We start from the raw sequence: 115,343 nt of genomic DNA, 5'->3' as shown, positions 1-115,343 counted from the left end.
ATCTGGCTTCTGTAATCCATATATGGTAGGTCCTCTACTTGAAAAACTTGCGACATCATCGTCAGACTTGTCCACCGTATTAAGGTCATCTGAGGCACCAACTGTAATTACTCGATCGCTTAACGCAGGACTTGCTATCGTCTGTGGGCTTGGACCGCTGTTTCCTGCAGCGACACAAACGACAATACCACTTTCCCATGCCTTTTCGACACTTTGAACCATCGGATCCTTATTTTCATTTTCAAACTTTTGTGCTTCAGCTCCTAACGACATGCTAATGATGCGAATCTTATTTTCGGGATTCTCCTTGTTATGTTGTATGCACCATTCAACCCCTTGCATGATTGACTCCAATGTTCCAGATCCCATTTTATCCAATACTTTAATACCAACGAGATTTGCCTTTGGTGCTGGTCCTTTAAACTTGCCGTCAGATGCAGAACCATCTCCTGCAACATCTCCTGCACAGTGCGTTCCATGTCCATTATCATCATATGGAGCCGGCTTATCATTCACAAAGTCTACAAAGTCCACAATACGATCTTGTAAATCTTGGTGGGGATAGATCCCTGTATCGATAACCGCAACTGTTACATCTTTTCCGGTTAACTCTTGGTCGTTTCGAATAACGCTTTGAGCATTTGCAGAAGGGACGGCCACATCAAGCAAGGCTTTTACTTCTCTGTTTAAGTAAATCTTCTTGATATGAGGACATGAAGAGAGAATTTTCGCTAACATAGCGGGGGTAACATCCATACTGCAACAAGAAACGAATGAAAATGTATTTCTCATCTTACAACGTGTATGTGATCTAAACTGTTGATGAAGCTGGTGGCATCCTTCTTCAAAACTATTTTCCTCAAATTCTACGATAACGGAAACTTTCTTGATTGATTTAATTGAATTCTCTACCAGTGAATGTAAAAAACAAGGAATCCATGTAAATGGTCGATATAAATGCAACATTTGTTCTCGAAGTGGATGATCAAGTTTATGAGCATAGCTTCTTACCGTTTGCACCATTGAGTATCCAAACATACTTTTCACCTCTACTAATTTGTTATTTACTCTACTAGATTATGAAAAAGGGATAGGAATGGTGGCGGTGTTTGTCCAACAGATTTGATTTTAGACATGGGCACAAATTAATGTAGATGCGAGCATGGTAGATTTAGTGTATACTCTTATTTAGCGGAAAATTTAAAGAAAACTTGGCTAGCGCCAAGCCTTAGCGCTGGCGATCGCCTTAGTTGCACTTATACTATAGAAAGTATTTTGTACTTTCTTAACGTGTAAAGAAAACTTGGCAAAGCCAAGCCTTTAGGCGAAGTCAGAGCCGTAGTTGCGCTTATACTATAGAAAGTATTTTTATACTTTCTTAACGTGTCAAAAAAACATATACAGATTTCGGTGTCTTCTTGAACGAAGACTTAAAAGGGAAGTTGGTGAAACTCCAACGCGGTCCCGCCACTGTAATTGGGAGCTAGCTGCTTACTACCACTGTACGTAGGTATGGGAAGGTGCAGCCATGCGATGATCAAGAGCCAGGAGACCTGCCAAATCTGAAAGCACTTAGAAGCCTACGAGGATAGGAAGTGTACGAGATTCGACTGTTCAATAACTTACCGAATGAATCTTAATGCATCTTCTATTCTTATATGGAGATGTTTTTTTGATTTGTAGAGATGTTTTCGTTAATTATTTCGCACATTCATAATCAGGGGGATTAAAAAATGAAGAAGTTAGTATTACTCGTATTCTTACTATTATTAACGGTTGGAATTGTAGCAGGTTGTGGTGACGAGCAAAAACCTGCTGACGAGAACAACAATACAAGTGAAAATACGAAAGAACAAAATGGACAAACAGAAGAGTCTGCCTTTCCAGTCACCATTAAAGATGCACTGGATAAAGAGATAACGCTTGAAGAGAAGCCAGAGAAAATCGTCTCACTAATTCCTAGTAATACTGAAATTGCTTTTGCATTAGGGCTAGATGAAGAGATTGTCGGTGTATCGGATTTCGATACCTATCCAGAAGAAGCAACCAAGAAAGAAAAAATTGGCGGACAAGAATTCAATGTCGAAAAGATAATTTCTTTGAAACCAGATTTAGTATTGGCACATGGATCAAGTGCTCATAATTCAACAGAAGGACTACAGATGCTCCGTGATTCCGGGATTACAGTTCTTGTCGTAAACAATGCAGAAACCTTTGACCAGGTTTACGACTCTATTGAACTCGTAGGAAAAGCAACAGGAACACAAGAAAAGGCTGATCAAATTGTTAAAGGCATGAAAGATAAAATTAAATCAATCAAGTCGAAAGCTTCTGAAATAAAAGAACAAAAGACAGTCTTTATTGAGGTTTCACCTGCACCTGAAATTTATACACCTGGAAAAAACACCTTCATGCATGAAATGCTACAAATTATTAACGCCAAAAATGCAGCCAGCGATTTGGATGGTTGGCAGAAAATTGATGAAGAGGCTGTCGTTAAAAAGAATCCTGATGTAATCATTACTACATACGGCTATTACACTGAAAACGCAGCAGAAAAGGTATTAAAAAGAGATGGATGGCAAGATGTAACAGCGGTTAAAAAGGAACAAGTGTACGATGTCCATTCTGAACTTGTAACTCGTGCGGGTCCAAGGTTAGCAGAGGGAGTAGAGGAACTTGCAAAAGCGGTTTACCCTGAAGTTTTTGGCGACTAATAAAATTGCAGCTTACCTATCGGCTGTTCTATTTCTACTAGTGTCCATGCTTTTCGGAATTTCAATCGGTACAGTTTCCATCCCAGCAATGAGTATCATCCAAATTGTCGGTCATGAAATTTTCCCTTTCCTATCGATTGATCATGTTAATCCGATGTATACCAATATCGTTATGAATATTCGATTACCAAGAGTTCTATTAGCAAGCCTTGTCGGAGCTGCTCTCGCAATTGCGGGAGCGGCCTTTCAAGGTCTCCTTAGAAACCCACTCGCTGATCCGTACACGTTAGGTGTTTCTTCCGGTGCATCCGTGGGAGCTGTACTCACACTGTTTTTCCAATTTTCATTACCAGTGATCGGACCCTTTACATTACCAGTATTAAGTATCATTTTTTCTTTCATCACCATTTTTCTCGTTATCAGCTTTGCACGAAAAATCGAACGTTCAATGAAAGTCGAAACGATCATTCTAACGGGAATTATTTTCAGTTCGTTTCTCGGTGCACTAATCTCGCTCATGATTGCTTTAACTGGTGACGAATTAAGGCAAATCATTGGGTGGCTTTTAGGCAGTGTTTCAATGAGAGGTTGGGAATACATTAAGATTATATTGCCTTTCTTTCTACTTGGTTCAGTCATTCTTCTCCTCAATGCCAATGAACTGAATGCAATGTCTTTCGGGGAAGACAGAGCCCATCATTTAGGTGTTAATGTGCAACGGAGAAAAATGATTGTGTTAGCAGCCGGATCCATCTTAACCGGTGCTGCTGTTGCTGTGTCAGGAACGATTGGATTTGTTGGCCTTGTCATCCCCCACTTGACCAGATTGTTATGGGGACCGGATCATAAACATTTGTTACCACTTTCGATTTTAACTGGTGGTGGATTCTTGATTCTCGCCGACCTCGTCGCAAGAACGATTATATCGCCGACTGAGCTTCCAATCGGTGTCATCACAGCCATCATCGGCGCGCCAGTATTTGGTATTATTTTACTTAAAAGAAGATCGGAAAGTAGTGGTTAACCGTGCTAAAGGTACAACATCTATCAGGAGGATATGGAGGAACGTCCATCTTAAAAAACATCTCCTTTAACGTACGTAAAGGGGAAATGTTTGGGGTTCTAGGACCAAACGGCAGTGGTAAAACAACTCTACTTAAAATGGTTAGCGGTATTTTACCCTTTAATGATGGTGAGGTCGTTGTGGATGGATCTCCGTTATCCAGCTATTCTCAAAAGCAATTGGCAAAAATCATCGCTGTTTTGCCGCAGCATTCCGCTCAAGCCTTTTCCTACAGTGTGAAAGAAACTGTTTCCCTCGGTCGGTATGCCCACCAATCTGGCTGGTTTCAAACGTGGAGCGAAGAGGATGAAGCTATCGTTCAGAAGGTTATGGAACAAACAGGCATTACGGACTTTCATTCCAAAGACATTCAACAACTATCCGGTGGTGAGCGACAACGTGTTTTTTTGGCCCAAGCGTTGGCGCAAGAACCCGATATTTTACTATTGGATGAACCAACGAATCACCTCGACCTTTCTTTTCAAAAAGAACTATTGGACTTGTTAAAAAAATGGACTATGGAGAAAGGTCTTACGGTCGTATCCATTTTCCACGATTTGAATTTAGCTGGATTGTATTGTGATCGATTACTTTTGTTAGAGGAAGGGGTTATCAACGTACAACATACACCAAGTGAAGTGTTGCGAGAGGATCGAATACAAACCGTCTATCGTACAAAGATCCAGAAGCAGCCGCATCCAAAGGTTCCCGCACCCCAAATGCTCCTATTGCCGGATAAAATCTCCGGAAAGGAACAGGAAGTAACGATTGATTCATCGATGTTACATCTTTCTGAGGATCATATCGTCATCGAAACCCCTCAACCGTTAAGAACGATGTCTTCAGGTGTCATAGGTTCAGGAACTGGATGGCATCACACGTTCGTAAACCGACATGTTGGTCTGAATTATAATTGCAGCAATCACCGAACAGAAATGGCCGATTATCTAAAAGAAAATGGGTTTGAACCCGCAGACACTGTTGGGATGATGACTGCCGTCATGCTTAAAGATGTTTCTTCACTTTTTATAGAGTCAAATGGTTTTTCTGCCTTCGTTGTTGTCACAGCTGGCGTCGGTAATGCTGTCGATGCCTCCCATAGTGAACTCCACGATTATCGTCTACAGCCGGGTACCATCAATACATGGATCTTTATCAATGGGGATATGACTGAGGAAGCGTTCATTCAAGGGATTATGACAGCTACTGAATCAAAAGTAAAGGTATTACATGATCAACAGGTAATCGACTCTATTTCAGGAACCTTTGCAACTGGGACGTCAACAGACAGTATTTTAATAGCTTCTACTCAAAAAGGAAAGAAGCTTGAATTTGCAGGTACGATTACGCCGTTAGGTAAACTGATCAGCAAAGCTGTTTATGAATGTACAACCGAAGCGATTGTAAAGTACTACAAAAGGAAACAACAATGATCATTCACCATCTATTTTCTTTAACTTTAGCATATGCAATTGATTTTATCGTAGGTGATCCGCCTAATTGGCCTCATCCTGTTCGATGGATCGGAAACTTAATCGCTATATTAGAACGTAAATGGAATAAGGGTCCGTTTAGAAAACAAAAAGGAATCGGAATGCTCTTATATATTTTGCTGCTTGTTGGTGGAATCGTCAGTCTGATCGTCTGGGGAAGCTATTCCGTTCATCCGCTACTCGGGATTTTGGTAGAAGGAATGATCATCGCTACAACAATCGCACAAAAAAGTTTGAAGACGGCTGCTTTAGAAGTATTTATGCCATTGCAGAGTGGAGATATAAGGGAAGCAAGAAAAAAGCTATCATATATCGTTGGACGTGATACCGAACAGCTAAATGAAGCTGAAATTACTCGCGGTACAGTTGAGACTGTTGCAGAAAATACGAGTGATGGCATTACTGCACCATTATTTTGGGCTTTGTTCGGAGGAGCGCCTTTTGCCGTCATTTATAGGGCTATTAACACTTGTGATTCAATGGTTGGTTATCGTAACGAAAAGTATGAAGAGTTCGGCTGGGCCTCTGCGAAATTAGATGACCTTGTAAATTGGCTTCCGAGTCGATTGACCGGTTTTCTTATGTTTTTCTGCAAAAAACCTATACAACTAAGTCGAAGGGCTGCATGGGGAACATTATTTCGTGATGCTAAAAAGCATCCAAGTCCAAACAGTGGTTGGGGAGAAGCGGCAGTTGCTGTTTTACTAGGCATACAGCTTGGGGGCATTAACTATTACAACGGTGTGATTTCCAACAGAGCGAAGATGGGTGAACCGATTGTTCCCTTGCAAAGGAATCATATTTTACATGCAATCATGATTATGGCACGATCCGCATTTTTATTTATTTTAGCATTATGGATAGGAGGTTTTCTCATTGAATTGGCCATCACATGGTTCCAATCCCAATTATATTTATAAAGCTATGAATCTCAACATTCCAGACCTGATAATTGACTTTAGCGCAAATATCAATCCACTCGGACCTCCGAAAATATTAAAAGAAAATTGGCTCCGCCTTTTTGAAAAGGTAATCGACTATCCTGATCCGTACACCAGTACTCTGCAGGAGAAAATTTCTCTACATGAACAGATCGATAAGAACTTTTTACTAATCGGGAACGGTGGTGCCGAGCTTATTAATCTCGTTGCGCGAATGCTTACAAATAAACGAGTATTACTTATACAACCTACCTTTTCTGAGTACGAACAATCGTGCAAAACAAGTAATTGTTCGATTGTCTTTCATCAATTGCACAGTCCGAATTGGGAATTAAATGGGGAGGATCTTGTTGATCAACTTCAAGATGTGAATGCGCTGTTTTTATGTAATCCGAATAATCCCACAGGTGTTCAATATTCCCAAGCGACGATCGTCAGGTTAATCAAGCTATGTAAGGAAAAAGGGTGTCACCTCATATTAGATGAAGCCTTTTATGACATGACAGAAACCTATGATTCTATCGTTCCATTTGTAAAAGAGTATTCCAATCTAGTTGTCATTCGATCGATGACAAAGATGTTTGCGGTCCCTGGTCTCCGCCTTGGATATGCGATTGCGCATCCCGCAATTATCGATGAATTATCAAGCTACCAGCCCCACTGGAGTGTCAATTCGATAGCTTTAGCAGCAGCCGATCTATGCTTACAAGATACAAAGTTCATTGGAAATACACAAGAATACATAACGAATGAACGGAAAAAATTGTTTTCATTTTATCAAAGAGAAGGTTTGGTTCTTTCACCTTCAAGAGTCAATTTCTATCTCTTAAAAGACCCAGGTCTCAAGGATCAACTTCCACTTTTCCGGTTTTTGTTAGAAAGAGGTATTGTTCCAAGGCATACGGTTAATTTTCCTGGGCTTAAGGGTAGCTGGCTCCGTTTTGCAATTAAAAGTTCGGCAGATAATAATCAGCTAATGGAGGTGATAAAGGAATGGAAGAAACGCCGTCCTTGATTTTTATAACGGGTGGTGTAAGAAGCGGGAAAAGCAGCTTTGCTGAAAAAACCGCCATCCAGCTTGCGAAGAAATCAGGGGCGCATCTACATTACATCGCCACTGGTGTTCCTTCAGATCGCGAGATGCGAAAGCGAATTCAAAACCATCAACAACAAAGACAAGAGAGCATTATTCAGTGGCAGACCTGGGAGGAACCAAGAGAAATCAGTAAATATTCCCAGCACTTTTCGGAAAAGAGCATTATACTTCTTGATTGTTTAACAACGCTTTTGAACAATCACCTCTTTTCAACTGAATCAGAATCAATACCCGATACTGTGGAAAAAGCAATAATAAACGAGATCGATTCATTAAAGGATATTTGCCAGACATTAGTTATCGTCAGTAATGAAGTATTAAACGAATCGGTTCAGGATAACGCGCTTGTTTACACCTATAAAAAACTGCTAGGGAAGCTACATCAACAGCTTGTCCAACAGACAGATCAAGCCTATCTTGTAGAATCAGGAATACCAATTTTGATGAAAGGAGCAAAAGAATGAAAGGTGTCATGATACAAGGAACTGCTTCTGATGTTGGAAAAAGCCTGATCGTAACCGCATTATGTAGAATGTTTGCCAACGAAGGAACGAAGGTTGCGCCATTCAAGTCTCAAAACATGTCCAATAATTCATATGTCACGATCATGGGTGAGGAGATCGGACGAGCTCAAGGGATACAAGCAGAAGCCGCAAAAACGGATGCAACGGTTTGGATGAATCCGATTTTATTGAAACCGAGATCCGACCAGCAATCGGAAGTCGTTTTACTTGGGAAAGCAGTACAAACATTGTCCGGACGCGGGTACCGTGATTCTTTTTACGAGAAAGGGGTTAACGTCATTCACTCAGCACTTGAACACCTTAATAATGAATTCGATGTTGTTGTCATTGAAGGTGCAGGGAGTCCGGTTGAGGTTAATCTCAAGGATCGAGAGCTAGTAAACATGAAGGTTGCGGAGTTAGCAGACGTTCCTGTCGTATTAGTTGCCGATATTGATCGTGGCGGTATATTCGCTAGCATGATAGGTACACTGGAATTACTTACAACGGAAGAACGAAAGAGAGTACAGGGGCTGATTATTAATAAATTCCGTGGTGATTTAAGTTTGTTCGAGGACGGGATTCAATGGCTCGAAGAAAAAACCGGGATTCCGGTCCTTGGTGTACTTCCGTATATTGAGCAACATGGGATCGATGGTGAAGACTCGTTATCGTTACAAAATCAAATTCACAATCAAGTAAAAGGAGAAATTGACATTGTCGTTATTTATCTTCCTTTTATTTCTAATTATAGTGATATCGAACCATTCTCATTCGAATCAGACGTTTCGGTGCGCTGGGTCAAACATCCCTCTGAATTTGGTAAACCTGATGCTGTGATTATTCCAGGGACGAAAAGCACGATAAACGATCTCCAACATCTACAAGATGTTCAACTCGACCTATTGATCAAAGAATTCGTTACGGATGGCGGCAGTATTGTTGGGCTTTGTGGAGGCTATCAAATGCTCGGAGTCGAGATTTTTGATGAAGCCGGATCCGATACAGGAAAAGTGTCGAGCCATATTGATGGATTAAAGATCATTCCTGCAAAAACGACATTTCAACCTTTAAAAGAAACGGTTCAGGTAAAAGGTGCCTATCACCCTCAAACGAATTTAATAAAAAGGCGGTTAATTGAAGGCTACGAAATTCATCTTGGCAGGACCGTCCACACTGGACAAAGTCGACCATTTCTATTGTTAGAAGGTGAGAAGGAGGAGGGCTACTACAGCAACGAAGGAAAAATCATCGGTACGTATCTACATCACCTCTTTCATAACGACGAGTGGCGAAACGAATGGCTCAATGGAATCCGAAGCAGGAAAGGAGTCGAGCGGAAAGAAGTCGTCTATGCCAATGACTTGAAGGAGGATCGTTACGACCAACTTGCCACCCAATCAAAAGAACATCTCAATTGGGAACTTCTTAAACAGATAATAGAGCAATGGGGAGCAGCAACAAATGAAATACGTTAAAGGATTTTTGATTAACCTGCAATTTTTCACGATTATTCCAGTCCCTATAGAACTGCCTATGGATAAAAACCACCTAGACAAAGCAATAAAGACATTCCCATTACTAGGGTTATTGCAAGGTATTCTTTATTCCTTACTCTTGTATGTTCTTGTTCAATGGACTCCCTTTTCGTCTTTATCTATTGCTTTCGCGTTGTGGCTGGCAACAATCCTTGTAACGGGTGGTATACATCTAGACGGTTGGATCGATGCAAGTGATGCGTATTTTTCGTATCGCGATATAGAGAAACGTCTAGAAATTATGAAGGACCCAAGGACAGGTGCCTTCGGTGTTCTTTCGGTCCTCGTATTGTTAAGTGCAAGGTTTCTGTTCATCTATGAAGTGATTATCGATCCAATGTTCATAACGTACCTACTTATTACTTTCATCCCTTTTTTAAGTAAAGGGGTGATGGGATTACTAATCGTAACGGGGAGACCTGCAAAGAAAGAAGGGCTGGCCTCGTTATTTCGAAATGCTGTAACTCTAAAAGCATTATCGATTTATCCTGTTTACCTAGTCGTTGTTGGATTACTTCTTTGGACATTGGATGAGGTAACACTGATCCCAACGATCTTGCTGGTTGTAGTAGCACTTGTAGGATTTGTTTTTTTACGGATGAAAAGCATGAAGTGGTTTGGTGGTATTACTGGAGACGTGTTAGGTGCCTCAGTAGAAGGGATTGAATTGACTTTATGGATGAGCTTGTGGTTATTGCATTATTTCGTCATGGGGTAACAGAGGATAATACACGGAAAGCGTACTGTGGATGGACAGATTCACCATTATGTTCAGAAGAGCTAACCCGAATTCCTCCCTTCCATACAAGCTATAATAGCTATTTTTCCAGCGACCTAACACGTTGCAAGCAAACTTCAAATCTGCTCTTTCCAAATGCAACTCCCATACTCATACCAGAACTTAGAGAAATGCACTTTGGACAGTGGGAAGGGAAGACATATTCCGATTTGAAGGAATTAAAGGAATATCAAGAGTGGATCTCGAACCCTGTAACCTATTCACCACCTGAGGGAGAAAGCTTTAAGAACTTCACGGATCGAATTGAACATGGGTTAGGGAAGGTTGTTCACTCATTGATACAACAACCTCACACTCATAGTGCAGCAATTGTCACACATGGAGGCGTAATCCGTTACATTTTATCGAAGTATGCCCCTTCCAAAAAAACATTCTGGGAATGGCCAGTACCACATGGAAGAGCGTACGAACTACGATTTAAGAAAGAAGCATTAAGGAGGGGCGAGCGATGCACTTTGTTACAGGAGGTGCTTTTAACGGAAAACGAGCGTGGGTGTTAAAAACACTCATTACGGAGAGGAGCAACTTGAGCTGGATTTCGGCATACGACGGCCTAACCCTTCCGAATGATTTAACCCATATACAAGAAGGAACCATCGTCCTTGAAGGAATTGAAATGTGGATCAAGGAATTGACTACAAACTATCCGATCCAGCAATGCAGAAACCTATGGAATGATCGATTAATCAAGTGGAGTCAATGGGAGCATTCGCATGGAAATCGAAACGTAATTCTAATAGGAACAGACACCTCTAAAGGAATTGTACCTTTGGAAAAAGAAGATAGAACCTGGCGAGATGTTACTGGATGGTGTTATCAAGATTTGGCTTCAAAATCTGACCAGATCGATGTCATTTGGTATGGAATCAAACAAAAAATAAAGTGAGGGAAAAAAATGAGAATCTATACGCGTACTGGTGATAAAGGACAAACGAGTTTAATTGGTGGAAGAGTAGATAAAGATGATGTTCGTGTTGAATCGTATGGGACAGTAGATGAAGTAAACTGTTTTGTTGGACAAGCTATGACTGAATTGGATTCTGAACGATTTGAAGATGTGTTAGATGACCTTGAAAAAATCCAGCATGAACTGTTCGATTGCGGCGGCGATTTATCCAACGTTTCCAAAAAACGCGAAATGAAATTAACAACAGATTCAATCACTTATTTAGAACAGAAAATAGATGAATTCATCGACGAAGCACCCGAACTGGAGCGATTTATTTTACCTGGAGGGTCGAAACCAGCAGCATCCATTCATATCGCTCGAACCGTAACAAGACGAGCTGAGCGGTTAGTGGTGGGATTAATGAAGTCTGAAGAAAATGTGCCTGACGTACCTCTTAAATTCTTAAACAGGTTATCCGATTATTTCTTTGCACTTGGAAGAGTCATCAATTACCGAATGAATGTAAAAGACGTTGAATATGTTCGTAGTGCAAAAGTATTCCGTGGTGGAAAACGTAAAGAAGAAAGGTCCGATGAAAAGTAAAAAACTCAGCTGGATGGCACTGTTTATCGCATTGTCAATTCCAAAACTTAAGCTGATTAGGATATAAATCAGGAACTTTTAACTCGATTTCTTAAAAGTGAGGGCAGTGTTCGAAACAATCACTAGCATTTAAAAAAATGAATAGAATGTAATAAGATCTCAAATTTTATAAATGAGATAGACCGTATTCAGTATAATATCTACTCATTTTAAGGAGATAGGAATGATGAAAAACAACTTCTTTTCAGATCAGACGATGTTTTTTAGAAATTTAACCTATGCTCATTTAACCTTTGAGAATGTGATTGAACACATACAGACTTTTATGAAAAACGAACCAATGGGGAACTACAGACTAATGATCGGAACAGATTCTCATGTATATCCATCAGAAACCAAATTTATTACGGGTATCGTCGTTCAACGGATGGGACGAGGTGCATGGGCCTGTTTTCGAAAAATCAACTACCCGGAACCAATCCGAAATTTACATCAAAAAATATCGATTGAGACCGCTTTAACTGAACAAGTTGCCTATTTGTTTGATGAATCCAAAAAAACCGCTCTGATTAATATTGTCCTTCCCCATGTATATAAGGGTGCCAGTTTCACGATGGAAGGTCACCTTGATATCGGAAAAGAAAAACGGAACAAAACAAGAGAATTTGTTGCTGAAATGGTCGCCCGTATTGAAGCGCATGGTATTGAAGCAAAGATCAAACCAGATTCGATCGCAGCATCAAGTTATGCAAACCGATATACAAAGTAATGAAACATTACCAGCGCCAAGCCTTAGCGCTGGTGATCGTCGTAGTCCCTAAAGGCCCTTGCTTTATACTATAGAAAGTATTTTTATACTTTCTTAACGTGTTAAAAAGGATTTTAAGGTTTAATGTCTAATGTAAAGTTAAATAGTTGTGTAATGCGTAGAGGAAACTAAGATCTAAAGATGGGGGAGAATTCGTTGTCTGATTTGATTACTGAATTAGAAATGCTTATATCTACAGTTCCGGAAAATGTTTTGTCGCTATCAGATGTAGAAAACAAATCTAAACCGTCTAAATGGTCTAAAAAAGAAATTTTAGGGCATTTATGTGATTCTGCAAGTGTAAACCATAGAAGATTCGTTGAAATTCTCATTTCTGAAGAGCCGATTGAAATAGTAGGCTATAAACAAGACTTATGGGTTCAAGCACATAATTACCAAAATGAGTATTCTATTAAAGACACCTTGGATGTTTGGAAAGCGTTGAACACACAAATCACTAACCTATTAACGGATCTGAACGAAGAGCAATGGAATCTTCAATGTTTAACACATGATGAGGGGGCTGTAACCCTTGAATGGTTAGTGAATGATTATCTGGAACATACTCATCATCATTTAGACCAAATATTCGGAGATTAATAATTGGGTTCCACAACAATTCCTACAATCAGACGAACAGGGGATTAAGCTACTACAAGCCCTTCGGAACAAACAGAAATAATTTTAAGCATCCGATTACTGTAAAGTTACTCACAGCAATCGGATGCTTTTTAGTTATAAGAATTTGTATTAAAATAGTTTAGAAAAATTTAAGAACTTTTTCATCAACTGTTTAGATTATGAGTTTATGCTTCTTATATAAAATCCAATCTTTTTATTGAAGGTGAAATTCATGTCAATTCGCAAACGACTTTTTATCTCTAATACAGTGATGGTTATTATGCCAGTCATTATTTTAATTTTAGTTGTCCTATTATTAAGTTTGATTTTCGGTGGAAACTTCAAGACATTCCAAAGTGGGTGGCAGGAAACGAATGATTCGGAAAACCACTTATTTAATCAACTGATCAAAACGTCTTCCATCGAGCAAAAGAAATTGTTTGACACTGAGTATCTTAAGTCGCTTGAAGACCGAATGGATCAAGAAAATGGTGGTATTATTATTCGAAAAGATAAAAAGCTGATATTTGCAACAAAAGAGTTAGATGGTATTTCTGAAGATGATCTCTCTTCATTCGGTAATGAAGGGTATGACCCAGTAGCTTGGTTCGGACGAAATCAATACTCAGTGAAACAACATGACTTTTTCTTTGAGGATGGTTCAGAAGGTTCTATATTTCTAGTAAATGAAGCTGCATCGTTTGTTCAATTTGCACGAACCTTTTTTCCTTTGCTCTTCCTAGGCTTGCTCCTCATTTTAGTACTGACCAATGTATTGTTGTCGTATTTAATGTCAAGAAGTATATTAAACCCGGTAGACAAATTGTCTAAGGCAGCAGCAAATATCAGTAAAGGAAACCTTGATTTTAAAATTCACACATCAGGTAAGGACGAGTTGTCTACGCTTGTCAACACGTTTGATGATATGCGCGCAAGACTGAAGAGTGCTACGGAGTTAAGGGAGCAATATGAGAATAACCGAAGAGAACTAATCGCAAATATTTCACATGATTTAAAAACTCCGATTACCTCAATTCGCGGGTATGTAGAAGGAATCAAAGATGGAGTTGCAAATACAGAAGAAAAACTCAGTCGATATCTTAATACAATCCAAACAAAAGCAGAACATATGGACCATATGATTAATGAATTATTCCTCTATTCGAAATTGGACATGAAGAATCTTCCTTTCCATTTTGAAAAAGTCAATATGAAGGTATTTCTTGAAGATTATCTCGACGAACTTAAACTAGAACTAGATGATCAAAATGTCCAATTCTCATTGAATGCAAAAAGAATTGATACTGCTGCTCTCATAGACAGAGATAAACTGATCCGAGTGATGAACAATATTATCTATAATAGTGTGAAATATACAGATAAAAGCCATTGCCGAATAGATGTTTCCCTTAAAGATAATGGACAAATGGTGGAAGTAATCATTCGTGATAATGGTCCTGGGATAGCTTCTGAAGAACTCTCAAGCATTTTCAATCAATTTTACCGGGTCGATCCATCACGAAATACAAAGACAGGGGGAAGCGGCCTTGGACTTGCAATTTCAGCGCAAATTATTGATGCACATGGTGGTTCTATCTGGGCTGAGAATGCCGAGGAACAGGGATTAATCATTCATTTCACCCTGAAAAAACGAGAAAATGAAGGTGATGAACATGAGTCGGATATTGATTATTGAAGATGAGCTAAGTATCGCTGAATTAGAACGAGACTACCTCGAAATTGAAGGGTTTACAGCAGAAATAACAACAGATGGGAAAAGTGGCCTAGACGCAGTACTAAACCAGAGTTTCGATCTCATTTTACTTGATTTGATGCTTCCTAACATTAACGGTTTTGAGCTATGTAAACAAATACGGAAAGAAACAGATATTCCTATATTAATGGTTACTGCTAAAAATGAAGATATTGATAAGGTTCGCGGACTGGGGTTAGGAGCTGATGACTATATCGTTAAACCATTCAGTCCAAGCGAATTAGTCGCAAGGGTTAAAGCTCATTTATCACGATATGATCGGTTAATAAGCAAGGACAATCTGAAAGACGAAATCCATAGTCGAGGACTGCATATAAATAAATCGTCGAGACAAGTTTTTATTAACAAGAGAGAAGTCATCTTTACAGCACGGGAATTCGATCTATTGACGTTTCTGGCAATGCATCCCAACCAGGTTTTCAGTAAGGAACATTTATTCGAAAGGATTTGGGGACTTGAATCGATGGGAGATACAGCAACAGTGACGGTCCATGTAAAAAAAATCAGAGAAAAAATCGAACCAAAACCTACGAAACCCCAATTTATTGAAACCTTGTGGGGGGCTGGCTACCGGTTCAAGGGATGATACGTCTATTTATGGGTTGGCCTCGTAAGGGGTCAACCCATATTTTTGAATTGAATTGATTTGTATTGAGGTTGACCTCGAAAGGGGTCAACCTCTATTTTCGATACGAAAATACACTTTAGAAATATTTAAGATTCAGTTTAGAAGGAGTTTAGATATATCGCTTAAACTTATAGACATAAGAAGTTAGCTTTTGAGGAGGTGAGCAGTTGAAACTTTCATTTACCCCAAAACGATGGCTGCTGATTGTTCATATATTATTCGCCGCCATCATGCTTGGAAATATGGTAACCTTTCTAATCCTCAGTATATCTGCGGCAGCAACAGAAGATCCAAACATAGCGGAAGCCTGCTATAGGGCAATGAATGTTTTGTCAAGAACATCCATTAGAGCATCAACGATTGGAACTGCGGTTACAGGAATTTTTCTTTCCATTTTCTCTAAGTGGGGACTGTTTAAATACTATTGGATTGTGGCGAAGGAGGGACTGACGTTACTAGCAATCGTATTGAACTTGTGGGGGATGTACGCTTGGACATTGCAAGCTACCACCTTAACTAACACGGAGGGCAGCAGTGTGGACATATTCGTTGTCCAGTCTCAGCTGATGACAGGAATCATCATTCAAATCATTTCACTCGTTCTTATGTATGCAATTTCAATATTTAAACCGTGGGGAAGAAGGGTTGTTTCCGTGACATGAACTCATCCAGTGGCTAAAGGGAGGAAACTTAATTGGAAAAAGAACAAAAATCAAACAGGGTTCGTTTGATTCGCGGGGTTTTTACGATACTCGCAGTACTGTTGTTTATTTGTGTCACTATACAAGTATTTCTCGCAGGAATAGCAATTTTTGTTGAGTATGGGCAATGGAATTACCATCGAAACTTTATCCATTTCTTCGAGTTTACACCGCTTGCAATGCTTATACTATCGTTTTTCGGGCGGATACCCAAAAAACTACGTTGGCAGAGTGCCAGCATTTATCTCATGATTATTTTACAGTATATAACGACTCAGCTAGGTAGTATCCCGTATATTTCGGCACTGCATCCTGTGATCGCATTGTTATTGTTTTGGACATCATTACTCATGGCACAAGAATCAATACGTTTATTGAAAAGGAGGTGATTGAAATACATTGGGGATATTTTCCGCCATTTGGTTTCTTATTCTTTGTACTATTGGCAGGTTTGTTGATTTCAAATATCATCATGTGGAGACGTAGAAATGGAGGATGTTATCGAGACTCTCATAACGCACTATCGCTATTGGAGAAGCGTCTTGTGTCCGGGGAAATTGACACAGAGGAATATCAAAAAATCAAGGAAACGCTAACAAACTAACGTATGGTATAAGAGATAACTGTCTATCAAATAATAAAGATAGGCAGTTTTCTTTACACGTTAAGAAAGTATAACTTTTCAGCTGGAAGTAAATCGACGTTGTGGAAAAGTTTAAGTCCTAAGTATAAGTGCAGCTAGGGCTCAGCCAACACCAAGGCTTGGCTTTACCAAGTTTTCTTTACACGTTAAGAAAGTATAAGTGCAACTAAGGCGATCGCCAGCGCTAAGGCTTGGCTTTACCAAGTTTTCTTTAAATAATTCTCAATACGGATGGTTTTTTATTGCTTGACCGTACCAAAGTGCGATATAATTCCAACTTATATAGAGGGCTGAATTCCCAACAAGAAGGAGATGCACTAATAATGGCAGTCACACTTGATTTCGTAAAAGCTATAAGCAATAAACCGAAACCGCAAACTGATAATCTTCAATTCGGAAAGCATTACACTGACCATATGTTTACCATGGATTATTCGACCGAACAGGGTTGGCATAATCCGAGTATTACTCCATACGAACCCCTTACGTTAGATCCTGCAGCTATGATTTTTCATTATGGACAGACGGTGTTCGAAGGATTAAAAGCGTATCGAACAGAAGACAATCGAATATTGCTATTTAGACCGGAAAAGAATTTACAGAGAATGAATCATTCAAGTGAGCGATTATGTATTCCACTGATCGAGGAAGAAGTCGTTATGGAGTATCTGAAGCAATTAATCAGTATCGATCAGGATTGGGTGCCGTCCGCTGAAGGTACTTCTCTTTATATACGCCCCTTTATCATTGCAACAGAACCTAATCTTTCGTTAGCTCCATCAAATCGTTATAAATTAATGATCATTTTATCACCTGTAGGATCTTATTACCCTGATGGTATTAATCCGATCAAGATCAAGGTGGAAAATCAGTATACGAGAGCCGTAAAAGGTGGAACGGGTACAGCGAAGACAGCAGGTAATTATTCATCCGCCTATAAAGCACAAGAGAAGGCTTCCAATAAAGGGTACTCGCAAGTTTTATGGCTAGATGCAATCGAAAAGAAGTATATTGAAGAAGTTGGGACATCGAATGTCTTCTTTAAAATAAATGGGGAAATCGTCACTCCAATGTTAAACGGCAGTATTTTAGAAGGAGTCACTAGGACCACGACCATTGAATTATTAAAAGAGTGGGACATACCTGTAATTGAAAGAAGAATTACTGTCGAGGAATTGTTTCAGGAATATGAAAATGGGAACCTTGAAGAAGCTTTCGGTACAGGCACAGCGGCTGTCATTTCTCCTATTGGAGAATTAGCTTGGGGAGAAGAAAAAATGGTGATAAATAATAGGGAGATAGGAGATCTATCCCAAAAGTTGTACGATACCATTACCGGAATCCAAACCGGGAAGTTGAATGATGTAAATAATTGGACAACTGAAGTGAAATAACACTCAACTCGGATTCAAAGCCATTTTTTCCTTACTTAGAGGAAGAATGGCTTTTTCAATTTTTCCTTATTAAATCTGATTTTTGTTCAGACCCGAAAAAAAATGGATTTCGATGGCCGTAATTAAAATGGAACCCGGTGCTCAATGTGGTGGTAGATTACAATCACAAGTACCTGGGAAATTGTCTCAGCTTCTATCCAACATTTGAAAAACAGTTTATACTATGTCTTTATAAAGCATGGTTGAAAGAAGGTGAATAGCATGACGGAAATGACAATAATTCTTTTAATCATCCTTCTCGGTAGTTTTATACAAGGCTCAAGCGGATTCGGGTTCGGGTTAGTCTCGATGGGCGTACTGTCAATCTTTCTTACTTTAAAAGATAGTATGTTAATTGTTTTGGCGTTAACTGTCATTCTATCTTCACGGATTATTCTTAAACTTTGGAAATACATTCTTTTGAGGGATTTATATCTTATTCTTGCTAGTGCATTGCTTGGCCGGATACTAGCATTTTTCTTTGTGGCTCAATTTAGAGAAGCACAATTCATGAAAACCATACTTGCTTTCGTTCTTATAGGGATGGTTATATATCTTTACTTAAAAAGAAAATTCTCTAAAAACTTAGATGAAAATAAAGAAAAACGGTTTGTTCCACTTATTTCTGGTAGCTTCGGGGGTTTTATCGGGGGCGCATTTGCGGTTGGAGGCCATTTCTTTGTTGCGTATTTTCTAAGTCGTTACCAGGATAAACGGCATTACATAGCCAACCTTCAACTCACATTCATCGTCCTGAATATGATGACATTATTTGCACACGGATTGAATGGTGATTTGAATCATGATTTCTACTTTTATACAGGTACGGGGATTGTAATTGTATTAATTGGAGTGACACTCGGTTTGAAATTATTTTATCGCTTGCCAACTAAAATAATACAAAACATCGCCTTCACAATTATTCTGGTTTCAGGACTTAACTTGATGTTTTAAGTACTACATAATTTCCTGGAAACAATGCATCCTAACATTTAATACGAGGAGGGTACTTTATGACGAAAAAATATAATAAACAAGGAAGTCGAAATCAGAACTCACCTAAGTTGGGAAATAGCGAATTTTCACAAGAAATTACCAGCGGAGACAATAGCAAAGGAAAGAAACGGAATAAAGACCAGAAGAAATAAGATGTAAGTAATACTGAACGATTTTAAGAATGAACAAAATCTATTTTTTAAAGAGTAAAGAAAGTATAAAAGTTTGCGGCATGGATGTAATGCCCAGCTTCAGCGCCCAACCACTTGGATCACTTCAGGCCTCCTGCGGCGGCAACAGCCTCCTCGTCGGTCTTCCAGTGACCTTCGTGGCTAAGCAGGGCGCTTGCGCTTTTCTTAATTGTTTGACACTTTTGAAAACTTACTATATCATTGCAGTAGAAATTAGTCACTAGAAAAGCAAGTAGACAAATTTAAAATAGTGAGTTGTAGCTTATGTCATTGAACAAGGAACATCGTATCGGACGCCATGCTACATTACTCGTACTGGCGGACGACCAGAATCAAAAGCAAGATCTTACCAATCAACTGAAGTGGAAGAGCTGCTGCGGGAAAGTCGGTTCAATGGAATCACAAAAAGTAGTTGCAGCAATCGAAACAGCTGCAAAGCAGCAGGGAATAATCAAAAATGATCTTTACCGAGAAACCCATTCATTATATCACGCTATTATGGAAGCGCTTCAAGGCATTACCCGTGGTCAGATACAATTAGGTTCAATCATGCGTACCGTTGGATTACGTTTTGCTGTTGTACGTGGCAATCCATACACGAATGAAAAAGAGGGCGAGTGGTTAGCCGTCGCAATTTACGGAACGATTGGGGCACCGGTCAAAGGTTTGGAACACGAGACGTTAGGTCTTGGTATTAATCACATTTAAATAGCTTACTAGTTTTTAGCCCAGAGCATTTAGTCAATAGGGGGCTGTACTTTTGAAATCATGTGATTTCTTTAGTATGGTCCCCTATTTTCTTTTTGCTTTAGTTAAGTAAAGCACAAAGAAAGAAGGTGGCGTTATGGTCGTATTGACGGGACAATCATTGACCTTGGAAGAGATGAACAGTATTCTTTTTGACCTTGAAAAAATAACCGCTTCAGAGGATAGCTGGAAGCGTGTTGAAGAAAGCCGTAAAGCGGTCGAACAAATCGTTAAAGAAAACCGGATCGTTTACGGTATCACGACTGGGTTTGGAAAATTCAGCGATGTATTGATTAACCCAAAAGATGTTGAAGCATTGCAATTGAATTTGATTCAATCACATGCCTGCGGGGTTGGAGATCCGTTTCCGGAACTTGTTTCAAGAGCGATGTTAGTACTAAGGGCAAATGCATTATTGAAAGGGTTCTCAGGAGTAAGAAAAATTGTGATAGATCGATTACTTCAGTTTGTTAATGCGGGTATTCATCCTGTCGTTCCACAGCAAGGCTCTCTTGGGGCATCCGGTGATCTTGCACCATTATCCCATCTTGTTCTTCCGCTTCTTGGTGAAGGAGAGGTATTTTATAAAGGGGAGCAGACAAATGCCCTTAAAGCTATGACGAAAGAAGGCATATTCCCGATTACACTGACTGCAAAAGAAGGCCTTGCTTTAATCAATGGAACTCAGGCGATGACGGCAATGGGTGTATTGACGTATTTGGAAGCAGAGAAGCTTGCTTATCAATCAGAAGCAATTGCAGCAATGACAATCGAAGGGCTAAAAGGAATTATCGATGCATTTGATGAGGATGTTCATGTTGTTCGTGGTTATCCGGAACAGATTTCAGTCGCCAAACGGATCCGGGGACTTTTGGCAGAGAGCAAGTTGACAACGAAACAAGGCGAAATCCGCGTGCAAGATGCTTATTCACTTCGTTGCATTCCACAAGTTCACGGAGCAACGTGGCAAACGTTGAACTATGTACAAGAGAAGCTTGAAATCGAGATGAATGCAGCAACAGATAATCCGTTGATCTTTGACGGAGGAGAAAAGGTGATCTCTGGTGGGAACTTCCACGGTCAACCAATTGCATTCGCGATGGATTTTCTCGGTATCGCGGTTGCTGAATTAGCCAATGTTTCTGAACGTCGAATAGAGCGGCTTGTGAACCCACAGCTGAATGACCTGCCACCGTTCTTAAGTGCTGAGCCAGGACTTCAGTCAGGTGTGATGATATTGCAATATAGTGCAGCTTCACTCGTATCAGAAAATAAAACGCTCGCCCATCCAGCAAGCGTTGATTCAATCCCATCTTCAGCAAACCAAGAAGACCATGTAAGCATGGGAACAATCGGTTCACGGCATGCCTATCAAATTGTATCGAACACAAGGCGGGTACTTGCAATCGAAGCGATTTGCGCGATGCAAGCAGTTGAAATTAGAGGTACAGATAACATGGCACCAGCGACAAAAAAGGTACTTAAGGAAGGCCGTAAGCGAATACCATTCATTGAGAAAGACCGGGTCTTTTCAAAAGATATAAAGGAAGCCGAAAATTGGCTAAAGTATGGATTTTCGATCAATAACATAAAGAAAACTCGGGGATTGCCGAGCCTTTAGGCGAAGTCAGAGCCGTAGTTGAACTTATACTATAGAAAGTATTTTATACTTTCTTAACGTGTAAAGAAAACTTGGCAATGCCAAGCCTTCGGCGCCGGCTGAGCCTTAGTTGCCCTTATACTATAGAAAGTATTTTTATACTTTCTTAACGTGTAAAGAAAACTTGGGTAGCGCCAAGCCTGTTCCAATGAACAAACAACAATAACGAAATAATGGCTGAAGATTCGTCTTCAGCCAAGTTTGTTTCGTTTGAGAGAAATGAACAATAAAGTTCTTTCACTATCATAATTAGAAGAGAAAACTCGAGAAAAAAATAGTATTTAGGGAATACATCGCTATCCGGTCTTTAAATGATACACCGGATTCGTACAGTTTCTGGTCTTTAAATTAATTGAAAATTCAATATATTGATTGATTATATTTGAACGATTAGCACTTAAAGTAGAAAGGATGATCTGATGTTCAATGCAGTAGTGGTTTCAGTAATCGTCATGGCAGTATTGAGTCTTCTTCGTGTCAATGTAATTCTTGCAATTTTATTTGCAGCTGGTGTTGCAGGTTCAATGGAAGGCTTGCCACTTACCGAAACGACAAATTTGCTTATCTCCGGAATGGGAGGACAGGCGAATACGGCGTTAAGTTATGTTCTGCTAGGGGTCTTTGCTGTTATGATTGGTTATTCGGGAATTACTGGATTCCTTGTAAAAAGACTTGTAAGCGTTTTAAAAGGAAAACGCTCAATTATGTTATTGACCATTGCCGGAGTCGCTTGTTTGTCTCAAAATGTTGTTCCGATTCATATTGCGTTCATTCCAATCTTAATTCCGCCTTTGCTCTATTTGTTCGATAAAATGAAGGTTGATCGTCGGGGTGTGGCCACCGCACTAACGTTTGGATTGAAAGCACCATATATTATGATTCCAGCAGGTTTCGGGTTAATATTCCACGGAATCATTGCTGATGAAATGAAAGCCAGCGGTATGGAAATTGCTCTTTCATCTGTCACATATGCAATGTTAATACCAGGGATTGGAATGATTGTTGGGCTGTTATTTGCGATTTTTATTTCTTATCGTAAAGACCGTGAGTTATCCAGTGGTAATCAAGATGTCGTTAATGAGGTTGCAGCGACTGAAGAGATGGAATTGCCATTCACTTTGCGTCACTTCTTAACTCTTGTTGCGATTGTTGGTGCACTTATTGTCCAACTTAAAACCGATTCACTTGTTTTAGGAGCACTTACCGGAATTGTTCTCATGTTTTTGTTCACGGTAGTCCCATTTAAAGAAGGAGAAAAGGCTGTCAATGAAGGGATTACAATGATGGGTATGATTGCATTCGTGATGTTAATCGCCTCCGGATATGCAACGATTTTGAAGGAGACTGGTTCTGTTGACAGCCTAGTACAATCCGCAACTGGTATTTTGGGAGATAGTAAACTGATTGTTGCAATCGTATTGCTTCTAGTTGGTCTTTTGATCACAATGGGAATCGGTTCTTCATTCGGTACGATCCCAATTATTGCCGCCTTGTTTGTCCCGATCTGTGCAACAGTAGGTTTTTCTGCATTAGCTACCGCTGCATTAATCGGTACTGCTGGCGCGCTTGGGGATGCAGGTTCACCTGCATCAGACAGCACACTTGGCCCGACATCAGGGTTGAACGCAGATGGAAAACACCATCATATTTGGGATACATGTGTGCCGACCTTTTTGCATTACAACATCCCACTCATGATCTTTGGTACCATTGCAGCTCTCGTTTTATAATCACTGAATGATGTTTTTGTTTTATAGCTTATAAGAAAAGCGCAAGCGCCCTGCTTAGCCACGAAGGTCACTGGAAGACCGACGAGGAGGCTGTTGCCGCCGCAGGAGGCCTGAAGTGATCCGAGTGGTTGGGCGCTGAAGCTGGACATTACATCCATGCCGCAAACTTTTATACTTTCTTTACTCGTTAAAGAAAACTTGGCTCAGCCAAGCCTTTGGCGCCAGCTGAGCCTTAGCTGTGCTTATACTATAGAAAGAATTTTTATACTTTCTTAACGTGTAAAAAAGGGATGGAAAGAAACGGAATTAATCCAAAAGAAATGAGTTGTAAAAAACTAGGTAGCCAAGTTGAATCGTTTGGCTACCTAGTTTTTGTTTTACGTTTATTCATTTCCTCTGTAACAATAAAGGCAAGGTCCTCGTTCCCAAATAGTGATAATACACCAAGCAATGTATCATCCTCGATTTCTCCTGATTCCTCTTTCGGTACCGTTAAATCAAGCGCTTGCTGAAGAGCAGGATTAACAGCTTGGGTAGGATATGCTTTGTTATACAATTCCGCAGGGTCAAGGTCATGATTGATACACCATTGGGCAAACACAAGGATCATCATTTGTTCGTCTTGCTGGTAGTTACGGATTATTTGTTCTTCCATTTCTTTTGAGTTCAATATAAGGGCTCCTTCTATCTATTACTATACGAATTATTATATCGAAAAATAGGACGAATTTACAACAATAGAAAGGAGCAGTGTCAATTAGGAGGAGTTTACTTGATTTACTGTTTTCCGGAAGGTCTCAACCATAACAAAACAATAAAAGCTAAGCTGAAATATCCGAACAATGGATATAAATAGGATAGTAAAACACCATATTCGATTTTACTCAAAAAGTAGATTATAAGAATTATACCTGAATAGATCCAAATACTTTTTGCCTGTATGTATCGACTCATTTGTCTCTCCAGCCCGTAAATATTTCCAATCACGGATGTGAAAATCTCTCCATAAATAATAATTACATAAATCCAATAAATTCCCGTAACTAGATCTTTCATAACAATAGCCATCGGAATCTCGTATACTTCGACATTCGGAAGCATCGTTAATGTTAGATGACTTGAAATAAGGATGATCGTCAGTAACGCACCCCCTAATAATCCCCCTAACCGGACTATCTTTTTGTCATTTACCTCTGCTGCTACTGGTACTAAAACGGCTTGTGCCAAGGCGAGGTTCAATGCGGTATACGTAAAAGGTGCTGCTGCAGATTCCCAGATATTATCCACAAGCGGAACCGATAAGAAAGACTTGAGAAAGTGTTCATCCGATACAGAATAAATCATTAAGATTAAATTAAATGTAATCATGATTGGTACAACAAATGAATTGACTGCATATAAGCCTTTTACCCCAACTAACATCACCGCAAATGTTAATAGGATGGTTAAAAACACACCTACAAGCTTTGGTAGGCCTAAATGTTCCTCAAAAACGGCCCCAGCACCGGATAACATAACCGCACAAACGCCTAGTAGCATGACCATCATCACAATGTTCATGCCTTTTGCGAACCAACGTCCAAATAAATATTCATTTAATTCCTCGTAAGAACTTGCTTTCAGGTCAATCGCTTTTAGCATTAACTTCGTACCCAGGGTGATAAATAGAAACCCGCTTATTAAAATGGTGATAAACCCAAGAAAACCGAATCTAGAAAAAAACTCTACAATTTCCTTCCCCGTCGCAAAACCAGCGCCAACTACGGTTCCAACATAGACGGCTGCGATTTGGAAAGCTCCATTCCATTTATTCATATTGAACACCCCTATAAACCTTCGCTATCCCATTTATATGTACAAGCGTTCGGAAGCAGAAGTATAATAGGTAGCTTTTCATTAATTCTTGAGGAAATGAGCCCACAAGGTATGAGCAATCGTTGTATTTCTGCTTTCAAAAAGGTAGGGTCTATCTAACTTTATAACTGGCAGTGTGGTAACAAAGTCATATCATTAGACCTAAAACCACGACAGCTAAAAAATTACTTTTTACCTATAAATGAAACTCGAAACTAGGAAATTAGTATCTTTTATTGCATATTAAAACTTATTTAGCATTTTTTGAAAGGGCTTTCAGAAAATTTGAAGAATGTTTAATATTTAGACGGGTTAAATGTCTAACTTTGTCTAAATTTAATACATGGAGGAGAGTTTATTTGAAGAACAGAAAACTAGCATCTTCTGCCTTAGCTGTAGCACTTGGTTTTAGCACCCTTACAATGGGAGCCTTTACACCAACTGCTAATGCAAAAGCTGAGACAGTAAAGAAGGCAGAAACAGCACTGCAGGAAGTGAAGCATTCTCACACAGGAAGTCCATTCGATTTGTCCATAGCGAATGATGAAAGATTGATCGATATGCTTAAGAAGGAAGGTAAGATTGATAAAAATGCTGAGCCGGAGGAAGCACAAAAAGTCCTTCAGGAATACTTAGAAGATAAACAAAAGCATGCATTAGCTCAACCAGAAGGCGAACTTACAGATGAAGTAAAAGAAAAACATAAGAAAATCAAAAACAAACATGACGATGACGACATGGATGAGGATCGTGACAAAAAACATAAACGTCACAAAGGTTTAAAGCCTGTAAAAGAAGAGAAATGGACAGGCGACCAACGTGTTGATAACGTACTTGTACTACTTATTAAATATCCAGATTTTGCACCAACGGATATTACCTCTGAAGATACGGATATGTTTTATAATCAATATCCAAAAGAACACTACGAGGATATGATTTTCGGCGAAAATGGTTACGAAGGTCCGAATGGTAAAAATTTAGTTTCAGTAAAACAATATTATGAAAAGCAATCAGGTGGAAGCTATTCTATTGAAGGTGCAGTGGGTGGTTGGTACGAAGCTAAGCATCCAGCAGCTTACTACGGTGGAAATGACCCTGCTCCAGACGGTAGTGACAAGAATGCACGTGGTCTTGTAAAAGAAGCATTAACAGCTGCAGCTCAAGACCCTAACATTGACTTAAGCAATTTTGACCAAGAAGACCGATATGACTTTGATCAAGATGGGAATTTCCGTGAACCAGACGGCATGGTTGACCACTTAATGGTTGTTCACTCCAGTGTTGGTGAAGAAGCGGGCGGAGGTTCCTTGGCTGGTGATGCTATTTGGTCGCATCGCTGGAATTTAGGTAAAGTTTTTGCTATTCCTGGTACAGAGACGGATATACCTTATTGGAATGGAGCAATGTCCGCTTATGACTACACGATTGAACCTGCAGATGGAGCAGCTGGTGTTTTCGCTCATGAATACGGACATGACTTAGAGCTTCCTGACGAATACGATACTCAGTATTCTGGAGAAGGTGAACCGGTTGCTTATTGGTCCATCATGTCTAGCGGTAGCTGGGCTGGTAAAGTTCCAGGAACAGAACCAACTGGATTCAGCCCATGGGCAAAAGAGTTCTTACAATCTTATGTAGGTGGAAATTGGTTAACAGGTACTACACTTAATCTAGAAGATATCGATGAAGATGGTGAAGAATTACTGTTAGATCAGGCGAACACGAAAGGAACGAACAATGATGCCATTCGTATCAATTTACCTGATAAAGCAACAGTGGTTAATACTCCATTCAGTGGGCAATATGAGTACTTTAGTGGAAAAGGCAATAATTTAGATAATTCAATGGTAACCAGCCTAGATTTATCAAATGCTTCTTCTGCTGAACTAACATTCAAGACATGGTACGAAATCGAAAAGGATTGGGATTATGCTTCTGTCCAAGTAAAAGAAGAAGGTTCAAACGAGTGGGTTTCAATTCACGGAAACCTTTCAACGATGACCAACCCGAATGATCAAAACCCAGGACATGGAATCACCGGATCCTCCGGTGGGAAATGGGTAGATGGTATTTTTGATTTATCAGCATATGCTGGTAAGAAAATTGAAGTGAAGCTGAATTACTGGACAGACGTTGCAGCGACAATGCCTGGATTTTATGTGGATGATGTTTCTGTAAACGTTGATGGAACCCAAGTACTGTTTGATGATGCAGAGGCACAACCGAAATTTGCTTTAGACGGATTTACAAAAGACGAAGGGAAGTTCCTCTCTGAACATTACTATTTATTAGAATGGCGTAACCACGCAGGTGTCGATAAAGGACTTGCACACATCAAACGTGGAGACAGCTTGATGTCCTATGACGAAGGTTTACTTGTATGGTATGTAGATGACTCCTACGACAATAACTGGACAGGTACTCACCCGGGTGAAGGATTCCTCGGAGTAGTTGATGCAGACCAGAAAACACTTCACTGGAGTGATGGATCTGTTGCAGCTACACGTTATCAAATCCATGATGCAGCGTTCAATCGCGAACGTGGGGATAAAATGTTCCTAGATTATAGAGATTTGACAGGATTAACATTGAAAGACAACCATGCAAGATCTATTGATGAATTTAAAGACTCAAGAGATTACAGCAACGAAGGTCTTTTAGATGCTGGAAGAAATATACCAGAATATGGACTAGAGATTGAAGTAGAAAAAACAAGCTATGATCAAAGTGTTGCTAAAATCGAAATCTCAAAAGAGAAGCATTCTGAGGATGATGATGACGACGATGACGAAGAAGATGATGAAGAAGACGAAGATTAATGGCTTAAACGTTTGATGTAGTATATATTAAACCCAACTGCTTTTTCTAGCAGTTGGGTTTTTAACCATCTTACGAAGAGGAGGCATATTCACAATGAGCTTGAAAGTCCTTTTACCAATCTTAATTGTAATTACGGGAATTGGATTTTGGACAACGTATGAACCGTCCGATCGATCTGGAGAAGAGGTTAGCGAGGAAAGTACAATTGGTGACAATGATGAGAAAGACGGTGCTAATGAGGAAACAAGCACCGAAGTGAATACCGAGGAGGACTCCGTTGTGAAATCAATAGCGAATGATGAAAAGCTGATAGAACAACTGAAAGAAAATGGGGTGATTCCAAAGGACGCCACAGGGGCAGAAATCGAAGAGATTTTAAAGAAATACTTAAAAGAGAAGAATTTCCATCATTCTACTGAAGGAGAGAAGAAAAAGAAAGAATATATAAAACAGTTGAAGGAAGATCTAAAGAATAAAGGATTGACCGAAGAAGGAAATTAGAGAGGCGGCATAGGAAGCTGCCTCTCTTAAGATGTACGTTCGATGGTTCGATCAGGTTTTAATTCTTTTTCAGGCATTGACAAGAATAGCACTGCCATAATAATAAAGGCTCCACCTAGCAATTGGTATACCCCAAATGATTCGTTTAACCAGGTGATTGAAAGAAATGCAGCAACAAGCGGTTCGATACTTGATAAAAGGCTAGTTTCTGTTGCACTTAAATACTTTAAACTTCCAATGTAAAGAACAAAAGAGAGAGTCCCACTTAAAATGATTAACATCAACATCGAGAATGTATCGAATGTTAATGTACTTACTAAATGATCAAAGCTAAATTGATGATCCGTTACATACAGGACAATTCCAGCAAGTAACATTCCCCAACCAATTATGAGTGTGGTACCCCACTTCTTAATAAGAGATGCAGGATGAAGTGTATAAAAGGCAAATCCAATCGCCGTTAAAATTCCTAAGAAAACGGCTTGTTTAGATAAAACAATATTGGCAACGGTCCCATTGGTAATTAGGAAAAATATCCCCGATAAGGCCGTAACAATCGCAATAAATTGCATGGACGTTGGCAATTTCTTTGTCTGAATCGCTACATAAATGGTGATCAGAACGGGACCGATAAATTGAAATAATGTCGCCGTTACAGCATTGCTAATTCGTACGCTTTCAATAAATGCATACTGAGCACCTAACATGCCAAGAACCGCAAAAATAACGAGTTGAATCCAATGACGCGGATGTCTCCAAATAGCAAACACATTTTGTTTCTTCAACGATAAAAATCCTAATAGAAATATTCCTGCTACAAATAAACGGACAATTAAATAGTCACTAGATATCATACTAGTATGATGAAACAGCCATTGAACCATAGGACCAGAAATTCCCCAAAGGGTTGCACCACTTATAATCATGATGAGACCGAGTCGCCGTGTTTTGTTCATAATGCATACCTCCCATGCTTAGCGGCTTGATTTTCCGATGTAGAAGTGCTAAACATAAAAGTATTATATATAAATTCTGATACTACATGAAGTGTCAGTTTCGTATTATACAAGGGGGTCAGTTTACATGTTAGAATTAACACCAAAGCTCGATATTCAAAGTGTAGAACCCTTATATTTGCAGTTGTATAACTACATAAGAGAAGAAATTGAATCAGGTACATTATTACCACATGCAAAGCTACCGTCAAAAAGAAAATTCGCTCAGCACTTGAAAATCAGTCAAAACACGATTGAAACAGCATACGATCAGCTAGTAGCCGAGGGTTATATAGACGCACTTCCACGTAAAGGGTACTTTGTATCTGAATTGGACCATCAAAGGTTAGATAAAAGCATTACCCGTAAGATCCCGTACGTAGAAGAAAAGCCGTATCGAGACCAAGGTTATTCCTTTGACTTTACTCAAACTGGTGTAGATGCTCGGTCATTTCCTTTCGAACGATATCGTAACCTTTTAAATAAAGTAATTCGATCGAATAACGAAGAGGTGCTGATGCTTGGCCATCCACAAGGGGAATTCAAGCTCCGCCAAGAAATCACCAACTATATTTATGAATCAAGAGGTGTGCAGTGTTCTCCAAGCCAAATTGTCATCGGCGCAGGAACTCACTATTTAATCCAGCTGTTATTTCAACTCTTACCAATTAGTACCTTTGCAGTTGAAAATCCCGGCTATCACCGCACACTTGTACAATCTAAAAAAGGGCAAGAGAACGTCGAAATGATCCCCCTTGAAGAGGATGGCATGAATGTGTCCCTCTTGAAAGAGAGCAAGGCAAATATAGTGTTTGTCACGCCTTCTCATCAGTTTCCATGCGGGATGACAATGCCGATTTCAAAACGAATGCAGCTATTAAATTGGGCTGAAAGTAAAGATGGTCGTTATATTATAGAGGATGATTATGATAGTGAATTCCGTTATTCTAGTAAACCGATTCCAGCATTGCAAGGATTAGACCATAATGAGAAAGTGATTTATATGAGTACTTTTTCAAAAGCCTTTCTCCCATCATTAAGAATTAGTTATATGGTATTACCGGAACCTCTCATTAAGAAATATCAAAAAGACTTTTTCTTCTATACCCAAACCGTTTCTCGCCTTGGACAAGAAACATTAATAAGGTTTATGCAAGAAGGATTTTGGGAAAAGCATATTCATAAAATGAGAGTCATTTATCATAAGAAGCGTGACGTACTTGTTTCAGTAAGCTCAACACATTTTCCAAATACGATTGAGATCATCGGTCAAGATTCAGGGCTGCACATCTTAATCCGAACAAATAATGGAATGACCGAACAAGAACTCATTGACGAAGCATCTAAGTATAGAATCAAGGTGTATCCCGTATCAGGATATGGTCAGAGTGACAATAAAACGGTATTGCTAGGCTTCGCCGTTTTAACAGAAGAAGAGATAAAGGAAGCTGTGCGCTTATTAGCAAAGGCATGGTTTCCAAAAGAATGAAACAAAGCCTCGGATCACCACAGTCTTTATGCGCTGACGACAGCCTGGTACTGCTTGGCGCTGGCCAAATTACTTTATCGCGCCTAAAAAGGACGTTTCCGCTTTTCTATTAACCTTCATCCAGGATGGTATTAATTTCCACAAAACGGAAAGAATAGTACTAATTAGTATGAAGGAGGACAAAAAATGGAAGCAAGTATGAGTGTGGAACAAGTAGTACAGAAAATTTCTGAACTAACCCAACAAGCTGGTGAACCGCCTCGGAAAAAGCAGGTCAAGAAGTCCAACCCAGAGCTAATGAAAAACGCATTGTACTATTTTCCTAACTGGGATAGTGCGATCGAACAAAGCAACAATTCATAACAACAACCATACATATATAATAGATAAGTCATAATTAACTACAAAACCGATTACTTTCCTACAGTTTAGGAAAATAATCGGTTTTTTTTTGCACGTTAAGAAACTATAAAAAATACGTATTCCATTTTACAGAGATCAATGAACCTCCTGTTGTATGGATGAATAGCCTATAGGCAGGAGGTGGGATGCACATGCAATTGTTTTATACCGTTCGACCTGGAGACACGCTATATAAAATCGCGAAACGATGGGAGTTACCGATCGATTCTCTTATCGCAGCAAATAATTTGATAACACCTGACACCATTTACTCAGGACAACAACTTTCTATTCCACCAGGAGTTGATGTTATTCGTGTAAAGCCTGGAGACACGGTCTATAAATTATCACAGTTCTATGGTGTTCCACAGTCTCTTATTATCGAAGCGAACCAGCTTCAACCACCGTATGTCATTCAGGTTGGTCAGTTGCTAAATATACCTCCAGGCGTTCCTTACTATGTAGTCTATCCAGGTGATACACTATATGAAATAGCAGAAAAGTATAACGTTCTAACGAGTGGACAAAGCAATCCTGAACTAATCAGGGAGGTAAATCGTTTACCTTCAACTAATATATTCCCAGGGATGAAACTACAAATTCCATACGCTCCGCCAGGCGATAATGGTTTTATTGCCTATACATCTAATCGTAGTGGTTACTATGATATATGGTTATATAACCCACACAATGGTATGAATACACAAATTACCAATGGTTTGGCTGACAGTTTTTCTGTTCCGGTTTGGTCACCTGATAGCAGAAGGATCGCCTTTGTTGGGAACAACGGAATTCTCTATGTTGTCGACTTAACTAAGGGTTCAGTTGCGCGGATCGATCAATTCGAAGAAGGGTTAGGGGTAAGTCTTCATTGGTCACCGGACAGTCAAAAACTGGCGTATACGAAAAATGGGGATATCGTACTGTACAACATCATCACCCACCAGACACAGAGAATTAATCAGCCTGGAGCAACAGATGTCCAATGGTTTCCGAGTGGGGTAGAACTGCTATTTCAAGCACCGGATACATCTGGAACGAGTCAACTTTTCCGTATCCGAACCAATGGAACTAGTAAACAACAAATCACCCAAAACACAGGCGGACCACTTCACGATGTTAGTCTATCCCCTGATGGATCGTTTGTACTCTATACGACACCGGGTGTAAGTATCTCTATCATTTATACTGTAGAAATTTCAACAGGGGATGTATTTGAAGTAAAGGGAGGCCCTCTTGCAAAAAACTATTTTCCTGAATGGTCTCCTAATTCTTCAAAAATTGCATATAGTGCCACCGCTTTTGAAGACAAAGGATATTTTTCACTAATAAGGACCGCAAGCAAGCGTGGGGAAAACGACCGAACATGGGCTATTTCAGATTGCTTTGCAACTCCTGTTACTTGGTCACCTGATGGTCGAAAAATGGCGTACCTCTCAGGTTGCAACAATCAGGGATTTGGTAGCGAAATGTGGCTTATTGACATCAATCATCCTGTACCGATTCGATTAGTAGCTGGTGCCCAAATAACTTCTTTACAATGGTCACCTAGACCGATTGCTCCATCAAGGAAAACATATACTAATACAGATTAAGGTTGGCTAATTTAACTGGAAAGGCAGATAAAACTACAATTTTTACGAATGGGTTTGATTAAGTTAATATGGAAGTATTAATAGTAAGGTACTTTTAGTATTTTTCAAGCATTATAAAAAGGGGAATCACTATGATAATTACACAATCAGTATCCATACCAGAAATAGACAAGAGAACAGGGGAGATTGTACGTGGTTATATTGATACATTAACAAAACCACCAGGAAGCCTCGGCAGGTTGGAGGAACTTGCGATCAAGCTTGCGGAAATAACCGGACAAAGGTTTCCAACCGTTACTCCGCCTGGCGTAATCGTATTTGCAGCTGACCACGGCATAACGGTTGAAGGAGTTTCGGCATTTCCCCAGGAAGTTACTAGTCAAATGGTGAGAAACTTCCTAAATGGAGGAGCAGCCATCAACGCATTTAGTAGGCAAATCGGTGCTAAATTAAGCATTGTGGATATAGGAGTTGCTTCTAATATCGATCATACAGGACTAGTAATTAAAAAGATTCGTTACGGGACAGGTAACTTTTGTAATGAGGATGCGATGAGTTATAGCGAGGCAGAACAAGCACTTGAAGTAGGTTATACCCAAGGCGAAGGGATAATTAAGCAAGGTGTAAAATGTCTTATTCTCGGTGAGATGGGTATTGGAAATACAACAACAAGCAGCGCAATTTTAGCTGCACTCAGCGGAAAAGACGTCAGACATATTGTCGGTCAAGGGACAGGAATCCCGATGGAAAGAGTCCTACATAAACAGCATGTAATTGAAAAAGCATTGTATGAAAGAAAACCAAATGCCAATAACCCGATTGATTTGCTCTCAAAGGTCGGAGGATTAGAGGTAGCAGGAATGGCAGGGGCGATGCTCGCAGCAGCTCAACATCGGATCCCAATACTAGTAGATGGTTTTATCTGTACAATAGCAGCACTGATTGCAAAAGCGATTTCGGGTCAAGTTTCCGAGTACATGATTATCGGACACCGCTCAGTTGAGCCGGGTCATGAATTGGCTATCAATCTATTGGGAAAATCTCCACTGATCGATTTAGGACTCCGACTTGGGGAAGGAAGCGGAGCTGCAGTTGCTTTCCCTATCCTACAATCAGCAACAATCATGTTAAAAGAAATGGCAACCTTTACTTCAGCAGGCGTTTCCAATTGAGAATAAGAGTGTAATGGGCTTGTATTTTCTTTGTTATTTATTGTTGTGTTATGAATAATTAGGTATTGTATGATAAGTTTATTGGGTTACAAAGCATAAAGGACGTGACTTTCAGTGGAAACAATTACGAACAATGCATGTACGGTTTATCCTATTTCGGTACCGACAAAATCAAGTTTACATACGTTTAATTTTTATCTAATAGAGGAAGAAGGCTCTTTATCATTAGTTGATGCAGGAGTAAATTCAGATAAGTGCTGGGGATATCTTTTAGATACGTTGAAAAATCATGGGTTCTCACTAGCTGATTTATCTCGAATCATTATCACACATAATCATGAAGACCATGTTGGATTAATTGATCGGATTGAATCTGAACACGATATTCCAATTTATGCCCCTGAGAAATCAATACATCGTTTGAAAAGGGATAGAAACTTTTTTCTAATGAGAATTGACTTTTTCAAAAAGCTTTACTATGAGATGGGATGCGGATTAGACGGGGAGTTGCAGGTACAGAAGTTACAAGATGCTATCAAAGGACATGAAAGGAAAAAGGTTCAGTCAGATATTTTACGAGTTGATGACAACGTTTTACCAGGATCGCAACCAATTGAAACTCCTGGTCATTCTCCTGATCATATCGTTCTTTTAAATAAAAATCGGAAATGGCTTTTTGCTGGCGACCATTTGATTAAGCATATTTCAAGTAACGCGCTAGTTGAACCTGATCCAAATGGAAAGCGGTTACTAACTGTATTAGATTATGAGGATTCCTTGAAAAAGTGTTTAGACCTTGATGTGGATGTCGTTTTTCCAGGCCATGGAGACCTCATCCACAACCACAAGGATTTGGTCAAGAAACGATTGAATGGGATAGAACGAAAAGCGGATCGATTATTAAGCTATTTTGGCTTGGAATCTGATATTTCAACTGCTAGTGAATTGGCTAAAGCGGTATATAAAGAAAAATATGAAAGCCAATTTTCATTGGTTATGTCCGAAATCATTGGTCATCTAGATTATTTAGAAGAAAAAGGGCAAATAGAAAAAGCGTTGAAGTCAGGAATCTGGCATTACTCCGTTTGACGGTATTATCTAATTAATAAAGCTAAATTTTGATTTTGGTTATATTTTTGGTTATGTATTTTAGTAGCTAACGGGTCAGGTTTTTTACACAAGTTATAAATTGAATACTTTAAAGTTATAGAGCATTCCTTTGTAATGAGGAATGCTTTTTATCTTTGTCTAAAATTAAAAGGATATTTATATAACGATAATAATATAATTAAAAAGGATAACAATTTATTGTAAAACGATAAATAATGTGTTAAATTCAAATTGACAATAAATAAGTGAGGTGCTTTTTATGAAACGAGGATCAACACTCTTTTTGAAGATAGCTGTTATTCTTATTGGAATCCCAGTTCTTGCTTTGTGCATCTTTTTGGTGCCTGAGATAGCGAATTATGCAGCAGAATTGTATCCAGATATTGCTTATATGAAATATCTCGTTTTAATCGTCTTGTATGCAGCGGCGATACCTTTTTACTTTGCTCTGTATCAGGCTTTAAGACTTTTAATCTATATTGACAAGAACATAGCTTTCTCGGAATTATCTGTAAGAGCTTTAAAGAATATAAAATACTGTGCAATCACAATCAGTATCTTGTATGTGGTAGGCATGCCACTCTTTTATCTCATAGCGGAGATAGACGACGCCCCAGGTATCATAGTACTCGGATTGATCATTATTTTTGCTTCAACGGTGATCGCAGTCTTTGCTGCTGTTCTTCAAAAGCTATTAAAAGAAGCGATTGATATAAAATCAGAAAACGATTTAACGGTCTGAGGTGAATAAGATGGCGATTATAATCAATATTGATGTGATGTTGGCTAAAAGGAAAATGAGCGTAACAGAACTTTCGGAGAGGGTTGGAATAACAATGGCTAACCTTTCTATATTGAAAAACGGAAAAGCAAAAGCAATTAGGCTTTCCACTTTAGAGGCAATTTGCAAAGCATTAGAATGTCAACCCGGAGATATTTTAGAATACCGAAGTGATGAAAACAACTTATGAATATAACCATTCAAAATGATTCTCAGAAAAAACCTTTGAAGGCACAAATCATGAGAGCACTAGACAACTCGTTTGTTTTGGTTGGGAGCAGGCTCTATCATGTTTGTTTCCTGTCATTATTTTTGCCTTTTTGGCTTTTACACAAATCATGCCACTTCCCTTCCTACCACGGTATGACTGGCTGCTTATTATCTGCCTTCTGATGCAGTGGTGGATGGTCCGTTCTGGGCTTGAAACACGGGATGAACTAAAGGTTATCACATTGTTCCATCTTATTGGACTTGCTCTTGAACTTTTCAAGGTACATATGGGCTCCTGGTCTTATCCAGAGGAAGGATATTTCAAAATTTTTGGAGTGCCTTTGTATAGCGGATTCATGTACGCAAGTGTAGCGAGTTATCTTTGCCAGGCGTGGAGGAGGTTGAAGGTTGAACTGATTAAGTGGCCACCGTTTTTGGTAGTTGTACCTCTTGCAGCTGCGATTTATTTGAATTTCTTCACCCACCATTATTGGATTGACGTTCGTTGGTGGTTATCTGGACTTGTAATTATCGTCTTTTGGCAATCATGGGTCACATACGAGGTTGATGGTACTCGTTACCGTATGCCACTCGCACTTTCTTTTGTGCTCATCGGATTTTTTATATGGATAGCCGAAAATATCGCAACGTTCTTTGGAGCTTGGGAATATCCAAACCAAACCGATGCATGGAGTCTCGTTCATCTAGGAAAGGTGAGTTCATGGCTCTTATTAGTGATTGTTAGCTTTCTTATAGTAGCGACGTTAAAGCAGGTTAAGGGAAAAATTCCACTAGGATAGATACTAGTCAATTTTTATAACTGTTAAGAACCCTCTTTTAAAAAAGTCAGATCCTTAGCGGTAAAGGAACTCGACTTTTTTTTAGGTTGAAATTTGCTTAGCCTATAATATTCGCGTTTTGTCGGCAGAACTACTTTTTGTTGTCATTTTGTTCTAATTGTTATACTATATATATAACAAGTAAAACATAGAAGATGGTGATCGAATTGTGTTTATAAAACTGGACCTGGAGTCAAATGAACCGATTTACATTCAATTGGTTCATCAAATTATCGCAGGAATTGCAAAGAAAGATCTTGAACCTGGGGATCGTTTGCCTTCTGTGAGGTCATTAGCTTCAGACATAGGCATCAACCTTCATACAGTGAACAAAGCGTACCAACTACTTAAGCAGGATGGGCTTATTTTGATACACCGCCAAAAGGGTGTTGTCGTTAATCCAGAAGGAATCCCGCAAGCTGATGAAGCTTACAGAAAACAATTGAACGATTCCTTACATCCACTAATTGCTAAATCGGTATGCAGAGGGCTTGATGAAGAGGAGTTTTTACACATGTGCAGTCGGCTGTTTAAAGAATTTTATGATAGAAAGGAAGAGGAGAAATGAATTCCATTATGGGTTTATTCCTGATTATGTTGATAATGGTTCCTGTATTTATTGCCTTGATGTTCATTCCTTACTGGACGAGAAGAACGGAAAGCTTCGGGGTTACAATTCCGGAAGAGATTTATAACCGTCTTGAACTAAAAGTTATGCGTAAGCAATACGCCTATATAATTGGGGGCATCAGCCTTTTGGTAGTATTCATCTTTTTGTCGTGTATTCCATTCGTCGGCAATGATGAGAATACATTAAGTCTCTTGCTAGGCTTCATACTCATCCTGTACACAGGTGGCAGCTTCCTAGTTTACGTAAAATTTCATAATAAAATGAAAACCTTGAAAGCGAAGGAAAGCTGGGGTAAACAGAAATCCGCACAAGTCGTTATCGATACACAATTCCGTCAGTTGAAACTCACTCACTCGAATCTTTGGTTCATCTTGTCTTTCGCAATCTCTATATCCACAATGGTCATAACCTTTCGTCTATACGATCAAATACCAGATAAAATACCGATGCAGTACAACTTTGAGGGTGAAATCACAAATTGGATGGAAAAATCATATCGCTCAGTCCTTGTCATGCCAATCATGCAAGTTTATTTAACCTTATTATTTCTATTTATAAATACTATGATTGCAAGAGCTAAACAGCAGGTAAATGCGGAAAATCCAGAACAATCATTACAACAAAACGTAATTTTCAGAAGAAGATGGTCAGCCTTCATCATCGCTACTGGAACTGCATTAACCCTACTATTTTCGCTCGTTCAACTTTCATTTATTTATCCGATTAATCATCGGGTATTGACAATTGTCCCGATCATTTTTGGGATAGGTGTAACTTTAGGTTCGATCGTACTATCATTTTCAACAGGGCAAGGGGGAAGTCGCGTAAAAGTCAGTGCGGAAGGTACCGGGAAAGTGATTGATCGTGACGATGATCAGCATTGGAAGCTCGGCCAGTTTTACTACAATATAAATGATCCTTCATTATTTTTGGAAAAGAGGTTCGGAATTGGTTGGACGATTAACCTGGCTCGACCGTTAGCTTGGATGATTCTTCTCGTAATCATACTATTAGCTGTTAGTATACCTATCGTTTTAGGGGTTACTTCAATGTAAATGTGGAAAGTGGAAGCACGTCATTCAAGTAAGACAAGGAAAACTTAGCCAGCGTCGAGCGGATGCGAAGACGATTGCTTAGACCTAATGGCGCTTACACTTGTACCTGGTAGGTGCAAGCGTTCACTCTGTAACAGTGTTTGTAGAAGAATCGAAGCGATCTCTAGCTTCTGGGCATTGGAGCTGGGTACTACTTCAATTGCACGTGAAAACTAGTAGGCCAAGGGAGCTGACCCTTAACATCGATGAAAACCGATGACAGGTTCACTCCTAATCTCATTTTTTGTTACTGCTAAGTTCCACTTCTAACCCGTTTTCGATTAGATATTCTTCAAGCTTTCCTAAACTCTCTACGAAATTATCCCTTCCGTATCCCATCCGAATGTAATCATGTTCATAGTCATAAGTATTTGCCGGCAATAGAAGTACACCTTTTTTATTTACTAAATCTTCACAAAAAACATCAGCTGATTGATTCATTTTCAGTTTATGAAAAGCGATTGGCCCTGACTTCGGTTTATTGTTTTCAAACAGATGCGAGTACCTATTAAAGAATTCATCTGCTATTTTCAAATTGTTTTTTATGATCATTTGATTCCGTTTCAGGATCTTTTCTCCATTTCTGAGTGCGACCACTGCTAAAAATTCACTCGGAGCGCTGCTGCAAATCGAGGTATAATGTTTAAAGCGAACCATCTTGTCATAAATCTTTTTGTTTTGGGTACTGATCCAACCGATTCTTAAGCCTGAAAGTCCATATGCCTTAGACATAACCCCTAGTGATACAGCATTTTCATATAGATCAGAAAACCATGGCAATGTGTCACCATCCAGCTCAAGGCCTTTGTATACTTCATCACTGAATATGTAGCTATTATTTTTTCTTGCGATTTCGGTTATTGCCTTCATTTCATCCAGGTTCAGCATATAGCCTGTTGGATTATTCGGAGTGTTGACAACGATCAATTTCGTATTTGATTTTACTAAGCTCCTAAGTTCGTCAATGTCCACCTCCCAGCCTTCTGATCCTTGTTTTAGCTCCCACTTAGAGACTTCACAGCCGATTGTTTTTGCTACCTCATAAAGAGATTGATAAACAGGAAACTGACAAATCACATGGTCATCAGGGTTAAGTGTCACATTCATATAGTTAAAAATCGCTTCTTGCGCACCTACATGTACTAATATACTGTCAGGATCGATACTTGAGTGAAGCTTTGCAATTTCCTGACGTAATTCCGAACTCCCTTCAACTTCTGTATAACCCAACCAACTTTTCTTGAAATCTTCTTCCGTACCACTTTCAAAGTCTAATAGGTCCTGTATGGTCATTGACTGACAATCCGATTGGCATAGTAAATAAGGTGCTGTAAACTCATATTTGTTGAAATAAACCTCCAGTTTAAAATCATCTAGCTTCATAAATTCCACCATCCTTAGAATGACAATCTTACATGAATCAAGGCAAGTCTACATCTCAAGTAAATTCATTAAGTAGTTACGTTCGCTATGATTCTCGAAAACCCTTCTAAGCAATAGCCAATAAAGAATTTTCAGAGGATAAACGAATAGGAGCGACATCGTTAACGGTTTGATAAGAGTCTAGGAGAAAGGGCATTTATTGAAAATGAAGAATAAAAAACATATCTTTCTAGAAAATAAACGTATCAACAATTATCAAATTTTCAAAGGAGGATAAGTAATGGATAATGAAAACAAGTCAATGGAAAATGGAAGTTCAGTCACTGGTTCAGGGGATTCTTTAGATAAACGGATGGCAGAATCAGAAGATGAAACTACACTTACAACCCGTCAAGGACATCCTGTAAAGTATAACCAAAACATTCGAACGGTGGGGAATCGTGGACCAGCCACACTTGAGAACTATCACTTTATTGAAAAAATCTCTCATTTTGACCGTGAACGCATTCCCGAACGTGTCGTTCATGGACGTGGTGCAGGTGCTCATGGCTATTTTGAAACGTATGGAAAGGTCGGTGAGGAACCAGTTTCAAAATATACACGTGCAAAGGTTTTTCAGGATGAGGGGAAACAAACACCCGTATTTGTTCGCTTTTCTACTGTCAATCACGGTGGACATTCTCCAGAAACTTTACGAGATCCCAGAGGTTTTGCTGTTAAATTTTATACAGAGGACGGAAATTGGGATCTAGTAGGCAATAACCTTAAGATATTCTTTATCCGTGATGCGATGAAATTTCCAGATGTTGTTCATGCGTTTCGCCCAGATCCCGTTACAAACATACAAGACTCAGAGAGGATTTTTGATTTTTGCAGCAATTCTCCTGAATCACTTCATATGATCACTTTCTTATTCTCACCTTGGGGAATACCGGCCAATTATCGTCAGATGCAAGGTTCGGGAGTTAATACATATAAGTGGGTGAACAAGGCAGGAAAGGCCGTTATCGTTAAATACCATTGGGAGCCAAAGCAAGGAATCAAAAACTTGACACAAGGAGAAGCTGAAGAAATTCAAGGGAAAAACTTCAATCATGGAACACAAGACCTATTTGAAGCGATTAAGAGTGGTGATTTTCCCGAATGGGAGTTTTTCGTTCAAATTATGAGTGATGATGACCATCCTGAATTGGATTTCGACCCTCTAGATGACACGAAAATTTGGCCAAAGGAACAATTTCCATGGTTGCCTGTTGGACGTATGGTATTAAACAGAAACCCAGAAAATTACTTTGCAGAGGTAGAACAAGCTGCTTTTGGAACAGGGGTGCTTGTAGATGGATTAGAATTTTCTGATGACAAAATGCTACAAGGGCGAACATTCTTATACTCGGATACCCAGCGTTATCGACTTGGTGCAAACTATTTGCAATTACCTATAAATGCCCCTAAAAAACACGTAGCAACCAATCAGCGCGATGGCCAAATGGCATATTATGTTGATCAAGCTCCGGGGCAAAATCCACATGTTAACTATGAACCGTCTTCTTTAAACGGTTTGAAAGAGGCATCAAAATCAGGAGAAGAGTATACACCTAATGTTGAAGGTCAACTGGTACGAGAAAGTATTGACCGAACGAATGATTATAAGCAAGCAGGCGAAACATACCGGGCTTTTGATGATTTTGAGCGAGACGAGTTAATCCATAATCTTGTAAACGGTTTGTCATCATGCCATACCAAGATTCAGAAACGAATGGTTGAGCTTCTTACGAAATGTGATCAGGACTATGGTCGTCGTGTTGCAGATGGATTGAAACAACACGGTGATAGTAATCATCATGGACCAGCGGGTGCTACACAGACACATGAAGGCGTTGAGGAGGCAGAGCGCAAAGGCCACAGTACTGACTCTTATTAGAGGATGTTCAACATAACAAGTTGATACCCACAGGAAGGGACTGACCCAAAGGAAGAATCAAGAACCTATGGGAGGTCCCTTTTTTCAGCTTTCTGATTTATGAACACCATCCTGGCTCTCATTGCCGGCTAAAAGATTCACACCATCGAAAGAACTTCCAGATAGTCAGTATAAAGATCATATATCCGAAAAAAGAGTAACTATGTTGCCATTGTGAACTATGAGTCAACCAACCAATCCTTTCCGTTAGAAGTTCAACCATCATCATTAATACCCCCATCGACAGTACGAAACAGCACCTAAGAAATCCCTTCATCAAATTCATAGAATATAAGACAAAGAAGGTGAAAAGCGGCAATCCAATGAGTGTAAATCGGATATCGATCGTAAAAATATTGGTAAGCGGACGCTTTGGAAATGCATAGATTCCTTTGCCTGTAAAAAATAATTCTAAGTATGTACATACCCACGAGGCGAATACCATTGACAATAAATAAGGGATGAAAGATGAATTATTGTTTCCGATGGAAAATTGCCTTCTTCGTAAAAATGGCAAAACCAAGTGTTTCAAGTGTTTTACAATAGGCATGTTGAATCTCTCCGTTTACATTTTTAAATGGTTTTTTGAGGTAATCGAGGGCATTTAATTCCTTAAACCAATCGCTGGGTGAAGCATCTGTGTGCTCAACATTTTGCCAAGCATATTGGAGCTTCGGACTAAATAATCGGCAGACTCCTTGTTTTAGTGAACAATCCTTGATTTGAGGATTATAAACTCTCCCAGGTAACGTTTCTTTTACATCGTTAAAGACGTGCGGCCAATAATCTTTACGAGAACCAGTATGAGGATTAAACTTTGCCCATTTCAGAATATTTGTTAGACGTTCTTCGTCATCAAAAAGGAGTGAGTATAAACGCTTTCCTAGTAAAATTCGTTCATGTAGGGAAGTGAAATGGTTAAGCGTTTGTCCGACTAATTTAGCTTTTTCAAAAGGTGAGTCAATAGGAAAGAGAATATGGTTTAAGCTTAGTAGCTCCTGAAGGTTGAACTCAATGGATTGAATGATCTTACTTTGAAATTGTTTATTTTGCATTACGTGTTGTTCTAAATAGCTCTGTTCATTAACAACTAAAGCAATCGCTAAAAGATAACGGTTTCTAGAAGTCCAAAAATGATTCCATAAGGGTTCCATAAATGCTGAAACGTGAAAGTAGGGAAGAAGATGAAATAATGGCTTCTTTCTTTTTAAACTTTCTTCGTAAAGTAAAAATTGCGGATAGACATCCTGAAAGATCAACCAATTCCCTCTTTCTAAAAACATGAAGAAATCCTCTTGATCCTTGTCAGACAAGAGCTTCGAAAGATATTCCCCTTTTAAATCAGTCATATTCCATCCACCGTTTCTCGATACCAAATGACCAAGGAGTGCCCATTGAATTTCGGGATAGTGAGTGTAGAACTCAAAGTAGGCTTGTGTACGTGTTACATTGTCAGTGTTCAGATCTTTTGTATGACTATGAATCGAATGAATCAGATTTCGCTCATCCAACATTAAATTAGACTCAACTAGGTGATTTGAAGGCTTAGAATCAAGTTTATTTTTCAGGTCTTTTTTAATCTGCAGCAAATCATGGGTTAGGGGAGTATTCGCTACCGCCATTTTCCTTTTGATGCCTAGAATGAGAGATCCACTCCTCTCCATGAATTCATTGAAGGTTGAATGAATATGTTTATATGTATAGTTGATGGTTTATATCAGGGAGGGTTGATTGTTTGAAAAAAGCGGTCGAGTATGAAATCAACCGAATCATTTCTATATTAGTGAAGGACCAGACTCCAGATGGTTCATGGGATTATGCATTTGATACGGGTATCACTACAGATGCATATATGATTATTTTATTACGTACCTTGGAAATTAATGATGAAATGTTAATACAAGCACTAGTAAGACGAATTTTAAGTAAACAAGAGCAAAACGGCGCATGGAAATTATTTTACGATGAAGATCATGGGAACTTATCTGCGACAATTGAAGCTTATTATGCTTTGCTCTATTCCGGTTATCGTAATAAAAAGGATAAGGAGTTGTTATCTGCTAAACAGTTCATCTTATCTACAGGTGGGATAGAAAAAGCAAGCATGTTTACGAATATCATGTTGGCGTTAACAGGTCAGCTGCAATGGCAATCTGAATTTCCTCTGCCCGCGGAAATCATGTTGCTTCCTTTATCCTCGCCTATCAATTTCTATGATTTTTCCGTTTTTGGCAGAGCTAATCTCGCTCCGATTTTAATCTTAAATGATCGTAAATATCAAAAAAAGACGAAGAGAAGTCCTAATCTTTCAGACTTGTTTGTAAACCGAGGAATTGTTCACCCGTATGACCAACCTGAAGAATGGAGGAACATCTTTTCTTCAATGAAAACTGAACTACAAAAAGTAACGAATCCTAACCAAAACATACAACGCTTAGCAATAGAGCGTGCAAAACAGTATATGTTAAACCACCTTGAACCTGATGGAACGTTTTATAGCTATTTTAGTGCGACATTTCTTATGATCTTCGCGTTACTATCGCTTGGCAACCCAAAAGATCATCCCATTATTACAAAGGCGATAAAAGGGTTAAAGTTAATGGCTTGTGAAATCGATGGCCACGTCCATATGCAATATACTACGGCAAATGTTTGGAATACCTCACTAATAAGCCATATTTTACAAGATGCTGGTGTTCCGTATTCAAGTAATGTAGTTCGAAAGGCAAATAACTATTTATTATCCCGCCAACACTATAAGTATGGGGATTGGGCGATTCATAACCCAAACACCTTACCCGGTGGCTGGGGATTTTCCGATATTAATACCTTTAATCCCGATGTAGATGATACAACTGCGAGCCTAAGGTCAATACGGAACCTGGTCAAGCACAACTCCTCCTACCAGCAATCCTGGTATAGAGGCGTGAATTGGACAATGTCGATGCAAAACGATGACGGTGGCTGGCCAGCCTTCGAAAGAAATGTAGATAATAAATTACTAGCGTTGGCACCAATTCAAGGTGCCGAATACCTGCTACTTGATCCTTCATCTGCTGATCTTACAGGAAGAACACTCGAGTTTTTCAGAAACTATACTCATTTAAACAAAGAGCATCCAGCCATAAAAAATGGAATAAAGTGGTTGATTAATGATCAGAGAGAAGATGGATCCTGGTATGGACGCTGGGGAATCTGTTATATATATGGAACATGGGCTTCTTTAACTGGTTTGGCAGCATGTGATAAGTTAAGTACTGATTTAATCGTCCAAAAAGCAATAAATTGGTTAAAAACAATACAAAATGAGGATGGGGGATGGGGGGAATCCTGCAAGAGTGACATAAACAAAAAATATATCCCCTTAGGAGTCAGTACTTTAACTCATACCGCATGGGCGGTAGATGCATTAATTATGTTTTCTACTAAGATAACTCCCGAAATCCAACGTGGAATCGATTATTTAATCCAGGCTTCGGATAAACATGACTGGACAACAGCCTATCCAAAAGGCCAAGGAATGGCAGGGGGATTTTACATCCATTACCATAGCTATCGATACATTTGGCCATTACTTGCGCTAAGTCATTTTAAAGAAAAGTATCTTAAACAATAGATCTTCTATCATATAAAAAGGGGCTCTCCCAAAAGCCCCTTTGGCTAGCGCCAAGCCTTAGCGCAGGTGATCGCCGTAGTTGCGCTTATACTATAGAAAGTATTTTTATACTTTCTTAACGTGTGAGAAAAACCCACGATGAAAATGAAAATTCTTCGTGGGTTTTTTCCTTTTTGTGTCTCCTTCCTGAAGCAGGCGGGTTTTGTTCCGCCTGCTTCAGGAAGTTGTGGGCGATGGCGATCAGCCCAAAATTCGATATTCACTTTCTCGAGGTCTCTCAGCGAAAATCGCCTCTGTTTTTGTTGGTTTTGTCACTTACTTTTAACGGATTAGGCGATTTTTTTGTATGTAGAAAACCAAAGAAAAAGCTGTCTCTAGAAGTCGGTTTTCACGGCAGCCCCATTATGTTATTGCTTAAATAATTCGTTTCGACTAAGTGGTTGAGGTGGACTAAAGGATAGTAATAACGATACTAACGATTAGTTCCAAAAAAGCAAAGCAGTACGCAAACAATATTTTAAAGAGTATTGATTTTCTGAAGGAAGCAACCGTTAAAAGTGGATTAACGGTACCTTTGATTTATGAATTTTTTTAATAGCAAACCGATTACTACCCCTGGTAATATGGACAATATGGGTAACCAAATGGGGCCTAATAATATACCCATGATCCTTAAATCTGGAGAATAGATAAGTCCAACAGTAACGAAGTAGGCAGAAAAAACAAACGGCATAAACGAGAAAGGTTTCTTCCCACCCCCTGCATCTTTATAAGCATCCCATACCGCAAACATATACAAACAAGGGTAAAACATTAACCATTGATAATTCGTTTGTTGAATAGCTTTATCAATTTCGCCGTGGAAACTTAAAAGAATAACTTCATTAAAGTTAGATTGAATATTAATCAGAAATTCCAATGCAATGAAAAGTATGCCCTTAAAAATCCTACCGTTTAAAATTTGGCCAAAACCAGGTAATGCAATACTCCAAAAGAGTTTTTCATACTTATTATTTCGATTCATATTATCCGTCCAAGTTGTTGTAGATGTTATTTCATTTTTTTCTTCTATTCACTACTTTTTCCCCATGCAACTATTGATTTGATAACGAGTTAAGCCTTTCCGAATCTTGTCATTATTTGCTCTGTCCTTTTGATAACTTTGTTCTGTCCGCTGCTTGAGGCGGTTCTTCCATCCAACCATTTTTTATAATTATTTCCCCTCCATCTTTGGCAAAATCGAATATATTTGTCATGATACGGCCCATTTTTAAAAGTAGATCTCCTCGAAAACTAAAAGCTGCTCCAACAGAATTGCTCCCCAAGCCGAAAATCGATAATAAATTTGTGTTATACATCATCATTTTGTCAGAAAACGGCGATATCGTTGAGTCAGTAACTATTCCTGTCCAAGTGGAAGGTGCTTGTATATCAGTTTCTAATAAAAGATCGCTCATGATGGATATTTGTTTCTTTGCGAGTTCTTTACCGCGTTGAAAGTATTTTTTCGCATCTGAATTCTTAGCTACCTGTGCAAAGCCGGTCATCAATTTCACACCTAGAATGTTTGTTTCGAGAGACTGATACACTAAGCCAATTTCAACCGTATTAAGTACCCGTTTGCTTCCTAAGAATTTCGAGCCATTTGTGTAACTTGTATCTTCGACAAACTCAACTTTGTTCGGCATAGGAACGATAGGAGGACGTGGCAAGACCCCTTTATTTAATAGGTATTGTGTGGTTTGGGTGTAAATCATCTGACTATCCGAGGTAAAGTCTTTATATAATTCACAGATGTCTTCCCGGTAAGACATTCCCGAGTGTAGAGCATAAAGTCCTATCAAAATTTTACTCAAATTACGGATATACATTAAATCAAAGCTTTCATCAAAAAGCCGAGGCGCTTTTTTGAATACATCTTTTTCGGTAAAAGCAACAGGAATCACAGCACCAGCATTTTGAAAAATAGCCTCAATGGCTTTTTTATTTTTAGATTCAATATTGTAAGCAGATTGCAAAATATCCTTTGCTGCACTCTCGTTGGAATTCTCAATAAAGTGTTCCAGAAAGTGCAACTTCATTGATTTTTCTTGATACGCCTGCCAAATGTTGCCTAATTCTGAAGACGATAAAGGTATGTCATTCATGTTAGACCTCCTAATCAAATTGAATATTTTTATGGTTCCCTTTACTTTCCCTTTTAGCCTAAAGTTTTCTGAATTAAATTAGCTAATGTATGCTAATTCCTTATTTAAGAAAAGATTAAAGGCGAAAAAAATAGACCCATATTGAGTCTTGTGTTATCTCTATTGGCTTTGGTCTAAGGTTAATTTCCCATTTCTTTAAGTTGTGGGCAATTGAAACTAAGCCCCATTCAATCGTTGTTTTCGAGAGGCCTCGTAATGTGAGGGTTGTGGTGACTTAATTATACAGAAAAAAGGGCGATTCTTTTATTTTTTAGTAGAAAATAGGTAAAAAGAAGGGGCGACCCTCAAATAGGACTTATTTAATGTCCTTTTGGGTCAACCCCTTGGTAGTTGAGAAATAAGTTATCTTTAGTACGTGTTTAAAAACGAGGACAAAAAGAGCCGTAATATTGAAATTTAACTAAATTCGTAACGTCCTGTTACAACGTTGCACTGACTCACATCGTGTGAGCATAACGTCGAAGTCAGCATAAGGAAAACTTCTATGATTAATCATCGCAGACACAAAAATAATTATTTTTGTGTTGAGGTCCTGTGCAAGATCGGAAAGGTCGAGCACAAGAATATTCTACGGAGACGATACCTCACACGCAGAAAAAGTGTACTCCTTTTTCAAGGAACGAAGAAATTCGACAGCTATTTTTACCGGACTTTTTAAACAACCTCTTTTAGTACTCAGATACAATATAGTCCCTATCCAAGTAGGATTCAATCAATTCGCTTATTTGGAAAGACACCTGCGGCAAATCATAATTTTCAAAAGCATGTTCACATTGATTTTTATAATTCATTGTGTCGTCGTAATGGGTCATGTGCCTCCTAATTTCCGCCTCATTGTCTTGGCGCTCTTTTTGTCTCTTGATGACCGTATCACGATCAGCGTAAATAAAAATGCGGACTACATTTTTGCCAAACATCTGCTTCAATTTCTCAGCACCATCAGGATTCATAGCTAAATATACAAAATCATGACCTTGAAATGCATCTACTATGTCCTTTTCACGTATTCCATAACAATACCCATCTATATCTACACTCTCAAGAAATTCATTTTGTTGCTGCATTTGTTGAAAGGCCTCTTCACTAACAAAGTGATAGTCTTCATTGTTCGTTTCATAATGTCGAGGTGGGCGAGTAGTGTAGGAGAGAACGGTTTCCATATCAAAGGCAGTTGCAACCATTTTGGCTAGTGTTTTTCGACCGGATCCATCAGGGCCTGTGTAAATGAATATTCTTTCTTTTTCTTTTACCTGATACATAGATTACCTCCTTGATTTCATTAATGTTCAGTATATTTTAAAGGTTCAGTTTATTAATTATACCATATTCTAGATAAGTTCAGGAAAAAATTTCTATCTAAAACCTTAAAAACGTGAACCATTTTGTCATAGATTTCTCTGTTTCGAGTACTAATCCAACCGATTCTTAAACCCGAAAACCGATTAAAAATTTATTAGAGCTTCAATTGTAAAAAAAATCAAAATTACCAGGACCTTCCTCCTCAATTATTAATCCATAAAGGAGTTCGCTTCCTTATGAATAATTTAACTATAGCCGGTTGAATAAGTTGCAGTGATGCATTGAGTTCGAGATAGATAACCGGCTAGAAAGGAGGCTATCAAAAATAAGGAAGTCGGTATTGTTCAAAATCATAAGCTCGGAGGAACTGCTTTTGAATAAGTTTTCATTGAAACGTCCACGATTTATACTTACATTTATCCCTTTTCTATCCGTTCTTTTGCTATTTATCCAAATTCCATTTTCACACACGTTAGCAGCTGAATCCTCCCACGACTAAAGCCGTGGGGTTCGAATACGTAAGACCTTCTTCTAAACCGGCAGCCACAGTCCACCCCTTACGGATGCTCGGCATTTAGGGACTTAGATACTGAGCCTAACTCTATCCGAACGTTCGCAGTCCAAGCAACCTCTGTTGCCATTATCGACTGCTTCTTTCTGCTCTCACGAGCTCGGTGGGATCACACCGCTTATTTTATTCTTGATTATGGATGGACTAGAATCCCTGAATTAAAAATCATCTTGTTTTGTATGAGAATCTGACCCACGGCCTCATCATGGTTTCGTTTAAATAGGGGATACGTTTCTTGGCATCGTTTTTGAATCGGTTTTGTTCCAGCATTATTGGAATTCATCAAGAGAAAAGCAGAATACAAATCCCGTTGAACGCGGGAACCATCCTCGAAAAGATGCCAACGTTGAGATAATGGCTTTTTTATGTAGGTACGACGCTGATGGCAGTATTGACTGGCTTTGAAGGTTTGGGTTTGGACATGGACGAACATCCCCCCAAGTCGTTTTACTTTTTGCTCGACGATCTGGACCAACATGGCAGGTGCTCGATGACCGATACTTTTTCCGAATCGTTTCTTCCGTTTCAGTTTACCGGTCTTTTCTGAAACTTCCGTGTCTTTTTTCCGTTTTTGGAGGGCTTTGAAATGCATCGTCTCGATGTAGAAACAATGACCAAGGCTAACTAAGAGATTGGACAACTGGTTATGGGACTGTTTTCGAACAACCCTTTGCTTCCGATAATACTCTTTTAACCGAGAACGAAGATGTTGATAACGTTTGGAGTACGTCCAGGTTTTCTTTCCTTTCTTAATTCTACCATTTTCGTCAAAGTTTTCTGGGTTGGCGGACCGTTTGGATCGATCCATCCTGCGTTGAAGAAGACGAATCTCACGGGAAAGGGGTTGAACCTGATCCGCTAAATTCCATAAACCGGCCTGGGTGATGGAGGAAACGGCAAGGGTTGAGGTTCCAATATCTAACCCTACGGGTCCCTTTCTGAGTGTTTTGGTTTTTGTCGGTGGATACCCACCAATGACGAGATCGGCAAAATAACGGATGTTTCCACGGATCACTCTTTTCACTAGACGGACGTATTTCACACGATACCTTTCGTGAACCGTGATCGATTTGCCTTTTTCCGTTTTCGTGTAGGAGAAGGAGGTTTGGTTTTCAAGTAGAGACAGAATGGTCAAGGCATACTCGTCGTTGGGTTTGATACGTAAAGGCGTTGATCGATCTTTGTAGACGAGGTGACGATCGACATATCGCCAGCCTGTTTTATTCGTTTTTCCTTCTAGGCTCACCATCTCGCCCTTTCGAATGAATCGGACTTTGGTTGCTTTCCCGAATAGTTTCTGACGAAAAGCGAGCCACGTACGGGAAGCCGTTTTTTGGGCAACCGCCGCATTGACTTGATTCCCAACGTGTTGTCGGATGGGTTTGATCCATTGATGGGCAGCATATTCCGTGAGTTGGTACTTTTCGCGAAGTTGGTTTAATTGTAGGTAAAGGGCTTTCCGTTCTTCTTTTAAGATAAGATTGTCCTCATCCAACCGAAGTTTATGATGGATTCCCTTTAATTGACGAATACACCTTTTATATACTTTCTCACGTTTGAATTGTTGTTCTCGCTTGAGATACATTCCGAGTACCGTGTTATAGATCACACGGCACACTTCTAGTTCCTTTTCAAGGTTGGAAAACAATCGTGGGTTCTTTTCCAGTTCAAGTGTGAAAACAAAGCTCGGAGATTGACCTTTCGCCACCTCTACCCCTCCTCCTAAAACGAACATGTGTTCTATAATAAGAATACTACAAGAAAGAAGAAATGACAAGGTTCTGACCGCAATTTCTTTTTAGAGAGATTGAATTCATCCTATCGCTAAACCGAATGGGCTTTCTTCGATCAACTTCTGTAATTTAGATTCTCTCCACTACAAGAAGCTCCTGAAAATCATTATGATAATGATTCATGGGAACCTCGTGATGAAGTAAAAGGGGACGTAGCCAGAATGATTTTTTACATGGATGTTCGATACGAAGGGGACAGTGGAGACCTCGATTTGGAAATTAATAATCTTGTAAATAATGGCTCAAACCCTTTTATCGGACGGCTGACAATCTTAAAACAGTGGCATGAACAAGATCCAGTTGATGATTTTGAACGGAGAAGAAACAATATTATCTATAACGAATATCAACATAATCGTAATCCATTCATCGACCATCCTGAATGGGTTGAAAGTATTTGGTAGTAGCAATAAGTTTATAAAGATAATAATATCATTTGCCAATCATAATGGTTCATAGCAATCCCCCTTTCGTCCTTTGCATCCTTTGATATTATATTTTAAAGGAACACGTCTAAGAAGAACAACCCGAACGATGTAACAACATAGTTTAAAAATGTTGTATAAAGGGGAAATATAAAAAAGTATTAAAATGAATTTAGGGTCAGGAGGTTTTTAGCATGAGTAAGCCCATTGAAATTTCTAAAATTACAGTAATTCAAGATGAACGGCCTAATCGAAGAGCATACATTGCTGATTTTAAAGAACCTGTTCATTATGGTGTTCATGGTGGTGTTAAGGATTTTTATAAGGCGGTGCCTGAAACCGAACAACCATCCACACTCGATCACATTGTTTCAGCAGCTGGTGGCTGACTAACCGGCACACTATCAGGCGCGCTGGAGGCGCGTAAAATTCCTACTTTCCCCAATAAACTCAGAGCTAATTTTGAAGGGACCATTGAAGCACCAGAGGGAGTATTAAAGATAACCAAAATTAAATGCCATTATCAGTTGGAAGTACCAAAGGGAAAAATAGACGCTGCTGAACGTGCATTATCAATATTTGAAAAGGGATGCCCTGTTGCCCAAACATTAAAAGGGTGTGTTCAGTTCGAGCATGATTGGAATATAACTGAAACTGACGCAACAAACGATAAATTTTAAAAGGGGTTGACCCAAAACATCGATAAAAAGGAGATGTCGGGTCGCTCCTTCTCTGTTTTACCTGATTTTTGAGCTAAAACGCGGGTAATGACGTGAAAAATTCTAGTAAACATCGTTGTATGCTTAACCTTCTTAAAACCAACATCAATTTATAGTACGTTCAAAAAGCAGGATAAAAAGAGCCAAGAAGTTAAATTTTTATTGAAAACAATATACTTACTTCAATTTCCTACAAAACCAGCCCTTCCTGTACCATTGGGAAGGGTTATTATGTTATCTTAAATGGGGAGTTAAATGTATCTAGAAGTTTAGATTGTTGTATAATAAGGAATTCTAAGTATTGTACATATTGTCTAAATGTATATATAATTTTCTAGGATCCAATTAATGATTTAAATAATCACCCCAGAAATCACCATAAGCACTTGGAGGTATTGTGAATGAGTACTAACCAACCAAATAGGGAAGAACCCTGGCAGGGGTTTTATGGTCCCAATCTTGGCTATGCGATTGAAATGTACGATCAGTTCAAAGAGGATCCCGATTCTGTTGAACCAAAAATAAAGGAACTTTTTGAAAGGTGGGGACCGCCACCAGCTTCGACTGAAAGTGTTACCGAACATCCGGCTGAACCATTCAAAACCACAAATGCTGCGACAACTATGAAGAAAGTGGTTTCAGCTGTCAGACTTGCCGATAATATTCGTACTTATGGGCATTTAGCCGCTGAGATTCATCCTTTGGAGGAAGTACAAAAGGATTTTCGGTTGCTCGATCCTGCAGAATATCAACTCAGTGAAGAAGATTTGAAATCGATTCCGGCTGAAATCGTTTGGGCTGATGCACCTAATGATATTACTTCAGGGTTTGAAGCTATAATACGGTTAAGGCAAATTTACACAAAGTCCTTAGCTTATGAGTTTAGCCATGTACATGATGAGAGTGAAAGAAAATGGCTAAATGATATGGTAGAGTCAGGCTCCGTATACCCATCTATGTCATCTGAGAAGCGTATTGCCCTTTTACAACGGTTAACAGAAGTAGAAGGTTTTGAAAAATTTTTGCATCGAACTTTTGTTGGACAAAAGCGGTTTTCAATCGAAGGGCTTGATACGATGGTTCCTATGCTCGATACCATCATTCAAGAAGGTGTTCACGATGGTGCTCGTAACGTTATGATTGGTATGGCTCACCGCGGTCGCTTAAATGTTTTGGCCCACGTATTAGGAAAACCTTACGAAAAGATTTTTTCAGAATTTCACCATTCACCAAATAAAGAACTCGTTCCCTCCGAAGGATCAATGGGTATTAATTATGGATGGACAGGTGATGTTAAATATCATTTGGGCGCAGATCGAGAAATAGAGGAAGATAATATCGAACCTGCATGTTTGACATTAGCAAATAATCCGAGTCACTTGGAATTCGTTAACCCAGTTGTTGAAGGGTATACACGTGCAGCACAGGAGGATCGCAAATCAACCGGTTATCCTCAACAAGATGTCACAAAATCTTTTTCAATACTAATTCATGGTGATGCAGCCTTTCCAGGAGAAGGAATTGTTGCTGAAACGCTTAATTTAAGTCAGTTACGAGGATACCAAACTGGTGGAACCGTACATATCATTGCAAACAATCTATTAGGATTTACGACAAAGAGTACAGATTCCCGATCTACGAAATATGCCAGCGACCTTGCTAAAGGTTTCGAAATTCCAATTGTGCATGTGAATGCCGATGATCCCGAAGCGTGTATTGCCGCTATCAGTCTGGCTTATCAATACCGGACGAGGTTTCAAAAGGACTTCCTTATTGACTTAATCGGTTATCGTCGTTTTGGTCATAACGAAATGGATGACCCATCAACAACACAACCACAGTTGTACAGTAAGGTCAATAATCATCCCACGGTCCGTAATCTATATGCTAACGTTTTACAATCCAGAGGTGTGATTACAGACGAAAAAGCGAAACAAATCGAGCAGGATTTTCAGGAGAGACTTCAAACCAAGTATGAAAAAGTTTCAAAAAATAATAAAGATGGCGAAGTAAAAGAGTTGGAACCGCCAGAAAAGATTGTAAAAGGACTTTTGAATATTAAGACAGCTGTTCCATTTGAAACTCTTCAAGAAATGAATAGAGATTTACTAAAATGGCCAAAAGGATTTACCGTTTATCCAAAATTAGAAAGAATCCTAAAGCGTCGTGAAAAAGCACTTGAAGAGGGCGGAAAGGTAGATTGGGCGTTAGCTGAGACATTGGCTTTTGCTACGATCCTGAAAGACGGTACACCGATTCGCTTGACAGGTCAAGATACCGAACGAGGGACGTTCGCTCATCGTCATCTCGTATTACACGATAGTAAAACAGGGAAATCATTTTCACCTTTACACACGCTTACACAAGCAAAGGCATCGTATGCTATTCATAATAGTCCATTGTCGGAAGCATCTGTTGTTGGCTTCGAATACGGCTATAATGTATTTGCACCTGAAACACTCGTTCTTTGGGAAGCACAATATGGGGACTTTGCGAATGCAGCTCAAGTGATTTATGATCAATTCATTTCAGCAGGCCGGGCAAAATGGGGACAGAAGTCAGGACTCGTTCTACTTTTACCTCATGGCTATGAAGGTCAAGGCCCTGAACACTCAAGTGGAAGACTTGAACGCTTTTTGCAATTATCAGCTGAAAACAATTGGACCGTTGCTAACTTGACAAGTGCAGCACAATATTTTCACATTTTACGTAAGCAAGCAGCGATAACAAATAAAGATGAAGTTCGCCCTTTAATTATCATGACACCAAAGAGTCTACTTCGAAACCCACGAGTAGCTTCTTCTCATGTTGAATTTAGTGAGGGACAATTTCATCCTGTTTTACATCCACCAAATCTTGGCGGACAAACCGATCAGGTAAAGCGTGTAATTCTATGCAGTGGAAAAATAGCAATAGATCTAGAAACCGCCATCGAATCGAATGATCTAAATTGGAATTGGGTTGATATTCTTCGGGTTGAACAATTATATCCGTTTCCAGATAATGAATTGAAAGAGTTACTTCAAGAATATGAACAACTGGAAGAAATCATTTGGGTCCAAGAAGAACCTAGAAACATGGGCTCGTGGTCATATATCGAATCAAAGATTAAAGCAACTGCTTCGGACAAGGTTTCGGTTTCCTATATTGGTCGTCCTGAACGATCCAGTCCTGCTGGAGGAGAACCTGATATCTATAAAAAAGAACAAGAACGAATAATAAACCAAGCGCTACAATTAAACAATTCAAATACTGTTTCCAGTGAAGGAGGTAATGTTTCGTGATAGAGATTAAAGTACCTGAACTTGCAGAGTCTATTTCAGAAGGAACAATCTCAGAGTGGTTAGTCAATGTAGGTGATCAAGTGAACAAAGGGGATTCCATCGTCGAACTTGAAACCGATAAAGTAAATGTAGAAGTGAGTGCCGAAAACAATGGAGTGATCCACGAGTTCTTAAAAGAGCCTGGTGATACAGTTGAAGTAGGCGAAGTGATTGCAAAGCTCAATGACGCGGAAGATGCAGCTAGTGGGGAAGGGTCATCTCCTCAACAAACTCAGGAACAATCACAAGGTGAATCTATCGAACAGGAAGAATCAGCTCCTAGAAGTGAAAAGAAATCAGAGGAAAACACGACCCCAGAGCCTTCTTTTTCTAAAGAAGAACAAAACGAAACGAACCGTCCAATTGCTTCACCAGCTGCAAGAAAATTGGCAAGAGAGCTTGGTGTAGATTTGAATAAAGTTAAGTCAAATGATCCATTGGGTAGAGTTAGACCTGAGGATGTGAAGAGTCATGCAAATCAACCGTCATCTCAGGCTGAAAAAACAGAAACGAAACCATCCAAAGCTCAGAAAACAAGTCCACAGACATCAAATGCATCTGATGAAAAATCAGATAAACCAGTAGAACGGATTAAAATGTCACGGCGACGTCAAACAATTGCGAAAAGACTTGTTGAAGCTCAGCAAACCGCAGCAATGTTGACCACCTACAACGAAGTAGACTTGACAGCGATCAATGATATCCGTAAACGTCGTAAGGAAAAGTTTTTAGAACAACACGATGTGAAACTAGGTTACATGTCCTTCTTTACAAAAGCAGTTGTAGGGGCATTAAAAAAATTCCCAAGACTAAATGCTGAAATTCAAGGGGATGAAATGCTGCTCAAAAAGTTTTACGATATTGGAATTGCAGTTGGTGCAGAAGAAGGTCTTGTCGTGCCTATTGTCCGAAATGCGGACAAACTCAGCTTTGCAGAAATTGAGCGTGACATTAAGTCCCTATCAAAAAAAGCTCAGACGAAAAAACTGACGATTGACGAACTTCAAGGCGGCTCATTCACGATTACGAACGGCGGTGTCTTCGGCTCACTGATGTCTTCACCGATTCTGAATGCTCCTCAAGTCGGCATACTCGGAATGCATACGATCCAATGGCGTCCAGTAGCCATAGACAAAGAAAGAATGGAAAACCGGCCAATGATGTACATTGCACTCTCGTACGATCACAGAATTGTCGACGGCAGTGAAGCTGTCAGCTTCCTTGTAAAAGTAAAAGAACTATTAGAAGATCCAGAATCATTGTTACTGGAAGGATAGATAAGAAAAGCGCAAGCGCCCTGGGAAGCCACGAAGGTCACTGGAAGGCCACTGAGGAGGCTCGAACCAAACTCTGTTTGGTCCTGCGTGGGAATACACATGATGTAAATCAGTGTGTTGCCGCCGGAAGGGGACTGAAGTGATCCGAGTGGCTGGGCGCTGGAGCTAGACATTGCCTCTTTGCATCAAAATTTTATACTTTCTTACCTCTTAAGAAAAAGCGGGCTGATCCAAAACATCAATGAAATTTGATGTGGAGGACAGCCCCTTTTTTGCACATTAAGAAAGCATACAAATACTTATATGTATATCTTCATATCAATCACGCTTTTGATTATTTTGGTACGATCTACTAAAATGAAAGAAGAAATAGACAAATGGAATAAGAAAAGCGGAAGCGCCTTGACCAGGTGCGACAAGCGCTGGAGATTCTGTAACATAACACGCTTTTTGTGTTTGTGGAAGAATCGAAGCGACCTCGAGCACCTAGGCGCTGAAGCTAGACATTGCATCTATGCAGCAAAATTTTATACTTTCTTTACGTGTAAGAAAAGCGCAAGCGCCCTGCTTAACCACGAAGGTCACTGGAAGACCGACGAGGAGGCTCGGCCCAAACAAGTTCGGTCCTGCGTGGGAATATACATGGAGTACTTTAGTGTGTTGCCGCCACAGGAGGCCTGAAGTCATCCAAGTGGTTGGGCGCTGAAGCTGGACATTACATCCATGCCGCAAACTTTTATACTTTTTTTACTCATGAAAAATGACTAGTCTTAAGAACTGAGAAAAAAGGAGCAGACTCATGTTTGAACTGCTGGTTACAATGATGGAAAGGCTAGGGATTATTGTTACAATCGCCTTCATTTTAACGAGGTTTCGTTTTTTTCGGGATATGATTTATCTTGAGAAAATCAATCAGCGTCAGCAATATATAGCTATTTTATTTTTTGGCTTTTTCGGCATTATCGGGACCTATTCCGGACTGGCATTTCATACAGGCTCAATGGAGTTTGACCGTTGGGATGCTAACCTGGCCTCTGATGAAGCATTGGCCAACTCAAGAGTCATTGGAGTTGTCCTAGCAGGTCTGTTTGGGGGATATAAGGTTGGGTTAGGCGCCGGATTAATAGCTGGAATCCATCGATTTACATTAGGAGGATTCACAGCTTTTTCTTGTGGGATCGCCGCAATCATAGCCGGAGTCATTTCTGGGGCTTTTTTTCGTAAAAATAGGCATGTCAAACTATCCGTTGCCTTTCTTGTTGGGGCCCTGGCAGAATTAGTTCAAATGCTTGTGATAATCCTACTTTCACGTCCGCTTGAAAAAGCGATTGCACTTGTTGAGGTTATAGGAATTCCGATGATTGTCGCTAATGGAATCGGCTCAGCTCTTTTTCTGCTAATTATTAAAAACGTTGTGAATGAAGAAGAAAAAGCCGGTGCGGTTCTAGCTCAAAAGACATTACGGATTGCAGACCAGACACTGGCGTTTCTTAGGAACGGCATATCTAATAAGTCTGCTCAGGCTGTGTGTAGAATATTGTACAACGAAGTTGAAACAAGTGCCGTTTCTATTACAAATACGAGAGAAATCCTGTCTCATGTTGGGGTTGGTTACGACCATCACCATGCCAATAAACCTATCCAGACCCAAATCACAATGGATGTCCTTCAACACGGTGAGCTTGTTGTTGCAAATGACCAAACAATCCATTGTCGACAGGAAAATTGCCCACTTGGTGCCGTAGTGATTGCTCCATTAAAACAGCGTGGTGAAACCATCGGTACATTGAAATTTTATTTTCAGTCAGAAAAGAAAATTACAAATGTGATCATTGAACTGACCTCCGGCTTAAGTGTACTTCTCAGCAATCAGCTTGAAATTGCTGAGGCTGAACGATCATATCAATTAGCAAAGGAAGCAGAAATCAAGGCACTTCAAGCCCAGATAAGCCCACATTTTCTTTTCAATTCGCTTAATACAATTGTTTCCCTTATCCGGATCAACCCGGGAATGGCTCGAAAGCTGTTGATCTCCCTTTCTCACTTTCTACGCCAAAACTTGAACGCTACAACAATGAGTACGACTACACTTGAACAAGAACTCAAGCACGTGAAGGCCTATCTAGCGATAGAAGAAGCTCGGTTCGTTGATAAACTTCGGGTTGTTTATGATATAGAGGAGTCTGTCCTTGGTGTTAATATCCCGCCGCTTACCCTCCAACCTATTGTCGAGAATGCTGTTAAACATGGGATTAAGCATATGGAAAAGGATTGTGAGATTAAAATTTCAATTTTTCAAGAAGAAAATAACGTAAAAGTAAAGGTAGTAGATAACGGCCAGGGGATATCCGGAGACAGAATGGAGGACATTGGAACAGGAATCATTCAGTCCAAAGAGGGTTCCGGCATCGGTCTTTATAACGTCAACAGAAGATTAACGATGATGTTTGGCAACACTGCTGCTATAAAGATATCAAGTAAGTTAAACAAGGGAACCGAGGTTGCTTTTGTAATTCCTAAATCGGAGGAAAAATAAGATGGTGAAGAAAATCAAAACATTGATTGTCGATGACGAGCGATATACGCGAGATGAATTAAAGCACCTACTTGGTGAATATGCCATTATCGAAATTGTCGGAGAGGCGGATTCAGGAGAAACAGCGGTAATGAAATGTCTTCAGACTCTGCCAGATGTCGTATTTTTAGATGTAGAAATGCCGAAGATGAACGGGATGGAAGTGGCAAAATCGCTCATGGAACTCAAGAAAATTCCTTTGATTGTATTTGCTACAGCTTATCCACAATTTGCTGCTGAAGCCTTCCGTTATGAGGCAATCGACTATTTACTAAAGCCTTATGACGAAGAACAATTTCAAAAAACTATAACAAGACTGGAAAAGCTATTACTTACGTCTTCAGAAACTGATACTGAAAGAATATCCGGCAAGCTTGCAGTGGACGAGGATGGAGAAATCATCTTTGTGGAGCCAAACGATATTTTATACATATATCGTGATGAAAAGGTATCAAAAATCATCACCAAATCAAGGGAATACGAAACCAAAACCCCTCTAAAGGAACTGCATAACCGATTAATGTCCTATCCTTTCTATAGGATCCATAAGAGCTACCTTGTGAACATGACCTATGTTACCCGACTGACACCCTGGTTCAATGGTGCCTATCAGCTTGAAGTCGAGGGTCGACCCGAATTATTGTCTGTCAGCAGAAACTATATCAAAGGACTCCGCGCAAGGCTGGAATTATAATCAGTCTTCAAGTGTCCCTGAGATCTATTCATTTATGGGAAGGGTAAAAATAATTTAAAAGAACACCACGAAGTAAATAGTATTTTCAGTATTTTCTTACATGTTACTTATCCATACATACATGATAACCATGATTTTCTGCATAATAATCCAAAAAAGATTTCCTGCATCATTTCTCCTATATACTATATGTAAACGCATTCATTGTTTGTAAAGGGGGAAATACCATGTATACATTTTTAGCAGGAATATTGCTATTAATTGTAGGATATTTCACATATGGTAAATTTGTAGAAAAGATCTTTGGTGTCAACGAAGCAAGAACGACACCGGCATACACTCATAAGGATGATGTGGATTACCTTCCGATGAACAGCAAAAAAAATTCATTGATTCAATTGTTGAATATTGCCGGTGTAGGACCGATTTTTGGACCGATTATGGGAGCGCTTTATGGCCCGGTCGCTTTTCTATGGATTGTGCTTGGCTGTATTTTTGCAGGAGCTGTCCATGACTATTTGACTGGAATGATTTCGATCCGTAACCGCGGAGCCCATCTTCCGGAGCTAGCTGGCAAGTTTTTAGGTAAAGTAATGAAGCACGTGGTGAATGCATTCGCTATCCTATTACTACTCTTAGTAGGTACAGTATTTGTAACATCACCAGCTGGATTACTTTATACCCTTATGGATGGCAAAATATCGATGGCGTTAATTCTAGGGGCAATTTTCCTATACTATATTTTAGCCACATTGCTTCCAATTGATAAAATCATCGGAAGACTCTATCCTTACTTTGGAGCATTACTTCTTATCAGTGCAGTTGGGGTAGGTGCCGGCCTAGTTATAAAAGGAGCTCCAATTCCTGAAATTTCACTAACAAACCTGCACCCGGACAACGCACCGATTTTCCCATTGTTATTCTTAACAATTTCCTGTGGAGCACTATCAGGATTTCACGCAACACAAACACCGATCATTTCACGTACGACTCAAAATGAAAAGCAAGGACGGAAAATCTTTTACGGAATGATGATCGCAGAAGGTATCATTGCAATGATTTGGGCAGCGGCTGCAATGAGTCTATTCAACGGTTCTACTGGCTTGAACGAGCTTCTTGCAGAAGGGGGTCCAGGAGCTGTGGTAAGCGAAGCTTCTACATTGATGCTTGGTGCAATTGGTGGCACACTGGCAGTTCTGGGTGTCATCATCCTTCCGATTACGTCAGGTGATACTTCTTTCCGTAGTGCACGTATGATCATTGCCGATTATTTCAATTTTTCTCAGATGAAATTGGTGAACCGTTTATGGATCGCGCTTCCATTATTCATACTATCATTTGCTTTAACAAAAATTGATTTCACTCTGTTATGGAGATATTTCTCCTGGGCAAACCAATCTACTGCTGTGATAGCCTTATGGTTGGGTGCGATGTATCTGTTCATCGCGAAGAAAAACTATTGGATTGCGATGATACCCGGTGCTTTCATGACAATGGCCACAACAACTTATATTATTAACGCACCGATTGGTTTCGGCTTACCTCTTCCAGTATCTTATATTGGAGGAGCAATTATAACTGTTGCCACCACAGTCGTATTCTTCATCGCAGCTAAAAAAGCGAGAGCAAACAACATTCCGCTTGATGACGATATTTCCGGATGGGAAAGAGCATCTTGATGGGTACACTATAAATAAAATTTAAGGTTAATACCGAACATTTCAGGTTTTTATACTATGAAAAGTCGGTATTAACTTTTTTTAAAGCATTGGGATCTAAAAGCATTTGTGGATTTGTAAAATGTTGCAGTTGGTTTTCAGGAAAAGAATTTACTTTTTTACTAAGTTCACTTAATCCTGAGGCCATGTGTTGTGCAAGTAGACTGCCCAAAAAACTCCCGTTCAATTACGAAATGGGTGTTTATTTATGATTCCCTATTTGACTTTCGATCCTGCTAAAAGTCGTGTAACTATTACATCAGCAACTATCCAATATCCGGCACTCGTGATGCATATTATTTTTGCCTTTATCGCTTTAGTGACGGGATTTCTTCAGTTTATCGAACGTATTCGACTTAAAAGTTTAAAGATTCATCGTAATATCGGCAAGGCTTATGTCATGAGTGTCTTAATAAGTGACCTGCTTGCTTTCGTGGTGATCTGTTACGTAGAAGACTTTACAAAAGCACTATCTGTTCTGACATTAGCTGTTTTATGGTTATTCACTACGTGGAAAGGATACCGTAAAGCTGTTAAAAAACGCTTTAACGAACATCGTATATGGATGATAAGAAGCTTTGGTATCACCCTGGTAGCAGTTAGTGCCAGTTTGCTGGTGCCAGTTCTTCTCCTTTGCTTTGTTATGTTGTCTTAAATGAATTCACCCTTCCAGGCGGGAGAGAACAGATGATCGAAGAAGTTTAAAGGTGAACATATGGGTAGGGCTTGTCTTTAATATCGTGATTGTCTAGTGGATGATCCAGAAAAAAATAGGAATAGAGAGTCAAAATAAATAAAATAATCTAACATAAAGAAGGTGTTAGCCAAATTAATGTCTAATACTCTATGTTAACGGTAATTATACGGAACTTTACCGATAAAAATCACCCTCCTTCTGAAAATGATTCCTTTCCTTTTAAACCAAAAGAATAAGGAGATGGTTAATACAATGAGGCCTTCTATAAAAGGGGAAGCACGAACATTCCTTGCAGAAATTATAGCTTTTAGACGAAACCTTCATCAGTTTCCCGAATTGAGCGGCGAGGAATTTGAAACCTCAAAAAAATCCAACAAAAACTAGTACATCACGGAATTCAATGCACTACTGGTTATGCCAAAACCGGCGTATTAGGAGTAATTGAAGGAGAAAGGCAAGGCAAAACGGTTGCGCTACGTGCTGATATTGATGCCTTACCGATACAAGAGAATAATGATCACGATTTTGTTTCCAAAGTGAATGGAACAATGCATGCGTGTGGTCATGATGCTCACACAGCAATGCTGTTAGGTGCAGGGATTTTGCTTAACAAAGTTCAACAAAAACTGCCTGGCCGTGTGCTCCTTGTTTTTCAACCGGCAGAAGAAAATTCACCTGTTGGCGGAGCTATTCCGATGATACAAGACGGAGTGTTCGACCGTTATCAACCAGATGTCATTTTCGGACAACATGTTTGGCCTGATCTTCCTGTCGGGGAAATCGGGATTCGTTCCGGACCAATCATGGGGAATTCCGACCTTTTTAAAGTTCGTATTAAAGGTGCTGGCGGGCATGCAAGTATGCCGCACCAGACAACAGATGCAATCATAGTTGCAAACAGCATCATTATGAATTTACAAACGATTGTAAGCCGTAATGTTAACCCTTTAGATTCAGCTGTTTTGTCTATTGGGAAAATTGAAGGAGGGAGCCGCCATAATGTTATTGCCGAGACGGTGACTTTTGAAGGGACTGTTCGTACGTACCGATCAGAAGTTAAAGAGGAAGTTAAAAAACGCTTGATTTCTATAGTAGAAGGGGGAGCCGAATCTTTGAAAGCTTCGGCTGAAATTGAATACTTGGATGGATATCCGGCAACGGTTAACACACCTGAATGGGCAGAACGAATCAGAACGACGGCACATCAACTATTAGGATCGTCTTCTACACTCGAAATAGAACCTAGTTTAGGTGGAGAGGATTTTGGTCGATTTTTACTGAGGTATCCAGGAGCTTTTTTCTGGTTAGGGACTGCTCTTCCAAACAATGAGAAACAGAAACCACTCCACCATAGTCAATTTCAAATTGATGAAAGATCATTGTCGTTAGGAGTGGAAATGATGGCACAAGCGGCAATCGATACACTTTTTCAATTAGATGAAGGGAAGAGTGAGTATGACAAGTAAAGAAGAGAATCTTTCCAAAGAAATCACGTCTTTTATTCAAGAACGTAATGAATCATTTGTGAAATGGAGACGAACGTTGCATCAAATACCTGAAACAGGTTGGACTGAGTTCCAAACCACGTTCTTCATCGGAAAACAATTGCAATCATTAGGTTTCACCTTGACTGTAGGAAGAGACGTGTTAGTTAGTTCAGAACGAATGGGTATCCCAGAACAAACCGTATTAAGTGAACATGAACAAAGAGCGAAAAAGGCTGGTGTACCCGATGAATGGTTAGAAAAAATGATAGGAGGACATACAGGGCTCGTTGCAAGCTGGGATACAGGGAAAAAAGGCCCACATATTGCACTTCGCTTTGACATTGATGCACTCCCGATCATTGAATCGACCGAATCAAGTCATCTTCCACAAGAATCTGATTTTCGCTCTAAACATGATGGCAGCATGCATGCGTGTGCTCATGATGGCCATGCAGCAATCGGCTTGGGTACAGCTCACTTTATTGAGAAGTTTCAAAATCAATTAGAAGGAAAATTCACATTGTTATTCCAACCCGCTGAAGAAGGGAGCCGAGGTGCAAAGGCGATGGTTGAAAAAGGCTGGCTGGAAAACGTGGATTATTTTATAAGCGGACATATCGGGATTCATTCACTTGAAATTGGGGATATCGCCGCAACAACATCCCAATTTTTAGCCACTACGAAAATGAATGTTACGTATGATGGACAGTCTGCCCATGCTGGTGTTGAACCGCAAAAGGGCAAAAATGCTTTGTTAGCTGCCGCAGCTGCAAGCCTGCATCTTCATGGTATCTCTCGCCATTCGAGTGGAGCAACTCGAATTAATGTAGGAAAGTTAGAAGCAGGAAATGGACGAAATATTATTGCTGATATTGGCAAAATCGAACTTGAAACACGAGGAGAAACGACTGAATTAAATCACTATATGGTGGATGAAGCAAGGAGAATCATTCAATCAACTGCAGGGTTATACGATGTAAATGTAGACATACAGATTGTTGGTGATGGGTTACAAGCAAAATGTGATGAAGAGTGGGTGAGGGTGGTAGAACTAGCTTGTGCGGAAAGTCCTGCTATTAAGCGCATCATCCCTGAACTGCCGCTGGGGGCATCAGAGGATGTTACGTATATGATGAATCGTGTACAGCAAAAAGGAGGAAAAGCAACCTTTCTATTATTTGGCACCCCACTCGCCAAAGGGCATCATCACCCGCAGTTCGATTTTGATGAACGAGTACTAGCCATTGCTGTAGAAACGATCGGAAGATTACTATTTTCATGCCACAATTCCGATAATCTTTAAGGAGGTTGTTCAATATCCTTGCCACAAATATAAGAGTAGAAGCGAGTGAAGAACATGAAAATTCGATTAGGCGTGATCGGGCCGGAAGATTCAATTGAACGAATAAAGAATGCCGCATCCGGGTTTAGTGAATTGGAGCTTATTCTTTTCCCTTATAAAAGGACTGAAGAGACTGAAACGATTATTCTTGAGAATAAACACCTTGTCGATCAGTGGTTCTTTTCCGGCCAATCCCCCTACTATTATGCTGTTTCTAAAGGCGCTATTAAAGAAGAGGAAGGAAGCTTTGCGCCACTATATGGATCCAGTTTATTTGGAACATTATTAGAAGCACAAGTTCAAGAAAATAGGATTTTAAAAAGAATGAGTTTAGATACGATTCAAATGTCGGAAATCGAATCAGTCCAGAAATCATTTTCGCTTGATTCAATCACGATTCACACCTATCCATACAGCGGTTATTTACCTGCAGAAGATATCAGTAACTTTCATGAGAAATTATTTCAAGAAGGCAAAATTGATACGGCCATAACTTGTATTCAATCTGTATTTGCAAGTTTAAAAGAGAAAGGGATCCCGTGTTACCGCGTCACCCCTTCGGTATTAGCCATACAGCTTGTCCTTCAATATTTAAAAGAAAGAGGACAATCAACGTGGTATCGTAAAGCACAGATTGCTATTTTAGGAGTAGAAGTCATCTATCCTACCAATTCCGAAGAGCAGCTTTATTCCTATAAAATGAAACGCAACGAATTAGAGCTGAAACGGACGATTCTAGATTATGCGGAACAGGTGAATGGTTCATTTGTCCAAATTGCCGACGGACATTTTTATATTTATACAACTAGAGGGGAGCTAGATTTACAGCTTAATGCGAATTCTCTTTTTTCTTTGATCGATAATTCATATGTCCAAAGTAAACTGAAAATTAGAATGGGTTTAGGTTACGGTTTAACAGCATTAAGTGCAGAACAAAATGTTCGTCTTGCTTTTCAATATGCAAGACAGCACGAATCTCCTGTCGTTGTAAGCGTTAATGAAGATAAAAAGGTAACAAAGAGTTTCCATCGTGAACAATCGATTTCTTTTGAACAACGAAAATGGGGATTAAAATGGGAAGAGAAATTCAAGGAAGCTAACATCAGTTCGACAATGGTCTCCAAAATTGAATCGCTGGCAAGACATTACGGGAAAGAATTGGTCACTTCACAGGAACTATCCCATTGGATTAGAAGTACAGAACGAAACGCAAGAAGAATCTTATTTGAAATGGAACAATTAGGTTTGGCAAAAATTTCTGGAGAAGAGCAATCAGGTGCAAGAGGGCGTCCTCGAAAAATATATAAGCTGAATTTAAGTGAAACAAATCGTCCTTAGTAAGTCCTTCCAAATATTTGGAAGGGGTACGGTTTTGTCACAAGACATTAGGTGTTTTAACCGAACCTTCTTAAACACCACGGTATTTATATTGAAAATTTGGAATTTTACAAAACCGAAGCAGGAAATTCAGGGTTTTTATCGAAAAAATATATTAGGAAAAATTAAGGAAATATTCCATAATGACAAAGGAGTGATGAAAATTGGCCAATTTAGAAAAGGAAGGTGTAGGAACATCTCCCCAATCTAAAGGTTTAATGCGTTTTTTGAATACGGTTGAGCAAGTAGGTAACCGACTGCCTGATCCGTTTATGCTATTTGTACTTTTAGCTGTATTCGCTATCCTCGTATCATGGCTAGTCAGTAGTTTTGGTGTAACCGTCGTACATCCGGGCACGGGAGAGAAATTAGCTATTAAAAGCCTTGTTTCTGAAGAAGGCTTACAATATATTCTGACCTCAATGCTCACCAATTTCACAGAGTTCAAGCCATTGGGTGTTGTTTTAGCAATGATGCTCGGTATTGGTTTAGCGGAAAAGGTCGGATTACTTGAGACTGCCATTAAAAAGTCCATTTTGAATGCGCCAAAGTCTCTTGTCACATATGCGGTCATTTTCATCGGAATCTTAGGAAACTTAGCTTCTGACGCTGCATTTGTTATTATTCCACCTTTAGCTGCGATGATATTTGCGACGGTAGGACGACACCCACTCGCAGGACTTGCGGCTGGATTTTCCGCAGTAGGGGCTGGATTTTCAGCAAACTTTATCATAGCCGGAACGGATGCCTTACTGTCGGGGATTTCAACAGAAGCAGCTAAAAGTGTTGATTCAAGTGTAATTGTTACAGCGGTAGACAATTGGTATTTTATGAGTGTATCCGTCATTATCCTTTCCATCGCTGGAGCTCTAATTACTGAAAAAATTATAGAACCAAGACTCGGAGTATATCAGGGTAAAATTGAAAAGAAATTAGATGAAGTGAGTCCATTAGAAGGGAAAGCGCTTCGAAACGCTGGTATTTCTGCCCTTGTTTTCATTGCTATCCTCGTTACAGTATTATTCATTCCAGATTCTCCGCTGCGAAATGAAGATGGTGGAATTATACCTTCGCCGTTTCTACAAGGAATTGTCCCAATTATTTTATTCCTCTTCATTACGGTTGGTGTAACGTATGGTATTACGGTAAAGAAAATAACAAAATCCGGTGATGTAGCAAAATTCATGGGTGAAGCAATGAAGGATATGTCAGGATTTATCGTGTTGATTTTTGCTGCTGCCCAATTTATCGCTTATTTCAACTGGAGCAACATGGGAACCTGGATTGCCGTGAACGGTGCAGAATTGTTAACATCGATTAATCTGACAGGTATTCCAGTGATTATCGGATTCACTTTGCTGACAGCTGGACTTGCTCTCGTCATTTTTAGTGGATCAGCGCTATGGGCATTGGAAGCACCTATCTTCATTCCAATGTTCATGATACTTAACTATGATCCAGCCTTTATACAAGCAGCATATCGTATAGCGGATTCATCAGTGAATATTATCACACCGCTTAATCCGTATATCATCATTGTTCTGGCATTCATGAAAGATTATGATAAAAAAGCTGGTTTAGGTTCACTGATTTCTTTAATGCTGCCTTATAGCATCATATTCCTTGTCGTATGGACGATCCTGTTGATTGTTTTCGCTTTACTAGGGATTCCACTTGGACCAGGAGTTGGAATGTATTTGAATTAAAGAAAACTTGGCTAGCACCAAGCCTTAGCGCAGGTGATCGCCGTAGTTACACTTATACTATAGAAAGTATTTTTATACTTTCTTAACGTGTAAATAGAATAAACTCAACAAACCCGCCTTTATTTGAGCGGGTTTGTTTGTCTTTTAACGAATTAAAAACACACTCACTTGGGTTTGGCTACTTGTTTTATACAGACAAAACACCAGTTACTGTGAATGGTGTTTTGCGTTTCTCAATCTAGACTTTTTCATAAAAAGGACTACATATTGAATTTTTTCAATCGGTATTGTAAGCTCTGTCTGCTGATGCCAAGAATTTTTGCGGCTTGTGAAATATTGTTATTCTTTTCTGCAAGAACTTGTTGGACATAATACTTTTCTACCTCTGCAACTTTGTCACGTAATGTTTTCGGGGTGCGATTGCCTTCAGCGGTATGACTTATACCCTCATAAGATGCCGGATGTCCATTCTTCTGGTATCGTTTACGGAACCTTACTGGAAGATTTTCGACCGTGATTGTTTCTTCATCCATGATTAAGTTCATCGTACCCTCAATCATATGCTCTAATTCTCTTACATTTCCTGGCCAATCATGTTGATACAGAAACTGTTCTGCGTCATCGCTTATTGACTTTACACTCATGTGAAACAAAGTGTTGTATTTTTTTATAAAGCTTTGGGTCAAACTCCTGAGGTCTTCTTTTCTCTCACGAAGAGGTGGAATGAACAATGTAACTACGCTAAGGCGGTAGAACAAATCCTTTCTCAGCCGGTTGTTCGCCACCGCATCGATCGGATCTTCATTAATGGTTGCGATAATACGGACATCCACCTTTTTATCCTTCGTATCCCCAACTTTTCTTATCGTTTTATCCTGGATCACTCTTAAAAGTTTTGCCTGTAAGGAAGGATTCAAAGAATTGATTTCATCCAACAACAATGTCCCGCAATCAGCTTGTTCGAAAAGGCCTGGCCTGTCTACAGCACCTGTAAATGCCCCTTTTTTAGTCCCAAATAAGAGACTTTCCATTAAACTGTCTGGGATCGCAGCGCAGTTTTGAGAGATGAAAGGAGCGGATGACCGGCTGCTTCCATTATGGATGCTCTGAGCAAATAACTCTTTACCTGTTCCGGTCTCGCCAACAATGAGTACGGAGGATATAGTGCGTGTAGCTCTTTTGGCTTCTTCGATGACCGTGTGGATCAACTCACTCTCCCCGATGATTTTGTCAAACGTAAATGGGGTATCTTGTTTTCTCAGCACGTTTTCCTTGATGATCTGTTCAAGTTGTGTCACATCTTTGGCGATCTCAATAGCACCTGTAATCCTCCCGTCTTCTATGATTGGAAAGGAGTCGTTGATCGTAGTGATTTCTTTACCGTTATTATTGAAATACGTTTGTTTAACGTGTTCTGTAGTTTTACTCGTTTTCAAAGCTTCAACAAGTGTGCTGTTCTGATTATCAGTGAACATGAAGACGTCCAATAAGTTTTTATCAAGTACATCTTCACTCGCCATTGATTCGATTTCCATCATCTTTTGGTTATAGATGATCGTTTTTCCCTTGTCATTTATCACATGAATACCGACATCTATTTCATCAAGCAGTCTTTTATATAAATCATTTATACGGATTAATGTCTGTACATCGTGTTTCCCATTTGGTTCCATTCGGAAATCCCCCTTTTTTCTATCTTAATAGATTCATAGTCGAACTGCAAAATTAATTGGCGGTTACTTAGGCATGTTCGTGGTAGTGCAAAATTAATTTGCTTTTCAACACCAATATTTTTAAAAATGATGCTTATTTCTTCGTGTTTTAAAAATTCTTTGCGAGGAAAAGATGATTTCTAGTTACGATCCAGCTAACGGATCACTGCAGGCCTCGGCAGCGATGACAGCCTCCTCGGAGTCCTTCGACAGAAATTTGTACCAAAACAGTACACTCAGGCTATTTCATTTTTGGCATAGAACTTGCATTTAAGAATAGTATGAAAAAACTTTTTGAAGGGATAACGACGTTAACACCGTATTAGCATGAACCATTTACAGATTTCTCTCTAAATTTGTAGAGGTTTTGCAAGAATCTGGAGTTCCAGGAAGCGGGGCAGAGGTCGAGGATTACCTATCGATCATCCCAAAACATCCTTGAGCACATTTACCGGATCCAGGGATGTCGGCACCCGCTTGTAGGAACGTTCCGCTATGGTTCAAAAAGAACAGTTTGGCAGATTCAATCTGAAATGTATTAATTTTTTAGGAGGAATAAAAAATGACGACTGTATTAACATCAAAGGACATCATCGAACAGACTTTTGAACATGGTGCAAATAATTACCACCCGCTTCCAATCGTTATTTCAAAAGCGGAGGGTGTGTGGGTTGAGGATCCGGAAGGTAACAAATATATGGACATGTTGAGTGCATATTCAGCTGTCAACCAGGGCCACAGACACCCGAAGATCATTGAGGCTTTGAAACAGCAAGCTGACCGCGTTACATTAACATCCCGTGCGTTCCATAATGATAAGCTGGGTCCGTTTTATAAAAAGGTATCTGAGTTGACTGGGAAAGATATGATCCTTCCAATGAATACAGGTGCCGAAGCGGTTGAAACGGCTGTAAAAACCGCACGACGCTGGGCTTATGACAAAAAGGGTGTTCCTGAAAATCACGCTGAAATCATCAGCTGTGAAGGGAACTTCCACGGAAGGACGATGACAGCCGTTTCTTTGTCATCAGATCCCGAAAACAAACGCGGATTTGGTCCGATGTTACCGGGAATCAAGGTTGTTCCGTACGGAGATGTTGAAGCATTGAAACAAGCGATCACCCCTAATACGGCTGCTTTCCTATTGGAACCGATCCAGGGAGAGGCTGGAATCAATATTCCGCCAGAAGGTTTCTTGAAGGAAGCTTATGAAGTTTGCCAACAGCAAAACGTCCTGTTTATCGCCGACGAAATACAATCGGGACTTGGGCGATCCGGTAAAATGTTTGTATGTGATTGGGAGGATGTAAAGCCTGACATGTTTATTCTCGGGAAAGCCCTTGGGGGTGGTGTAATGCCGATCTCTTGCGTTGCAGCTGACCATGATGTTCTCGGTGTATTCAATCCGGGATCCCATGGTTCGACGTTTGGTGGAAATCCACTTGCCAGTGCTGTAGCAATTGCGTCGCTCGAGGTGATAGAGGAAGAGAAACTGGCTGAACGTTCACTTGAACTCGGTCGATATTTTCAAGAAAAACTGAGAGAAATTGATAATCCGGTGATTAAAGAAGTACGTGGTAAAGGCCTGTTTGTCGGAGTCGAATTACACGAACCCGCTCGCCCTTACTGTGAAAAATTAAAAGGAGAAGGACTCCTTTGTAAAGAAACGCATGAAAATGTGATTCGCTTTGCACCTCCGCTTGTCATTGAAAAGGATGATCTAGAGTGGGCGATAGAAAAAATTCAACACGTCTTATCCAAATCAAATGAGGTGTGACCTATGCGAACAACACTAGTACTTGATCGTAAACAAGGGCAAAACCGCCAAGAAAAAGAATCTCTTAATCTATTTCTATCAACTCAAAAAGTAATCAAAGAAGCATTGGGCAACTTGGGTTATTCTGAAGAATGCTATGAACTATTAAAAGAACCGCTTAGAATGTTGACCGTGCGCATCCCGGTCCGGATGGATGACGGTTCAACAAAAATTTTCACTGGTTACCGTTCTCAACATAATGATGCTGTCGGTCCTACAAAAGGCGGTGTCAGGTTTCACCCAGAAGTCAATGAAGAAGAAGTCAAGGCTTTATCGATGTGGATGAGTCTAAAATGCGGGATTGTTGACTTGCCATACGGCGGAGGAAAGGGAGGGATCATTTGTGATCCAAGAGAAATGTCTTTCCGTGAACTAGAAGGTTTAAGCCGCGGATACGTACGTGCAATCAGCCAAGTGGTCGGACCGACAAAAGACATTCCAGCTCCAGATGTGTTTACAAACTCACAAATAATGGCTTGGATGATGGACGAATACAGTCGGATCCGGGAGTTCGATTCTCCAGGCTTCATTACCGGAAAGCCGGTCGTCCTTGGTGGTTCACACGGTCGTGAAACGGCAACAGCAAGAGGTGTCACAATTTGTGTGGAAGAATCGGCCAAACAAAAAGGAATTGAATTACAAGGTGCCCGTGTCATTGTTCAGGGATTCGGGAATGCAGGCAGTTTCTTGGCCAAATTCATGCATAATGCGGGTGCAAAAGTGGTAGGGGTTTCTGATGCATACGGTGCACTTTATGATCCCGTCGGTCTTGACATCGATTATTTACTGGATCGTCGTGATAGTTTCGGGACTGTAACCAAATTGTTCAAATCAACGATCACAAATAATGAACTGCTTGAAAAGGATTGCGATATCCTTGTTCCTGCTGCCATTTCCAATCAAATTACAATTGAAAATGCCTCGAATATCAAAGCATCAATTGTCGTTGAAGCTGCCAATGGTCCGACTACGCTTGAAGCGACCAAAATTTTGACTAAACGCGGAATTCTTCTTGTTCCAGATGTTCTTGCAAGCTCAGGAGGCGTTACAGTATCCTATTTTGAATGGGTACAAAATAATCAAGGCTACTATTGGACCGAGGAGGAAGTTTCAACAAAGCTGCGTCAAGTTATCGTGGATGCTTTTAGGAAAGTATATTCGGCAGCCCAAAAACATCAGGTTGATATGCGCCTTGCCGCCTATATAATCGGCATTCGAAAAATGGCGGAAGCTTCAAGATTCAGAGGCTGGGTATAACACGAACTACTAGAATTACACAGGAGTATCCTCAATAAGAAAAGCGCAAGCGCCCTGCTTAGCCACGAAGGTCACTGGAAGACCGACGAGGAGGCTGTTGCCGCCGCAGGAGGCCTGAAGTGATCCAAGTGGTTGGGCGCTGAAGCTGGACATTACATCCATGCCGCAAACTTTTATACTTTCTTTACTCATTAAAATAATTTTTCATAAGGAAAGGTGAAATCGTGAAGGAAATCTTTCAAACCGTTTTTAGTCCATGTAATGGTATCGTAGAAAAGGTTTTTGTGAACGAAAGTTCTTATGTATACGAATGGGAAACGCTGTTCTTGATCAGAACCAGTGAAGAAACAGAAGAGATATCGATCGGTGTTAGTGGTTCTATCATCTCAGTGGAAATTGCGGAAGGTCAGGAAGTGTATCCTGAGACGGTATTATTGACAGTGCGAGATGATTTGAGGATTACCGGAAGCGATTGAACTATTTGGCTGGGGGAGTTCCTGTTGATTGCTTTCGCATTACTAGGGATTCCACTTGGACCAGGGGTTGGAATGTATTTGAATTAAAAAGGAAGAACTCAACAAACCCGCCTTTATGGAGTGGGTTTGTTTGTCTTTTAGCAAATTTAAAACACTGTTTAACAACGAAATTATTCGCTTTAGCAAATAAGCATGAAATTCATATTATAGAAAGAACATAATAGACTGAATCCTAGGGAGGTCACCTTTTGAAGGAGTATTTTTATAAACTATGTGTCCAACACATCGAAAATACGGTTGTAATTACAACTCAAGACAATAGAGTCTATAAAGGTGTTATTAAAAATGTCGATGCTGAGAATGTTTATTTACAACCTTTACAAGAAAGAGAGGAACGTTTCTTTCCGGTTTTGGGTGCTGGACTATTAGGTTTAGGTCTGGGTACGATAGCTGGCATAACGCTGTTTCGTCCATATCCATATTACCCATATGGATACGGATATGGGTGGTAACCACGCTATTCGAGTATGACTCAAAAGCACGGAGTCAAGCCCCTATGAGTCACTCCGTTAAAAAACTAAATGTTTTTGTCTTTTCTAATTAACGTTAGATGGAAACCATGAGGTGCAATTTTATAGTGGATGATTAAACCCATTGACATAATGTATGACATCGATCATAATAAAATTTAATTTTATATGATCGGTGTTGACAGGGACGAGTAAATAGCTGCTTTTGGGATGAAAGAGAGTGGAATTCATCGGCTGGAAGATTCCATCGTTTACAAGCTATTGAACCTATCCCTTGAACTGTTTGGCGAATAACCGGACCGTTTTTCCTCGTTACGGGAATTAGAGTGGGCATCTAGGGATGATGATGCCAAGCAAGGTGGTACCGCGGATCACAAGTTCTCTCCGTCCTTTTGCAAGTTGATTGCAGAAGATGGAGAGAGCTTTTTTATATGTATTTACAATTTTGTTAAAGCAATAGAGTGGTTGAATGAAGAAAGGGTGATTAAAAGGTGGTAAAAAAGCGAGTGGTCGTCAAAATTGGGAGCAGTTCCTTAACCAATACAATTGGTGGGCTCAGTGATAAAAAACTGACTGAGCATACGGAAGCATTAGCACAACTAATCAAACGAGGACATGAAGTCCTATTGGTTTCCTCTGGGGCAGTATCGGCTGGTTTTCGTGAACTCGGTTATCCAGCACGCCCCGTTACCACCTCAGGAAAACAAGCAGCTGCTGCTGTGGGGCAGGGACGACTCGTCCAGTCTTATATTGAAACTTTCAATCAATATGGGATTGTCACCGCTCAATTGCTGTTAACGAAAAATGACTTTACGAATAAAGAACAATATAGCAATGCTTATGCCGTCCTATCCGAATTGATAAAACGATCTGTTCTGCCGATTATCAATGAAAACGATTCGGTTGCGATTGATGAACTGACGTTCGGTGATAATGACATGCTCTCCGCACTGGTCAGCGGCCTAGTCCACGCAGACTTTTTAATTTTATTGACGGATATCAACGGATTGTACCAGGAAGATCCAAGGGTTAATCCACTGGCAGAACGCTATGATTTCCTTCCTGAAATTACTGAAGAACTCTTACAGCAAACAAAAAGTACCTCTGGTTCAAAATTTGGTACAGGAGGGATGAAGTCCAAATTAATAGCAGCCCAAATGGCATTATCACTTGGTGTTAATGCTTTTGTCGGAACCGGTTCAGGGCCAGATAAATTGGTTGATATTTTGGATGGCAAAGGGGATGGAACGTATATTGGGAATTCGTCCACTCACATAGTAAAGAAAACGAAACAATGGCTCGCGCTTCATTCCCAAGTTTCAGGGAAGGTTCAAATAGATGAAGGTGCTGTCTCCGCAATTCTAACGAATGGAAAGAGTCTTTTACCTGCCGGAATTAAACAAATCAGCGGGTCATTTGAAGTGGGAGATGTCGTTGAAATCACCAATCCAAAAGGTAGTGTAATAGGGAAAGGCCAAATCAATTACTCCTCATCAGAATTAGAAATTATGAAAGGAATGGCAAGTGGAGAAGCGATGATAACAACCGGAGGAAAACGGCCAGAGGCCATTCATCGTGATCACTTCGTACTAACCATGAAGGAGCTGTTCGTATGAGTGAACGCATTTTATTTTAAAGATGAAACTCGATTAACTCGATCTGTAATTTTATAATTGAAATAGTACGATATACTTTTTTTTATACGTTGAAAAGCTAGAGGGTGAAAATGATCATATGATTCAAAGAAAAAAGTCAAAAGAAGAAAGAAAAAGAGATAGAGAAATTGTGGAGTTATATCATCAAAAAATAACTGAAGATGCATTAGATCCTTTATTTGAAAACTTTCAGAAGTGGAATAACGGAAAATTGCCGTACTATGAGTTAACAGAGCATATTCATGAATTTCATAAGTTAAATCAAAAGATTTGGTCTAAGTTTAATTATGATGGATGGAATAATGAATTTCTCATATTTCAAGCCAAAAAAGATTTAAATCTATTAACTGAAGAGGAAAAAGAAAAATATAAAATTTGGTTAAAGGATTTTGACTAACAAGAGAATCCCTATGATTAAAGAATGTACTATAAATTAAAATGATGTAAGGGGCCGACGAACTTTTGCCTTTTTGACAAGGATTGATTCATGTACTATTTACACATCAAGGGTTTGACCACTTTTGTTATCTGGTCAAACCCGTTTGGGATTGTTTTTATTTGTTACATACACATTAAACCCAAGCTCGAATACACTAGGTAATAATACAAATGAAATTTAAACTCGAATGAGGTATAGTATGATACAACTATCGGGGATTCCTTTTCAACAAAATGGCGAGTGGCCGTCTGGTAGTATTGAAAGTATGATTATTGATCGAATGCAAGGCAATCCGGTCATATATTCGTATCAATCCATCAATGAATTATTGTTTGAGGTCAAGTTACGAAAAAACATCATATTAAGTGCAAGAGCTATGTATCAAGGTAATGCCAAGTTTGAAGTGTTTGAGCAATCACGCTGCAATCACGAATACTGGCATTTGACGGATGCCGGAGGATTCCAACTGCGTCGTGACGTTAAACCATCTGATGCGATTCAAGACATTTACAGGAATAGTTCACAATATGCGTTTGAGTGTGCAACGGCAAAGATGATTATTTATTACCATGCAGTCCTAAACAGTATAGGTGACTATTTTTTTAATCAATTATTCCGAAACATCTATTTATATAGCTGGAATTTCGATCCTGATCTCGGAATACACACCATTTATACAGAACACTTTTTACCTGGAGATGTTGTCTATTTTACTAATCCAGACTTTAATCCGCAAACTTCTTGGTGGAGAGGTGAAAATGCGGTTTTTCTCGGAGATGGTACGTATTTTGGACATGGACTAGGAATAAGAACTGCGGAACAAATGATCCAGGCTCTGAATAAACAAAGAAAACAAGGGAGTACTCAATCAGCCTATTTGACAGATTTAGTCGTAAGACCGTCATTTAAACATTTGGCTAAATTTTCAAGGCTGTTACGAGGTTATAGAGCTTATAAACTTCAACATATCGCAATCCACCATAACGAAAGTTCGATTTCATGTGATCGATATTTGTTCTATTTAAATAAGATATACCATCGGTGATCTATACAAAGGGGCTGATCCATAAGTCGGTAAAAACCGGCTTTAAGGGTCAGCCCTTCTTTAGTGTGAAAAGAACATTGTTATTCCTTAATAAGAGAGGTGGCGAACAAATGTATATGAAGTTGTCGATAAACTAATAAATATAGAAATCTTGTCCAAACTAATCTATAAAAGCTGGTCTTTTGTTACTGGTCAATTCCAATAAAAGAAGGTGCATTAATGAAATCCCGTGTCATTTCCATTATTATTCCCTCTTTTAATGAAGCAAATAATATCGAACTTATTTATAAAGCGTTGGACAAAGAATTTGCAGACATTAATTATGATTATGAAATTCTTTTTATTAATGATGGAAGTACGGATGATACGTTACTCCGTATTAAAAAGCTGGTGTTATCCAATCCAAAAGTAAAGTATATTTCTTTCACAAGAAATTTTGGAAAAGAAGTGGCACTTTTAGCAGGTTTTCAACATGTTAAAGGTGAAGCTGTGATTGTCATGGACGCTGATTTACAGCATCCTTGTACTTTAATAAAACCGTTTATCAAAGGATACGAAGAAGGGTATCACCAAGTCATTGCCCAGCGAAATCGAAAAGGGGATAATCGACTTCGTTCATTTCTTTCATCTCTGTACTACTGTTTCATCAATAAAGTTGTTGATGTGGATTTAAGAGATGGTGTTGGTGATTTTAGACTTTTAAATCGTAAAGCTGTTGATGCGCTTTTATTGTTAAATGAAGGCAATCGTTTTTCAAAAGGACTCTTTTCATGGATCGGTTTAAATCAAAAAATCATTTATTATGATAATGTCGCTCGGCAAAATGGAAAGACCAAATGGTCGTTTTCTAAATTATTGAATTATGGAATAGATGGTGTCATTTCTTTTAATAATAGACCCCTCAGAATATGCTTTTACACGGGGGCTCTTATTTTATTACTCTCTATCGTTTATATTTTCATCAACTTGGTTCTAATAATAAGAAACGGTATTGTTGAACCCGGTTACTTTACAACGATTTCTGCGGTTCTTTTCCTTGGTGGCGTTCAGCTACTCAGCTTAGGTGTCATTGGTGAATATATCGGGAGGATTTATTATGAAACCAAACGACGTCCTCATTATCTTATTCAGGAAACAAATATAAAAAGTGGAGAAAGTTATGAAGGTAATCAGTCAAGAATTTATAAGATTTATCGTAGTGGGGATCATTAATACGATTAATTATTACATTACCTATTTACTTTTACATGAAATTTTAGAGATCAATTATATGGTAGCTCATATCATCGGTTTTTTAATCAGCTTAATCATTTCCTTTTTCTTAAATTCTTATTTTACGTTTAAAGTGAGACCGACGTTATCAAAATTTTTACAATTTCCGTTAACACAGCTCTTTAATATAGCAGTATCATCCTTTTTTGTTTATTTGTTTGTTGAGCATTTCCGAATTGATAGTACAATTGCTCCAATCTTGTCCATTTTCATTACAGTTCCTCTTACTTTTATTATAACGGGGAAAATCTTAAAAAAATAACGGGGATTTTATATGCGAAAAAAGCATAACCTTTCCATTCTTTTATTCTGTAGCGTTGTTCTTGCTGTTCTTGCCCATCTATTCTTTTTGAAAGAGTGGACACAGGACCATTACATGGTTGGACCAAATGATGGGTTACAACAGATGGTTACATTTAAAAAACTCCTTTACGAGCAATATACAAAAGGTAACCTTTTTTACTCTTACCAATTTGGGTTGGGGGGAGGAACATATAGTCAATTAGCTTTTTACTTTTCTACTTCTTTTATTTTCATTTTAACTTCAGCTGTTGTCTTTTTATTTCAATCTGTTCATTTACTTGGTGCTGCAGATATTATTTTTTGGGCAAAGGCTGCAGTTTTCATAAGTATCGGCCGGTTAACACTCATTATTTTTATGACAACAATTGTTTTTCGATATATGAAGAGTAACTGGTTAGCTGCGTTTACAGGGGCTAGCGTGTACGGATTATCGGTTATGTATTTCCGTCATGTCACGTATTGGGAGTTTTTTGCGGATGCGATGCTCTGGATACCGTTGCTTGTTTTTGGCGTAGAAAAAATCATCCGTGAAGCACGATTCGGATGGTTGATTGTCGCTGTGGCGATGACTCTATTTGATAACTTTTATTTTGCTTATATCAATCTGATTTTCATTGTAATTTATATTGTTTTCCGATTGCTCATTCAATTGGAAGAGAACGAAACAAGCAGGTGGAGACAATTTAAATTATATGTTACCAGTGGACTAATCGGTTTTGGGATTAGCGCAGTTTCATTTATTCCCGCTGTTTATGGTTTTTTGAATAATCATCGGCCACCATATAATAAACCAATTCCAATTTTTCATTCGGATAATATTTTATTTACAAGTCCTTATATTATAGTACCTACCCTTTTTTTACTTTTTTTGTTTACATTTTCATTTTATAAACTCCCAACTTTTAAATTGTTTACTTCGATGAGCATCTTTTTTATTCTTCTTCATTTCAGTCCGATGGTGGCAAGCGCGTTTAATGGATTTTCTGCGCCTCAATACCGCTGGGAATACCTATTATCATTTACGATAGGCGGTGCTGTAGCCACAGGTTTAACTCATTTAAACCGTATATACAAAAAGGAAATCGTGGTATCCAGCCTTTGGGTAATCACGACCTATCTTGCCTTTTGCTTATTGGATCAGACATTGAGCATCACTTCTTTGCCAAGTATCTTAATATTCATCTTGGTATTTGCAACACTTACTTTATTCTTCTGTTTCATTTGGAAACAAAACAAGACTTGGCATGTTGTATTACATGGAGGAGTTTTACTGACATTCATCCTTTTTGCGAATGTTTTCCAATATGCTATTTCTGGAGTAGGCGAAGTTAATCAAGTGTCAAAAGGTTATTTAGTCAGTGATAAATACAATGGAAAAGAACAACGTCAATTACTGAAGCAAATTAAAAATCGAGAATCTAATCCATTTTATCGGATTGATTGGAAGGTTGGTAGGCTGAATAATACGCCCATCGTTCAAGACTTTAACGGTATGAGTGCTTATTCAAGTATTCTGAACCAAAATCTGCTCTTTTTCTACTTACATGATTTGAACATTGATATGGGAAGAGAAAGTGTAAGCCGGTATGCTACTCTTGGCAAGCGTGCCAACTTATATAGCCTGTTCCAAGGAAAATATATGATGACAGAAAAAAAACATACAGCTAATATTCCGTATGGCTTCAAAAAGATCCTAGAATCAAAAAACTATGTCGTATATCAAAATTCAAATTTACTCCCATTCGTTCGTATGACCGATCACGTTTTTACAGAAAAGGAGATGGAAAACTCCTCAATTCTAGAAAAAGAACATGCCATGTTAAAAGGAGTTATCGTACCAAACACACACACTTCTAACGGTGAAATACCTAATGTGCCAAATATATTAAATGAGACTACCATTGAAACGGCGGGTGCCTCATTTAAAAACAATAAGCTAACTGTCACAAAAAGCAAGGGAGGGATCAATCTAGTCATTAATGAACCCAAGTTGGATACGAAAGATTATTACGTCAGTTTTCACCTTGAAAATTTAGCAATAGATCAAGGGTTTACGTTAAGGGTAAATGACTATAGAACATCTCGAAAGTCCAATCAATCCATCTACAAAACCTATGTTGACGATCTGACAATTCGTGTTCCAAAAGCGGATAAAATCAAAATCCGCCTCCCAAAAGGAAAATACATTCTGAAAGATCTGGCATTGTATGAAGAGAATTATCGCACGTTAAAAATGGTGAAAAAAAACGCTACTCAAACAGCTCGTATAAACTGGATTCATAATAAACTTACGATTACCTATAACAATCAGAGCAAAAATCGTTATATGATGTTGCCGATCCCTTTTGAAAAAGGTTGGGAGGTTACAATTAACAACGAAAAGCAATCGATAGAGAAAGTGAATTATGCATTTCTAGGTTTTCCGATAAAAGAGGGCATCAATGAGATTAAATTAGTTTATTATCCACCGTATTTCAGAATTTCCTTAGCTCTGACAATTATAAGTAGCGTACTAGCTCTTGTATTGCTTTGGCGTTACCCTCGTCGTAGTAGAAGAGGTAGATAATTCAAAGATTTAAATTCCAAAATATTGTTGAGTGACCAAGGACCAATCTTCTATAAACAAAGATTGTAAGTTGGGACGGCGCCTAACCGCAAGAGGATGGTAAGAGACTGCTGTTTTGAACCCATTGACTTCATGCCAAGAGCCACGTAACGTTTTTACATCGACTTCATCATTCTGGAAAAATGCTTGTACAGCTACATTTCCTAAGCAGAGTATAAGTTTAGGTTGCTTTACTACTAGTTGTTCGTAAAGGTGTTCTATACAGATTTTGCGTACATGGTCTTTATTATAAGACCGTGTAGGCTTTCGTTTTAATATGTAAGTTACGTATAAATCGTCTGAAGTCAAACCAACCCTAAAGGCAGTATGTTGCATTGTTTGTCTTGTCCCACAAACAAATGGGGTTTTGTCTCGACCTTCTCTTGCACCTGGGTTATCAAGAATAATCATGATAGGGGCATTAGGATTACCTTCACCCCAGACCATCCTGGAACCATGACGATAAAGTCCACACTCTCTACAATCGCTCATGCTTTTAGGAGCTGTTTCTTCTGACCAAATAGAGGGGCAAAATTCCAATTATCTTCATCTCCATTAAAGAATTTTTGAATTTTGATTCATTATTAACGTAGATACAAAACTATGTTCCCTTGGAAAATAAGATACTATTCATATTTGGTATTTATTTCCTAAAATACCAACATGTGTACAAACGCTGACTCCCTTATGGTTTTTATTCTACTTCACAACATTTAGGCTGTAGAACTCGTTTTTTAGAGCACGTTAAGTTATATTTCTGGATTTTTTGAGGCAGATGAGAGTATACCTGAGTCCAACTAAATAATAGGATAATACTGCTCGTATCGTGGATTACAGTAATAAGGTGGTCGGGGTCCTATTTTGGGCATTTTCAACGTATTTGGATTAGAATCATATAACATCTCTACTTTTTCATTAGAATGATTGATCAACAGCAATTTGACTTCTTGATTAAAATAATATTTCATATAGAAACCTCCTTAGGGCCTTTTTCTCCTTTAGTTTATTCAACCGCAACAGCAAGGAGCACGTACCAATCATGGTGTTTCATTGATAATTATGAATTTGCACGATATTAGCCTAATTAACATAAAGTAAACCAAATATTCTCTTTCTAGGAGGTTATCCATGTCGCAGGTAAATCAAAAAAAGCCAGCTGATCAAAATTATCCTATGTATCCCAATGACGGAAAAATAACGCGCTATCAAGAGATTCCAATCACTGTACCTGAACAACGCCAATTCCGTCAGCCTGGTGTAGAAAAATGGATGGTTCCGATGCCGATCATTGAAAACCCGAACTATAGAGGAAGCGGGAAACTAACAGAAAAGGTCGCACTTATCACGGGCGGTGATAGTGGGATTGGTGCAGCAACGGCGATCGCATTTGCTAAAGAAGGTGCGGATGTCGCCATTGCGTATTTAGATGAACATGAAGATGCGAACCGAACCAAGACGAGAATTGAAGAACTTGGACAGCGTTGTTTATTATTGCCAGGTGACTTAAGAGAAAAACAGCAATGTATTGATATCGTGGAACAAACCATCCAAACATTTGAGCAACTCCATATTCTTTGTAACCATGTCGGGATCCAGTTTCAGCAATTAAGCTTGCTTGACATTACTGATGAGCAGTTCGATGATACCTTTAAGGTCAACATCTATTCTCATTTCTACACAACCCGAGCAGCCCTTCCGTACTTAAAAGCAGGCAGTTCCATTATTAATACAGCCTCCGTTGTGACATATGTAGGGAATAAACAATTGATAGATTACACAGCAACTAAAGGGGCTATCGTCGGTTTCACCCGTGCGTTGGCTAACAATGTAGTAGACCAAGGCATCCGAGTAAACGCTGTTGCCCCCGGACGAGTTTGGACGCCTCTGATCCCCGCAAGTTTCTCTGCAGACCAAGTTACACAAGTAGATAATCCAATGGAGCGTCAAGGGCAGCCATTTGAACTTGCACCTACCTATGTTTATCTAGCCTCTGATGACTCACGTTTTGTAACCGGGCAAACACTTCATGTTAATGGCGGGGAATGGACGTCATCCTAGTGCCAAGCAATACTATACAATTTATTATCATTTAAAAAAGTTGATTTCTTGTACACCTGGAGAAATCTCTTTTTTTCGTTAGTTTATTAGGTAAAGATACATAATCGAAAGTATTTTTTGATGTGTGCTAAATTAGTAGTTATCACATGTCTTTACACATGAATTTTCATATGTATAATGAAATCATGTAAACAAACTTGGAAAAGAAAACAATTGAAGTGTTGGTATTATATATTAGAAAATATGGAGGTTAGTTAGTAGTGAAACGAAGTACTTTTTTAGGGGTTTCCTTTATAGTTTTTTTAATCTTACTGGCGTATATTCTGCCTTATACAATTCTTACAGAGGTAAAGATGTGGTATGGAAGTTTTTTATTATGGGGAATCATTGCTCTGCTTGCAATTTTCGCAAATTGGGCTATCACAAAGGGTTGGGAGAAGTAGTATGGACACGATGTTAGTATGGTTAGGACTGGCGGTCTATGTTTTTTTGTCATTAATTATTGCTTATTTATCAAGAAGTGGAAATATGTCTGATATGACGGGCTACTTTTTAGGAAACCGGGGAATGAACGGATTTGTTTCAGCGTTAAGCTACAGCGCGACAACATATAGTGCGTTCATGATGGTTGGACTCGCCGGATTGACATATAAAGGGGGAGTCGGGGCTCTAGGATTTGAGGTAGTTTATTTTATAGGAGTTTCCCTCGTTGCGATTTTTGGCCCGCGTTACTGGTTGGTTGGGAAAAAATACGGGTATGTAACTCCTTCAGAAATGCTCGCTGATCGGTATGGAAACCGAGGGGTAGCTGTTGTCATTTCAAGCGCGAGCTGTCTGTTTCTAATCCCATACAGTGCCGTACAGTTGGTTGGTGTCGGTTACCTTTTACAAGGGATGACCAATCAAGCGATATCTTTTTCGACAGGCGTTATAATTGCGACAGTTCTGGCGATAATATTTTCATTCATAGCAGGGATTCGTTCAGTTATGTGGACGGACTCTTTACAAGCTATTATTATGGTGATTACTTCAACGATTGTCGTGTTATTGATTATTAATGGACTAGGTGGCTTCGGGGAGTTTTTTCATACGTTAGAAACGAATCATTCAAATAAGTTAAGCGTACCTGGAAACGGTTATTTTAACTTTCTAACTTTTTTAGGGCTCACGTTACCCTGGTTCTTCTTTAGTATATCGAATCCACAGGTCAGCCAGCGCATGTTTATGCCTTCTTCATTAAAAAGCTTACGAAGAATGCTGTTAGGATTTCTGATTTTCGGTTTTATTTACACAATCGTCTCAGTACTATGGGGATTTTCCGCATTAATTATGTTTCCCGATCTTCCAACTGCAGACCTTGCGACACCTCGTTTATTGTCGTCGAACCTCGTTCCTCCGGTTCTCGGCGCGATTGTAATGATAGGTATACTAGCAGCTGCAGTTTCCACAATCGATTCGATTATGTTAACGTTGTCTTCACTATTTGCAAGAGATGTGTATGGGAATATGAAACATCGACCAGATGACAAGAAACAACTCTTAATTGGTAAAATTGTTATTCCGGTGATTGCGGTTTTGGCACTTGGCTTTGCGCAATTGAACCTTGATTTGATTGCCGTTCTGTCAGTTGCCTCATCAGCCGGCTTAATCGTAACTGTCCCAGCTATTTTTGGAGCATTTTTTTGGAAAAGAGGTACCTCTACAGGAGTCTTAATAAGTGTAATAACAGCCGGTTTTCTAGTTTTAATATTAGAGTTTACCGGATCAAAGCCGCTCGGATTAGCCTCGGGGATATGGGGGCTGTTTGTTTCAACCGTATTATTTGCAGGAGTAAGTTTATTTACAAAACCAAATCACCAAAAAGCCTTAGAATTTGTAAATGTAATAAAAGACCATCAAAGGTCGAATGATAATGACAGTATAAAATAAGGATTTGATGGAGGTGTGGTTCCAAAACTTGGGGTCACATCTTTTCATTATGATGTTTATTATTTTTAGCTATGATGTAATATATAAAACAAAAAATTATGTATTTCCTCAGGATGTATATTTCTTCATTGTCTTACAAACGATAAAAAGAAGGTGTAAGGGTATACTAGGATCTGTATCCTCCTTGTTAAAATTACTATTGCATTTTTCGAACGAAACTCAAAGCCATCAGTTTACGGATGGCTTTGAGTTTCGTTTGGCTCATTGTTCGGATTAAAAACTAACTGACGGAAACCCGAGCGAGCCTGTACCACCCAGTTCTGTAATGAGAAGACTTATGATAATAATTATTTTTCAACCAAAAGGGGAAATGACATTATGTTTATTAACAAGTTTCAACAATGCTATTTATGCAGTAATTATTTACCCATAAAAGACTTTTATGAAAAAGGCAATATACTACTACACTGCAATTCTTGTCGTAAAGAGAAAAGAATGAATAAGAAAAAGGTTATTCAAACCTTACTTGAAATAGATGCCAAGATACGATAAGAACTATCTTTATTTTTACAAAAAGTCAGGGGTTATGATTCCCTGACTTATAAAAACGATAGGATATTTTTTAAAACTAATAGTTATGACATTGACTAGGTGCCATTTGATTTTCCAGCATCATGTAATGTTGTTCAACCTTCATTACGTAGTAAAAATGTTTTTGATAATAATACATATGTTTTTGGGGGTCAACATACTCGTACCTTTTAGCGAGTAATCCGAATAAACTTGCCTTTGTTAAAAGATCCTTAAGTGTTTGATCCAAATGCATTAAAAATCCTCCCAATTTAAGTGTCAATTTAGGATATGCGGCCATCCGTATTTGGTATAAGTTAACAACCAAATATATGGGAATAGTAATCATCAGAAGTTATGTAAGAAAAAGCCGAAAAAGAAAAAAGTAAAAATTGAACTACTCAACCATTGATGACACACCGATGCAATATGATCGAATGGTCCAATGTCTTGAACTACGTCCTTTCGAATCCTCTAAATGATAATCCACTTTTGGGCGTTTGATACAACGCTCGACCCCAGTACGTAACACATAACGTTTATACCATTCCTTACTATCACGTTTCACACGGGGAAAAGGCGGGGATTTTCCTTCGTCGATGTATAAAAGGTTCTCCCGGATGCCGACTCAGAACACGGATTTGAACGTCCATTTCCCGACTCAATTAATGACTTTTCGAAATAGCATTGTTTAAACGAACTAGAACTTAAAAGAGGTGAATATATGAGTATCTGATTCCCTGAACTATAAAAACCTATAAAACTAATACCTAAAATCTTCTAGTCCGACTATGATCATGCCTTGATAAAATAAAAGTAGTTGTCAATCGGAACATTTGTTCGTATAATTGAACTTAAGGAATAATAGAGAAGGGATGATGGTTAGTGGCTACCAAGGGGAAAATAAGTAAAAGAACGATGGAGATTGATGATATGGTAAAGATGTATGAAGAAGGTCACAGTACTAAAGAAATTAGTCATTTTGCAAATGTGTCAACTGGATATGTAAATCAAGTTTTAGCAGCAAACAATGTGAAACGAAGACCACGAGGACATTGGAAGCGTAAATACCATTTGAATGAAGACTATTTTAAAACCTGGTCAAAAAATATGGCTTATATTTTGGGCTTTTTTACAGCAGATGGATTTATCGCAAGCAACATGCAAACGGTATCATTCGCTCAAAAAGAAAGGTATATCTTAGAAAAAATAAGAGATGAGTTGGAGTCCAATCATCCCTTTATAAGAAATGAACAAACAGGAGTTTATATGTTGAATCTTCATAGTAAAATCATAAAAGACGATTTAATGGGAATTCATGGGATAGGGCTTAAGAAATCGAACAACGTTTTGTTTCCGCATGTTCCTGAACAATTCATGAGTCATTTTGTACGTGGCTATTTTGATGGAGATGGAAACATTAATTATAAAGGATATACTATACTATCGTAAGCGGTTCCTTAGAATTTATTGTTTCCTTACAAGAAGAAAAAACTAATGTACAATGAACCAATTCCATATACTAAAAAAAATCTCTTAAGGCTTGATAGTAAAGGAATTTGAATTTATGTATAAACTTTTGGTTCATTTTTATCATGAATCAAAAGTTTATACATAAGCAATAATTGAAACCAAAGTTTATACATAACCTACAGTGAATTACATTTTCTGTTTAATATTATGTAAAAAACTACTGTTTTAAAATACAACGAATCTTTAAGGTCAAATTAAGTAATCGTCATATACATATATGCCCTTTTTCTTTAAGCAATTTTGTAGCTTCAGTAAGATATACAGTGTTCCATACGCTAATGGCGTTAATTATAATGTTTAAAAGCACTGGCTGTCGTTGAAGCTGTTCTTGCAATCCTCTTTTCCAAAAAGAATAAGCTCTGGCAAACCCGTTCATCGCTTCACCCTTTATTTAACCCTCGTTGAATGGTCTTGGTTAGATATATAATCGCAAATAGTCTTTTCGATTCCTCCCATTTCACGTAAAGCAGTAACTAAATTTATTTTGCCTTGTATAGGATCCTAATTTCCCCATGATAAGCGAACCGGACACTTTTATTGACACTATCCAGTAACATGCTATAATTCATTTAGTATCAAATAAATCGTAACGATTACGATTTATTTATATGAAGAAAAATAAAAGTATAAGTGTAAAGGGGAGGTCTGATGAGAGAGGAAATAGATTTTATAAAATTTAATCCAACACAAAATATGACAATTCTTGTTAAAACTAAGGATCCAGTTGAGGAGTATAAGCACGTTGCTTCAAAAATTATGTCATATGAAAGCGTGCATGCTGAACAAGTAGGCTTTATAGAAGAACCGATTAATAATAAAGCTGCTGCACATCTACAGATGGCTGGAGGTGAGTTTTGTGGAAATGCTTGTATGGCATTGGCAGCTTTTATTGCTTCTGAAAAAGGACTAAAGCAAAATGAAATAACGGAAGTCTTAATGGAAGTTTCAGGTACAGATCAATTAATAATAGGTCAAGTAAAAAGAAATATAGATGAATATTACTGCCAAGTAACGATGCCTACTCCTAAAAAGATAGAACACAGAGCAATAAAGTATGATGGCAGTAATTTAAATATAATCATAGTGAGATACCAGGAGTTTATACATATTGTCATAGAAGTGGAGGAATTTGATAAGTCAATAAGAGAAAAAGCAGAATCATTAGCAAAGTTGCTTGGAGTAACTATAGGTGCTAACTTGATCGGCATTTTATTGTATAAAACGAAATCTGACGAATTGGCTCCCCTCATTTATGTCCCACATCTAGATAGTTTGATATGGGAAAGGGGATGTGGTTCAGGAACAGCCTCCTTAGGAGCGTATCTTGCATGGAAGAATAAAGGAGAGATTGTTGCGAAAATAAGGCAGCCTGGTGGGACTATTACTGTAATTGCTAGCTGTTATGATGAAGCGTTGGAAAGTCTTAAGATTGAAGGGTCTGTTGGAATAGTGGCACAAGGTAAAGCTTTTATAGATGTTTAACTATTACATATTATTGGAGTGGAATAAATGTGAATGTGTTAAAAACCAATACTTTTCAAGAAGATTTAAATCAATTTTTAGTGAGGTTTATAGATTTAGCAGCAAAATATGACCATACAACCAATCACTGTTCGGAGTTTGAGGTATTAATAGATGACTATTCAAAATTCATAATAAACGAGAGGAATAATGAAGCTTGGGAACAACTAGAACTACAAGAATCTAGTGACTTTAATCAACGAGTCGAGGATTTAAGAAAGAAATCAGCACTTTGTGTGGCTATTATGGAGAAATATCGTGCATTGAAGCTGCTAAACGGAACTACTGAGAGAACTGATTATTTTAAGAATATAGAATCATGTATTGAAAAGGAATTTGGCCAGTTTCAAATTACTTTAGAGTCAAAGGTATTATTAGTGGGGTCAGGTTCATTTCCGATGACACCTTTATTAATTGCTAAGCGAACGGGAGCAGAGGTTTTTGGGATAGATATTGATGATGAGGCTATTAGACTTGGACGAAACGTTGTAGAAAAATTGGGTGGGGATTTAAATATCCGATTAGAAAAAAAAGCAGTGGAAAATATGAAGTATGCGAACGAATTAACCCATATTATTTTTAGTTCAACTGTTGAAACTAAATATGACATACTGGATCAATTATATCCTTTAACAAATGAAAATGTAGTTGTGGCTATGAGATATGGTAATCAGCTGAAATCCATATTTAATTATCCTATGAGAGAGGTGGATGGGGAAAAGTGGAGGATGGTTGAAAATATAATACGGCCAGATGATGTGTTTGATATTGCATTGTATAAAAAAGCATAGCTTACTTGCTAGTGAGAAAGGAAGGGTTTTATGAGCGATTTTAAACGAGCCTTAATTTTAGGTACCGGTCCTACATCAATCCAGCTAGCTGTCAATATCAAAAAGCATTTTAATTGCTATGTGGGTATTGGTGGCAGAGAGTCTGTGCGTTCGGAAACGTTTTTTGAGGGGCTTAATCAATATAATCATCTAATACGTGTAAGCGTTCAAAATGAAAAGCATCGAAGTATGGAAGGTAAATGCTTCGTTGATCAAGCTTTTAATGGGTATGAAACAATTGAGGGTGAATGGGACACCATCATATTTTCTGTCACAACGGATGCCTATATTGAGGTAATAAAACAGCTCAGTGATAGGCTTTTAAAACAAGTAAAGTGTATTGTTTTAATTTCTCCGACTTTTGGTTCAAACAGCTTAATAAGTAATTTTATGAACAATCTTAATTTAAATGCGGAAATTATTAGTTTTTCTACCTATCATGGAGATACACGATGGATGCAAGATAGGCCATCTAATCATGTTTTAACAACAGCAGTCAAGAAAAAAATTTATATAGGATCGACACACTTTCCATCTATAAATGTTGACAAACTATGTAAGGTATATGAACAACTAGGAATCGATCTAGAAATTATGACATCTCCAATTGAGGCGGAAACCAGAAATATTTCTTTATATGTCCATCCACCGTTGTTTATGAATCATTTTTCACTAAGTACAATATTTGGAGATAAAGAAACAAAGAATTATGTTTATAAGATTTATCCTGAGGGGCCAATTACGCAATATTTAATTCGTGATATGTTATCCCAATGGAAAGAAATTATGAATATTTTAGAAAAAATGAATATAAAAAGTATAAACTTACTTCAATTTATGACAGATGATACTTACCCAGTTAGATTAGAAAGTTTATCGCGTCATGATATAGAAAATTTCAATTATTTAGAGACTATTCATCAAGAATATTTACTATATATACGTTATACCTCTTTGTTAATTGACCCTTTTTCAGAACCAGACGAGAATGGAAGATATTTTGATTTTTCTGCTGTTTCGATTAGAAAAATGTTTGTCGACAAAGAAGGGTATCTTGATATCCCAAGAATGCCTAAGGAAGACTATTATCGCATCAAAATTATACAAGGTATTGCAAAATATTTAGAGTTGAATTGTCCAACAATAGATAAATTTATTAAAACATATGAGAGTAAAATTGAGAAAGTTGCTCAATCTCGTAGAGGCGAATTGTTGTCTCACGCATTTGTCGTTCAAAGCTTTGAAGAAGATCTTAATATGATATGCGGTGAAATAGGGAAAAGTTATAGCAACAAAGAGGATGGAATAGGACCTGTAATGGATTAGTGTACCATTTAAATCGTAATGATTATGATTTATGGGGATCTTTAAGATATGGTTGGAGTGTAGATTAAATCCAACAAAAATGAGTTGTATTCATATTGAGAAGGACTTAAAGGGAGATGACTACCATGTTTAGTAAAAAATTTATATTAGCGGCACTAGTTTTTTGGGTTTTATCTATTCTAGTTGCTTGCTCTGCAAATTCGGCTAACTCTGATAATGAGAAAAAGGAAGATAATGATAACAAGCAGAAAGCAGAAATAGTTTATGCTTCAGCCAAAGACATTAATGATATGAATCCACATTTTTACACAGGTTCCATGCCAGCTCAAGGGATGGTATATGAATCATTAGTTGAAAATACGGAAGATGGAATCAAGCCTTTACTTGCTAAGTCCTGGGAAATTTCAGAAGATGGACGAGTATACACGTTCCATTTAAGAAAAGATGTGAAATTCCATGATGGGGAACCATTTAACGCAGAAGCAGTCAAAAAAAACATTGAGGCTGTACAAAACAATGCAGAAAAGCATTCATGGATTAAACTATCCACAAAAATAGAAAGTGTAAATGTAGTAGATGAGTATACAGTTGAATTAGTACTGTCAGAAACTTATTATCCAACATTGGTTGAATTATCTATGACAAGACCCTACGTATTCATATCGCCTAAAGATTTTATGAATGGCGGAACAAAAGCCGGGGTTGAAGGATTTCATGGTACAGGACCATATATTCTGACGGAGCATAAAACGGACCAGTACGCAACGTTTGAAGCAAATGAAGATTACTGGGGTGGCTCTCCTAAAGTCAAGAAAATTACGTCTAAAGTTCTTCCAGCAGGGGAAACGACCTTTTTAGCCTTAAAAAAAGGAGAAGTAAACTTTGCTTTCACGGATGATCGAGGTACAGATAGTCTTGATGTCGAAGCAATGAATCAATTAGTTGATTCCGGTGATTACCAACTTGTTAGAAGTGAACCAATGAATACAAAAATGATCGTAGCAAACAGTAGTAAATCTGATAACCCTGTTAGTGAAACAGCTGTTCGAGAAGCCATTTGGTACTCGATTGATCGGAAAACAATTACCGAGGATATTTTAAGTGGCACTGAAACAGTAGCCTATACACTATTTTCACCTAACGTCAATTATGCCGATGTCGATTTGAAGAAACGAGGATACGACTTAGAAAAAGCGAAAGAGATTTTAGAAGAAGCAGGCTGGACATTAGAGGATGGTGATGAAGTTAGAACGAAAGACGGTAACAAATTAGCAATGAAACTTTATTATGACAGCAATTCTTCCTCGCAAAAAACCCAGGCTGAATTTATCCAAGCTTCATTAAAAGGGATCGGTATTCAGCTGGAAATTATCGGTGAAGAGTCAACTTCAATCGCTAATAGAAGATCAACGGGTGATTATGATTTATTATTCAATCAAACTTGGGGACTAGCGTATGATCCACAAAGTACAATTGCTGCTTTTACTTCTAAGGTTTCTTATCTACATACGACAAGTGGCATTGCGAAAGCAGATGAACTGTACAAGAAAATTGAACAAGTTATGGTGTCCACTGATGAGGAAACTAGAAAGTCGTTGTATGCGGATATTTTAAAAATTGTACATGATGAAGCCGTCTTTATTCCGATTTCAAATGGCAGTATCACTGTCATTGCTCCAAAAAATTTAAAAGGTATATCCTTTAAGCAAACACAATTTGAGTTGCCATTTGAGCAAATGTTCTTTGAATAGAAATACATGAATAAAAAGGGGACTCTCCCCTTTTTATTCATGACAAAGTACATCGTTTCGTATTGATATTAAAATGAAAGGAGACTTTTTATGGGAAGATACATTATTAATAGAGTGTTCATATCCATCCCATTACTTTTGATCATTTCGCTTTTGACGTTTGTCTTAATTAATCTTTCTCCTTTAGATCCAGCCGAAGTGGTATTACAAGCGCAAGGTGTTCCAAAAATAACAGATGAATTAATTGCTCAAACGAAAGAAGAGTTGGGGATGGATCAACCATTTATCCTACGATACTTTGATTGGCTTGTTGCCTCCTTACAGTTGGACTTTGGAGATTCATACGTGACAGGAAAACCTGTTTGGTCATTAATTGGTCCAGCTTTTCTAAATACATTCAAGTTAACGTTCGTTTCATCTGTTGTTATTATTGTTATGTCCATATTATTAGGTGTTATTTGCGCATTGAAGGAAGGAAAGATAGTAGATAAATCGGTAAGAGGGGTTTCATTCTTTCTAACTGCAATGCCGTCTTACTGGCTGGCGTCCATTATGATCTGGTATGTCTCTGTTAAATTCGATTTATTACCAACTAGTGGAATGGATTCATATAAAAGTTATATTCTACCCGTTATTGTCATCACGATAAGTTATGCAGGCATTTATTTTCGAAATGTTAGAACTTCGATGATAAGCAATTTAAATGAAGACTATGTACTCTATGGAAGGGCATGCGGCTTACCAGAAAAGAAAATCACCGTACACATTTTGAGAAATTCATTACAAGTAGCCATTTCCATATTTGGTATGGCTATTCCCATCATATTGGGTAGTACAGTAGTTATAGAAAACATTTTTGCATGGCCAGGCTTAGGGAGTTTGAGTGTTAAAGCAATTTTAAGCAGAGATTTCCCCATCATCCAGGCATACGTTCTCATTTTAGCAGCAGTCTTTGTATTATTTAATACGGTCTCCGACATTGTAAATGCAGCGATGAACCCTAAGATAAGGAATGATCTCTAAATGAGAATATTCAAAAATTTAAGTAAAGACAAGTTAGCTACGATATCTGTAACTGTCATTGTTGTAACGATTATTGTTGGGCTTTTTGCGCCATTTTTTGCACCACACGACCCGAATCAAGTAAATATGAGTCTTCGATATGCATCGTCATCGTGGGAATACCTACTAGGGAATGATCACCTAGGTCGATGTATTTTGTCCAGAATAATATATGGAATTCGTCCCAGCGTCTTATGGGTTTTAGTTGCCTTGTTTATTTCTGTTTTGATTGGGGCAGTTTTAGGGTTTCTATCAGGATATTTTAGAGGAAAAGTAGATGCTTTTATTATGAGGGTTTGTGACATTATGCTTTCTTTTCCTGGATACGTTATGACATTGGCGATTGTAGGTATTTTAGGAGTGGGTCTAGGGAACATTTTGATTGCATTTATTTTGGTGAAATGGGCATGGTTTGCTCGAGTAATTAGAACGTCCGTTATGCAGTATTCTGAATTAGAATATGTCAAATTTTCCAAGGCATCTGGAATTAGTGATCTGAAAATCATCTATAAACACCTAGTTCCTGTTACATTTTCTGATATCGCGGTTATTTCAAGCAGTTCTATTGGATCGATGATTTTGCAAATTTCAGGGTTTTCATTTCTGGGTTTAGGAATTCAAGCTCCAAATGCTGAATGGGGGATGATGTTAAATGAAGCAAGGGAAGTTATGTTTACGAGACCAGAATTAATGTTAGCACCTGGATTGGCCATTGTTATTGTCGTATCGGCATTTAATTTTTTATCTGATGCACTTCAAGTTGCTTTGGACCCAAAATTATTAAACTCTAAAAAGAGGCCTCAACAAAAATCACCTACTACTACCGTCAAAATCCAGAAAAAAGAGGTGGCTCATTAATGGAAAATATACTGGAAGTGAGAAACCTAAGAGTATGGGATTTAAATTCTGACAAAGTGCTTATTGCTAATAATTCGTTCGATTTAAGGCGATCAAGTTGCCTTGCCATTGTAGGAGAAAGTGGCAGTGGCAAGTCGATTACTTGCAGATCAATCATGAGACTGAATGGTTCATCTCTTCGCCAATCAGGGGAGATTTTATTTAAAGGAGAGAACTTAACGACCCTTTCCGAAAAAAAGATGAGAAGAAAAAGAGGAAGAAAACTTTGCATGATTTTGCAAAACGGGATGAGTGCATTCGATCCTTCTTGTGTGATTGGTGTTCACTTAAAAGAAACACTTGCTGAACATTTCGACTGCGACTGGAAGAAAAATGAGATCGAAGAAAAAATGAAACTTGCGATGGAAAGTGTTATGTTAAAAAACCCTATAGAAATAATGAATAAATACCCTCATCAGCTTTCCGGAGGAATGCTACAACGAATTATGATTGCGTTAGCGATTGTCTTAGAACCAGACATTATTATTGCGGATGAACCAACAACAGCCCTAGATACTGTTTCTCAATTTGAGGTTGTGGAGCAATTTATTCAATTACGCAAAAAAATGGGGTGTTCTATGATCTTTATCTCTCATGATTTAGGTGTAGTAAGAAAAATCGCGGACGAAGTTCTAGTGATGAAAGACGGAGAAATTGTTGAAAGAGGACCGACTGAAGCCATTTTCTTAAAACCCGAACATAAATATACCAAGTACTTAGTCTCTACTAGATTAGCCCTGAGTGAAAATTTTAAGAAGTTAATGAGAGGAGAGACTATCGTTGCTGAAAGTTAAAGGTGTAAAAAAATCCTATAAAAAAGGCGGATTATTTTCTACAGAAAGACAAGAAGTATTAAAAGATGTAAGTTTTGAATGCGAGAATGGTGTGTGTCTCGGGATTATAGGAGAAAGTGGCAGTGGAAAATCAACGTTAGGACGTTTGATGTTAGGAATAGAAAAGCCTGACCATGGAAGCATTTTATTTAATGGAAAGGAAGTGGAAAACAGAGAAGTGAGACTCGGTAATATTAGCGCAGTTTTCCAAGATTATAAATCTTCCATTAATCCTTTTTTTACAGTTGAAGAAGCAATTATGGAACCGTTAATCATTAAAAATAAGAACAAAAAAGAAAATCAATCTAAAATTGACCAACTACTATATCGAGTTGGTTTGAATCCTTCCTACAGAAACAAATACCCACATGAATTATCAGGGGGAGAGGCCCAAAGGGTAGGTATAGCAAGAGCCATTTCAGCGGAACCAACATGTCTCTTATTAGATGAAGCCATTAGTTCTCTGGATATATCTGTTCAAACTCAAGTTCTTAATCTATTAAAAGAATTAAAGAATATTTACAACATGAGTTTTATTTTTATCACTCATGATATACAGGCTGCTGCCTATATTTGTGACAGAGTCATTATATTTAAAGATGGTAAAATTGAAGAAATTGTTGAAATAGAACAATTGAAAAATGTTCAGTCAGATTATGCAAAGCAGTTATTGCAGTCATTAATTACGTTTTAATCTTGGGGGTAGTTTTCTGTTTGTAACGTTTTAATGGCTTACTACGAATAAATATAATAACTTTCTAAAATAAAATACAGCTCAAGAGAAATATTTGCCTGTATAAATATCTATTATACAGGTTTATTGGAGGGGGAAATTGTGAGCGGAGCTTTGTCTTGGCCGTTTCTACGCTTATATCTATTGGTTCTTCTCTATTTTAGTGCGAATGCTATTTTAAACGTAATTATACCATTACAAGGAGAATCATTAGGTGCCACGAATACAGCGATTGGCATTATCATGGGTGCATATCTTTTTACTACTATGTTCATTCGACCATGGGCAGGCCAGGTTATTCAGAAACATGGACCAATAAAGGTGTTGCATTTTATTTTAATTGTCAATGGTTTTGCCTTATTGTTATATACGTTTACTGGATTAGGGGGCTATTTAATTGCCCGAATGTTACAAGGTGTGTGTACAGCTTTCTTTTCTATGGCATTGCAGATAGGCATTATAGATGCTTTACCGGAAGAGGATCGTTCTCAAGGGATTTCACTTTATTCCTTATTTTCATATATACCTGGTATTATCGGTCCTTTATTGGCAGTAGGGATTTGGCAAGGAAATATGGATTATTTTACAGTAGTAATGATAGCAATTGCCCTTTTTACAGGCATTGTTGGGTATAGTGCTAAAGTGGAAAAAGGAGAGAGTAAATCTCTTGCAAATAAAGATAGTCAGGGAATTAATACTCTTAAATCCTATAGCCAGTTAGTTAAAAATCCTCATTTGTTTAAATGCAGTGTCTTAATGTTAGTGGCCTCTATTGTGTTTGGAGCCATCACAACTTTTATTCCTCTTTATGCTATGCAATTACAGGAAGGAAATGCCGGAGTTTACCTTATGCTTCAAGCAGGTACTGTTGTTTTTGCCCGCTTTACTTTAAGAAAAAAAATACCTTCCGATGGGAAATGGCATTCGTCCTTTATTATGCTAACTATGTTTATTCTGGCCCTGGCTGCACAAAGTGTAAGCTTTGCAGTAACGGGTGGCGCTCTCTTTTTCTATATTGCCGCCATTTTAATGGGTATAGCGCAAGCCATTATTTATCCAACATTAACAACCTACTTATCTTTTGTTTTGCCACAGCCAAATCGTAATGTTTTACTTGGTTTGTTTATTGCAATGGCGGATTTAGGTGTATCTCTAGGGAGTGTCATTATGGGGCCAATGGCTGATATTTTCTCCTACTCATTTATGTACATGATTTGTGCTATTTTAGGTGTGTTGATGGTATTCTTTGCTTATGATCCCCGAAAAACATGTGTTGGTAAAGCCTAAATAATGCACCATATAAAAAAAGAAGCAAATTTGGATTCACTCAGACCTCTTAGCCCTTTGGTAAGTGTAGAAGCGATCATTGTTAATGGAGATGTAACCATACTTGGTTTTACCAACAGTAGGAGAATTACCTTATTTTGTTGAAGTGGGGTATTCATTTCCTATTAGGTTTCACTCTGAATTGGAGAACCAGTTGGTTACTCTGACCAAGAGTGTACTAGAGGGCATTTGTGTTGATGTACAAGGAAACTTTGATATTGATAAAACTGAGTCTATTGATGTTAAGTATTTTAATTTAGATTATTTGCCTGAAGGATTAACGGAGGAATATCGAGGCTACATAGAACCCTATATTAAAGAATTAGTAAAAATATAGTTACTCCACAATCGGGGGCGTTGATCCAAGATGCACTGCACCCCAAATGTTAGGTTAGTGTCTAACATTTGGGGTGCAGTGCAAGAAGTATTGACGCTTTCTTTGTGGAAGTTATTATACTAACAAGCAGAAGAGTTTATTAAGGAAGTGCTACTGAATAAAGCAATATGATGTTGTTAGAAGGTTATTTTATGAATGAAAAAGACTTTCAGTTGTTACAAATTAGTTTGAAGGTGCGAACTAGGGATTATTTATATAATGTGAGAAAGGCTGTGAAGTTATTTGAGAGGTTATAAAGCAATGCTATTTGATTTAGCTTTGAATTAGCATTAAATAAGCTTAATGTGCAACCGGAAGCCGCATTATTCGTTGGAGATGACATAGAAAAGGATATTGGTGGTTGTCAAAATGCAAATATAAAGGGCATATGGTCCAATCCTCATATGATCAAGAATGATACCGAAATAAAACCATATGTTTTCAAAGCTTACTTAATATTAGTTTACATAATATAAGTTATAGTAAGTAATTTTAAAAAGAAGAAATCTCGTCTCAATTCTAAGAAAACTTATGATATTGAGACGAATAACCGCATTTTACCTTTCGACTAATTCTAATTTTTCTCCATCAGGACCTTCAAAAAAGGCAATTTTCACTTTATCATTTAAAATACTGCGCGGTGACTCATCAACCAGGTTCACACCCAAACTGACTAGTCTCTCAAGCTCAACTTCCAAATGATCTACGGTAAAGGCCAGGTGGTTCACTCTACCTTCCTGTTCATTCATTTTTTTTCCACAAATCAATTCGACCTCAACACTGTCTTGCTCTGGAAACGATAAAAAAGCAAGTTCGACTTTATCATTTAAAGCCTCTCTTAAGCGTAACTGGAGCCCTATTATATTTTGATAGAATGCAAGCGATTTTTCCATGTCACTAACCACAACACCTACATGTTCTAACTTTGTAATCATATCTCATTCACACTCCTGACAAATATATTCTTTTAAATTATTCACATTAAAAGATATAAATTGCATTTAAACGGGTTGCTGTACCTGTTCAAAAAAATACTCCTGTAACCTTACTGATAAACCGCCATGTCCAAACTTAATACGTGTGTTTGTTTTTAACCTTTTCATTAAAAATTCTAAAAAAGACAATATATATCTTCGACGATCTAAAATGTTTTTTATTCCATGCTTATAAAACCAAGAATCAATGGTATTGTATATACCTTTATTAATTCCGTATTTCTCATTGCATAAGCGAATAAATGATAAATCATTTAAATGAATCACTTCTTCTACATCGTACTTCATATTGATTCCCCTTACCAATAATTGTAGAGTAGTTGTTATTGCAAAATGAAATTATGCATTACTCAAATTTTTTTCTTTAAGCGCTTTTTGCATAAACACAATTTCATTACTCAAATTCGTTATACGTTCTAATACGTTTTTATCTATTATGTCATAGTGAGGTGTAAAGTGATCATCATGAGCATAAACAGATCCTGGTGCAACAAATGCACGAAGATAACCTGCAATTGGTTTTAGTTGATTTTCAATTATTAAGTAATGTTGATATGTCCCACCTGTGGCAACAAACCCCATTACCTTATTACGAAAAACGTTTGAAGGAATTAAATCAAATAAGTTTTTAAGTGTACCAGTGATTGATCCCTGAAATACTGGTGTACCAATAACATAAAAATCTGCGGAAGAAACAATATCTATTACTCTTTTTGTATCTCCAGTATAAGTTGATGGATCACGTCCATCACAGAACTGAATCTCGTAATCTTTTAAATCAAGCAACTCCACATCGATGTCTGGATATTTTGCCTTTACTTCATCTAATATTTTTTTTATAACAACCCCTGTTTTGGATCCAACAATTGTTCCTGATATCCCTAATAATTTCATATTCGATTCCCTCCCTAAAGTAAATGCTAAAAAAAGCCTTACTAAACCTTGATTACCTCATGATAAATGGGTCAGGAATAGATTCAGTGGATGTATTTATCCAAACTACTTTGCTTTGCATATACTCATTAATTGCTTCGTATCCACCTTCTCTTCCGAAACCACTAAGTCCTGATCCACCAATCGGTGCAATAGGTGATATACTACGGTATGTGTTCACCCACACAATTCCAGCACGAACTGCTTTCGCTACACGATGGGCTCTTGCTCCATCTTTGGACCAAATCCCAACCGCCAGACCATAATCGGTACTATTTGCTAGTTGTATTACTTCCTCTTCCTCTTTAAATGGAATGACACTTAATACTGGCCCGAAAATTTCCTCTCTTGTAATGCGAGATTTATTATTCGTATGCTCAAAAATAGTAGGTTCGAAATACCAGCCCTGTTTAAACCCTCCTGGTTTTTTCCCACCGGTAATGAGTTTTCCACCCTCATTAATTCCCAGATCAACATATTTTTCTACACGTTCTAGCTGTGTTTTAGTTGCTAATGGCCCCATCTCTGTTTCATCCATAAGCGGATCACCGATTTTTATCTGGGAAACGCGATCAACAAGGATTTGCATCACCTTATCATAAATGTCTACATGTAAAAATGCCCTTGAACCCGCTACACAACTTTGGCCAGATGCACCAAATATACCTGCGATAATTCCCATTGCGGCATTGGCTGGATCTGCATCATCAAACACAATATTAGGTGATTTTCCTCCAAGTTCGAGTGTCACTTTCGCAAAGTTTTCTGAAGAGTTACGAACAACATGACGGGCAGTTTCTGGACCACCTGTAAAGGCAACACGTCTAACGAGTGGATGTGAGGTTAACGAATCGCCAACGGGTTGACCAAATCCAGTCACTACATTAACAACTCCTGGTGGAAAACCCGCTTCTTCAACAAGCTTTACAAGTTCTAAAAGGGAAGCGGATGTGACTTCCGAAGGCTTAATCACAATTGTGTTTCCTGCTACTAACGCAGGTGCTAACTTCAATGTTGTTAAGTAAAGTGGAGAATTCCAAGGAGTAATGGCGGCTACAACACCAAGCGGTTCCTTCGAAGTAAATACAAACATATCTCTTTTATCAATCGGTAGTGTTTCTCCATGAATTTTATCTGCCAAACCTGCATAGTAATAAAAAAATTCTGGCAAGTACTTTAACTGTCCACGCATTTCCCTGATCAATTTTCCATTATCTCTTGTTTCAAATTCTGCAAGTTCTTCAGCTCGCTCCGCAATTAGTTCACCAAGTTTACGTACAAGACGCCCTCTCTCGGTAAATGTCATATTCGCCCATTCTGAATTTAAAAACGCTCGATGTGCGGCATGAACAACTTTATCTACATCCTCAGCCGTTCCTTTTGCTATATAACACCATGGCTCCCCTGTTGCTGGATTGTAGCTTTGAAAATATTCTCCATTTGAGGGTTCAATCCATTCACCATTTACATACATGTTATATTTTTTTAAGTTGGTTGCGGCTAGTTCCGTCATAATTCCCCTCCTCTATTCTGAATGTACTGTCTGTTTTTCAATAAATAACCGGATTAATTTACTCACATTTGTTGCATCTTCTACGGGTAGCATGTGCTTCATATTAGGTACAATGACGACCTCTGAACACCGTATTTTCTCGTTCATTTGTTTCGCCATTTCAGGATTTGAGCCTCTATCATGTTCCCCTGTAATAATAAGTGTTGGTGATAAAATATTGTGAAGTTTTGGCCATAACTCTTTATCGGCTGTTGCAAACAACGAATAGGCTGCTAAATATGAAGGAGGATTGTTAGTTTTAAGTCGGGTACGAATATTATTAATAATTTCGTCATGATTTACGATAAAATGATGACTAAACCAGCGTTGAATAGCAGGTTCGATGGTTGCGATTGGCCCTATTTTTTTCACTTCTTCCACTCTTGCTAATACAGCATTTCGTTGCTCTTCCGTCCGGTTGGCAACGGCATTCATAATAGTGAGGGTACTTACCCTATCCGTATATGTTAATTCGAAGGCTTGAGCAACCATTCCCCCCATAGAAAATCCAACGATATGACTTTTATTAATGTGTAAGTAATCCATTAATGCAGTTAACTGCTCTACAAATTGGGAAAGTGTATAAGGACCTGGAGGATGCTCAGATCCTCCGTGCCCAAGAGTGTCATACACAATTACTCGGAATTGTGTTGACAGCATTTCAACGTACTTTTCCCACATTGTATGGTCTAAGCCGACACCATGGATAAGAATGAGAGGTTCACCGTTCCCCTTCTCTTCATAACGTATGTCACCCTGACTATACAATGCAATTGGCATTAGACAAGCCCCATTTCAACCATATCTTGGTGACGGTTGCCTGTTCTAGGATGAGGACGTCCTCCCGTAGCAGCTCCTAAAGCAACAACAATTTCATCAGCCCTTGGTGCATCTGGAATATTGGCTTCAAATGTAATATAATGAGAACGCTGTGATTCATCTGTCTTATGAACCATAGGAATGGTCACCGATGATCCCGGTCCACCACGTTTATTCGTAAAACTTAAAATGCTTTTTGCCTTTACAGCATCACGGTACTTGTTTCCGAATTTCAATGTATGGATAAATGCGGATGCATGCTCTATTTCACCATCAACGCCTACAACTGCAGCTTTACCAAATGCTTCAACATCATCTGATGATGCAATGTGTTTAAACAACTCATTCACTAAAGTCTCTCCAATTTCTGGTGCATATTCATTAATTTCCGGTCTTAAATCCTCGACAAAGCCCTTATTAGTCCAAGGGTTCTTGATAACAATCATAGCTGCAATCATTTTAATGGGTTGTTCTACTTTTTTTCCACCTTCAATACGTGTTTCTTCAACTGCGGTATATACTTTACGGATTTCTAACATTACACCATTACCTCTTGTTCTTTAAATTTTGGCATTACTTCTTCAGTAAATAATTTTAAGCTGTTCATCATTTTGTCATGTGGTAACCCATTGTGATTGACCCAAAGTAACAATTCCTGGACGTTTAATTCTTCTTTTAATTCTTGAATCTTTTCTGTTACATATTCAGGTGTTCCGAACAATAAGTTTCTTGGATGTAAAAACGAGTAATCCAATTCTTGTCCTGGTTGTACTTGTTCACCCGGATCCATCAAATTGCCAAGTCCTCTCCAATGACAGACCCATCGGTAGTTGTTCAACACAGCTTCAGCTGCATCTTGACGGGCTTGCTCCATCGTTTCAGCTACATAGACATCGCGAACTAAGGCAATTCCTTCACCAAGTGGAACTTCGTATCCTCGCACTTTTGAAGCTGTTTCGCGATACAATTCAAAACGTCCTTTTAGCTCTTTAACCGTCGGCATCCAGAAAATACCTTTTATATTGTTTTCTGCAGCTAATTTAATTGATCGTGGGGAATCTATAACTTGCCATAAAGGTGGGTGCGGTTTTTGGCACGGCCTAGGCATTAGGGAAATTTTATTAATTTCAGCCTTTTCCATATCCATGAATTCTGAAGAAGCTGGACTCATTGGATGACTCCACTTCAACCCTTTTGGTGGAAATTGGTAAATATCGCCTTGGTGTGAAAAGAAACGATCAGACCAAGCCTCCTTTAACACTTCGATCGTTTCTTCAAACAATGCACGGTTCTGTTCTTGGTTTTGTGGATCGGCAAGCGTATTTAAGTTGGCTGCCTCCCTTCCATATAATCCACGAGCTAAACCGACTTCAACCCTTCCTTTACTTAATTGATCAAGCATAGCAAGGTCTTCTGCTAATCTAAGAGGATGCCAGAAAGTGATAACGTTTGCAGCTTGCCCAATGCGAATTCTCTTTGTATGTGCAGCAATGTCTGCTCCCATTAAAATCGGATTGGAAATCAATTCATTTCCTTCATGGCCAAAGTGGTGTTCGGTATACCAAATGGAATTATATCCGGTTTCATCACAATAAATTGCTTGTTCACGAGCTTCATCCAGAACCTTATCATATTCATCATGACGTCCTGGTCCCGATAGGTTTGCAAAAATTCCAAATTTCACAACTATCATTCCTCCCTATTTATCCGTATTTTTAATGATTTTTTCAGCAATACCTAATTTTAATTGCTCTCCACTTGCTCTCACATGTTCGCGCATGGCTCTTTCAGCTTCATATTTATCACCTTTTAAAATAGCTGCTAAAATAGCCTTATGCTCTTCAAGAGATTTTTCAATTCGGTTTGGCATATCAATACTGAGATAAACATAACGACTATAAGGCATTTGATTAAGAAGTAAATTAAGTAAATAACTTAATTTAGAATTATTAGCCCCTTCATGAATAGCTGTATGGAACACATTGTTCGCTTCTACATAAAGCTTATGATCCGATGTTTGAATGGCTTTTTCCATAGTAGCTACTGCCTTTTTAACTTCATTAATCTCCTTTGCATTTTTTCTCTCTGCTAATAACCCCGCAGCTAGGCCTTCCATTGTCTCTTTTACAGTAAATAACTCGGTTAACTCTAATTCTGTTAGTGTCGTTACGCATGTGCCTACACGTGGAATAATTTCAACTAATCCCTCCCTCTCTAACTGCTTTAATGCTTCTCTAATAGGTGTTCGACTAACTTTGTAATACTCAGATAGAGAATACTCTGATAACTTTACTCCTGGCTCGTATTCACCCGTCACGATTGCTTCTCGAATTGCATTTGTCACTTGGGTTGTAATACTTGTTGTTAAGATAGTTGAAATGGAAAATCCCTCCCTTATTAAAACCTCAATAGCAGTTTCTAACATGTAACATGTTACATACAAGATTATAGTTACATAATAGGCTATACGATTTATGATGTCAATTAGTTGTTTAAATATTTTAAATAGTAAACCTATTTATTTATTTCTGAATCCTGATAATCAAATTCCATTGATTTTCCACGATACACCTTTTCCTCCGTGATACCCTGTTCGGTTCCTAATTTTTTAGCAATTTTAGGGGCAGTCCATAATATCGGCAGCATAATAAGCGAAACTGGAACAGCAGCTATAACTACAAATGACTGTAACGCACCAATTCCACCCTCACCGACCTTAATTAAAATAACAGCAATGATAGACATCATTACTGCCCAGAATACACGAACAATTTTCGGGGGATCCCCAACCCCTGTCACGCTCATTGAAACCGAATAAGACATTGAGTCAACCGTTGTAACCACAAAGATAACAGTTAACACAAGAAAAACAGTTGGCATTATTGAACCTAACGGCATTTGTTGGGCAATAGAGATAATTGCAGCGGGTAATCCATTATCAGATAAGGGTTCACTAACTGAACCAGGCTTTTTTAATTCATAAAAAATACCTGTACCACCTAAGACCGTAAACCAAAAATTCGTTATTAAAGATGCAATAACGGATACCATAAGAAAAACTTCCCTAATACTCCGGCCTCTAGAAATTCTAGCTACAAACAAAGCAACTAAAGGTCCGAAACCTATAAACCAACCAAAGAAAAATAGCATCCATGAACCTAACCATTCTTGATCCCCACGGTAAGTGCTAATGGGTATAAACTCATTTAAATAAAATCCTGCAGATGAAATAAACGAATCAATAATAAATTTTCCAGGGCCAAATAACAATAAAAAAATGGCAACTGCAATAGCGATATTAATATTCAATCTGCTTAGCCATTGAATCCCCTTATCAATACCAGTTAAGGTTGAAAATAAAACAACACCTGTAAGAGCTACAATGATAATGACTTGAGTACTAAATGTATCTGGCCACCCAAATACCGCATGAACCCCATAACTTACTTGTAAACCAAGAAAGCCGATCGGGCCAATTGTCCCTGCTACTGCCCCAACAATACAAAGAACATCCGTTATTGTTCCCCAAACACTATGATAAATCTTTTTACCAAATATAGGATATAACAAAATTCTAGGTTTCAATGGCATTCCCTTATTATAATGGGCGTACATAATAACAATCGTACTAATTGCTCCATAAACGGCCCATGCTATAAAACCCCATGACATATAACTTTGGGCTAGTGCTGGTTTAATTGCTGCCTGAGTTCCACCTTCTATTCCCGGATGCATCGGAGGAGCATCTAAAAAATAATACATTGGCTCTGCTGCAGCCCAAAAGACGCCCCCTGCACCTAACCCAGCAGTCACAATAATAGCCGTCCATTTAAAAAATCCCATCTCTGGCTTATCCATATTTCCAAGTCGCGCTTTCCCATATCGAGATAAAGAAATACCTACACCTACAATAAATGTGGCAATTAAAAGTAACTGCCAATAGGCTCCAAAGTATCTAATAGATAAGTCAAATCCTAAATTAACATAGTTTGTCACCATCTCTACTTTAAACAATGACAACAAAACAAATAAACCAAATATGCCCCCACTTAAAATAAAAACAGGCCAATCTATTTTTGTTTTCAAAGACTGCCAATCATTCATTAATCCTTCCTCCCTAAAATTTTTACAATTCCGAATACTTGATAACGCTTTCAATAAAATTTTCTTAAAAAAAATGCTGAAAGAATCCTACTCCTCTCTTTTTTATTCAACTGCCACTAGGTTGAATATCTTTTATGGAGTAAACAAGTTATCTTGCATGTAACATACTAGTTGAATATCAATAAGGTAAATCACATTTTCGGAATTGTCAATATATTCTTTTAATTAAACGTGGAATAGTTGTCTAGTTCGATCAAAGAAGAATTGAGTAATTCGCTTTTTATAAAAAATACAATCCACTATTTGCATTAATTCTAATTTTCATTCTTAGAAAAATAACCTATTCTAAATTTACAAAATTTATTGATAATTTAAAAAGAATGATATACTTTGGTAATAATCTAACATGTTACATGTTACATGTAACATACCAAATTAATCTTTTAGTACTCGAAACTTAAAAGGAAAGGCTTGATAACATCTTTTTTTAAGAAAAGGACTGGGAAAAAATGACCTCTGTTAAAGCCATCACACGTAAACCCTTGCTCATTAACGGTGAATGGATGAGTGCAAAGGATTATATCCCGTTATACGCCCCTTACTCAGGTGAAATTTCGTCCAACAAGAAACCGATCAGGCAATTGACGCAGCATATAGAGCTCGGAAAGTGAAGGCGAAAATGCCGGCGCATCAACGTGCCAAAATTTTAGAAACAATAGTTCATTTACTTAAAGAGTGGACAGAAGAAGCCGCAAAAATTATTGCTTTGGAAGTGTCCAAGCCGATTCAAACCGCAATAGGAGAAGTAGCCCGAACAATTGAAACGTATAAATTTTTTGCAGATGAAGCGAAAAGAATTCATGGTGAAACATTGCCGTTGGATGCTGCTAAGGATGGAGAAAACAGACTTGCATACACAGTCCGTGAGCCAATAGGTGTCATAGGAGCTATTACACCTTTTAACTTCCCTATGAACCTAGTTGCTCACAAAGTGGGTCTGGTCCGGCCATTGAAAGTGGGAACACGATCGTGCTAAAACCCGCGTCCCAAACGCCATTATCCTCCTTTTTCATTGCGGAACTTCTTCAAGAAGCCGGATTACCAGAAGGAGCACTAAATGTTATTACAGGAAGTGGAAGAATTATTGAGGATAAAATTGTGACTGATGACAGAGTGAACATGATTACCTTTACGGGAAGTCTGGAAGTCGGACTTGGTATCCGGAATAAAGCTAACTTGAAACGGGTGACTTTAGAGCTTGGTTCAAATGCAGCGGCCATCATCGACAAAGGTGTTGATCTTGATAAAATTGTTTCCCGGTGTGTAAAAGGGCCTTTTTATTTCAGGGGCAAGTTTGTATTTCCTTACAACGCGTGTGTATTCATGAAGAATTATACGATAGGTTTATTGAAAAATTTGTGTCAGAAACTAAAAAGCTAATTTTAGGTGATCCACTTGATCAAAAAACGGATGTATCTGCATTAATCACACCTGCAGACATCAAACGTTCCTTGAATTGGATTGATGAAGCTAAAAATTCCGGAGCAAAAATAGTGACGGGTGGAATAGCCGATGGAAATATCCTTCACCCCACGATTATTTTGGAAGCGGATTCAAAATTGAAAATCTCTTGCCAAGAAGTCTTTGCCCCTATTGTCTTAGTGAATAAGGTGAACTCAGTAGATGAAGCGATTGCCAAGTGAATGATTCCCGCTATGGTCTACAAACAGGCATTTACACCAATAATGTACATACCGCCTTAGATGCAGCCGATAACTTATGTGTTGGTGGAGTCATGATTAATAACATCCCAACCTTTCGTGTTGATCATATGCCGTATGGCGGTGTGAAGGAAAGTGGAACGGGTCGTGAAGGGTTAAAGTACGCTGTAGAAGAAATGACCGAATTAAAGCTTGTTGTTTGGACCGTAATTAGGAGGTATTAAATATGGCCTACTATGCAGCACTTTTACACATGGTTGATCCTGAAAAAAATAAAGAAACATTACCGTTTCATATTGAATATTTAGATGCTCTTGATAACCAAGGGAAAATATTTGCAAGAGGGCCATTTTTAGACGGTTCAGGTGGACTTGTTGTATATATTGCCGATACGTTTGAAGAAGCACGTTTCTTAGCGGAAAAAGATCCACATGTTTTTGAGAGATCACGCCGGCTTGAACTTAAGGAATGGAGAGCCATATAAAGTTAATGGATAAAAATAAGATTATGATTACGTTGTTGATATAAAATTAGGCAGTCCAGTGTATTGGGATCTCAGAAAAATGAAAGTCCAAGGCTCCGACCATTAAAGGTACTAATTCGTACTGATGCGATAAATATTAATTTCACCTATATAAAGGCTCGGTACTGAAGTTACCATGAACCACCGTTTATTCCAGGGATAGATGCCACGGGAACAATAGAAACCAATTGGTAAGAACCCCTAATGAGGACAGTAACCCCTTGAGAAAGTAGTTTTTAATTTCATCATAGTCGCCTTATGTAGCTTTAACTCAATTCCAGAAGTTGCTGTTAAATCTTTTCATGATTTCCGGTAACAAGTTTTGCGTAACACTTAAAAATGTACCGACACGCAACGTACCAATCTCGAATTCTTTAACGTTTTATCTCTCTACCTACCCTGAGATACATGACACTACATTTCAAGAGGATACCGAATAACTACTGGGAAATTCTTCTGTATTTTAAATACAAAAACACACTTGTGAAGCTTCATAAAGTCAAAAGGGAAATAAACAATGCAAACACTCCGGTAAGGGTCAACATTAGGGACACGAAGTACATTGGAATATGAGAAGAATAAAAGATCTGACTTTCGATTTGTTTTTTCTTTTGAAGGTAACTCAATGTAGCGATAAGGGTGATGGCAACGCCAAAGACTGCCGTTGAGATTCCAATCACCAGGACCAAAATATTTGCGAATGGGTAATTCAAGTTACCGAAAAAGAAATGTAAGGTTAACAACCCGATTCCAATGATTGCGATCGCAGTCCGAATCCACGCCAAATAGGTTCGCTCGTTTGCAAGATGCTGTTGGGCATATTGAAGTTGATTATAGTGTTGCACTCTTGTCTTTTCCATACAAACTTCCCTCCTATGGGGAAAGGTAACAATTGCTGATTTAGAGTCATTTGTCCAAATACGGACTTACAGCCCCGAAATTTAAAGATGCTACCTTTATCCTTATAAAGCTCCCGCACTTAATTCAAAATTTTCAACTGTAACACGCCCATCAAAACAAGCCTCTATATCTCCAAATTTACGAATATATTCAATGACAAGATCCCGCATAATTAAAGAGGTGTCACGAATATTGGTGGCTTTTAAGAACGCCTTAAACCCGTCCCCGCCTTTTCCTGTAAAATCATCGGCGGCAATTGTATAAACTTTATCCACTTGCAATAGCTCCCCGTTAATGAGCGCTTCCACGACTTGTTGTCCCAAAGGTAAAGAAGAATCGACCCTTAACTGAATTCCCGATTTTTCAAGAACCCCGGCAACATTCATCCCTGCACTTTGCTCAAGCAATTCTTTTAAATGACGGCCTGTCATCTCCATCACTAGGATATTGTTATTGAAAGGCATGACATTGATAAAATCCCCAACCGTAATATCACCTGCATCAATATCTGAACGTAAACCACCTGGATTTGTAAACGCTACGTCGACATTCGTGTAATCACGAATAGCGTCTGTTACGATATTCCCTAGTAACGATTCACCAAAGTAATTACGCGTCAAGTTTCGATCTGTGCAGCCAATTTTTTCTTTAATTAATTCGTTTAAACGATCATCCCAGTATTGTACCCGAGCCGCAACAGCTGAATCAGGTTCAATCTGATCAGCATAAATGGGTTCAAGGTGCCCGTTATATGAAACTATTTTTTTCTTTTCTTTGTCCATACTCAACTTTAAATAACCTACAAATGTTCCTAATCCTCGAGTTGAACAAAGCAGCGTCCCTGATTCTTTTACCACGTAAGGCTTAGGGATTGATTTGTGAGCATGTCCTGTAATCATTAGGTCAATGCCTTTCACATTGTTACACATGCGTACATCTTCTTCAAAATCGTCTTCTACAACAACTTCCCTATCTGTCGTCGATTGCTCCGCAGGAACTCCTTGGTGCGCAAGGACAATTATTAAATCAACATGTGGACGGAGAAGATTTACGTACTCTTGTAAAAGAGCTTCTTGCTCACGAAATTCAAGATCCTTAACAAGGTCGACTTGTATCGTTTCATAACCGGCTTTTTTTCCATGAATGCCGATAATACCGATTTTCAGACCGCCCTTTTCAAGAATTTCATAAGGTTTAGCGAACAATATATTGGTTCCTTTATAGAAAATACTCCCAGACAAAAAAGGAAACTGTGCTTGTGCCACTAGCTTTCTCGCATTTTGCACACCGTGATCAAATTCATGGTTGCCGATGCATGAAGCATCAAAACAGATGGTGTTAAATAAATCAACGGGTGCTTCTCCATTTGTTAACAGGCTGATAGGCGGTCCGGTAACGATGTCACCCGCATCCAGCACGAGAACATTCGGCTCTGTATTTCGGATTTTCTTGATATATGTGGCCATATAAGCAGCCCCACCCATCATCGGTGAGCCTTCAATCCATGTCGCTCGAACTGGTTTGTCTTGAGCATGAAAATCGTTGGTATATACAATCGTTAATTCAGTAGTATTTGACATATACTCTCTCCTATCTAGTAATATTCATTTTAAAAGTTCAAGAATGAATGGCCATTTACAGTCGATGGAATATTAAAATTATCTGCAAATGTTACGCTAAATCACACTATTGCCAATGTGTATACAATTAAGATCAGTCTTCATTTGACCTTCAAAGAGCTCAACCAAAATCGCCGTTCCAGATGGCGGCTTGTTTCCGATTACTTTTGAATGTGAACATAGACTATTTTTGTTTTATCTTACCTCCGTTTTCGCTCTCTTTGATCAATCTTCCATTTTGGTTGAATGCTAGTTTTCCTGTAACGTTTGGACCAGCTAAATTGCTTTGCCCTGTTCCCGTGACCGGTAACCGAGCTCCATCGATGTTCGGGTTAGCATACTGGACGAACCAGTTTTCCATCCGACTACGCAAATCATGAATTTGATCTTGATAATCCGGATGATCGTACAAATTGTTCCGCTCTTGTGGATCGTTTACCAAGTCATAGAACTCGAACGGACCGTACGGGTAACGATGAATATATTTATACTGTTTCGTACGGATCATTCGGACCGGACCATATTCGTCATAGACAACAACATGCCCGCGTTCTTCTTTGTTTTTCCCTTCTAAGATTGGCACAAAGCTTTTGCCCGGCAATTCGTCCTTGACGGGATTTTCAATATTGACATAGTCGAGAAGTGTTGGCATTACATCATATTGGCTTAACAGCGCATCATAAACGCTGCCTTCCGGTATACGCCCCGGGTGACTGAAAATTGCTGGCACTTTTACGGAGTTATCGTACATGTTTTGAGGATATGTGCCATTTCCTTTTCCCCAAATCCCATTTTGACCGCAACTGAATCCATTGTCGCTCATGAAGCAAATGAGCGTATTTTCGCGTATTCCAAGTTCATCTAGCTTCTCTAAAATCAATCCCACACCTTCGTCCATAGCCGTCACCGCAGCGAAATACCCCTTTAAATTTTCACGCGGGTTCGAACGTACAGTGGATGGACTGGTTATTGAAAGAAGCCAAGGATGTTCGGGCTCTTGTGGGCATGATTCGAAACGACAATCGTCATACATGTCTACGTATTCTTGTGGATGCTCACCAACCCACAAATGATGCGGTGCGGTATAATGAACACTCAAGTAAAAGGGTTGATCTACTTTTGAACGTTCATCTAAAAAGGCCAAAGAATCTTGCGTAATTAAATTCGTTAAATAGCCCGTTTCCTTCACGACTTTGCCATTACGTACCATTGTTGGGTTGTTATAATGTCCTCCGTCGTAAACGTAAACATACCAGTGATCAAAACCTTTTTGCCGTTCAAAATCGTTACAAAGACCCCATTTCCCGCTGATTCCACAATAGTACCCCATACTTTCAAGCACTTCAGTGTAGGAAAGGTGATCGTCTAAATATTGAAGATGCGGGTTATCATTTTCGCGGATAAAGTCGTGCACCCCGTGCTGTGACGGAATTTTCCCCGTGAGAACCGAGGCTCTTGCTGGCGCGCAAACCGGAGACGTACAGAAGAAGTTCTCAAGCCGAGCCCCTTGCTCTGCAAGACGATCCAAATTCGGTGTCTTGATCTCTTTGTTACCTGAACACCCAAGCGCCCATGGACCTTGATCATCCGTCATGATAAAAATAATGTTTGGTTTCGTATTCGGCATATCGATTACCTCCTGTTGCATGATTACAATGTTGGTTACATTTTCTCAATCATTCCAAGCACTAGATTTAGAAACGTTGGCTTCACCCGTTCTGCCACTTCCACGACTTCATCGTGAGACAACGGCTGATCTAAAATCCCCGCTGCCTTATTTGTGATACAAGATATTCCAAGCACCTCAATGCCTGCATGCCTTGCAACAATCACCTCTGGAACTGTTGACATACCGACCGCATCAGCTCCTAGTGTTCGGGCAAGGCGAACCTCTGCAGGTGTTTCATAGGTCGGGCCAAGGCTTGCCATATATACTCCTTCACGAAGATTGAACCCTTCCTTCTCCGCTACTTTATAAGCAAGCTTCATAAGTCGCTTACTATAAGGCTCCGACATATCTGGGAAACGTTCCCCTAATTCACTGTCATTTGGACCAATAAGCGGGTTGGTTCCCAAGTTATTAATGTGATCCACTATCAGCATCAGTTCCCCAGGGTCAAAATCAACATTAACACCGCCGGCCGCATTCGTTACCACCAGCTTCTCAACGCCAAGCGCTTTCATAACACGAACGGGAAACGTGGTCACCTGCGCATCATATCCCTCGTACAAATGAAATCGACCTTTCATCATGATCACATTCTTGCCTTTCACTTGGCCTGCGACAAGCTTACCTGCATGACCCTCAACCGTTGAAACCGGAAAATTCGGAATTTTATGGTATGGAATTTCAATTGCATTTTCGACCAGATCTGCTAAAATACCGAGCCCCGAGCCAAGGATTAAACCAACTTCCGGGCAAAATCCAATTTTGTTCTCAATAAATAAAGATGCTTCTTGTATTTGTTGTTTTACGTTAACCATCGTACGTTACATCCTCCTTTTGAACTATTGAATAGCCTTTTGTTACGAGACGTCTCTTAGGCTTTTTTGGAAAAACTTAGCTTTTTGCCAGTCTATTAGCGGAAGTCATAGTTTTGCTTATACTGTCTTCCGCATAACTTATAAATTATGACAGTATCAAAAAACCTTTGGTTAACTTAATTCTAAAACACTTTTTATCATTTGTAAATAAACATTTAATCAAAATGATAAAAAGATACCTTTTTTAGGCTTATTAAGGTCGGTTCGATTGTTCATATTAGAGGTAATAACAAATTTTATATCGAATTTAAATCAAAATGATAAAAATAACACTCCCTTCCCCTCGATTTTCTTGTTGTTATAGGACAAAGCGTTTATAATAAACGTGTACAATTTAAAATAGTTGGAGGAACAATATGTTAAAGCAGTTTGTTGGTTTGATATCACCTAAAATGAAAAGCCTTAAGCGGATTTATGGATTAATTCGTAAAAATGGTGCGGTCAGTACAAATACATTAATTGAATTAACAGGGTATAAACCAGCAACATGTGCACGTCTTATTGAAGAACTCGTGCAATCAGGAGTTATCTATAATTGC

The 115,343-nt window shown here is 38.7% G+C and carries 101 protein-coding genes, 6 pseudogenes, 1 riboswitch and 1 other annotated feature (2 of these 109 cut by a window edge); of the genes and pseudogenes, 79 read left to right on the top strand and 28 right to left on the bottom strand.

Annotated features, from left to right (window positions below; translation table 11 throughout):
* Window positions 1-1,038, bottom strand: the 5' portion of a protein-coding gene (locus NON16_RS02725; RefSeq protein WP_257346896.1) for a S8 family peptidase. 294 nt of this gene lie to the left of the window's left edge; only the first 1,038 of its 1,332 coding nucleotides appear in the window; it begins with the start codon at window positions 1,036-1,038; its stop codon lies beyond the left edge, outside the window.
* Between the two features lie 352 nt (window positions 1,039-1,390).
* Window positions 1,391-1,575, top strand: a riboswitch (cobalamin riboswitch).
* Window positions 1,576-1,733: 158 nt separating this feature from the next.
* Between NON16_RS02725 and NON16_RS02720 the strand changes: the two genes are divergently transcribed.
* The 23 genes from NON16_RS02720 to NON16_RS02610 all read left to right on the top strand — a co-directional run bounded on the left by NON16_RS02720 (window position 1,734) and on the right by NON16_RS02610 (window position 23,574).
* A complete protein-coding gene (locus tag NON16_RS02720) occupies window positions 1,734-2,717 on the top strand; it encodes an ABC transporter substrate-binding protein (protein ID WP_257346894.1) in 984 nt (327 codons plus the stop codon).
* A 46-nt stretch (window positions 2,718-2,763) separates the two neighbouring features.
* On the top strand, window positions 2,764-3,741 hold the full coding sequence (locus tag NON16_RS02715; RefSeq protein WP_372508734.1) for a FecCD family ABC transporter permease: 978 nt from the start codon (window positions 2,764-2,766) through the stop codon (window positions 3,739-3,741).
* A gap of 2 nt (window positions 3,742-3,743) precedes the next feature.
* Entirely contained in the window at window positions 3,744-5,213 is a 1,470-nt protein-coding gene (locus NON16_RS02710; RefSeq protein WP_257346890.1) for an adenosylcobinamide amidohydrolase, read from the top strand.
* A complete protein-coding gene (cbiB, locus tag NON16_RS02705) occupies window positions 5,210-6,193 on the top strand; it encodes an adenosylcobinamide-phosphate synthase CbiB (RefSeq protein ID WP_257346888.1) in 984 nt (327 codons plus the stop codon). Before NON16_RS02710 ends, cbiB begins: the two co-directional genes overlap by 4 nt.
* Window positions 6,150-7,229, top strand: a complete 1,080-nt coding sequence (cobD, locus tag NON16_RS02700) for a threonine-phosphate decarboxylase CobD (protein WP_257346886.1) — start codon at window positions 6,150-6,152, stop codon at window positions 7,227-7,229. The genes cbiB and cobD overlap by 44 nt, the downstream gene beginning before the upstream one ends.
* Entirely contained in the window at window positions 7,208-7,774 is a 567-nt protein-coding gene (locus NON16_RS02695) for a bifunctional adenosylcobinamide kinase/adenosylcobinamide-phosphate guanylyltransferase (RefSeq protein WP_257346883.1), read from the top strand. The genes cobD and NON16_RS02695 overlap by 22 nt, the downstream gene beginning before the upstream one ends.
* On the top strand, window positions 7,771-9,291 hold the full coding sequence (locus NON16_RS02690; RefSeq protein WP_257346882.1) for a cobyric acid synthase: 1,521 nt from the start codon (window positions 7,771-7,773) through the stop codon (window positions 9,289-9,291). The genes NON16_RS02695 and NON16_RS02690 overlap by 4 nt, the downstream gene beginning before the upstream one ends.
* Window positions 9,278-10,069: an adenosylcobinamide-GDP ribazoletransferase gene (gene cobS, locus NON16_RS02685; protein ID WP_257346880.1), complete on the top strand. Its 792-nt coding sequence runs from the start codon at window positions 9,278-9,280 to the stop codon at window positions 10,067-10,069. Before NON16_RS02690 ends, cobS begins: the two co-directional genes overlap by 14 nt.
* Window positions 10,027-10,650, top strand: a complete 624-nt coding sequence (locus tag NON16_RS02680) for a histidine phosphatase family protein (protein WP_257346878.1) — start codon at window positions 10,027-10,029, stop codon at window positions 10,648-10,650. Before cobS ends, NON16_RS02680 begins: the two co-directional genes overlap by 43 nt.
* Window positions 10,599-11,036 carry a bifunctional adenosylcobinamide kinase/adenosylcobinamide-phosphate guanylyltransferase gene (locus NON16_RS02675; RefSeq protein WP_257346877.1) on the top strand — a complete coding sequence of 146 codons (438 nt, stop codon included), beginning with the start codon at window positions 10,599-10,601 and terminating at the stop codon, window positions 11,034-11,036. The genes NON16_RS02680 and NON16_RS02675 overlap by 52 nt, the downstream gene beginning before the upstream one ends.
* A 9-nt stretch (window positions 11,037-11,045) precedes the next feature.
* Complete coding sequence (locus NON16_RS02670; RefSeq protein ID WP_257346876.1) at window positions 11,046-11,642, top strand: cob(I)yrinic acid a,c-diamide adenosyltransferase; 597 nt, start codon at window positions 11,046-11,048, stop codon at window positions 11,640-11,642.
* Between the two features lie 226 nt (window positions 11,643-11,868).
* Window positions 11,869-12,411: a ribonuclease H-like YkuK family protein gene (locus tag NON16_RS02665; RefSeq protein ID WP_257347219.1), complete on the top strand. Its 543-nt coding sequence runs from the start codon at window positions 11,869-11,871 to the stop codon at window positions 12,409-12,411.
* Between the two features lie 195 nt (window positions 12,412-12,606).
* Window positions 12,607-13,050 carry a DinB family protein gene (locus NON16_RS02660; protein WP_257346874.1) on the top strand — a complete coding sequence of 148 codons (444 nt, stop codon included), beginning with the start codon at window positions 12,607-12,609 and terminating at the stop codon, window positions 13,048-13,050.
* A 253-nt stretch (window positions 13,051-13,303) separates the two neighbouring features.
* On the top strand, window positions 13,304-14,767 hold the full coding sequence (locus tag NON16_RS02655; RefSeq protein ID WP_257346872.1) for a sensor histidine kinase: 1,464 nt from the start codon (window positions 13,304-13,306) through the stop codon (window positions 14,765-14,767).
* Window positions 14,736-15,431 (top strand): response regulator transcription factor, encoded by a 696-nt coding sequence (locus NON16_RS02650; RefSeq protein ID WP_257346870.1) that lies wholly within the window; start codon window positions 14,736-14,738, stop codon window positions 15,429-15,431. Before NON16_RS02655 ends, NON16_RS02650 begins: the two co-directional genes overlap by 32 nt.
* 209 nt (window positions 15,432-15,640) lie before the next feature.
* Window positions 15,641-16,135: a hypothetical protein gene (locus tag NON16_RS02645; RefSeq protein WP_257346868.1), complete on the top strand. Its 495-nt coding sequence runs from the start codon at window positions 15,641-15,643 to the stop codon at window positions 16,133-16,135.
* 32 nt (window positions 16,136-16,167) lie between these two features.
* A complete protein-coding gene (locus NON16_RS02640; protein ID WP_257346866.1) occupies window positions 16,168-16,563 on the top strand; it encodes a DUF6220 domain-containing protein in 396 nt (131 codons plus the stop codon).
* 577 nt (window positions 16,564-17,140) lie between these two features.
* Window positions 17,141-18,211: a branched-chain amino acid aminotransferase gene (locus NON16_RS02635; protein WP_257346865.1), complete on the top strand. Its 1,071-nt coding sequence runs from the start codon at window positions 17,141-17,143 to the stop codon at window positions 18,209-18,211.
* Between the two features lie 261 nt (window positions 18,212-18,472).
* A complete protein-coding gene (locus NON16_RS02630) occupies window positions 18,473-19,204 on the top strand; it encodes a sulfite exporter TauE/SafE family protein (RefSeq protein WP_257346863.1) in 732 nt (243 codons plus the stop codon).
* Between the two features lie 59 nt (window positions 19,205-19,263).
* Window positions 19,264-19,398: a hypothetical protein gene (locus NON16_RS02625; RefSeq protein ID WP_257346861.1), complete on the top strand. Its 135-nt coding sequence runs from the start codon at window positions 19,264-19,266 to the stop codon at window positions 19,396-19,398.
* Between the two features lie 303 nt (window positions 19,399-19,701).
* Window positions 19,702-20,145 carry a histidine utilization transcription antiterminator HutP gene (gene hutP, locus NON16_RS02620; protein WP_257346859.1) on the top strand — a complete coding sequence of 148 codons (444 nt, stop codon included), beginning with the start codon at window positions 19,702-19,704 and terminating at the stop codon, window positions 20,143-20,145.
* Window positions 20,146-20,281: 136 nt separating this feature from the next.
* Complete coding sequence (gene hutH / locus NON16_RS02615) at window positions 20,282-21,805, top strand: histidine ammonia-lyase (RefSeq protein ID WP_257346858.1); 1,524 nt, start codon at window positions 20,282-20,284, stop codon at window positions 21,803-21,805.
* A gap of 458 nt (window positions 21,806-22,263) precedes the next feature.
* On the top strand, window positions 22,264-23,574 hold the full coding sequence (locus tag NON16_RS02610; protein WP_257346856.1) for a Na+/H+ antiporter family protein: 1,311 nt from the start codon (window positions 22,264-22,266) through the stop codon (window positions 23,572-23,574).
* A gap of 361 nt (window positions 23,575-23,935) precedes the next feature.
* Here the strand turns inward: NON16_RS02610 and NON16_RS02605 are convergent, their stop codons facing one another.
* Both NON16_RS02605 and NON16_RS02600 read right to left on the bottom strand, forming a co-directional pair.
* The gene (locus NON16_RS02605; protein ID WP_257346854.1) at window positions 23,936-24,244 is read right to left on the bottom strand and encodes a hypothetical protein; all 309 of its coding nucleotides are present in this window, start codon (window positions 24,242-24,244) and stop codon (window positions 23,936-23,938) included.
* Between the two features lie 107 nt (window positions 24,245-24,351).
* A complete protein-coding gene (locus NON16_RS02600) occupies window positions 24,352-25,389 on the bottom strand; it encodes a YkvI family membrane protein (RefSeq protein ID WP_257346853.1) in 1,038 nt (345 codons plus the stop codon).
* A gap of 398 nt (window positions 25,390-25,787) precedes the next feature.
* On the opposite strand from NON16_RS02600, the gene NON16_RS02595 reads away from it, so the two are divergent.
* Window positions 25,788-28,250 carry an immune inhibitor A domain-containing protein gene (locus NON16_RS02595; RefSeq protein ID WP_372508724.1) on the top strand — a complete coding sequence of 821 codons (2,463 nt, stop codon included), beginning with the start codon at window positions 25,788-25,790 and terminating at the stop codon, window positions 28,248-28,250.
* A gap of 94 nt (window positions 28,251-28,344) precedes the next feature.
* Entirely contained in the window at window positions 28,345-28,752 is a 408-nt protein-coding gene (locus tag NON16_RS02590) for a hypothetical protein (RefSeq protein ID WP_257346851.1), read from the top strand.
* A 26-nt stretch (window positions 28,753-28,778) separates the two neighbouring features.
* Here the strand turns inward: NON16_RS02590 and NON16_RS02585 are convergent, their stop codons facing one another.
* The gene (locus NON16_RS02585) at window positions 28,779-29,708 is read right to left on the bottom strand and encodes a DMT family transporter (RefSeq protein ID WP_257346850.1); all 930 of its coding nucleotides are present in this window, start codon (window positions 29,706-29,708) and stop codon (window positions 28,779-28,781) included.
* Window positions 29,709-29,835: 127 nt separating this feature from the next.
* Here NON16_RS02585 and pdxR point away from each other — a divergent pair, with 127 nt between their 5' ends.
* The 10 genes from pdxR to NON16_RS02535 all read left to right on the top strand — a co-directional run bounded on the left by pdxR (window position 29,836) and on the right by NON16_RS02535 (window position 39,031).
* Window positions 29,836-31,236, top strand: a complete 1,401-nt coding sequence (pdxR, locus tag NON16_RS02580) for a MocR-like pyridoxine biosynthesis transcription factor PdxR (protein ID WP_257346848.1) — start codon at window positions 29,836-29,838, stop codon at window positions 31,234-31,236.
* A 186-nt stretch (window positions 31,237-31,422) separates the two neighbouring features.
* Entirely contained in the window at window positions 31,423-31,599 is a 177-nt protein-coding gene (locus NON16_RS02575; protein WP_257346846.1) for a hypothetical protein, read from the top strand.
* Between the two features lie 191 nt (window positions 31,600-31,790).
* Window positions 31,791-33,233, top strand: a complete 1,443-nt coding sequence (locus NON16_RS02570) for a LysM peptidoglycan-binding domain-containing protein (RefSeq protein ID WP_257346845.1) — start codon at window positions 31,791-31,793, stop codon at window positions 33,231-33,233.
* Window positions 33,234-33,364: 131 nt separating this feature from the next.
* On the top strand, window positions 33,365-34,405 hold the full coding sequence (gene cobT / locus NON16_RS02565) for a nicotinate-nucleotide--dimethylbenzimidazole phosphoribosyltransferase (RefSeq protein WP_257346843.1): 1,041 nt from the start codon (window positions 33,365-33,367) through the stop codon (window positions 34,403-34,405).
* Between the two features lie 114 nt (window positions 34,406-34,519).
* Window positions 34,520-35,494 (top strand): MBL fold metallo-hydrolase, encoded by a 975-nt coding sequence (locus tag NON16_RS02560; protein WP_257346842.1) that lies wholly within the window; start codon window positions 34,520-34,522, stop codon window positions 35,492-35,494.
* Between the two features lie 280 nt (window positions 35,495-35,774).
* The gene (locus NON16_RS02555) at window positions 35,775-36,257 is read left to right on the top strand and encodes a DUF2975 domain-containing protein (protein ID WP_257346841.1); all 483 of its coding nucleotides are present in this window, start codon (window positions 35,775-35,777) and stop codon (window positions 36,255-36,257) included.
* 10 nt (window positions 36,258-36,267) lie between these two features.
* Window positions 36,268-36,486, top strand: a complete 219-nt coding sequence (locus tag NON16_RS02550; RefSeq protein WP_257346839.1) for a helix-turn-helix domain-containing protein — start codon at window positions 36,268-36,270, stop codon at window positions 36,484-36,486.
* Between the two features lie 103 nt (window positions 36,487-36,589).
* Window positions 36,590-37,306, top strand: coding sequence for a DUF817 domain-containing protein (locus NON16_RS02545; protein ID WP_257346837.1), 717 nt, complete (start codon window positions 36,590-36,592; stop codon window positions 37,304-37,306).
* A gap of 208 nt (window positions 37,307-37,514) precedes the next feature.
* Window positions 37,515-37,913: a GntR family transcriptional regulator gene (locus NON16_RS02540; protein WP_257346835.1), complete on the top strand. Its 399-nt coding sequence runs from the start codon at window positions 37,515-37,517 to the stop codon at window positions 37,911-37,913.
* Window positions 37,910-39,031 carry a DUF1648 domain-containing protein gene (locus NON16_RS02535; RefSeq protein ID WP_257346833.1) on the top strand — a complete coding sequence of 374 codons (1,122 nt, stop codon included), beginning with the start codon at window positions 37,910-37,912 and terminating at the stop codon, window positions 39,029-39,031. Before NON16_RS02540 ends, NON16_RS02535 begins: the two co-directional genes overlap by 4 nt.
* Before the next feature lie 276 nt (window positions 39,032-39,307).
* On the opposite strand, the gene NON16_RS02530 is transcribed toward NON16_RS02535, so the two are convergent.
* Window positions 39,308-40,453 (bottom strand): aminotransferase class I/II-fold pyridoxal phosphate-dependent enzyme, encoded by a 1,146-nt coding sequence (locus NON16_RS02530; protein ID WP_257346831.1) that lies wholly within the window; start codon window positions 40,451-40,453, stop codon window positions 39,308-39,310.
* Between the two features lie 352 nt (window positions 40,454-40,805).
* Here NON16_RS02530 and NON16_RS02525 point away from each other — a divergent pair, with 352 nt between their 5' ends.
* Window positions 40,806-42,374, top strand: a complete 1,569-nt coding sequence (locus NON16_RS02525; protein ID WP_372508733.1) for a catalase — start codon at window positions 40,806-40,808, stop codon at window positions 42,372-42,374.
* Window positions 42,375-42,492: 118 nt separating this feature from the next.
* On the opposite strand, the gene NON16_RS25540 is transcribed toward NON16_RS02525, so the two are convergent.
* Together NON16_RS25540 and NON16_RS02520 are read right to left on the bottom strand one after the other, a co-directional pair.
* On the bottom strand, window positions 42,493-42,963 hold the full coding sequence (locus tag NON16_RS25540; RefSeq protein WP_372508722.1) for a CBO0543 family protein: 471 nt from the start codon (window positions 42,961-42,963) through the stop codon (window positions 42,493-42,495).
* Entirely contained in the window at window positions 42,887-44,035 is a 1,149-nt protein-coding gene (locus NON16_RS02520; RefSeq protein WP_257346827.1) for a DUF2515 family protein, read from the bottom strand. Before NON16_RS02520 ends, NON16_RS25540 begins: the two co-directional genes overlap by 77 nt.
* A gap of 113 nt (window positions 44,036-44,148) precedes the next feature.
* On the opposite strand from NON16_RS02520, the gene shc reads away from it, so the two are divergent.
* A complete protein-coding gene (gene shc / locus NON16_RS02515; protein WP_257346825.1) occupies window positions 44,149-46,029 on the top strand; it encodes a squalene--hopene cyclase in 1,881 nt (626 codons plus the stop codon).
* 562 nt (window positions 46,030-46,591) lie between these two features.
* Here shc and NON16_RS02510 read toward each other — a convergent pair.
* The 4 genes from NON16_RS02510 to NON16_RS02495 form a co-directional block, all read right to left on the bottom strand.
* Entirely contained in the window at window positions 46,592-47,053 is a 462-nt protein-coding gene (locus NON16_RS02510) for a hypothetical protein (RefSeq protein WP_257346823.1), read from the bottom strand.
* Window positions 47,054-47,165: 112 nt separating this feature from the next.
* Window positions 47,166-48,176 carry a DUF3231 family protein gene (locus tag NON16_RS02505; RefSeq protein WP_257346821.1) on the bottom strand — a complete coding sequence of 337 codons (1,011 nt, stop codon included), beginning with the start codon at window positions 48,174-48,176 and terminating at the stop codon, window positions 47,166-47,168.
* 728 nt (window positions 48,177-48,904) lie between these two features.
* Window positions 48,905-49,495, bottom strand: coding sequence for a guanylate kinase (locus NON16_RS02500; RefSeq protein ID WP_257346820.1), 591 nt, complete (start codon window positions 49,493-49,495; stop codon window positions 48,905-48,907).
* Window positions 49,496-50,239: 744 nt separating this feature from the next.
* A complete protein-coding gene (locus NON16_RS02495) occupies window positions 50,240-51,814 on the bottom strand; it encodes a hypothetical protein (protein ID WP_257346818.1) in 1,575 nt (524 codons plus the stop codon).
* A 174-nt stretch (window positions 51,815-51,988) separates the two neighbouring features.
* On the opposite strand from NON16_RS02495, the pseudogene NON16_RS02490 reads away from it, so the two are divergent.
* The 13 genes and pseudogenes from NON16_RS02490 to NON16_RS02435 form a co-directional block, all read left to right on the top strand.
* Window positions 51,989-52,303 (top strand): annotated as a pseudogene (locus NON16_RS02490) (endonuclease); the annotation flags it as partial.
* A gap of 215 nt (window positions 52,304-52,518) precedes the next feature.
* Window positions 52,519-52,713 (top strand): hypothetical protein, encoded by a 195-nt coding sequence (locus NON16_RS02485; RefSeq protein WP_257346817.1) that lies wholly within the window; start codon window positions 52,519-52,521, stop codon window positions 52,711-52,713.
* A gap of 21 nt (window positions 52,714-52,734) precedes the next feature.
* A pseudogene (locus tag NON16_RS25535) lies at window positions 52,735-53,004 on the top strand (OsmC family protein); the annotation flags it as partial.
* Between the two features lie 440 nt (window positions 53,005-53,444).
* A complete protein-coding gene (locus tag NON16_RS02480) occupies window positions 53,445-56,327 on the top strand; it encodes a 2-oxoglutarate dehydrogenase E1 component (protein WP_257346815.1) in 2,883 nt (960 codons plus the stop codon).
* Entirely contained in the window at window positions 56,324-57,643 is a 1,320-nt protein-coding gene (odhB, locus tag NON16_RS02475) for a 2-oxoglutarate dehydrogenase complex dihydrolipoyllysine-residue succinyltransferase (RefSeq protein ID WP_257346813.1), read from the top strand. Before NON16_RS02480 ends, odhB begins: the two co-directional genes overlap by 4 nt.
* 799 nt (window positions 57,644-58,442) lie before the next feature.
* On the top strand, window positions 58,443-60,179 hold the full coding sequence (locus NON16_RS02470; RefSeq protein ID WP_257346811.1) for a sensor histidine kinase: 1,737 nt from the start codon (window positions 58,443-58,445) through the stop codon (window positions 60,177-60,179).
* 1 nt (window position 60,180) lies between these two features.
* Window positions 60,181-60,912 (top strand): LytR/AlgR family response regulator transcription factor, encoded by a 732-nt coding sequence (locus NON16_RS02465; protein ID WP_257346809.1) that lies wholly within the window; start codon window positions 60,181-60,183, stop codon window positions 60,910-60,912.
* Window positions 60,913-61,139: 227 nt separating this feature from the next.
* Complete coding sequence (locus NON16_RS02460; RefSeq protein WP_257346807.1) at window positions 61,140-62,591, top strand: carbon starvation CstA family protein; 1,452 nt, start codon at window positions 61,140-61,142, stop codon at window positions 62,589-62,591.
* A gap of 247 nt (window positions 62,592-62,838) precedes the next feature.
* Window positions 62,839-63,285 (top strand): DUF2306 domain-containing protein, encoded by a 447-nt coding sequence (locus tag NON16_RS02455; RefSeq protein ID WP_257346805.1) that lies wholly within the window; start codon window positions 62,839-62,841, stop codon window positions 63,283-63,285.
* 410 nt (window positions 63,286-63,695) lie between these two features.
* The gene (locus NON16_RS02450) at window positions 63,696-64,793 is read left to right on the top strand and encodes a M20 metallopeptidase family protein (protein ID WP_308216574.1); all 1,098 of its coding nucleotides are present in this window, start codon (window positions 63,696-63,698) and stop codon (window positions 64,791-64,793) included.
* Complete coding sequence (locus NON16_RS02445; protein ID WP_257346804.1) at window positions 64,783-66,117, top strand: amidohydrolase; 1,335 nt, start codon at window positions 64,783-64,785, stop codon at window positions 66,115-66,117. Before NON16_RS02450 ends, NON16_RS02445 begins: the two co-directional genes overlap by 11 nt.
* Window positions 66,118-66,171: 54 nt before the next feature.
* Window positions 66,172-67,494: a hypothetical protein gene (locus NON16_RS02440; protein ID WP_257347197.1), complete on the top strand. Its 1,323-nt coding sequence runs from the start codon at window positions 66,172-66,174 to the stop codon at window positions 67,492-67,494.
* Window positions 67,495-67,751: 257 nt separating this feature from the next.
* On the top strand, window positions 67,752-69,239 hold the full coding sequence (locus tag NON16_RS02435) for an AbgT family transporter (protein ID WP_257347195.1): 1,488 nt from the start codon (window positions 67,752-67,754) through the stop codon (window positions 69,237-69,239).
* Window positions 69,240-69,499: 260 nt separating this feature from the next.
* Here the strand turns inward: NON16_RS02435 and NON16_RS02430 are convergent, their stop codons facing one another.
* Window positions 69,500-70,912, bottom strand: coding sequence for a sigma-54 interaction domain-containing protein (locus tag NON16_RS02430; RefSeq protein ID WP_257346802.1), 1,413 nt, complete (start codon window positions 70,910-70,912; stop codon window positions 69,500-69,502).
* 388 nt (window positions 70,913-71,300) lie between these two features.
* Between NON16_RS02430 and NON16_RS25530 the strand changes: the two are divergent.
* From NON16_RS25530 to NON16_RS02375, 11 genes and pseudogenes are all read left to right on the top strand, one after another.
* Window positions 71,301-71,431: pseudogene (locus NON16_RS25530) on the top strand (hypothetical protein); the annotation flags it as partial.
* Between the two features lie 82 nt (window positions 71,432-71,513).
* Window positions 71,514-72,728, top strand: coding sequence for an ornithine--oxo-acid transaminase (locus NON16_RS02420; RefSeq protein ID WP_257346800.1), 1,215 nt, complete (start codon window positions 71,514-71,516; stop codon window positions 72,726-72,728).
* A 3-nt stretch (window positions 72,729-72,731) separates the two neighbouring features.
* Complete coding sequence (locus NON16_RS02415; RefSeq protein ID WP_257346798.1) at window positions 72,732-74,024, top strand: Glu/Leu/Phe/Val family dehydrogenase; 1,293 nt, start codon at window positions 72,732-72,734, stop codon at window positions 74,022-74,024.
* A 224-nt stretch (window positions 74,025-74,248) separates the two neighbouring features.
* Entirely contained in the window at window positions 74,249-74,500 is a 252-nt protein-coding gene (locus NON16_RS02410; RefSeq protein ID WP_257346796.1) for a biotin/lipoyl attachment domain-containing protein, read from the top strand.
* 248 nt (window positions 74,501-74,748) lie between these two features.
* Window positions 74,749-75,012, top strand: a complete 264-nt coding sequence (locus NON16_RS02405) for a hypothetical protein (protein WP_257346794.1) — start codon at window positions 74,749-74,751, stop codon at window positions 75,010-75,012.
* A gap of 187 nt (window positions 75,013-75,199) precedes the next feature.
* Window positions 75,200-75,425: a binding site (T-box leader), on the top strand.
* A gap of 96 nt (window positions 75,426-75,521) precedes the next feature.
* Window positions 75,522-76,646 (top strand): glutamate 5-kinase, encoded by a 1,125-nt coding sequence (proB, locus tag NON16_RS02400; RefSeq protein WP_257346792.1) that lies wholly within the window; start codon window positions 75,522-75,524, stop codon window positions 76,644-76,646.
* 118 nt (window positions 76,647-76,764) lie between these two features.
* A complete protein-coding gene (locus tag NON16_RS02395; protein ID WP_257346791.1) occupies window positions 76,765-77,082 on the top strand; it encodes a hypothetical protein in 318 nt (105 codons plus the stop codon).
* Between the two features lie 241 nt (window positions 77,083-77,323).
* Window positions 77,324-78,169 (top strand): protein-glutamine gamma-glutamyltransferase, encoded by an 846-nt coding sequence (locus NON16_RS02390; RefSeq protein ID WP_257346789.1) that lies wholly within the window; start codon window positions 77,324-77,326, stop codon window positions 78,167-78,169.
* 219 nt (window positions 78,170-78,388) lie between these two features.
* The gene (locus tag NON16_RS02385) at window positions 78,389-79,381 is read left to right on the top strand and encodes a glycosyltransferase family 2 protein (protein ID WP_257346787.1); all 993 of its coding nucleotides are present in this window, start codon (window positions 78,389-78,391) and stop codon (window positions 79,379-79,381) included.
* Window positions 79,329-79,703 (top strand): GtrA family protein, encoded by a 375-nt coding sequence (locus tag NON16_RS02380; RefSeq protein ID WP_257346786.1) that lies wholly within the window; start codon window positions 79,329-79,331, stop codon window positions 79,701-79,703. Before NON16_RS02385 ends, NON16_RS02380 begins: the two co-directional genes overlap by 53 nt.
* Before the next feature lie 12 nt (window positions 79,704-79,715).
* Window positions 79,716-82,310 carry a YfhO family protein gene (locus NON16_RS02375; RefSeq protein ID WP_257346784.1) on the top strand — a complete coding sequence of 865 codons (2,595 nt, stop codon included), beginning with the start codon at window positions 79,716-79,718 and terminating at the stop codon, window positions 82,308-82,310.
* 9 nt (window positions 82,311-82,319) lie between these two features.
* Here the strand turns inward: NON16_RS02375 and NON16_RS02370 are convergent, their stop codons facing one another.
* The gene (locus NON16_RS02370; protein ID WP_257346783.1) at window positions 82,320-82,889 is read right to left on the bottom strand and encodes a uracil-DNA glycosylase; all 570 of its coding nucleotides are present in this window, start codon (window positions 82,887-82,889) and stop codon (window positions 82,320-82,322) included.
* Between the two features lie 588 nt (window positions 82,890-83,477).
* Here NON16_RS02370 and NON16_RS02365 point away from each other — a divergent pair.
* The 3 genes from NON16_RS02365 to NON16_RS02355 all read left to right on the top strand — a co-directional run bounded on the left by NON16_RS02365 (window position 83,478) and on the right by NON16_RS02355 (window position 86,336).
* Window positions 83,478-84,407 (top strand): SDR family oxidoreductase, encoded by a 930-nt coding sequence (locus tag NON16_RS02365; protein ID WP_257346781.1) that lies wholly within the window; start codon window positions 83,478-83,480, stop codon window positions 84,405-84,407.
* Window positions 84,408-84,667: 260 nt separating this feature from the next.
* Window positions 84,668-84,850, top strand: coding sequence for a hypothetical protein (locus NON16_RS02360; RefSeq protein ID WP_257346779.1), 183 nt, complete (start codon window positions 84,668-84,670; stop codon window positions 84,848-84,850).
* Window position 84,851: 1 nt separating this feature from the next.
* Window positions 84,852-86,336 (top strand): sodium:solute symporter family protein, encoded by a 1,485-nt coding sequence (locus NON16_RS02355; RefSeq protein WP_257346777.1) that lies wholly within the window; start codon window positions 84,852-84,854, stop codon window positions 86,334-86,336.
* Between the two features lie 628 nt (window positions 86,337-86,964).
* Here the strand turns inward: NON16_RS02355 and NON16_RS02350 are convergent.
* A complete protein-coding gene (locus NON16_RS02350; protein ID WP_257346775.1) occupies window positions 86,965-87,162 on the bottom strand; it encodes a hypothetical protein in 198 nt (65 codons plus the stop codon).
* A gap of 629 nt (window positions 87,163-87,791) precedes the next feature.
* Between NON16_RS02350 and NON16_RS02345 the strand changes: the two genes are divergently transcribed.
* Window positions 87,792-88,358 carry an LAGLIDADG family homing endonuclease gene (locus NON16_RS02345; RefSeq protein ID WP_257346773.1) on the top strand — a complete coding sequence of 189 codons (567 nt, stop codon included), beginning with the start codon at window positions 87,792-87,794 and terminating at the stop codon, window positions 88,356-88,358.
* Between the two features lie 301 nt (window positions 88,359-88,659).
* Here the strand turns inward: NON16_RS02345 and NON16_RS02340 are convergent.
* Window positions 88,660-88,974, bottom strand: a pseudogene (locus NON16_RS02340) (Tn3 family transposase); the annotation flags it as partial.
* Window positions 88,975-89,087: 113 nt separating this feature from the next.
* On the opposite strand from NON16_RS02340, the gene NON16_RS02335 reads away from it, so the two are divergent.
* The 11 genes and pseudogenes from NON16_RS02335 to NON16_RS02285 all read left to right on the top strand — a co-directional run.
* Window positions 89,088-89,921, top strand: a complete 834-nt coding sequence (locus NON16_RS02335) for a histidine racemase CntK family protein (protein WP_257346771.1) — start codon at window positions 89,088-89,090, stop codon at window positions 89,919-89,921.
* A 35-nt stretch (window positions 89,922-89,956) separates the two neighbouring features.
* Window positions 89,957-90,751, top strand: a complete 795-nt coding sequence (locus NON16_RS02330; protein ID WP_372508732.1) for a nicotianamine synthase family protein — start codon at window positions 89,957-89,959, stop codon at window positions 90,749-90,751.
* Between the two features lie 30 nt (window positions 90,752-90,781).
* Window positions 90,782-92,116, top strand: coding sequence for an opine metallophore biosynthesis dehydrogenase (locus NON16_RS02325; RefSeq protein WP_257346768.1), 1,335 nt, complete (start codon window positions 90,782-90,784; stop codon window positions 92,114-92,116).
* A 125-nt stretch (window positions 92,117-92,241) separates the two neighbouring features.
* Window positions 92,242-93,867 carry a staphylopine-dependent metal ABC transporter substrate-binding lipoprotein gene (gene cntA / locus NON16_RS02320; protein ID WP_257346766.1) on the top strand — a complete coding sequence of 542 codons (1,626 nt, stop codon included), beginning with the start codon at window positions 92,242-92,244 and terminating at the stop codon, window positions 93,865-93,867.
* A gap of 90 nt (window positions 93,868-93,957) precedes the next feature.
* Window positions 93,958-94,890 carry a nickel/cobalt ABC transporter permease gene (gene opp1B / locus NON16_RS02315; protein ID WP_257346765.1) on the top strand — a complete coding sequence of 311 codons (933 nt, stop codon included), beginning with the start codon at window positions 93,958-93,960 and terminating at the stop codon, window positions 94,888-94,890.
* On the top strand, window positions 94,891-95,787 hold the full coding sequence (cntC, locus tag NON16_RS02310) for a staphylopine uptake ABC transporter permease subunit CntC (protein ID WP_257346763.1): 897 nt from the start codon (window positions 94,891-94,893) through the stop codon (window positions 95,785-95,787). It begins immediately after the preceding gene.
* Window positions 95,787-96,620, top strand: a complete 834-nt coding sequence (gene cntD, locus NON16_RS02305) for a staphylopine uptake ABC transporter ATP-binding protein CntD (RefSeq protein WP_257346761.1) — start codon at window positions 95,787-95,789, stop codon at window positions 96,618-96,620. The genes cntC and cntD overlap by 1 nt, the downstream gene beginning before the upstream one ends.
* Window positions 96,607-97,353, top strand: coding sequence for an ABC transporter ATP-binding protein (locus tag NON16_RS02300; RefSeq protein ID WP_257346759.1), 747 nt, complete (start codon window positions 96,607-96,609; stop codon window positions 97,351-97,353). The genes cntD and NON16_RS02300 overlap by 14 nt, the downstream gene beginning before the upstream one ends.
* A 141-nt stretch (window positions 97,354-97,494) precedes the next feature.
* Window positions 97,495-98,679, top strand: coding sequence for a staphylopine family metallophore export MFS transporter CntE (gene cntE / locus NON16_RS02295; RefSeq protein ID WP_257346757.1), 1,185 nt, complete (start codon window positions 97,495-97,497; stop codon window positions 98,677-98,679).
* Between the two features lie 103 nt (window positions 98,680-98,782).
* Window positions 98,783-99,055, top strand: a complete 273-nt coding sequence (locus tag NON16_RS02290; RefSeq protein WP_257346755.1) for an NUDIX hydrolase — start codon at window positions 98,783-98,785, stop codon at window positions 99,053-99,055.
* Between the two features lie 317 nt (window positions 99,056-99,372).
* Window positions 99,373-99,570 (top strand): annotated as a pseudogene (locus NON16_RS02285) (HAD family hydrolase); the annotation flags it as partial.
* An 81-nt stretch (window positions 99,571-99,651) separates the two neighbouring features.
* Here the strand turns inward: NON16_RS02285 and NON16_RS02280 are convergent.
* From NON16_RS02280 to NON16_RS02240, 9 genes are all read right to left on the bottom strand, one after another.
* On the bottom strand, window positions 99,652-100,029 hold the full coding sequence (locus NON16_RS02280; RefSeq protein WP_257346753.1) for a VOC family protein: 378 nt from the start codon (window positions 100,027-100,029) through the stop codon (window positions 99,652-99,654).
* Between the two features lie 66 nt (window positions 100,030-100,095).
* Window positions 100,096-100,377: a hypothetical protein gene (locus NON16_RS02275; RefSeq protein WP_257346751.1), complete on the bottom strand. Its 282-nt coding sequence runs from the start codon at window positions 100,375-100,377 to the stop codon at window positions 100,096-100,098.
* Window positions 100,378-100,428: 51 nt separating this feature from the next.
* Window positions 100,429-100,983, bottom strand: a complete 555-nt coding sequence (locus tag NON16_RS02270) for an NADPH-dependent FMN reductase (RefSeq protein ID WP_257346749.1) — start codon at window positions 100,981-100,983, stop codon at window positions 100,429-100,431.
* Window positions 100,984-101,035: 52 nt separating this feature from the next.
* Window positions 101,036-102,535, bottom strand: coding sequence for an aldehyde dehydrogenase (locus NON16_RS02265; protein ID WP_257346747.1), 1,500 nt, complete (start codon window positions 102,533-102,535; stop codon window positions 101,036-101,038).
* A 12-nt stretch (window positions 102,536-102,547) separates the two neighbouring features.
* Window positions 102,548-103,354 (bottom strand): alpha/beta fold hydrolase, encoded by an 807-nt coding sequence (locus NON16_RS02260; RefSeq protein ID WP_257346745.1) that lies wholly within the window; start codon window positions 103,352-103,354, stop codon window positions 102,548-102,550.
* Window positions 103,354-103,932 carry an amino acid synthesis family protein gene (locus tag NON16_RS02255; protein WP_257346743.1) on the bottom strand — a complete coding sequence of 193 codons (579 nt, stop codon included), beginning with the start codon at window positions 103,930-103,932 and terminating at the stop codon, window positions 103,354-103,356. The genes NON16_RS02260 and NON16_RS02255 overlap by 1 nt, the downstream gene beginning before the upstream one ends.
* A complete protein-coding gene (locus NON16_RS02250) occupies window positions 103,932-105,077 on the bottom strand; it encodes an LLM class flavin-dependent oxidoreductase (protein WP_257346741.1) in 1,146 nt (381 codons plus the stop codon). The genes NON16_RS02255 and NON16_RS02250 overlap by 1 nt, the downstream gene beginning before the upstream one ends.
* A 15-nt stretch (window positions 105,078-105,092) precedes the next feature.
* Complete coding sequence (locus NON16_RS02245) at window positions 105,093-105,818, bottom strand: GntR family transcriptional regulator (RefSeq protein WP_257346739.1); 726 nt, start codon at window positions 105,816-105,818, stop codon at window positions 105,093-105,095.
* Between the two features lie 89 nt (window positions 105,819-105,907).
* Window positions 105,908-107,497: a BCCT family transporter gene (locus NON16_RS02240; RefSeq protein WP_257346738.1), complete on the bottom strand. Its 1,590-nt coding sequence runs from the start codon at window positions 107,495-107,497 to the stop codon at window positions 105,908-105,910.
* Window positions 107,498-108,006: 509 nt separating this feature from the next.
* Between NON16_RS02240 and NON16_RS02235 the strand changes: the two are divergent.
* Both NON16_RS02235 and NON16_RS02230 read left to right on the top strand, forming a co-directional pair.
* A pseudogene (locus NON16_RS02235) lies at window positions 108,007-109,442 on the top strand (aldehyde dehydrogenase family protein).
* Window positions 109,443-109,444: 2 nt separating this feature from the next.
* Window positions 109,445-109,702 carry a YciI family protein gene (locus tag NON16_RS02230; RefSeq protein ID WP_257346736.1) on the top strand — a complete coding sequence of 86 codons (258 nt, stop codon included), beginning with the start codon at window positions 109,445-109,447 and terminating at the stop codon, window positions 109,700-109,702.
* A 530-nt stretch (window positions 109,703-110,232) separates the two neighbouring features.
* Here NON16_RS02230 and NON16_RS02225 read toward each other — a convergent pair.
* The 4 genes from NON16_RS02225 to NON16_RS02210 all read right to left on the bottom strand — a co-directional run bounded on the left by NON16_RS02225 (window position 110,233) and on the right by NON16_RS02210 (window position 114,744).
* Window positions 110,233-110,601, bottom strand: a complete 369-nt coding sequence (locus NON16_RS02225; protein ID WP_257346733.1) for a YidH family protein — start codon at window positions 110,599-110,601, stop codon at window positions 110,233-110,235.
* Between the two features lie 102 nt (window positions 110,602-110,703).
* Window positions 110,704-112,221: a bifunctional metallophosphatase/5'-nucleotidase gene (locus NON16_RS02220; protein WP_257346731.1), complete on the bottom strand. Its 1,518-nt coding sequence runs from the start codon at window positions 112,219-112,221 to the stop codon at window positions 110,704-110,706.
* 223 nt (window positions 112,222-112,444) lie between these two features.
* A complete protein-coding gene (locus NON16_RS02215) occupies window positions 112,445-113,887 on the bottom strand; it encodes a sulfatase family protein (protein ID WP_257346729.1) in 1,443 nt (480 codons plus the stop codon).
* 35 nt (window positions 113,888-113,922) lie between these two features.
* Window positions 113,923-114,744, bottom strand: coding sequence for a purine-nucleoside phosphorylase (locus NON16_RS02210; protein ID WP_257346727.1), 822 nt, complete (start codon window positions 114,742-114,744; stop codon window positions 113,923-113,925).
* A 416-nt stretch (window positions 114,745-115,160) separates the two neighbouring features.
* On the opposite strand from NON16_RS02210, the gene NON16_RS02205 reads away from it, so the two are divergent.
* Window positions 115,161-115,343, top strand: partial view of an ROK family transcriptional regulator gene (locus tag NON16_RS02205; RefSeq protein ID WP_257346726.1) — the beginning only. The gene runs 1,014 nt beyond the window's last position; the window shows 183 of its 1,197 coding nt (coding positions 1-183); its start codon is at window positions 115,161-115,163; the stop codon falls past the right edge of the window.

Source organism: Pseudalkalibacillus decolorationis (assembly GCF_024609785.1).
Lineage (GTDB): Bacteria > Bacillota > Bacilli > Bacillales > Fictibacillaceae > Pseudalkalibacillus > Pseudalkalibacillus decolorationis.
The sequence above is the reverse complement of the archived record's forward strand: the minus strand, read 5'-3'. Positions and strand labels throughout refer to the sequence as shown.

What these genes read in the sequence shown, in the direction of transcription:
- NON16_RS02220 (WP_257346731.1), bottom strand. Translation starts at nt 112,221, where the DNA reads ATGTCAAATACTACTGAATTAACGATTGTATATACCAACGATTTTCAT.
- cntA (WP_257346766.1), top strand. Translation starts at nt 92,242, where the DNA reads ATGTTTAGTAAAAAATTTATATTAGCGGCACTAGTTTTTTGGGTTTTA.
- NON16_RS02585 (WP_257346850.1), bottom strand. Translation starts at nt 29,708, where the DNA reads ATGAACAAAACACGGCGACTCGGTCTCATCATGATTATAAGTGGTGCA.
- NON16_RS02355 (WP_257346777.1), top strand. Translation starts at nt 84,852, where the DNA reads ATGGACACGATGTTAGTATGGTTAGGACTGGCGGTCTATGTTTTTTTG.
- NON16_RS02395 (WP_257346791.1), top strand. Translation starts at nt 76,765, where the DNA reads ATGATTCAAAGAAAAAAGTCAAAAGAAGAAAGAAAAAGAGATAGAGAA.
- NON16_RS02600 (WP_257346853.1), bottom strand. Translation starts at nt 25,389, where the DNA reads ATGAATAAATGGAATGGAGCTTTCCAAATCGCAGCCGTCTATGTTGGA.
- pdxR (WP_257346848.1), top strand. Translation starts at nt 29,836, where the DNA reads ATGTTAGAATTAACACCAAAGCTCGATATTCAAAGTGTAGAACCCTTA.
- NON16_RS02435 (WP_257347195.1), top strand. Translation starts at nt 67,752, where the DNA reads ATGCGTTTTTTGAATACGGTTGAGCAAGTAGGTAACCGACTGCCTGAT.
- NON16_RS02720 (WP_257346894.1), top strand. Translation starts at nt 1,734, where the DNA reads ATGAAGAAGTTAGTATTACTCGTATTCTTACTATTATTAACGGTTGGA.
- NON16_RS02500 (WP_257346820.1), bottom strand. Translation starts at nt 49,495, where the DNA reads ATGTATCAGGTAAAAGAAAAAGAAAGAATATTCATTTACACAGGCCCT.
- hutP (WP_257346859.1), top strand. Translation starts at nt 19,702, where the DNA reads ATGTCATTGAACAAGGAACATCGTATCGGACGCCATGCTACATTACTC.
- NON16_RS02470 (WP_257346811.1), top strand. Translation starts at nt 58,443, where the DNA reads ATGTTTGAACTGCTGGTTACAATGATGGAAAGGCTAGGGATTATTGTT.
- NON16_RS02575 (WP_257346846.1), top strand. Translation starts at nt 31,423, where the DNA reads ATGGAAGCAAGTATGAGTGTGGAACAAGTAGTACAGAAAATTTCTGAA.
- NON16_RS02215 (WP_257346729.1), bottom strand. Translation starts at nt 113,887, where the DNA reads ATGCCGAATACGAAACCAAACATTATTTTTATCATGACGGATGATCAA.
- NON16_RS02415 (WP_257346798.1), top strand. Translation starts at nt 72,732, where the DNA reads ATGCGAACAACACTAGTACTTGATCGTAAACAAGGGCAAAACCGCCAA.
- NON16_RS02445 (WP_257346804.1), top strand. Translation starts at nt 64,783, where the DNA reads ATGACAAGTAAAGAAGAGAATCTTTCCAAAGAAATCACGTCTTTTATT.
- NON16_RS02510 (WP_257346823.1), bottom strand. Translation starts at nt 47,053, where the DNA reads ATGAATCGAAATAATAAGTATGAAAAACTCTTTTGGAGTATTGCATTA.
- NON16_RS02635 (WP_257346865.1), top strand. Translation starts at nt 17,141, where the DNA reads ATGGCAGTCACACTTGATTTCGTAAAAGCTATAAGCAATAAACCGAAA.
- NON16_RS02275 (WP_257346751.1), bottom strand. Translation starts at nt 100,377, where the DNA reads ATGAAGTACGATGTAGAAGAAGTGATTCATTTAAATGATTTATCATTT.
- NON16_RS02675 (WP_257346877.1), top strand. Translation starts at nt 10,599, where the DNA reads ATGCACTTTGTTACAGGAGGTGCTTTTAACGGAAAACGAGCGTGGGTG.
- cobS (WP_257346880.1), top strand. Translation starts at nt 9,278, where the DNA reads ATGAAATACGTTAAAGGATTTTTGATTAACCTGCAATTTTTCACGATT.
- NON16_RS02555 (WP_257346841.1), top strand. Translation starts at nt 35,775, where the DNA reads ATGAAACGAGGATCAACACTCTTTTTGAAGATAGCTGTTATTCTTATT.
- NON16_RS02440 (WP_257347197.1), top strand. Translation starts at nt 66,172, where the DNA reads ATGAAAATTCGATTAGGCGTGATCGGGCCGGAAGATTCAATTGAACGA.
- hutH (WP_257346858.1), top strand. Translation starts at nt 20,282, where the DNA reads ATGGTCGTATTGACGGGACAATCATTGACCTTGGAAGAGATGAACAGT.
- NON16_RS02455 (WP_257346805.1), top strand. Translation starts at nt 62,839, where the DNA reads ATGATTCCCTATTTGACTTTCGATCCTGCTAAAAGTCGTGTAACTATT.
- NON16_RS02230 (WP_257346736.1), top strand. Translation starts at nt 109,445, where the DNA reads ATGGCCTACTATGCAGCACTTTTACACATGGTTGATCCTGAAAAAAAT.
- NON16_RS02240 (WP_257346738.1), bottom strand. Translation starts at nt 107,497, where the DNA reads ATGAATGATTGGCAGTCTTTGAAAACAAAAATAGATTGGCCTGTTTTT.
- NON16_RS02385 (WP_257346787.1), top strand. Translation starts at nt 78,389, where the DNA reads ATGAAATCCCGTGTCATTTCCATTATTATTCCCTCTTTTAATGAAGCA.
- NON16_RS02390 (WP_257346789.1), top strand. Translation starts at nt 77,324, where the DNA reads ATGATACAACTATCGGGGATTCCTTTTCAACAAAATGGCGAGTGGCCG.
- NON16_RS02630 (WP_257346863.1), top strand. Translation starts at nt 18,473, where the DNA reads ATGACGGAAATGACAATAATTCTTTTAATCATCCTTCTCGGTAGTTTT.
- cbiB (WP_257346888.1), top strand. Translation starts at nt 5,210, where the DNA reads ATGATCATTCACCATCTATTTTCTTTAACTTTAGCATATGCAATTGAT.
- NON16_RS02430 (WP_257346802.1), bottom strand. Translation starts at nt 70,912, where the DNA reads ATGGAACCAAATGGGAAACACGATGTACAGACATTAATCCGTATAAAT.
- opp1B (WP_257346765.1), top strand. Translation starts at nt 93,958, where the DNA reads ATGGGAAGATACATTATTAATAGAGTGTTCATATCCATCCCATTACTT.
- NON16_RS02695 (WP_257346883.1), top strand. Translation starts at nt 7,208, where the DNA reads ATGGAAGAAACGCCGTCCTTGATTTTTATAACGGGTGGTGTAAGAAGC.
- NON16_RS02535 (WP_257346833.1), top strand. Translation starts at nt 37,910, where the DNA reads ATGAATTCCATTATGGGTTTATTCCTGATTATGTTGATAATGGTTCCT.
- NON16_RS02465 (WP_257346809.1), top strand. Translation starts at nt 60,181, where the DNA reads ATGGTGAAGAAAATCAAAACATTGATTGTCGATGACGAGCGATATACG.
- NON16_RS02655 (WP_257346872.1), top strand. Translation starts at nt 13,304, where the DNA reads ATGTCAATTCGCAAACGACTTTTTATCTCTAATACAGTGATGGTTATT.
- NON16_RS02670 (WP_257346876.1), top strand. Translation starts at nt 11,046, where the DNA reads ATGAGAATCTATACGCGTACTGGTGATAAAGGACAAACGAGTTTAATT.
- NON16_RS02245 (WP_257346739.1), bottom strand. Translation starts at nt 105,818, where the DNA reads ATGTTAGAAACTGCTATTGAGGTTTTAATAAGGGAGGGATTTTCCATT.
- NON16_RS02460 (WP_257346807.1), top strand. Translation starts at nt 61,140, where the DNA reads ATGTATACATTTTTAGCAGGAATATTGCTATTAATTGTAGGATATTTC.
- NON16_RS02225 (WP_257346733.1), bottom strand. Translation starts at nt 110,601, where the DNA reads ATGGAAAAGACAAGAGTGCAACACTATAATCAACTTCAATATGCCCAA.
- NON16_RS02365 (WP_257346781.1), top strand. Translation starts at nt 83,478, where the DNA reads ATGTCGCAGGTAAATCAAAAAAAGCCAGCTGATCAAAATTATCCTATG.
- NON16_RS02530 (WP_257346831.1), bottom strand. Translation starts at nt 40,453, where the DNA reads ATGAAGCTAGATGATTTTAAACTGGAGGTTTATTTCAACAAATATGAG.
- NON16_RS02350 (WP_257346775.1), bottom strand. Translation starts at nt 87,162, where the DNA reads ATGCATTTGGATCAAACACTTAAGGATCTTTTAACAAAGGCAAGTTTA.
- NON16_RS02260 (WP_257346745.1), bottom strand. Translation starts at nt 103,354, where the DNA reads ATGCCAATTGCATTGTATAGTCAGGGTGACATACGTTATGAAGAGAAG.
- cntD (WP_257346761.1), top strand. Translation starts at nt 95,787, where the DNA reads ATGGAAAATATACTGGAAGTGAGAAACCTAAGAGTATGGGATTTAAAT.
- NON16_RS02265 (WP_257346747.1), bottom strand. Translation starts at nt 102,535, where the DNA reads ATGACGGAACTAGCCGCAACCAACTTAAAAAAATATAACATGTATGTA.
- NON16_RS02270 (WP_257346749.1), bottom strand. Translation starts at nt 100,983, where the DNA reads ATGAAATTATTAGGGATATCAGGAACAATTGTTGGATCCAAAACAGGG.
- NON16_RS02280 (WP_257346753.1), bottom strand. Translation starts at nt 100,029, where the DNA reads ATGATTACAAAGTTAGAACATGTAGGTGTTGTGGTTAGTGACATGGAA.
- NON16_RS02325 (WP_257346768.1), top strand. Translation starts at nt 90,782, where the DNA reads ATGAGCGATTTTAAACGAGCCTTAATTTTAGGTACCGGTCCTACATCA.
- NON16_RS02665 (WP_257347219.1), top strand. Translation starts at nt 11,869, where the DNA reads ATGAAAAACAACTTCTTTTCAGATCAGACGATGTTTTTTAGAAATTTA.
- cntC (WP_257346763.1), top strand. Translation starts at nt 94,891, where the DNA reads ATGAGAATATTCAAAAATTTAAGTAAAGACAAGTTAGCTACGATATCT.
- NON16_RS02485 (WP_257346817.1), top strand. Translation starts at nt 52,519, where the DNA reads ATGAGTAAGCCCATTGAAATTTCTAAAATTACAGTAATTCAAGATGAA.
- NON16_RS02255 (WP_257346743.1), bottom strand. Translation starts at nt 103,932, where the DNA reads ATGTTAGAAATCCGTAAAGTATATACCGCAGTTGAAGAAACACGTATT.
- NON16_RS02680 (WP_257346878.1), top strand. Translation starts at nt 10,027, where the DNA reads ATGGATGAGCTTGTGGTTATTGCATTATTTCGTCATGGGGTAACAGAG.
- NON16_RS02380 (WP_257346786.1), top strand. Translation starts at nt 79,329, where the DNA reads ATGAAGGTAATCAGTCAAGAATTTATAAGATTTATCGTAGTGGGGATC.
- NON16_RS02590 (WP_257346851.1), top strand. Translation starts at nt 28,345, where the DNA reads ATGAGCTTGAAAGTCCTTTTACCAATCTTAATTGTAATTACGGGAATT.
- NON16_RS02335 (WP_257346771.1), top strand. Translation starts at nt 89,088, where the DNA reads ATGAGAGAGGAAATAGATTTTATAAAATTTAATCCAACACAAAATATG.
- NON16_RS02550 (WP_257346839.1), top strand. Translation starts at nt 36,268, where the DNA reads ATGGCGATTATAATCAATATTGATGTGATGTTGGCTAAAAGGAAAATG.
- NON16_RS02480 (WP_257346815.1), top strand. Translation starts at nt 53,445, where the DNA reads ATGAGTACTAACCAACCAAATAGGGAAGAACCCTGGCAGGGGTTTTAT.
- NON16_RS02625 (WP_257346861.1), top strand. Translation starts at nt 19,264, where the DNA reads ATGACGAAAAAATATAATAAACAAGGAAGTCGAAATCAGAACTCACCT.
- NON16_RS02690 (WP_257346882.1), top strand. Translation starts at nt 7,771, where the DNA reads ATGAAAGGTGTCATGATACAAGGAACTGCTTCTGATGTTGGAAAAAGC.
- NON16_RS02420 (WP_257346800.1), top strand. Translation starts at nt 71,514, where the DNA reads ATGACGACTGTATTAACATCAAAGGACATCATCGAACAGACTTTTGAA.
- NON16_RS02715 (WP_372508734.1), top strand. Translation starts at nt 2,764, where the DNA reads ATGCTTTTCGGAATTTCAATCGGTACAGTTTCCATCCCAGCAATGAGT.
- NON16_RS25540 (WP_372508722.1), bottom strand. Translation starts at nt 42,963, where the DNA reads ATGCCTATTGTAAAACACTTGAAACACTTGGTTTTGCCATTTTTACGA.
- NON16_RS02525 (WP_372508733.1), top strand. Translation starts at nt 40,806, where the DNA reads ATGGCAGAATCAGAAGATGAAACTACACTTACAACCCGTCAAGGACAT.
- NON16_RS02210 (WP_257346727.1), bottom strand. Translation starts at nt 114,744, where the DNA reads ATGGTTAACGTAAAACAACAAATACAAGAAGCATCTTTATTTATTGAG.
- cobT (WP_257346843.1), top strand. Translation starts at nt 33,365, where the DNA reads ATGATAATTACACAATCAGTATCCATACCAGAAATAGACAAGAGAACA.
- NON16_RS02375 (WP_257346784.1), top strand. Translation starts at nt 79,716, where the DNA reads ATGCGAAAAAAGCATAACCTTTCCATTCTTTTATTCTGTAGCGTTGTT.
- NON16_RS02505 (WP_257346821.1), bottom strand. Translation starts at nt 48,176, where the DNA reads ATGAATGACATACCTTTATCGTCTTCAGAATTAGGCAACATTTGGCAG.
- NON16_RS02610 (WP_257346856.1), top strand. Translation starts at nt 22,264, where the DNA reads ATGTTCAATGCAGTAGTGGTTTCAGTAATCGTCATGGCAGTATTGAGT.
- NON16_RS02520 (WP_257346827.1), bottom strand. Translation starts at nt 44,035, where the DNA reads ATGGCGGTAGCGAATACTCCCCTAACCCATGATTTGCTGCAGATTAAA.
- NON16_RS02570 (WP_257346845.1), top strand. Translation starts at nt 31,791, where the DNA reads ATGCAATTGTTTTATACCGTTCGACCTGGAGACACGCTATATAAAATC.